Below are 115,343 nucleotides of genomic sequence, written 5' to 3'. Positions count from 1 at the left end.
CACGCTGATCCACGATTACTAGTAATTCCAGCTTCATGCACTCGAGTTGCAGAGTGCAATCCGAACTGAGGCATCTTTTCGGGATTTGCTTAACGTTGCCGTTTTGCTTCCTGTTGTAGATGCCATTGTAGCACGTGTGTAGCCCAACACGTAAGGGCCATGAGGACTTGACGTCATCCCCACCTTCCTCCAGCTTATCACTGGCAGTTCTTTCAGAGTGCCCAACTTAATGATGGCAACTAAAAGTGAGGGTTGCGCTCGTTGCGGGACTTAACCCAACATCTCACGACACGAGCTGACGACAGCCATGCAGCACCTGTGTTTCGTCCGGCCGAACCGAAAACTCTAATCTCTTAGAGTCGCGACGAACATGTCAAGTGTTGGTAAGGTTCTGCGCGTATCTTCGAATTAAACCACATGCTCCACTACTTGTGCGGGTCCCCGTCAATTCATTTGAGTTTTAACCTTGCGGTCGTACTCCCCAGGCGGTGTGTTTATCGGTTTCCCTGCGACACTGAAAATAAATTTCCAACGTCTAACACACATCGTTTACGGCATGGACTACGAGGGTATCTAATCCTCTTCGCTACCCATGCTTTCGTTCCTCAGTGTCAGTAATGATCCAGAAAGCTGCCTTCGCAATTGGTATTCTTTCTAATATCTACGAATTTCACCTCTACACTAGAAATTCTGCTTTCCTCTATCATACTCTAGCTGAAAAGTTTTGATGGCAGTTCCAGAGTTAAGCTCTGGGATTTCACCACCAACTTTTTCAACCACCTACGAACTCTTTAAGCCCAGTAATTCCGAACTACGCTAGGTCCCTTCGTATTACCGCGGCTGCTGGCACGAAGTTAGCCGGACCTTCTTATTCGGGTACAGTCATTTTCTTCCCCGACGAAAGAGCTTTACAACCCAAAGGCCTTCTTCACTCACGCGGCATCGCTGCATCAGAGTTTCCTCCATTGTGCAAGATTCCCCACTGCTGCCTCCCGTAGGAGTTTGGGCCGTGTCTCAGTCCCAATGTGGCTGATCATCCTCTCAAATCAGCTATTGATCATAGTCTTGGTAGGCCATTACCCTACCAACAAACTAATCAAGTGCGGGCTCATCCAATGGTGCATAAAGCTTTCTCCGTAAAGACTTATCCGGTATTAGCACAAGTTTCCTCGTGTTATTCCAGGCCAAAGGGTAGATACCCACATGTTACTCACCCGTCTGCCACTAAGTATTGCTACTTCGTTCGACTTGCATGTGTTAGGCGTGCCGCCAGCGTACGTTCTGAGCCATGATCAAACTCTCAAGTTAAAAAACGGCGCACACTAGCTTCATATATAAATTGTAAGAATACAATCCATACGATTTTGAAGTGTGTACGACAAATTTTGGTAACCTTAACCGTCCACACTTCTCTTCTTAAATTTTTACTTTTTAAATAGCTAATTGGGTCTAAAACGCCCAATAATCCTCACTAATCTATTGAGTAAACAATAATTTTACTGAGAAAGTGTGCTGCTTATAAGCTAAAATAAAAGTAAATCAAGCATTTAGCATTTAAATAAATGCTCAAATATATCAATAAATACTAGGTTTTTTTTGATTTTTAGTCATTACTAAATTAATAATTCAAAGTTCATGATGATATTCAGTTCAAATAAAATAATAAAAACAATAAAAAAAAACATTGAAATTACTTTTCTTTTCTTACTAGTGTTAATTACGATTTCAAGCACCAGTTTCTATAACGAAAAAAAAGTATTAATAGATGAAAATTACAAAAATTTAATAAATAATATTTATTTCCAAAAAAGTATTAATCAAATTTTTGACAATCTAGTTCCAAGATATAAAAATATTGATCATAAAATTTCTAGTGGTGAAACTTTTGATAAAATTTTAAATAATTACTCAATACCAAATGAAGAAATTAATCAGATCAAAAAAAAATTAAATTCGGATTACAATATAAATAATCTTCAGCCAAATCTTGAAATAAAAATTACTATTGATCAATCAAATAATAAAAAAATTACTTCTTTTTTATTTCCAGTTTCTAGAACAGAAAAAATTCAATTAACAAGAAATCTAGATAATAACCTTTTTGAAAAAAAAACAATTATTACAAATTTAAATAAAAAAATTATTTTTAAAGAAGGAAAAATTACACAAAGTTTATATAAAACAGCTATTGATTTGAAAGTTCAGCCAAATGTGATTATTGAGTTTGCAAGAATTTATGGATTCCAAGTTGATTTTCAAAGAGATATTAGAAAAAATGATAATTTTCAAATCATGTACGAAGTGTTTGAAGATGATGATGGTAAAATATTTGAGACAGGTAATATTATTTTTGCAGATCTAAAGCTAAGTGGAAAAAATAATGCATTATATTATTTTGAAAAAAAAGGAAGTGAAGGACACTATGATGAAAATGGTAAGAGTGTTGAAAAAGCATTGATGAAAACTCCTATTAATGGTGCAAGGCTTTCTTCTGCATTTGGAATGAGAAAACATCCTATAGATGGTTTTAATAAAATGCATAGAGGAACTGACTTTGCAGCCCCAATGGGCACTCCTATTATGGCATCTGGAAGTGGACTGATAACTAGAGCAAGATGGTGTGGTGGTGGTGGAAATTGTATTAAAATAAAACATAATTCAACTTATGAAACTATTTATGCTCATATGAAAAATTTTGCTAGAGGAATAAAAGAGGGAGTAAGAGTAAAACAGGGTCAGATAATTGGTTATGTCGGGTCGACTGGAAAATCTACAGGTCCACATCTACATTATGAGGTAGTTGTAAATGGAAAAAAAGTTAACTCTCAAAAATTAAAGTTGCCTTCTGGTAAAACTCTTAAAGGAAAAGAAAGAGAAATATTTGAGGTAGAAAAAATTAAATTAGATGTTTTAAAATCAGAATTAATTATTGGATAAAATTAACTAGCAGCGACTTTCTTCTCAACCACTTTTTTATCTATACTTTTTACAACTTTTTTAACTTCAGGTTCAGTCACTTCTTTTTTAACCGTTTCAGCTTCAGTTTTAATAGTTTCTTCAACCTTTTTGTCTGAATCTAGTGGCTTAATAGTTGCAGTTGCAGATGAATTTACTCTAGCCATTCTAAGGCTTTCTTGCTCGTTTTGAACTCTTGTAAAGTGATCCGCATGTTGAAAATAATTTTCAGATAAAATTTTATCTTCATTAGCTAAAGCCTCTCTCGCTAAATCATTGTATTTTTCAATAAGTTTAACCGCATTATGATTATTTCTACCTGGAACTTTTCTTTGAAAATTATCATTATTAGAAAATTTTGACCCTTCATTATTGCTTCTAAATGGAGGTCTTCTATTATTATTGCTTCTAAATGGAGGTCTTCTATTGTTATTACTGTTATTACTTCTAAATGTTACCATAATATTTTCAATTTAAATTTTAGTGCTGATTATACAGCGATCATTGTTGCCATAATCTTTTATGGCTTTGTTAACGTAAAAACCTTCTTCTTTTAATATTTTTATAACTTTATTTTTTTGATTAAAACCAATCTCTAAAATAAATTTACCATTTTTCTTAATCAGATTATTTGTCTTATTGATTACTTTTCTGATTTTTGAAAAACCATCAAACCCACCACTTAAAGCTAACTTTGGCTCAAAATTAACTACATCTTTTTCCAAATATTTTAAACTTGACTGTTCAATATATGGAGGGTTCGAAACAATGATATCATATTTGCCATTATTAAAATTGTCAACACCTGAGTGAAAAAACTTTACTCGATTAGTTAAGTTTAGTTGTTTTGCGTTAAATTTGCTTACATTTATACTTTTTTTAGAAATATCTATTCCAGTTCCATAAAAATTAGATCTCTCTTTTAATATAGATAAAAGAATGCATCCAGATCCAGTTCCAATATCGAGAATTTGTAGTTGATCATCTTTTGAATAAATTTTTAAAACCTGTTCTATTATTAGTTCACTATCAGGTCTTGGAATTAGCACATCTTTATTGACAAAAAATTCATCTTTCCAAAACTCTTTTTTATTTATTAAATAAGCAATTGGTTCACCTTTTTTTCTTCTTTCAATTAAATTTTTAAATTTTCCTAATTGCTCTGAGTTCAAAACTTCTTTAGGATTTAAAATAATATACTTTTTATCTCTTTTAATCGAGTTAGATAATAATATCTCGCTATCAAGTTGAGGATTGGCTATCTTATTTTTTTGTAGGATGTTGATTCCTTCTTTCAGAATATTTTCTATATTCATTTTAATTAAGATTGCTCAGTTTTTCTTCTTGTGCTTGTAGCGTTAAGCTTTCTACCATTTCATCAAAGGCTTCTCCTTCTAAAAAAGCTTCAAGTTTGTGTAAGGTTAGATTAATACGATGGTCTGTTACTCTTCCTTGTGGAAAATTGTATGTTCTAATTCTTTCAGAACGGTCTCCAGTTCCTATTTTGCTTTTTCTATCTTCAGATCTTGCGCCCTCAATTCTTGATCTTTCTAATTCATAAAGCCTTGATCTTAAAATTAACATCCCTTTTGCTTTATTTTTGTGTTGTGATTTTTGATCTTGTTGAGATACAGATAATCCAGTTGGAATATGAGTAATTCTCACGGCACTATCAGTTGTATTAACAGATTGCCCACCTGGGCCACCAGCTCTAAATACATCAATTCTTAAGTCTGAATCATTTATTTTTATATCAACCTCTTCTGCTTCTGGTAGTACGGCCACTGTTGCAGCAGAAGTGTGAACTCTCCCTTGAGTTTCTGTATCTGGAACTCTTTGAACACGATGAACTCCACTTTCATACTTTAATGTTGAATAAATATTTTTTCCCCTAATTGATGCGATAACTTCTTTCAGCCCCCCCGCCTCACTCTGAGACATACTTATTAATTCTAATTCCCATTTTTTTTGATGACTAACTTTTTCATACATCTTAAAGAGATCTGCAGCAAATAAACTTGCCTCTAACCCTCCGGTACCTGCTCTAATTTCTATAATTGCATTTTTTTTATCTGCTTCATCTTTTGGTAATAAAAATAGTTTTAATTTTTTTTCTATAGTTTCGTTTTCTAATTTTAAATCTTTTAATTCTACTTCAGCCATTTCTTTAAACTCATTATCACTATTTGAGTCGCTTAATATTTTCTCTAGATCTTTTTTTTCTCCCTCATAAGAAAAATATTTTCTAGCATCATCAATTACCTCATTTAAATCCGAGTATTCTTTTGATTTTTCAGCAAAAAGTTTTTTATCCACTTCACCTGATGATAATTCTTTCTCTAAAACAGAATGCTTAGATATTAAATCTTCAATAGTTTTTAGAGGTATCATTGTATTTATAATTTTTTATCAAGTTCAGCAGCTTTTTTTTCAACTTCACTTACAACTCTTGATATTATATCTTCTGATAAAACTTTTTCACTTTGAATGCCAGATAAATAAAGCATATTATTACCCTTACCACCTCCAGTAATTCCTATATCTGTCATCGCTGCTTCTCCAGGTCCATTAACTACACAGCCAATAATCGATAATGTTAAAGGAGTTTTGATGTGAGAAAGTTTATCTTCTAATATTTTTACCGTATCAATTACCTGGAATGCTTGTCTTGCACATGATGGACAAGATATAATTTTTACACCTCTATTTCTTAAATTAAGTGACTTTAATATTTCATTACCAATTTTAATTTCTTTAACAGGATCATCAGACAAAGAAATTCTTATAGTATCACCTATTCCATCCATTAAAAGTGAGCCAAGACCTATTGATGACTTGACACTGCCTGATACAAAGCTTCCAGCTTCTGTAATCCCTAGGTGTAATGGATAATCTGTAACTTTTGATAGTTGACGATACGCTGCAATAGATAAAAATATATCTGAAGATTTTACACTTATCTTAAAATTAAAAAAATCTTGATCTTCTAAAATCTTAATATTCCTTTGTGCGCTTTCAACTAAAGCTTCTGGGCATGGCTCTTTATATTTTTCTAAAATATCTTTTTCAAGAGAGCCAGCGTTAACACCTATTCTAATAGAACAATCATTATTTTTAGCAGCACTAAGTACATCGTATATTTTTAATTTATCACCAATATTTCCTGGATTAATTCTTAAACATTTTGCTCCATTTTCAGCTGCTTCTATTGCTCTTTTATAATGAAAATGAATATCAGCAATTATTGGAACAGATACATGTTTTGTAATTTCTTTAAGAGCTAATGAAGACTCTTCATCTGGGCAAGAAACTCTAACCAAATCTGCACCCTCTTCATGAATATCATTAATTTGTTTTATTGTGGCCTGAATATCGGTTGTTAAGGTATTGGTCATTGATTGAACAGAAATAGGATTGTCACCACCTATTTTTACATCACCAACATTTATTACTTTTGTTTTTTTTCTATGAATGTCTCTAAATGGTCTTAAGCTCATAAGTTAATCTAACTTAAATTCTTTGTGAAGCACTGCTACTGCTTTTTTTATCTGTTTATTTGAAATTAAAACTGAAATTTTAATTTCAGAAGTTGAAATAACCATTATGTTAATCTTTTTTGAAGCCAAAGCTTGGAACATTCTATAGGTAATTCCTGGTGTTGTAATCATACCCACACCAATAATAGATACTTTTGAAACATTATTGTCATACGTAAGTTTTCTAAATGAAATTCTTTTATTTTGTTTAATTATTTTTTCTGTTTTTTTTACATCCTCAGATTTAATTGTAAAAGTTAAGTCTGTTTCTTTTCCATTTAAAGAAATATTTTGAACTACCATATCAACATTAATTTGATTAAGTGATAATGGTTTAAAAACAGCAGCTGCTACTCCTGGTCTGTCCTTAACACCTACAATCGTAACTTTAGAATCATTTTTTGTAGAAGTAATTCCAGTTATTATTTGATTACTGAAGGTTTTTTTTGTACCAGTTATTAATGTGCCTTTCTTTTTTTGAAATGAAGATTTAACTGAAAAATTAATATTATTTAGTTTTGCATCTTGCACAGATGTAGGTTGCATAACCTTTGCGCCTAATGATGCCATCTCTAACATTTCATCGTAGGAAATTTTATGAATTTTCTTGGCTTTAGAATGATTTCTTGGATCTGTAGTATAAACACCATCTACATCAGTGTAGATATCACACGCATCAGTATTAAAAAATTTTGCAAGCATTATTGCTGATGCATCAGTTCCACCTCTGCCCAGTGTTGTAAGTCTATTTTCTAAGTTAATGCCTTGAAAACCAGTTATGATAGGTATTCCACCTGATTTCATGAAACTAAGTATTTTTCCTTTATTGATTTTGCTAATTCTTGAAGAGCTATAAGGTCCTTCTGTAATAATTGGTAGCTGCCAAGACATCCATGATCTAGCTTTAAAACCAAGGTGTTTTAATCTACCAGCAATTAATGCACAAGTTGCTTGCTCTCCTGTTGCTAACAAAACATCATATTCTGCTGCATCAAAGGTATTACTTAATTCTTTTGTTTTTTTTATTAATTCATTGGTTGTGCCACTCATTGCAGATGAAACCACAATGACACCCATTTTCTTCTTTTTGTAAGAGGAAATAATTTTTGCTACGCTCTTTATTCTATCTATACTTCCAACGGAGGTTCCACCGAACTTTAATACAACAGTTTTCATTGATAATTTTGTAATTTATATTTGATAAAATACATCTTAATTGTTATGTCCACAAGTTATCTATTATGAATTCAATAAATAAAAAAGAAATTGAGAAATTTTCCAAAATTGCTGAAGAATGGTGGGATCCTAATGGTAAATTCAAACCATTGCATAATTTTAATCCAATAAGAATTAGATATATAAAAGAAAATATTATCAAAGATTTTAAAATTAGATCATCTGATAAGCCGTTAAAAAATATTAAATTACTTGATATTGGTTGTGGTGGAGGGTTATTATCTGAACCAATGTGCAGACTAGGAGCAAGTGTTGTTGGCATTGATGCATCAAAGAAAAATATTGAAGTTGCAAAATTTCATGCAAAAAAAAATAAACTTAAGATTGACTATAAAGTTGCATCTCCAGAGATGTTAAAAGATAAAAAAAAATTTGATGTAATTTTGAACATGGAAATAGTTGAGCATGTTAATGATATCGACTTTTTTATTAAAGAAAGTTCAAAATTATTGAAAAAAAATGGAATAATGTTTATTGCAACCCTTAACAAAACATTAAAATCTTATGTTTTCGCAATAGTGGGTGCTGAATATATTTTAAAATGGCTTCCAATTGGAACACATGATTGGGAAAAATTTGTTAAACCTAGTGAGTTAATAGATATATGTAAAAAAAACAATCTATCTCTAAAAAAATTAGATGGAATGAATTTTAATATATTAGATAATAGCTGGAAAGTAACAAATGATACTTCTGTTAATTATATTACAAAATTTATAAAAAATTAGTTCGTAGTATTTTTTATCCAAGGCAGTATTTCTGCTTTTATACCCTCTTCCTTTAACTCGTTAAGATCTTTTTTTGTTGCAGTACCGTAAATACCTTTGGCTTTTTTTTTGTCTTTATAATGTAGAGACCTTGCCTCATAAGCAAAATTTTCTCCCACATATTCAAAATTTTTTTTTATAAATTCTTGATATTTATAAATTGTTTTTTTTATTTCTTTATATTTTTCACTGGATGAATCAATGTCTGTTAAATTATTTTTTGAAGTGCTCACATTAGGAGACATCAAGTCCTTTCCAACATTTAAGGAATTGCAAAAATGACAATTTAAAAATTTTTTCTGTTTAAGTTTTTCATATTCCTTAGACGATGAAAACCAACTATCAAAAGTAGTTTCACAATCTTTACATATGAGCTTGTATTTGATCATGGTTTATAGTTAATAATTAATAAAGTTAATTCAATATCAAATTAGCTTCTATAATCAGCATTAATCTCAATATATTTTTTTGTTAAATCCATTGTGTAAGCAGTAAAACTTTTTGATCCCATATTTAAATTTACTGAAATATCTATTGATTGACTTTTCATATAGTTAGCCACTTCATTTTCTTTGTAATATTTAAAAATTTGTCCTTTTTCTATAATCTTAATACCACCAAAGCTTATTGCTAATTTTTTTAAATCTATTTTCACTCCAGATTTTCCTATGGCCATTATTATTCTACCCCAATTTGGATCTTCTCCTGCGATGGCTGTTTTAACAAGATTTGAATTCGCAATAGAAAAAGCTATTACTCTTGCTTCTTTCTCACTTTTTGATTTAACTATATTGATTGTAATAAATTTAGTAGCTCCTTCACCATCCTTAACCACTCTTTTTGACAAATTTAATAATACTGAATGTAGGGCTTTATCAAAACTAAATATCTTTTTATCATTAATATTATTAATGATTGAGTTTTTTACTTTTCCTGTTGAAAAAATAGAAACCATATCATTAGTACTAGTGTCACCATCGCAACTAATTGCATTAAAAGTTGTATTAATATTTTTCTTTAATAGTTTGTTTAAAATATCGTTTGAAAGATCTGCATCAGTGAAAACATAACCTAATGTGGTCGCCATGTTTGGAAAAATCATTCCTGATCCTTTGGCAATCCCATAAATCTTAACATTTTTATTTCCTATTTTGCATTCCTCCATAGAAATTTTTGGCTGTAGGTCTGTTGTCATTATGCCTAATGCAGCTTTCATCCAGGTAAATTTATTTTGTGTATATTTAATTTTTTTGATTAATTCTGGAATGTTCTTTTTAATTTTTTCAGTTGGATATTTTTCTCCAATTGTCCCTGTACATCCAAAAAGTACTTGATTTGATGATATCTTCTTTGGAAAATCTTCGTCTTCAGTTTGTTTTTTTGTTAATTGTAATGCTGCTTCTTCTGCTATTTCTTTTAAACCTTTGTAACCATCTGATCCTGTAAATGCATTAGCATTTCTAGTATTAATAATTAGAGAGCTTATTTTTTTACTTTTAATATTTAAATTCCATTTAATATTCTCTGAAACTATTTTTGATTGTGTATAAACAGATGCATAGTTTGCCCCGTCTCTAAAATAAAACATAACCAGATCGTCCCTAGGTTTGCTGTATAAATTTGCACAAACCGTGGATATTGAAACTCCATCTAGATGATCTAAATCTTGAAAGTCACTATTTTTTGACTTTAAATTTAGTGAGTTTATAAAGTTTTTAACGTTTATTGGCATGTGTTTAAAATATTTATTTAATACTTATATTAAAAGTTATAATTAATTATATACCAGAAAATTAAATGCTTAATCCCTTAAATTTTATCACAAAGTTTATTAAATCTAGCAATCAAAAAGAGCTCGATAGAATTAACAAAATAGTTATAAAAGTTAACTCCTTGGAAGCATCTGTTAAAAACCTTAGTGACGAAGACTTTCCTAAAAAAACTACAGAATTGAAAGATAGACTTAAAAATGGTGAAAATTTAGACACCCTATTGCCTGAAGCTTTTGCGCTTGTGAGAGAGGCTTCTAAGAGAACAAGAAATGAGAGGCATCATGATGTTCAAATACTTGGAGGTGTTGTGCTTCACGAGGGCAAAATTGCAGAAATGAGAACTGGTGAAGGTAAAACTTTAACAATAAGTCTTGCAGCTTATTTAAATGCTCTGACAGAAAAAGGGGTGCATATAGTTACTGTAAATGACTATCTTGCAAAAAGAGACTCCCAAGAAATGGGGGAGATATATAAATTTTTAGGATTAACTTTTGGTTTTATAAATAATGACCAAGATGATTTTGAAAGAAAAAAAAATTATAATTTTGATATTACATATGCAACTAATAGTGAATTAGGGTTTGATTATCTTAGAGATAATATGAAATTTTCAAAAGAACAAATGGTTCAAAGAGGACATGTTTATACTATTGTTGATGAAATAGATTCTTGTTTAATTGATGAGGCTAGAACGCCACTTGTAATATCGGGAGCTGCTGAAGACAAAACAGAACAATATCTTGCAATTGACAAACTTATAAAAAGATTATTACCAGAACATTATGAGATTGATGAAAAAGATAAAAATATATTGCTTACCAATGAGGGAATAAATAATGTAGAAAAAATATTCTCTGATGCTGGAATTCTAAAAAATAATAACTTTTATGACCCTGAAAACTTAAGTTTAGTTCATCATGTAAATCAATCTTTAAGAGCTCATCATCTATTTGAAAAAGGAAAGGATTATATTGTTAAAGATGGAACATTAAAAATTATTGACGAACTTACTGGTAGAATATTAGAGGGAAGAAGATTTGGAGATGGCTTACACCAAGCACTTGAAGCCAAAGAAAGAATAGATGTTCAAGCTGAAAATCAAACTCTAGCATCAATAACTTATCAAAATTACTTCAAGCTCTATAATAAAATTTCAGGATGTACTGGAACTGCAGCAACTGAATCTCAGGAGTTTTATGAAATATATAATTTAGTTGTGGTTATCATCCCTACAAATAAAGAAATGATTAGAAAAGATTGGAATGATCAAATTTTTAGAACTGAAGAAGAAAAAAATAAAGCTATCATTGAAAAAGTTCTGGAGTGTCACAAGCAAGGTCAGCCTATATTAGTTTTCACTTCTAGCATTAATAAATCAGAAATTTATTCAAAATTACTAAATGATGAAAAAATTAAACATGTAGTTTTAAATGCAAAAAATCATGAAAATGAAGCTGAAATCATTGCAAATGCTGGAAAAATGAATTCAGTTATAATCACAACAAGTATCTCGGGTAGAGGTGTTGATATCCAGTTAGGTGGAAAAAAAGGAAGTCAACCTGATGATGAACTTTTAGAAAATAAAAATAAAATAAAATCACTCGGTGGACTATTTGTTATTGGTACAGAAAGAATGGAATCTAGAAGAGTTGATAACCAAGCCAGAGGAAGAGCTGGTAGACAGGGTGATGAAGGAAGTTCAATTTTTTATGTTAGTTTAGAAGATGACTTAATGAGAATTTTTGGTTCAGAATCTATGAATAATATTCTTCAAAAATTAGGCTTAAAAGATGGAGAAAGTATTGATCACCCCTGGATTAATAAAGCACTTGAAAGGGCACAACAAAAAGTTGAGGCTAGAAATTTTGATATAAGAAAAAATTTATTAAAATTTGATGACGTGTTAAATGATCAAAGACATGTAATATTCTCTCAAAGGAATGGCGTGATGAATAGTGAAAAAGTTTTTGATTATTCAGATGAATTCTTATCTGAAATTATTAGTCATCTAATCAGCTTAAAAACACAGAAACTATCAACAACTAAAAATAATGAATTTAATAATCAGTTAAAAACTTTACTAGGAAAAAGTGTTGATGATAATGAATTTAAAAATGTTACTGAATTAAAAGATGAAGATTTCAAAAATAAAATTAATTCTAAATTTTTAGAAGCAAGAAATGAAAGAATTAAAATGTTGGATGAAGAAAAAGCAAAAGAAGTTGAAAAAAGAATTTTTCTTCAGTGTATAGATTTAAACTGGAAGTCACATATTCAATATCTTGAACAACTAAGACAAGTTATTGGCCTAAGATCTTATGGTCAAAGAGATCCATTAGTTGAGTATAAAAAAGAAGCCTTTTTTCTTTTCGAAAACTTATTGAATAAATTGAAAATGGATTTTGTTACAATTTTAATAAATTTAAAAATAGTTCAAGAACCTAGTGAAAGTATTTCAAGACCATTAAAAAAAGAAACATCTAACGATCCAAAATGTTTACTAATAAAAAGAAAAAATGAAAAAATTTCAAGAAATGAGAAATGTGAAGCTACAGGTAAAAAGTTTAAAAACTGTTGTGGGGCCTTATAAAGAAAATATAAAATAGCCCAATAAAACTATTACTCCAAATAAAACTGCTAAATTTAACTTTGATTTAAAGAAGTTTTTAATAAATAAATTAACCTTATTTTCTTTCATGCTGAGTGTACTTAGATCGTCTAATTGATTTACGAAACCTTTAGATCTTCCAATAGTTAAAAATTTATTTTTTCTATGATTAAAAATTTCTTCTCCACTCATGTTAAAAAATTCATTCAAATTTTTTTCAATCGATTTTCTTACGTTATCTAATATTAGGTCTCTATCTCTGTGGGCACCACCAATTGGCTCTGAAATAATTTCATCAATTACTTTTAGTTCTAAAAGGTCTTTTGAAGACAATTTCATAGCTTTTGCTGCTTCTAAAGTTCTTTTGGGGTCTCTCCATAAAATGGTGGCACAGCCCTCTGGAGATATTACTGAGTAAATTGCATTTTCTAACATGATTACCTTGTTAGATGAAGCAAGTGCTATTGCCCCTCCTGATCCACCTTCTCCAATAACAATTGCAAGAGTTGGGACGTTTAAAGACATGCAACACTCAATTGATTTTGCAATTGCCTCTGCTTGACCTCTTTCTTCCGCCCCTACACCAGGGTAAGCTCCGGGTGTGTCTATAAAAGAAATTATCGGAATGTTAAATTTATTTGCTAATTTCATTAATCTAATTGTTTTTCTGTAACCCTCAGGTCTCATCATTCCAAAATTTCTTTCAATTCTACTTTCAAGGCTGTCCCCTTTTTCTTGACCAATAACTAAGACAGATTTTTCATCAAATTTTGCAAATCCTGCTAATACAGATTTGTCTTCTCCATAATATCTATCACCTGACAATGGGATAAAATCTTCAAATAAATTATCAATAAAAAATTTTGCTTTAGGTCTATCTTCATGTCTTGCAACTAGAGTAGTTTGCCAGGGATCTAAGTTAGAGTAAATCTCTTGTAGCTTATTATCTATCTCTTTTTGAGACTCAGATATTTTTTTGGTATCTACTTCCGAAAGACCATCTTGATTATAAGGGTCTTTAAGTTTGTCTATTTCTATCTCTAAATTTTTAATATCTGTTTCAAAATTTAAATAATTTTTCATATGATTGTTTAATTATTAATTAATTAAGAAAAAAGGCAATAAAATGTTTTAAATAATTTATATTTGACATAATTCTATTAAAAGGTACTCTTAATTGATATCGGGAGAGACTATTAAATAATAGCGCCGAAGGAGCAACCACCCCGGAAACTCTCAGGCAAATGGACCGATAACAAACATAACACTCTGGAAAGAGATTTATCTCGCCGAAGGAGCAAAACTCTCAGGCAAAAATACAGATGGGGTAAAATGGGTGCTATGAAAGAACAATATACAAAAATACACAATCTATCAGTTTCTAATAAATTGCTTAACTTCGTTAATGAAGAGTTGCTTAAAGATACAAATATTTCTTCTGAAAAATTCTGGGAAGGCTTCGACCAAGTAGTTCATGAGCTAGCCCCAAAAAATAAAGAGCTATTAAAAATAAGAGAAGATTTACAAAAAAAAATAGACGATTGGCATATTGCTAATAAAGGTAATGAAATCAATCTAGAGGAGTATAAAAAATTTTTAAAAGAAATTGATTATTTAAAAGAAGTGGGCCCTGATTTTAAGATCAAAACAAATAATGTTGATGAAGAAATAACTAGTATTGCTGGACCTCAATTAGTAGTTCCAATCATGAACGAAAGGTATGCACTGAATGCCGCTAATGCTAGATGGATGAGTTTATATGACAGTTTGTATGGTACAGATGTAATCGAGCAATCTGAGGATAGTGCCACTCAAAGATACGATCCTTTAAGAGGAGAAATGGTTATAAAATATGGAAGAGACTTTTTAGAAAAATATTTTCCTCTAGAAAATTTTGAATGGCATAATATTACAGGCTTTAAAATTGATAATGGCTCTTTAACAATATTAAAAGATAGTAATAAATCATCTTTAAAAAATAAAGATAAATATATTGGTCATAGAGGAGAGGCCAATGATCCATCAGCAATAATTTTAAAAAATAATAATCTTCATATAGAAATAATTATAGACCCAAATGCTTTTAGTGCTCAACAAGATCCTGCTAAAATTAGTGATATTATTGTTGAAGCTGCAGTTTCAACTATTTGTGATAATGAAGATAGTGTCGCTGCAGTAGATGCTGATGACAAAGTTATTTGTTATCGTAATTGGCTTGGACTTATGAAAGGTGATTTGAAATCAACTTTTGAAAAAAATGGAAAGACTTATGAGCGTAAATTAAATCCCGACAGAAGTTATATTTCTAAAGATGGAAAAGGATTAAAGCTACATGGAAGAAGTTTATTATTGGTAAGGAATGTTGGACACCTTATGACTAACTCAGCAATCACTTTAAAAGATGGTTCTGAAATACCAGAAGGTATTATGGATGCCTTTATAACTTCAGCAGCTTGCCTTCATGATATTAAAAAAAAAGGTAATTCTAGAACTGGTTCTATTTATATTGTTAAACCAAAAATGCATGGTCCTGATGAAACCTCATTTACTGATTTAATTTTTACTAAAGTTGAAGAAGTTTTAGGATTGGAAAAATACACTTGTAAAATTGGAATTATGGATGAAGAGAGAAGAACCTCATCTAATTTAAAAGAGTGTATTAGAACACTTCAAAATAGAGTATTTTTTATTAATACTGGTTTTTTAGATCGTACTGGTGATGAAATGCATACTTCAATGGAAGCTGGTCCTATGATTAAAAAAGGAGATATGAAATCTTCTAAATGGATTGGGGCATATGAAAATAACAATGTAGACATAGGTCTTCAATGTGGTCTTTCTGGTAAGGCTCAAATTGGCAAAGGAATGTGGGCTATGCCGGACAAAATGAAAGAGATGATGGAACAAAAAACTGGGCATCTAAATGCTGGAGCAAATTGTGCTTGGGTTCCCTCACCTACAGCGGCAGCTCTTCATGCTCTTCATTATCATGAAATAAATATTTTTGAGAAACAGAAAGAAATTCAAAAAAGAGAATCTGCAAAACTGGATGATTTGTTAACAATTCCTGTAGCAGACAGACCAAACTGGTCAATGGAAGAAATTAACTCTGAAATTTCCAATTCTGCACAAACTCTTTTAGGGTATGTCGTCAGATGGATAGATCATGGAGTTGGCTGTTCAAAGGTACCTGATATTAATAATGTTGGTTTGATGGAGGATAGAGCCACTTTAAGAATTTCTTCTCAACATATAGCTAATTGGATACATCACGATATTTGTACAAAATCACAAGTTATGGAAGTAATGAAAAAAATGGCAAAAATTGTTGATGATCAAAATAAAAATGATGGTGCCTATACTCGCTCCGGAAGAGGAAGCTACGAAATGATGTCTGAAAATTTTGAGCAATCAATTGCTTTTAAGACAGCTTGTGATTTAATCTTTAAAGGTAAAGAGCAACCTTCGGGTTACACAGAACCGTTATTACATCTAAATCGATTAATAAAGAAATCTAGTCAGAATTAGTTTTAATTCCAGTTCTGTTTTTAAAAGCTGAATATAAAGTTCCATCATCGAGACTTTCTATTTCACCACCAACAGGAAGTCCTTGAGCAAGTTTTGTAACCTTAGTAGAAGTTTTTTTTAAACTATCCTCTATGTAATAAGCAGTAGTTTGACCTTCTACTGTTGCACTTGTTGCTAGTATAACTTCTTCAATATTTTCTCTTGAAACTCTTTCTACTAATGAATTAATCAAAAGATCCTCTTTTCTCTGGCCGGCAGAAGAAATAGTGCCACCAAGAATATGAAAGTAGCCTTTATAGATATTTGAATTTTCAATTGACCATTGATCTGCAATGTCTTCAACTACACATATTTTATTATATTTTTCTTTTGAATTTTCACAATTGTTACAGCCTAATGAATTAGATTTTAAAGTACCACAAGATTGACACCTAATAACATTTTTATAAACTTGTGCCAACGTGTTTGCCATTGGCTTTACAAGTTCATCCCTATTATTAATAAGTTTTAATACAATTCTTTTTGCAGATTTAGGACCTAAGCCAGGAAGTTTAGAAATTAATTTAATTAACTCTTCTATCTCATTAATATTTTGCATATTCTTAAAGTGGCCATTTAAAACCAGGAATACCTAATCCACTTGTAGACTTAGAAATTTCTTCAGATGTCTTAGATTTTAATTCTGATTTTGCATTATTATGGGCAGCCACTATCAAATCTTCGATTATAATTTTATTTTCCTTTAATATTTCGTCTGAAAGGTCAATTTTGATCATTTCATTTTCACCATTTAAAGTAACCTTTACAGAATTTGAACCAGACGTTCCTTCTACCTGAATGTTCTTTATTTTTTCTTGGCTCTCTTTCATTTTAGCCTCTAATTCTTTTGCTTTATCTAAAATTTTTGTAAAATCAGTCATTCTTTAATCTTCTTTTCTAGGTTTAACATCAATAAGTTCTGCGTCAGGGAAATTTTTTAAAATATCTTTATAAATTGAGGAGTTCTTTACACTTTCTATCAGTTCTTTTTTTTCATTAATTTCTTCTTCTTTTTTTGATGGCTGTCCTTTAGTTTTGCTTAGACTTATAATCCATCTTTCATTGGTCCATTCAAAAAGTTTTGTTGAAAGATCTTTAATAAAATCTTTATCTAAATCTTCATTAAATGAAATTTCAATTCTTTTGTTCTCAAAACTTACAAGGTTAACATTTTTTTCTAATTCATATTTTAATTTAATCTCTTTTTTAGAAGAGCATGCTTTTAATAGATCATCAAATGAATTTATAAGACTGGTATTTATTTCAATGTTATTATTTTCTTTTTCTTTGATATCTTTTTCCTGAACAATATTTTTCATTTGCCCTATTGTTTCAGATTTATCTTTTATTCCAAAGATATCTTCGTTTGTTTTTTTTGGGGAAAAGGATGTTTGGTTTTCACTTTCAGATAATAGTTTGCTATCGTCTTTATGTTTGTCACTTTCCTGTTTAATGCTTTTTAAATGAATTAATCTAATTAAGAACATTTCTATTGATAAATGTTGATTAGAAACAATATCAAGCTCCTCAAGTGTTTTAATAGTAAATTGCCAAAATAATATTAGGGTCTCATTGTTAACTTTTTCTGAAAGATCTTTAATTTTATTAAACTCTTCATCATTCAATAAAAAATTATTACCATCCAAATTGAGTGAATCAATATTTTTAAAATAATATAAGAGCTCTAAAAAATCATTAATAAAAATTTTTGGTTCAACACCCTGGTTATATATTTCTCTGTAAGTGTTGAGAACTTCAGTTTCTTTACCTTCAAATATCAATTCAAATAAATCAATTAATTGAGACTTATCAAAATAACCAAATATTTTTTGTGCTGCTGCAAGATCTAATTCTTTGTCTTTATCCAAGGTAAGTAAAGCCCTATCAAGTAACGATAGCGCATCCCTAACTGAACCCTCAGAAATTTTAACAATTAATTTAAGAGCATCATCTGATGCGTTACCATTTTCTTTTTCTTTAATTTTCTTAATAAAATCAAACAACTCTAAAGATTTAATTCTAGATAAATCAAACCTTTGACAACGTGAAACTACTGTAATTGGAATTTTTTTTATTTCTGTTGTTGCAAAGATAAATTTTAAATATTCTGGTGGCTCCTCTAAGGTTTTTAACAATGCATTGAATGCTTGTTTGCTAAGCATGTGAACTTCATCAATTATAAATATTTTATATTTAGCAGTAGTTGGGCCATATCTAGAAAATTCAATAAGGTCTCTTACATCGTCCACCCCTGTTTTACTTGCTGCATCCATTTCCAATACATCAATATGATTTGAGTTAGAAATGGCATTACAATTTTCACAAAGTTCCTCTTTACACAAATTATCTATTCCATTTGAACAATTTAGAGATTTTGCAACAATCCTTGCTGTTGTCGTTTTTCCTATTCCTCTAATTCCAGTAAAAAGATAGGCATTAGGCACTTTATTAGCCTTAATAGAGTTAGAAATTGTTTCCGCAACAACATCTTGCCCTATAAGATCATTAAATGTCTGAGGTCTGTACTTTAAAGCTAAAACTTTTGTATTTTTATTCATTTTATATAAAGGAGACTAGAACCTGAATAACTGTCTCTACGACTGCTTCCGTTAAGATCTGGTCGGGTTCAAGCAGTATTCACCTCTAGCCTCCAAAACTATTATAACAGTAATGTTTTCTATTCTACAAGAAAAGTTTCTAAGTTATTTTTCTCTAAACTTATCAGCCTCAAAAACACCTAGTACGTGAAAATCTTGGCAATGAAGTCCTAATTCTTCTAAAGACTTTTGTATTTTTGGATTGTCGATGTGTCCCTCTAAATCACATAAGAAAAAATATGACTCAAAGGAATTTTGCTCTGGATAGCTTTGAAGTTTTGTAAGGTTAACTCCATTTATCGCAAAGCCACCTAATGATTGATAGAGAGCTGCAGGCTTGCTTTTTAGCTTAAATAGAAAAGAAGTTATGTATTTCTTATCACCAAAATCAGGCTGTAAAACTTCATTACCCATTACCAAAAACCTCGTAGCATTGCCTTTTTCATTCTCAATATTTTTTGAAAGTATTTTTAGATCATAAATTTCAGCACTTAAAGTAGAAGCAATTGCTGCTTCAGTTTTAATTTTAGTCTTTGAAATTGTCTCAGCCGAACCAGCAGTGTCAGCACGAATATGTTCAACTAAATTATTTTTTTTAATAAATTTAGAGCACTGTGATAAAGCTTGAGCGTGAGAATAAACATCTTTGATATCACTTAAATTGCTATCTGGCTGTCCTAATAAATTATGTTCAATTTTCTGAAAATGTTCCGCATAAATATTAAGTCTATACTTAAAAATAAGATATTCGATTCCAATATTTCCTGTAATTCGATTTGACTCTGGAATTACCATTCTCGAATTTTTATCTTGTGATGTTTTTAAAAAACATTCATCAAATGTCTTACATGGAATTATTTCTGCTTTAGGATCTATTTCTAGTGCTGCTAAATGTGAATAAGCACCGAATGTTCCTTGAAAATAAATTTTGGTCATTTTAGGATTTATATTCCATAATTTTTTTTATAGCTAGATAATCTTCTTTTGTATCTACACCAATGGGAGAAAAGTTTGCCAAAGCAACATTGATTTTCAGATTATTATCCAATGCTCTTAACTGTTCTAATCTATTTTTTTTTTCTTTTAATGTTTGGTCCAGACTAACAAATTTTTTTAATGTACTTGTTTTATAAGAATAGATTCCAATATGATGATAAGTATTTTGATCATTTCTTGAAAAACCATCTCTAGTAAAATTTAATGCTATTGGAAAATTATTCTTTTCTAATTTTTTTTCTGTAATAACCTTAACTATATTTTGATCAATTAACATTTTATCATTTTTAATTTCTGCTGCTAGCGTTCCAATTCCAGAATTACTATTAATCATAAAGTTATTTAAATTTATAATATCATTTTTATCGATATTTGGTTCATCCCCTTGCAGGTTTAATATAAAATCAATGTCTTTAATATTAAGCTTTTCGTAAGCCTCAAAAATTCTATCTGTGCCAGTTTTATGAGTGTTACTCGTCAAAACAGCTCTACCACCATTTTTTTCAACATCATCGAGTATTTCTTGATCTTCGGTTGCTACTACTACCTCGCCAATATTTGTTTCTTCTGCCTTTTTAAAAACATGAGAAATTATTGATAAATTATTAATTGTTAAAAGTGGTTTACCTGGCAATCTACTTGCTGACATTCTTGATGGAATTAATATTAATGTTTTAGCCATTATAAATTTACCAATTTGTGCGTCTAACAGACGCAAAATTAAAAAATTAAAAATTAAGTATTTTTTAATTATCATGTTATATCTGCAAAATAATAAAATTTATATGGATTCGTTCGAGCTTAATAAAATTATTGCTGCTATTTTAATGGTTGCGCTTCTTGTAATTGGTTTAGGAAAAGTTGCTGATGGTGTCTTTCATGTAAATAAACCAGAAAATCCAGGGTATCAAGTTGAAGTTGAAGGACAACCAGCTTCCACAATATCCCAAGTTGCTGAAGTTGAGCAAAAAGTAGACATTGCCGCTATAATGGCTCTAGGCGATGTAACTTCAGGTGAGAAAATTTTTAAAAAATGTGCAGCATGTCACTCTATTGAAAAAGGTGGTCCAAATAAAATTGGTCCTGCTCTTTATAACGTAGTAGGCAGTAAAGTAGGTGCTGTAGAAGACTACAAATATTCTAAAACTTTAGCCTCATATGGTAAAGACTGGACTTTTGAAGAACTTAATGGTTTTTTAACTAAACCTAGCTCATATTTGAAAGGAACAAAAATGTCTTACGCTGGCTTGAGAAAAGAAGAAGATAGAGCCTCGATTATTAAGTACCTAAATCAAAATAGTGATAGCCCTAAACAGCTACCTTAATTTACCAAAACAATATAATAAAATACTTTTTTGAACGTGCACTCTATTTAGAGCCTGCAGCCATACTTCAGAGTTTTTTCCCAAAAAAACATCTGTCGTAACTTCTTCTCCCCTTGGAAGACAGTGTAAAAAAGTTGTATCTTTTTTAGCAAAACTCATCAATTTTGAATTAATTTGAAAGTTTCTAAAATCTTTAATTTTTTTATTTTTATTAACTTTATCGTTCAATGAAATTACTTTATCTGAAAAAATTACATCAGCATTTTTAACTGCTTTTTTAGCATCATTAAAGATATGAATTTTTCTTTTATTTTTTTTTACCCAATCTAATACAAATTTTTTAGGCCCATAATTCTTGGGACAGCCAATATTTAAGTTAAATGAAAATTTAACTGAAGCCGCAATCAAACTATTTAGAACATTATTAGAATCTCCAATCCAGCAAATATTTAATTTGGAAATAGATTTTTTTTTAATCTCTTCAACTGTGAAAATATCTGATAGCACTTGTGTTGGATGAGACGATGGACTTAAACCATTTATTACTGGTATCTTTAAGTATCTGCTAAATTCTTCTATTTTTTTATCACTATCAGTTCTCAGCATAAAACCATCCCCATAAGTTGATAAGATTTTAGCAGTATCTGCTAGACTTTCGCCACCTTTTCCTAGGTGTAATTCATTAGCTCTAAGTGTTATAGTTCCTCCACCTAGTTGTTTTATTGCAAGGTAAAAACTTAATCGCGTTCTCAAACTTGCCTTTTCAAACATTTGAATGAGTAACTTGCCTTTTAAAGGTTTATCTTTATCAACTTCTAGGGTGTTATAATTTTTTCTTTTTTGTTTTCTATTCTTTGCATCAATGATGATTTTTTTAAGGTCTGCTGAAGGTATATCTTTAAGGTTGATGAAATGTTTCATGTTTATTTATAAGTAGAACACACTTTTTTAATAATATTTATTGCTATATCTATCTCTTCTTTTTTAACATTAAGAGGAGGTAATATTCTAATAACATTTTCAGCCGCTCTAATTGTTAATAATTTATTATCCATTAGTTTCTGTATAAATTTTGTTTGATCATCATGAAGTTGTAATCCGATTAATAAACCAACGCCTCTTACTTCTTTAATTATTTTAGGAAACTTTTTTCTTAATTTATTTAATTCTGAATAAAAGTATTTTGATAATTTTTTAACATTTGAAAGAAATCCTTTTTTTAATATTTGATCTAAAACAGCATTTCCAACAGACATAGCTAGTGGGTTGCCACCAAATGTTGACCCATGAGTTCCAGCTGTCATTCCTGATGCTACCTTTTTATTCATTAAAACTGCACCTAACGGAAATCCACCTCCAATACCTTTTGCTATTGGGACAATATCAGGCTTAATTTTAGAATTTTCAAATGCAAAAAAATTTCCACTCCTTCCAATTCCACACTGAACTTCATCTAAAATTAATAAAATTTTTCTCTTATCACAAATCTTTCTTAATTCTTTTAAACACCAATTGGGTATAACTTTAATTCCTCCTTCCCCCATCACAGTTTCAACCATAATAGCAGCCGTTTTTTTTGTTATTTTTTTTTTAAAATCTTTATGATTTCCAAATTCAAAATGGTCAAATCCATCAACTTTTGGTCCAAAGCCCTCAGTCATCTTCTTTGATCCACTAGCATAAATTGTAGCTAATGTTCTTCCATGAAATGAATTTTTAACACAAAGAATTCTATTTTTTGAAGGTTGTCCTATCGAATAAAAATATCTTCTAGCAACTTTAATTGCAGCCTCTGTGGCTTCTGCTCCACTATTTTGGAAAATAATAAAGTCTGCAAAAGTTTTTTTTGCCAATCTTTTAGCTAATTTTTCACCCTCTGGAATTATAAATGCATTAGAAACATGCCAAAGTTTTTTAGATTGTTTGTTAACTGCTTTTATTAAATATGGGTTTGCATGTCCTAAGGAATTTACTGCTATTCCCTGAACAAAGTCTAAATATTTTTTTCCATTAGTAGAATATAAAAAACTTCCTTTGCCATATTTAAAGGAAATTTTTCTTCTATTATAATTTTTTGCTAAAGCGCTCATTAACTAAGATTTAATTTTATAACCTTTTTTGTAAAGAAGAAAAGCAACATACCACATAACAATACTTAATATGGTTAGATAGATTAGGCCTATTGTTATTGGTCCATCTGATTTTCCTAAGAAGCCATATCTAAACCCATCGATCATATAAAAGAATGGATTTATGTGACTAATATTTTGAAATAATTCTGGCAGTTTATCTATAGAATAAAATACACCTGATAAAAAACTTAATGGAGTTATTATAAAATTTGTTACAGTTGCTGTATGATCAAATTTTTCAGCCCAAAGGCCAGTTATAAAACCAAGACTTCCAAGAATAAATGCACTTAAAAAACCAAATACAAAAATATAAAAAATATTATAAATTGTGATATCAACTATTAATGAAAAGACAGCTATTGAAATTATAGCTATTAAAAAACTTCTTGTTAAGGCAGCTAGTATTATTGCCATCGACACTTCAAGGGCTGAAAGTGGTGCATAGAGCATATCAACAATGTTTCCTTGAATTTTTCCTATCATTAGTGAAGAAACAGAATGACTAAATGATTGTGTTAAAATGCTCATTGCAATTAAACCAGGCGCTAAAAAATTTATAAAAGAATAGCCAAGCACATCTCCTCTATTATTGCCTAAAGCTAGGGACAAAACTGATAAAAATAATAAACTTGAAACAAGTGGAGATAACAAAGTTTGCTGCCAAACTGCCATGAACCTGTTACACTCTTTAAACCATAGGCTTTTAAAGCCAATCCAATTTACAAAGCCAAACTTTTTAACTCCGATATGATATTTTTTATCCAATTCAACCATAAGTAATCATATATAAATTTTAAAAAAAGATGTGTATAAAACAGAAAAATCCATTGTCTTTTTTTTATTCTTGTGTGATCTGTATATAGTTATAAAATTTAATTAACATACTAAATATAGAATATGAGCTGGAACGAAGAAAAAGTAGAAAAGTTAAAAGAACTTTGGGGCAAAGGAAGCACTGCAAGCCAAATAGCTGAAATAATCGGTGGTATTAGTAGAAATGCAGTAATTGGTAAAGCTCATAGATTAAATTTATCATCAAAAATTAAAACTAGAAATGCATCTTCAAGCCAAAATTTTGATAATAGTTCAGAAGAAAATTCTTCTAAGCAAAAAAGAGGACGAAAAAGTAAGTTTCAATCCTTAATTATTGAAAAAGACTTTGAACCAGAAAATCCTAAGAAATTAGAGGAACTAGACGAGAGCTCTTGTAAATGGCCTATAGGTCACCCTGAAGAACAATCATTTTATTTTTGTGGGCGATCGTCTTTAAAAGATTTTTCATATTGCAAACTTCATTTGCTATATGCCTATCAGCCAAAAGGAAGAAAAGAAGAGCCTGTAGCTGATAAAGATGAAGAGACACCTCAGTATATTGATAAAAAAATTAATACTGCTTAATAATTATTAATTTAATTAATCTTAATTTTTTATTTCTTATTCTTCCCATTAAACCCTCTAATCAGAGATTTTATGATTAGATAAATTAGATAAGAGAAAATTGAGAATATTAAAAAATAAATAATATTAATTATCATAAATAATCATACAATTTTAGTATAGGAAATTCTATTAAGAATTAGCAGGGTTATATTTTTTTGTAGAAAATTGCCCACCTTCTCTCCACATATAGCTATATTTTTCTACTTCATTATCAAATACTCTTGTGCTTGGAACCCCAATATCAGCATTAGTTTGATATTTACCTGAAGGAACATTATCATATTTTAAAAGCGTAAGCTGATCTATTGTTAGGAGTGGTTTTGGAAATAATTGAAAAACTTTAGCAGACATAGTTGCTACAAAAAGAGGTAATGGTACTAATAATCTTTTTTTATCTATTAAATGTAATAATTTTTTTAAAATTTCTTTTAAGGATAAGATGTCAGGCCCAACACACTCTATAATTTTCGAGTAAATACTTTTAGAGACAACATGATAAATGGTATCAGTTAAATCCGAACAATGTATTGGAGCAAATTTAGTTGATCCATTATAATAAAGAGGGAAAAATGGAAGTCTACTGAGTAAAGTCATAAAAGACGTAGTAAAATTATCATCAACTGAATAAACTACAGAAGGCCTTAATATTGTTGCTAAAGGAAAATTTTTTTGAATATTAAGTTCGCCATCTAATTTACTTTTTGCATACTCTGAGTCTGGTGCATCATTTATCCCTAATGCTGACAAATGAATAAATTGCTGAACTTTATATTCCTTACAAAGTTTAGATAAAATAGATGGAAAAATAGAGTGAATATTTTTGAAAGTATTGCCCTTGCCACTTTCATATAAAATACCAATTAAATTTATACAAATATCAGTTTGAGAGAAAAGCTTTCTAATTTTTTTTTCATCAAAGATATTAGCTTCAACAATGTCTATGTAACCTGCATTAGCTTGAGTTTTTATTGCATATCCTTTTTGATGAAGGTTTCTAGTAACCACAGTTACTTTATAATTATTTTTAGTAAGCTTTCTTATTAAATGACGACCTATTTGACCACTACCGCCAAAAATTAGACAATTTTTTGCTTTCATATATATATAATTAAAAATGAATATTGATATTAAACTTCACAAGAATGATCTACCAGAAGATTTAGATTTAGGCAATATTATAGCGGTTGATGGAGAGTTTATGGGTCTCAATGTTAAGCGTGATCCTTTGTGCCTTATTCAAATATCAACTGGTAATTCTGATGCTCATATTATCCAGCTTGATAGGGAAAAATATGATGCTCCAAACTTAAATAAAGTTCTTTCTGACGCATCAATCATAAAAATATTTCATTATGGTAGGGCGGACATGGCTCACATTAAGCATTACCTGAAAACAGAAACTAATAATATTCTTGATACAAAAATAGCTTCAAAATTAGCTAGATCCTATTCTGATAGTCACTCCCTAAAAACATTAATTAAAGAATTTATGAACGTAGATGTAAGTAAACAATTTCAAAGTTCAGACTTTGGAGGAGAGCTATCTCCAGCACAATTAAAATATTGTGCTAATGATGTTATTTATTTGCATAAAATTCATGAAGAATTAAATAAAATTCTAGTAAGAGAAAAGCGAATTGATTTATATAAGAGCTGTTTAGCATTTTTAAAAACTAGAGTTGATCTTGATTTGGCTTTATTTAAAGACGATATATGGTCTCATTAAATGAAAAAAAGAAATTATAAAAAAATTGCAAAGAGTGTAATTGATCTTGAAATCAAAGCTTTAAAAAAATTAAAAGATTCAATTAATAATTCTTTTAATGAAGCGGTAGAATCGTTGGCAAACTGTCAATCAAAAGTGATATTATGTGGGGTAGGCAAAAGTGGATTAATAGCAGCAAAAATTTCAGCAACACTTTCCTCTGTTGGCACACCTTCATTTTCACTATCTGCAAATGACTGTTCTCATGGTGATCTTGGTAGTATTTCAAAAAAAGATATTTTAATTTTGATAAGTTATTCTGGTTCCACAGAAGAGTTAAAAAATATTATTAAATATGCAAATCGAAATAAAATCACTCTAATAGGAATAATGTCTAAAAAAAATTCGATATTATACAAAGCGTCTGATATCAAACTCCTTATTCCAGAAGTAACTGAAGCAGGTCTTGGTATCGTTCCAACTTCAAGCACAATTAATCAATTGAGCATAGGTGATGCGTTGGCAGTAGCAGTTTTAAATAAAAAAAATATTAATAAAAAAGATTTTAAAAAATTTCATCCCTCTGGAAATCTTGGTGCACAACTTAGAACTGTTGAAGAATTAATGATCACAGGAAAAAAAATTCCATTTGTAAATGAAAGCTTAAATATGAAAAAAGCTTTACAAATTATTTCAAATAAAAAACTTGGTACTTTAATTGTTCAAAATAATAAGAAAATCACTACAGGAATAATTACTGATGGCCAAATTAGAAGAGTTAATGCAATGAGCAATAATCTCCAAGATCTATCTGTCAAAAAGGTTATGACCAAAAACCCTATAAGCATCAATCTAGACACTCTTGCTGAAAAAGCTTTATCTATAATGAATGCAAAGAAAATCACTTCATTATGTGTTCACAAAGATAAAAACAAAAAAAAGACAATTGGAATTTTACATATTCACAACATACTTCATTCAAATATTCGTTAAATGAATAAAAAAACAGGCCTACAAGTTGTAATGGTTCTTATTATTATCCTTATTTCATTATGGTTTTATTTAAAGTACTTCACTGAGAATTTTGAAGATGTAAAGGAAACTCAAGTTAAAGAAAAAATTGATGAAAATCAAAATAGCAACTCAACCTATATTGATGATATTAATTATGTTTCTACCGATGTTAAAGGTAATAAATATCAGATCACTGCAAAACAAGCTGAAATTAAAGTTGAAAATTCTGACGTGATGTTTTTAAGAGACGTTGTAGCTTTTATTTTTATAAAAGATTCAGACACAGTTAAAATTACTTCTAATTTTGGCAAATATAATTCAAAAAATTATGATACTATTTTTTCTGAAAATGTAATAGTTATTTACCCAAGACATAAGATATCAGGAGAATACTTGGATTTTTCCTTTTTAAGTAATCTTGGGACATTTACTGAAAATGTCGTTTATGCTGGAGAAAAAACAAATTTATATGCTGATAAAATTGAAATGAATCTTACTACCAAAGACACTAAAATTTTTATGAATGATACTGGAAAAAAAGTATTAATCGAAGGAACTAAGTAATATGGGTGTAATAAAAAAATTTAGGATTAAATCTTTTAAAAACCCTCAGCCCTTTATCTCTCTAGAAAATATATCATTATCATTTGGTAAGAGAAAAATTTTAGACAACGTAAGCTTTAAGATTAATCATGGACAAATTTTAGGAATGTTAGGACCAAATGGAGTTGGAAAATCAACAATTTTTAATTTAATCACAGGTTTAATTAAACCTGACTTTGGTAAAATTAAATTTGAGGGGATTGATGTTGTTGATTACCCAATATATTTGAGAACAACAAAATTTAGAATTGGGTATGTTCCTCAATACGGTGGTTATTTTAGTGATCTTACTTTATTAGAAAATTTAAAAGCAATAGCAGAAATCGTAATCGACGATAAAAATTTAATTCATCATAAGATTGATATGCTTATAGCTAAATTTGAATTAGACGCTATCAGAGATATAAAAGCAAAGTTTCTATCTGGTGGACAAAAAAAGAAGCTAGTAATTGCTCTTGCCTTATTAAGTGACCCAAAGGTGCTTTTACTTGATGAGTGTTTCGCAGCACTAGATGTTCTGACTATTAAGATGCTACAGGAAATCATTGTTAATTTACAAACAGAAAGCAACATAACTATTTGTATTTGTGATCACCAAGCGCGAGATCTTCTTTCTTGTGTGGATGTAGCAGTCATTTTATCAAACTGTAAGATTGTAGCGCAAGGATCTCCTAATGAATTGATTAATAACACTGAGGCCAAAAATGCTTATTTCGGTGACTCTTTTAAATTTAATTAAAGCATGTCAAAAACACTCATAATTAAAGATAAAATAAAAAAATTTAATAAACAGATAAGAGTTAGTGGAGATAAGAGTTTAAGTATAAGATGGGTTCTTTTAGCTTCTCAAGCAATTGGAAAATCAAAAGGTTACAACCTTTTAATGTCAGAAGATGTATTAGCTGCAATTGATAGCATCAAAAAACTTGGCATAAAAGTGCGGATACAAAAAAATTACTGTGAAATAGTAGGCAATGGAATTAATGGCTTTAAATACATTAAAAACTTAACAATAGATGCTAAAAATTCCGGAACACTTGGTAGATTAATTTTAGGTCTTTTAATTAAATCTCCTAAAAAGATAAAGATAATTGGTGACAAAAGTTTATCTAAAAGAGATTTTTCAAGAGTAACCACACCTCTAAGAAAATTCGGAGTTAAATTTTTTTATAAAATAAAGAATAAACTGCCTTTAACAATTCTTGGCACACAATCAGCAAAAGGTATTAAATATTTTGAGAACAAAGGTTCAGCTCAATGCAAAAGTAGCGTAATGCTTGCAGCATTGAATGCATCAGGAACAACCTCTATTAAAGCAAAGAAATCAAGAAATCACACAGAATTACTTTTTAAATATTTAAAAATTCCAATCAAGGTAAGAAAGACTAAAAAATTTGATTTTATAGATATTAAAAAACCAAAAAAAATTATTGCCTTCAATTATCAAATTCCAGGAGATATAAGCTCAAGTGCTTTTTTTATGGTACTAACAACGCTTGCTGATAATTCAAAACTTTTAATTAAGAATGTAAATATCAATCCTTCTAGAGTAGGAGTTATTACAATCTTAAAAAAAATGGGAGCCAAAATAACACTTGAAAACCAAAAAAATTATAGAGGAGAAAAAATTTCTGATATTTTAATAAAAAGTTCAAAAAAACTTAAAGCTATTAATTGTCCAGTTGAATTAAATAGTAGTGCCATTGATGAATTTTTGGTTATTTTTTTAATTGCAGCAAAAGCAAAAGGTATTTCTTATTTTAAAGACCTTTCAGAACTAAACCAAAAAGAAAGTCCAAGATTAATTTGGGGTTCTAAAATTTTAAATATGATGGGTATAAAAACAGATTTAACAAGCGATTCTATTAAGATTTATGGACAACCTGATTTAGAAATAAAAAAACCAATAACTGTTAAAAACTATCTAAAGGATCATAGAGTTTTTATGATGAGCACAATTGCTGCTTTAACCTTTGGTGGAAAATGGAAAATTTATGATAAAGACTCTATAAACACTTCCTTTCCATCTTTTTTGAAGATAATTAAAAATATAAACCATTCATCACTATGAAGCTTAAAAAAAAAATTAAAATCGCTATAGACTCACCTGCTGCTGCTGGTGCCGGCACTCAAGCAAAATTAATTTCTAAATATTTTAACTTATTTTATTTAGATACAGGAAAAATTTATAGATTAATTGCAAATATTAAACTTACTCAACCAAATAAGTATAGTCATAGTTTAATAAAAAAAAAGATGCTCAAATTAACTATGAAAGATTTGCAAAATAAAAAATTGTTATCAGATGAAGTTGGAACAATGGCATCAATTATATCAAAAGATAAAAAAATAAGAAAACTTGTTCATGCATTTCAAATTAAAAGCGCTTATCATCCTCCCAAAAAGTATAATGGATCTTGTTTAGATGGAAGAGACATAACTTATAAGATAATTCCTGATGCTGATTTTAAATTTTTTATAACAGCAAATACTAAGACTAGAGCTTTAAGAAGGTATAAAGAGTTAAAAGGACTAAATAAGAAAATATCTTTTAATGAAGTCCTAAAAAGTATCAAAAACCGTGACAAAAGTGACTATAATAGAAAAGTTTCACCTCTTATGAGAACTCGAGATTCGGTCTTGATTAATACCACGAATTTAACTAAAAGATCATGCTTTTTAAAAATTAAACAAATTATGGATAGGAAACTAAAAGCTTAATGGAAATTTATAAAGACCTTTCAAACCCCGCCTCTAAAGAATTCGAACAATTACTAAATTCACAGTTTACTAAAACAGCAAATCTTGAAGAAGGAAAAATTATTACAGGTGTAGTAAACAAAGTTACTGATAACTTTGTATTTCTTGAAGTACCTGGTTTAAAATCAGAGCCTATCTTAGATATTAATGAATTAAAAAGCATGGGTATGCTTGATAAAGCAAAAGTGGGTGAAAAAATTTCTGTTCTTCTTGAAAGGTTAGAAGATAAAAAAGGTGAAGTACTAGTATCAGCTTCAAAAGCTCAAAAAATTCAAGGTTGGGACAAACTTGTTGAAGCGTATGAAAAAAATGAACCTATCATGGGTAAAATTACTGGACGTGTTAAAGGTGGATGCATAGTTGAACACATCGATACTGGTTCTTTAATGTTTTTACCTGGATCTCAAATTTCAGATAAACCATTAAAAGACATTAGTCATTTAATGAATGAGCCTCAAAAATTTGCTCTAATAAAATTAGATAAAGTTAGAGGAAACGCATGTGTTTCTAGAAGAGAAATAATCTCTTCATTTAAAAAAGAAGATAAAATTAAAATTGTCGAAAAATTCAAAGTTGGGGATATAATTAAAGGTGCTGAAGTAAAAGGCTACAGTTCATTTGGTTGTTTTTTTAGTGTTAATGGTGAGCTTGATGTTTTAGTTCACTTACAAGAAATTTCTTATTCAAGAGTTAATCACCCTGATGAAGTTTTTACAATTGGTGAGAAACATGACCTTAAAGTAATCAGTGTTGATCTTGAAAAGCTTCAGGTTGGTTGTTCAGTAAAACAACTTACACCAGACCCTTTTGAAAACATTTCAAATTATGAACTAAACAAAATCTATAAAGTAAAAGTCGTTAAGCTTATGGACTTTGGAGCTTTTTGTGAGCTTGAAAAAGGATTATCAACTTTATTGCACTCAAGTGAATTAAGTTGGACTAAAAAAAATATTTCTGCAAAAAAAATGTTTAAAGTTGGAGATGAAATTGATTGTGTAATCACTGAAATTGATAAAGAAAAAAGAAGAGTGGCAATATCTCACCGTTTAACAACTGATAACCCTTTTGAAACATTTGAAAAAACTTACCCAATTGGATCTGAGGTTGAGGGTGAAGTTGCAAGTAAAAATGAATATTCTATTTTCTTAAAAGTTGATGGCTTAGATATTGATGCTTTCTTGCATTGTAATGATTTAACTTACCTAAATAATGGTGAAGAAGAATTAGCTAAATATAAAATTGGCGATAAATTAAAAGTTAAAGTATTAGAAGTAAAAGCAGCAGAACAAAAAGTTAGAGTTGGCTTACGTCAAACTCAACCAGACCCTTTTGATTGGTTTAATGATAAAAAGGTTAAACAAACTATCACTGTTAAGATTATTTCAACTGACAACAAAGGTCTTGTTGTAAGACCTGAAGGCTGTGAAATGGACTTCATTATTAAAAAATCTGCAATAGCTATTAATGCTGCTGATGCAAGACCTGCTAGATTTACAGGTGGAGAAAGAATTGACTGTGCTATTCAAGAGTTAGATATAGATAAAAGAAAAGCAACATTAAGTATTAAACTTTTAGAAGAAATTGAGCGTAAAGTTGCACTAGATACTTATGGTTCTGAAGCAAGTGGTAAAAACTTACCTTTCTCATCATTATCTGATGATTTAGAGAAAAAGAAAAAAGAAGACGAATAAAAATTGGCTATTGTAAAATCAAAGCTTCTAAAACAACTCGCTAATAACTACCCAAATTTTTTAAAAAAAGACTTAGAAAAGTTTACTGATATTATTCTTACTGAAATAAAGCAGGCCCTTAAACGAGGAGATCGTGTTGAATTAAGAGGTTTTGGAATGTTCTCTACTAATATTCAAAAGGCAAGAATATCAAGAAATCCCAAAACAGGAGAGAAAGTGAATACGCCTGAAAAAAAAACAATTCACTTTAAAATGTCTAAGGAAATGTTTAAAAAATTAAACAATGATGAATAAAAATATCTTTGTTGCTTGTGATACATCAAGCTTAAAAGAAATAAAAAAAATAATTAGCGATACGAAAACTAATAAACTTCAAATAATTCCAAAATTTGGCTTACAGTTCTTTTATTCAAAAAGTGGGAGAGCTTTTCTTCAAAATTTTAAGAGAGATTATTTCTTAGATTTAAAAATAAATGATATTCCACAAACTGCTTTATCTGCAATGGATAGTTTAAAAGATTTAAAGAAATGTAAATATATTACAGTTCATGTAAGCGGTGGCCTTGAAATGCTTAAAGCTATTACAAAAAAAGCTAAATCAATTAACAAAAATTTAAAAGTATTAGGAGTTACAATTTTAACAAGCCTTAACAAAAAATCTCTTGAAGAAATTGGTCACACCAAGACCGTAGAGCAGCTAGTATTAAAACAAGCTGGTCTTATAAAAAAATCAGGTGCAGCTGGAATTGTGTGTTCTGCACAAGAAGCAAAAATAGTTAGGAAAAAATACAAAAATTTATTTATTGTTACGCCAGGAATAAGGCTACCTGGAGATGATGCAAATGATCAATCTAGAGTAATGACTCCTAATGATGCTTTTAAAAATAAAGTTTCTGGTATTGTAATGGGAAGGTCATTAATAAAGGGTAATATCAAAAACAACATTAAAAGATTAATTAATCACTTAAATCAATGATCCAACCCTGCAAGATTTGTGGGATCTCCGACTCTAAAACTTTAGAATTTTTAACTTCCCATCCTACTCCACCTAAGATGATAGGGTTTATTTGTAATTGGCCTAAATCAAAAAGATTTGTTGAACACAGCAAGCTTAAAAAGCTATTAAAAGTTGATAAAAAAAAATCAGAATATGTTGCTGTATTAGTTAAACCTAATGAAGATATATTAGAAAAAATAAAGGATTTACCATTCGATTATTATCAACTTTATGATTGTACACCTACTGAAGTTAAATCAGTTAAAGAAAAATATAATAAGAAAATTATTGTTGCGATAACTGTAAAAGATCAAAATGACACAGTTAAATATTTAGAATATAATGAGCTTGCAGATATAATATTATTCGACAGTAAAGGTTATGAAAAAAGCATGTCCTTTGATCATCAATTAATTAAAAATATTAAAATTAATAAAGAATTGATGCTTGCTGGGAATATTCAAATTGAAGATAACCTTGAAAATTATAAAGAAATTGCAGACATTATAGATATTTCTGGAGGTCTAGAAACATCTGGATTAAAAGATGTTTCAAAAATAAATATTTTTTTAAATAAAATTAAATTAATTAACAATGAAACTTAAAAAAAAAATTCCTTTAATTGATCAGCACAACAAAAATGGATTTTGGGGTGGTAAATTTGGTGGAAATTTTATACCTGAAACATTAAAAAAGCCCATTGAGGATTTAACTGAACTTTTTGAAAAACTTAGATACGATAAAAAATTTCTTAAAGAAAGAGACTATTATTTTAAGAATTATATAGGCTCTCCTACTTCATTTATTAAACTTCAAAACCTATCAGATCACTTAAGTGGAGCTCAAATATATGCCAAAATGGTGTCTGAGGCGAACGGAGGAGCTCATAAAATTTATAATGCAACAGTTCATTGCCTTATTGCTAAAAAGGCAGGGAAAAAATATGTCGTTGGTGATACGGGTGCAGGGTATGCTGGAAAGATGCTGAGTATGGCTGCTAAAAAATTTGGCCTTAAATGCAAAATATTCATGGGTGCAAAGGATATTAAAAGACAAAAGCCTAATGTAGATGCAATGAAAAAGAATGGTGCAGAAGTTGTACCTGTTTATTCAGGAAGCCAAACATTAGTAGATGCTGTCAGTGAATGCATGCGTTATTGGGTTTCAAATTGCGATAACACCCATATGTGTGTTGGATCAACAGTAGGCCCTAATATATTTGTTAAAATTTGTGGCTGGAGTACAGCTCAAATTTCAAGAGAATTGAAAGTTCAAATTCAGTCAGAATTTAAAAAGATGCCTAAAAAAATTAAACTCATTAATTGTGTTGGAGGTGGAAGTTCAGCTTATGGGTTTTGGAGTGAGTTTATTGATTATGACAAAAAACAGATTGAATTAATTGGTGTTGAAGCTGGTGGACCAAAAAATTCAAAACTACATGCAGCACCTCTAACTAATGGAGCTAAACTTGGGATATTGCATGGAGCTGCAGCTTATGTTTGTCAAAATAGTGAAGGACAAATTAACGATACCGCTTCTATTTCTGCTGGATTAGATTATCCTGGGGTATCCCCTATTCACTGCTTCTTAAAAGATACTAAAAGAGCAAGATATACATCTGCAACTGATGAGGCGGCTTTAAATGCATACAAACTAGTTACAAAACTTGAAAAAATAAACCCAAGTCTTGAACCTAGTCATGCTTTTGCTGAAGCTATAAAAATTGCTCCAAAATTAAACAAAGATACTATCATTATTGTTAATTCTTGTGGTGATGCCAAAAAGGATCGTGATATTTTAAAAGAAAGATTGGGAAAAATTAACTAAGATGTCATTAATCAACTTAGCATTTAAAAAAGTAAAAACTGAAAAGAGACCTGCATTACTAACTTACACGGTAGCTGGAGATAGTACTAAAAAGAAGTCTCTTGAGATATTAAAATCAATTGCAAAATATGCTGACATTTGCGAAATAGGATTTCCTCATAACACTCCAATTGCAGATGGTGGACAGATTCAATCAAGCGCTTATAGAGCTCTAAAAAATGGTATCAAAATTAAAGATGTTTTTTCAATAGTTAAAAATTTTAAAAAATCAAAACAATCAAAACCCGTAATATTGATGGGTTATTATAATATGATTTATCAATATGGAGATAATAACTTTATAAATATTTGTAAAAAAGTAGGAGTAGATGGATTAATTGTTGTTGACCTTCCTTATCCAGAAAATAAAGAATTTGCAAAAAAATGTAAGAAAAAAGATATTAGTTTTATTCAATTAGTATCTCCTACTACGTCTCTGGACAGAATGAAAAAAATTATAAGAGACTCACATGATATGGTCTATTATATCAGTATGCTCTCAACAACTGGTGGCAAGCTAAAGGTTTCGCCTAAAAAAATTTTAGAGCGTTACGGTAAAATTAAAAAACTTAACAAGAATAAGAATATTGTAATAGGCTTTGGGATCACTGAAAAAACCATAGCATCTTTAAGAAAGGCTGATGGATTAGTGGTTGGCAGTGCTTTATGTAAAGAAATATCAAATTCTATTAAAAAACGCCAAAATCCTGTCACAAATGTAACTAATATTGTGTTAAAGTTAAGAAAAAAAATAGCATGAATTGGATTAAAAAAACTTTAAGATTTGGTGAAAAGATTAAAACCATCATTAAAGCACGTGCAACCAAAACAGAGATAGCTAATAGTGACTGGACCTCATGTTGTAAAGGGCCAATCTTAAAAAAAGATTTAGAAGAAAACTTATGGGTTTGCCCATCTTGTAACAAACACCACAGAATAAGCCCACGTCAGAGATTTGACATTATATTTGGCAAAAATAATTATGAAGTTTTAAAAACTCCAATTCCTCAAGATGACCCTTTAAATTGGAATGATGCAAAACCTTATAAAGATAGATTAAAAGCTGCTAGAAAAAAAACTGGCATGGATTGTGGAATGATGGTTGTTAATACTAATATTCTAAATTTAAAAATCACAGCGATTGCATCTGATTTTGATTTTGTAGGTGGCTCAATTGGTGCTGCAGAAGGTGAAGCTTTTTTATACGGAATTCAACATGCAATAGAAAATGAACAACCTTTTGTAGTGTTTACTTCTGGTGGCGGAATGAGAATGATGGAAAGTCTTATATCTTTAAGTCAAATGACAAGGACGACACTTGCAATTAACGAACTAAAGAAAAATAATTTACCCTATATTGTTGTTCTAACTGATCCAACTGCTGGTGGTATTACAGCGTCATATGCAATGTTAGGTGATCTGCACTTAGCAGAACCAGGAGCTCTTATAGCTTTTGCAGGAGCAAGAGTAATTCAAGGCACTGTAAGAGAAGAGTTACCAGAAGGCTTTCAAAGAAGTGAGTATGTAGAAAAAACTGGCTTTGTAGATTTAATTGTAGAGAGAAAAGACTTAAGAGAAAAAATTGGATCATTATTATCAATATTGTTAAAGAAAAATTCTGCTATAAATTCATCAGAAAATGAAACTTCAGAAGATAGTAGAGCGCTTACAAAAGCTGCATCCTAAAGAGATTGATCTAAGTCTAGATCGAACTAAAAATCTTTTAGAAAAATTAGGCAATCCTCAAGATCAAATTAACTGCATTTCTATTGTTGGCACGAACGGAAAATTTTCAACTATCCAGGCACTTTATGCAATTTTAAAAGAGGCTGATTATAAATGTAATATTTATACCAGTCCTCACATTCAAAAAATTAATGAGAGATTTGTCTTTAACAATAAGCCTCTAACAGATGATGAATTAGCCAATCTTTTTTCTGAAGTAGAAGAAGCTAATAATCAAACACAAATCACTTTCTTTGAAATTTTAACGGTTGCTTATTTTCATTATGCAAAGAAATACCCTGAAAACATTAACTTAATTGAGTCAGGTCTATTTCATAGATTTGATGCAACCAATATTTTAAAAAAAAACTTAGCTAGTATTGTAACAGCTATTGGTCTGGATCACTTAGACTGGCTTCCAAAAGAAGAGCAAACAGTTGAAAAAATAATATTTGAGAAAACATCCACTTTGTTAAACTCTAAAATCGTAGTTGCAAAACAAAGTTCAAATGAAATAAGCAAAAGTATTGAAAATACAATTAAAGACAATACTTCTAAAAAAATAATCTTTAATAAAAATTATAATTTTACATTAAAAGAAAATGATTTTTTTTATTTTGAGGATGAATTTGGTGCTCTTAAACTTCCAAAACCTAATTTGCCTGGAGAATTTCAATTAGAAAATGTCTCTACGGCAATTGCAACTGTTAGACAATTAACAGACTATAAAATAACTGATGAACATATTAAGAGTGGTATTACTAAAATAGAAAGTATCGCACGACTACAAGAATTAAAATCTGGAAAATTAAAAGATTTAACTAGTAATAATTTATTATTTGTTGATGGATCTCATAACCCACTTGGCGCAAAGGTATTAAATGAATATCTTCAAAGTCTAAATTGTAACAAACATATTATTTTAGGGATGATGGCCAACAAAGACCACAATGAATATATGAGTTACTTTAAAGATATTAAATCATTAACAACAATTGACATTCCAAATCAACCCAATGCTATTAAGGGAAGTGAACTTAAAGAGAAAATTAAAAATTTTGAAAATATTAATTATAAAAATTCTATTGAGGAAGCAATTAGCTCAATTGATCTTCAAGAAAATGATATTATTTTAATTACAGGTTCTTTGTATCTTGCAGGAGAAGTTTTAAACTTAAACTAGATATTCTTATCTAGAAATTCTTTCATTTGACTTTCAGCAACTCCACCAACTTTTCTGTCTACTTCAACACCTTTTTTGTAAACAATAACAGTAGGTACACCTCTTACACCAGCAGCTGAACCTGTGTTAATTCCACCATTTTCTATGTCAGCATAATAAAAGTTTGCTTTATCTTTGTAGCTATCTGAAAACTTATCCATGATGGGTTTAAGGCTCTTGCACGGAGCACACCATTCTGCAGAAAATTGAACTACAGAGATATCTTCATTCTTAATTTTTGTTTCAAATTCTTCGTCTTTAAAATCAATAAGCATGATTCATATATAAATTCTTATTAGATTTATTCAATATGTAAAAAATGATTTTTTTAGTTAATTAACAGAGACTTATTATGCTTGTTCGTATTTTTTTTGAATACCTTCTACGAACTCATTAATTTCGTCTAGAAACTTCAGCTTTTTCTCATCTTTTTCGTTTGTATATCTATCTCTTAAATTATCACACTCAAAATAAAATTCTTTGCATGTCCACCATTTTTCTTTTTCATCACTTAATATTCTTTCGGCTATTCCACGCTTAATAGTCTTAAACATATCAGGTGGAAGTGTCTCAGGTGATTCTTGATATATTATCTTTTTTCCAAAGCTTACCATTCTCTCGTCTTCAAATTTATCTAATAATATTAATTTATCTTTCCAAGAAGCTGCATGCCATTTTGGAAATAAAGCTGTATCTTTTTGAGGAGTAAATTTTTTATAAATTGTCTCTTCTGCCAGTAAATCAACTTGTGAATCGAATTGTGCTTTTTCTTCAGCTGTTTCTCGTAATACGGTTAAAACATTTTGAGAAAATCTCTCATTACTGTTTACTAATTTTGCACGCTCTTTAATTAGATCAGGATCAAGATTACTATATGGTTCAACTTGTAGTCCATAACTTGCGTCTAGAATTATAGGAGCTTTATTTGATCGTATAGTTCTTAAAAACTTTAATTTTTTAATAGCACTTTTAAGTTCAGAAATTGACATATCAAATAATGGAATAGGATCAATTTTAAGGTCAAAAGCTTGGCCCCATTGATAGATTGGGTGAATACAATGTTTTGGGTGAAGTGGTGCAACTACAAATCTATAATTTTTACCAAAATGATATTCAGCTAATGTAAACATTTTTTCTGTTTTAAATATTGTTTCTGTATCGCTCTTGTTTGCTGTTCTTAAAAATGTATCCCAAGTTTGAGGCTGATTTTTTTTAATTAATCCTAAAACCTTAACGGTTAGTTCTGCATCAAATAAAGCTGAGTGAGCACCACTTGATTCAAAACCATTCATTCTAGCTAACGATTCTAGTTTCATGACCGCATTCCCTTTTGCATTTATTTCAGTTTTTACAACACTTTCATCTACTGCATGAGCGCCTCTTGCAATGTTTAAACCATCATGTCTTTTGTTAGGAGTTGCGTTAGTGATATAAGGATATCTAATTCCTCTAAAGAATTCATTTCTTATCATTTCATCATCAAAGCCAATATTTGACCAACCCATAAACATTGCTGGGCTCCATTTTTTAAATGTTGCTTCTAACTGAGATAACATTTGGTAGTGACTTAAATTTCCTTTGGTTAATAAATCAACGCTAGTTTTGTTAACTATTAAAGCCATTGCTTGAGGAACTTCTCCTTCTGGCAATCTACATCTAAAATTAAAACGATCTAATTCTTTAAAATTTGGGTCAACTAAAATGCCACCTACTTCAATAATGCTTCCCCATGAAGTATTAGCGCTACTAGATTCGATATCCCATATTGCAAGGTTCATATTAGTTCATATTCCTTTGGTGATAGTATTGTTCGACTTTTTCTAAAAACTTATTTTGATATTCTTCTAGTTTAACACCTTGAATTCTAAAATCTTGGAATAAATTATCAACCGTACATAGCAGGACAATTCCTTGAGTGATATTTGAGTTATGAACAACGTTATGAGCTAATGAATAAGCCCCTAATTGAAGGTAATAGTCCTCAATCCACTCTTCTTTTTTCGGTTTGTTGGACTGTTTAAAATCAATGATAGTTTCTTGTCCCTCGTACACTCCACAAGCATCACATGTACCCGCATATTTTCCTGGATAATATAATGTTGCTTCAGTACCATAAATTTCTGACAATTTTCCTTTTATACCTTGTTCAATAATTTCATCTGCCATTTTTTTGGATTTACTAGCCTCTTCTTCTAATAGCTCTAAATTTAATTGACCTAATAAATATTTTTCTAAATGAGAATGCATCGATGTTCCTCTACTTGAAGCATCATTTTTAATTCTATTAGCTTCAGCAGCGCCCACTCTTGCTTTCCAATTTGCAAGAGATGCTTTTTTTTCTTCACTTTGTGTTGCTTGTAATATGGAAGTTACTGATGGAAGTTTTTCTTGATTTACAGCATACATTCTTGAGCCACTAACCATTGATCTCATAGATTTTGGATAAGTAAATTTATTATTCCACTGCATATAGTTTGTTATAAGGGGTATTGAAGGAAAAATGAAATTAATTTTTGGCTTGTTTTGAATGGTCAACAAATTTTTCTACATTTTCTGTTTGAACAGCTTTATCAACTTGTTCGGGATCTTTAATATTTTCTAGGCTTCTGCTGATCGATCTTGCATCTGTTCCAAACTTATCAACAACAATCATTGCTTCTTCTAATTTTTTTCTAAGAGCAATTATATTATCAAAGTGTTTTCCAAATCTTGAGCTAATTGTTTTTAGATGATCGTAAATTTCAGTTGCGCCCTTTTGAACTTTTAGAGATTGAAAGCCCATGTGTAATGATTGTAAATAAGCAGAAAGAGTATTTGGACCACAGATTACAACTTTATGTTTTTTCATTAATTCTTGAGTTAATAACTCTTTAGTAGTTGGATCTTGGTATTCAGTTAGCTCTTTATATAAACTTTCAGTCGGTGCATAAACTATTGCAAAATCTGTTGTCTTTGGTGGAACAATATATTTTTCATTAACACTTTTAGCTTTAGCTTTAAATGCAGTCGCTAATTTTGCTCTTGCATCTGCAACAGCTCTTTTATCATCCGCGTCATAACCATCGGTAATAGCTTTAAATTTTTCTACTGGAAAGTGAGAATCTACTGGTACTAAAACATCACCCTGAAGCTTAATTGCAAATTCAACATTTTCACTTGTGTCCTCTTTCATCTTAACGTTAGTCATGAATTGAGAAGCAGGTAATAAGTCTTTAATCAGTGCATCTAATGAAAACTCCGCAAGAGTTCCATATTTTTTAACTCCAGCTAAAATTTTTGTTATACCTTCTTGGCTTTTATTTAATAATTCGACCTGACTGTTGAAGTTTCCTACTTTTTCATCAACTTTTGTTAAAGCTTCTGTCATATCTTTAGTCACCCCAGTTGATAGAGCGGTAAATGAAGTCGACATTGAACCAAGTGAAGTATTAATAGTAGTATTTAAGGTATCTTTTAATGAAGTAATTTCTGTCTTTAAATTGGCCATCTCTTCAGCTTCTTTATTTTCGCTCTCATCTTTTGGCTTAGATCTTAAGTTCAGATAAAGGATTGCTAAAGCAACTCCTAGTAATAAGACTAAAACTGTTAATAAAATTATGTCCATGATTCTATGAGATATTTTATAGTAAAAATTTGATTTATATATGTAATTATTTAAAACTGTCTCTATGGAATTAATCTTAGTATTAAAAATACTACTTATTACAGGAACTATAGTTACGGCTTATGCAGTACTTAGAAACCTTGATATTATTAAGATTATTTTAATTTACGTTAAGGATACTCTACTTAGAAAGTAGCTTAACTAATTTTTTAACTAGACTATTTTTTAAAGAAGATTTTGAAGCCATCATGCAGGCTTCTGACTTTAAAATTTCGCCATCTTTAAGAATTCTAAGATTATTCGCTCTCAGAGTTTCACCAGATGAAGTAATATCGGTTATAATTTCAGATGACCCTGTAAAAGGATATGCTTCAGTTGCACCTAAACTACTAACTAACTTAAATTGAGTAACTCCTTTTGAAAACAAAAACTCTCTTGTTAAATTAGGATATTTCGTTGCCACTCTTAATCTTTTTTTCTTTTTATCTTTAAATTCAAAAGCAATTTCTTCTAAATCAGCAACTGTTTGAACATCAATCCAAGGGTCTGGGATAGCAACAACCAATGTTGCTTTACCAAATCCATAATTCTTAACAACACTTATCTTTTTTTGAATATTTACTTCACTTTCTTTTAATAAATCAAATCCAGAAAAGCCAAGATCTAAAGAGCCATCTCCAAGTCTTTCAACTATCTCTCTTGCATGAAGATATAATACTTTAACATTATTTAAGTTTTTAATAGATCCTAATAAATCTCTTTCACCTCTTTCTGAGACTAAATTTAATTTATTTTTTTTAAATATCTTTAAGATATCAGCTCTCAATCTACCTTTACTTGGAATTCCAATATTAATAATATTTTTTGTCATTAGTAGTTTAAATTTAAAGCAGCTCCTACTGCTGGAACTTGTTTTTTAGATCCAAGGTCTGAAATTAGTTTGTCGTATCTTCCACCATTGATTACATTAATATTTTTAGATTTAGATTTAATATCGATTTTAAATACCATGCCTGTATAATATTCTAATTGACGCCCAAAAGACGCTGAGAACTCTACATTTAATTTTTGAATTTTATTTAATGAAGTTGGGAAATATTTTTGATCCACAACTAAATTAATTTTATTTTTTTTAAAAAAAATATTAAGGTTTTCAGCAGCTTGTCCTATTGGACAGTTAATTTTTAAAAACTCTTTAATAATTTTTGAAACGTTTTTACCTCTACTAGCTCTTCTTGGATCTTTAATCTTGTTATCAAATCTCTTTAAAATCTCTTCAATTGATCGTCCAGCAACTATTGTTTGCTGATTATCTTTTAACATTTTTAAATATCTCTTTTTATCAACTTCAACAATCGTTGGGTCTACATCAGAGTTTGTCTCTAACCTTTTTAATAAATCATTGAAGTATACTTCTCTCCAAAAGTGTCTTGAAAGCCTTAATTTCCATCTTTTTGGGATATCTAGCTTTGAAATTAATAAATTGAAAATCTCAACGTTACCAATTTTTAAAGTTCCTGATGAATATTGTAAATTAGATAGAGATTTTAAGGCTGTATTAATAATTTCCTTATCATCTTTCTTTTCATCTTTAGAGCCAATAATCTCAAAGCCAACTTGGTCTCTAATAATAGAATCTTTTTTATTATTTGATTTTCTATAGGCCTGACCGCTATAAAATATTTTCTCTTTTCCTTTAAGATTATTTTCTAAGTATCTTAAACATGATGCAATAGTTAGATCGGGTCTAAGACAAAGCTCACTACCATTTTGATCAGTAAATGAAAAAATAAACTTTCTAAAATTTTCCCCAGATCGTTGAACGATATGATTGGCCTCAATTACTGAAGGTAAATCAATATATTTAAATCCTTTAGATTTAACCGATCTAAGAATTTTTTCAGATAAATTTTTTGATTTCATTAATTAAATTTTCTTTTGGGAACGTTAACTGATTGTTTTCACCTTTAACTCCTAAAAGGTTTTTTAAAGTAATCGTATTATCTTTAAATTCATTTTCACCACAAATAACAGCTACCGGGCATTGTTTTTTATTTGCGTACGTTAATTGTTTGCCTAAATTTTTTTTACTATCTAAAAATATTTCAGAGTTAATATTATTATCTCTTAAAACTTTTAAAATCTCATAATAATTTTTTAAATACTTTTCGTCCATTACACAAATAATGACTGGTTTTTTTTCATCCACTTCAATTTGATCAAGTTGCATCATTGCAAATAATAATCGGTCAACACCAAAGCTCATTCCAGTTCCTGGAATATCAACTCCCTTAAATCTTGAAATTAATTTATTATATTGTCCACCTGAACAAATACTTCCTATATCAACTTCTTTACCTTTGCTGTTTTTTGCTTTGAAATTTAAATTGGTTTCAACACAAAACCCATCATAATAAGCAAGCCCTCTTACAATTGTAAAGTTTGTCTTTATTTGATCTAAATAATCTCCATAACTTACTATTTCTAATAAATCTTCTAATTCTTTAATTCCTTCTTGAGATAAAGGATTTTTTAAATTTTCTTTTAATTCTTTTAAATCTTTTACTTTTAAGAAATTGATTATTTGTGAAGCTTGATCATCTGTTAAGTTAGCACCCTTTGTAACAGCTCCACTTGCATCTACTCTTTCTTCTTTTAATAAATCTTCAACTCCTCTTAAACCAAAGCCAGGCTTATCTAATTTATCTATTGCTCTCATAACCTTTATCTTCTTATCATCGGATATTTTAAGGTCTTCAATTAAACCTTGAACAATTTTTCTATTACTAATGTTAACAACGAACTGATCTTTTTTTAAACCACAGGCAAGAAGTGTACTTGCAATCAAATTACATAGTTCAGCATTTGCTTGGGCTGGGTTAACGTTACCAACTATATCAGCATCACATTGTAAAAAGCTTCTATAACGAGCATTACCCGCTTTTTCGTTTCTCCAGACATCACCCATTTGATATCTTTTATAAGGTAAGGGTAATTCCTGATTATTTTGAGCAACAAATCTAGCTAGTGGACTTGATAAATCATATCTAAGTGTAATATTTTTCTCCCCATCTTTGAATGAGAATACGTCAGACATAGGATTACTATCATCATCTGCAAGAAATGATCCTATGTTCTCTGAAATTTCAAATGAAGGCGTTTCAAGAGCACCAAAACCAAATTTTACAAAATTAGCTTCAATAGTATTAATTAACTTTTTCTTGAGAATTAATTTTTTGCCCCATCGATCTTCAAATCCTGAGGGTAACCCAGGAATTAGTTTATTTTCTTTATTCATCTTTTTGGTACCCGCGCTTGGAATCGAACCAAATCCTATAGTTCCACAAACTATCGTACTAACCGTTATACTACGCAGGCATTCCTTGTGTTTATATTATTTTTGTGTGGATTTAAAATTATATTATAAATAAATAGCCTAAAGGCTATGGAAACAAAGTCTGTGAGTACTTCTTGAAGTCTCTCTGTATGTAATATTTATAATCATGATCAGTCTTTTAGACAATTAAGAATAATTTTCAACACCTAAATATAAAAGGACGTTAACCTTATTTTTAAGGATTAAACGCCCTTTTAGATTTTTGAAGTTTAAGAACTAGTCTATTTTTTTTAAATTTACAGCTGAAGGGCCTTTCGGGCCATCCTCCATCTCAAATTCTAGTTTATCACCTTCGTTTAAAAAACGCATACCTGCAGTTTTTACTGCTGATGCGTGAACGAATGCATCTTTTTCTTTATCTTCTCTTTCAATAAAGCCAAAACCTTTTTTACCGTTAAACCACTTTACTGTTCCTTTTAGTGTGCTCATTTTTACTCATCCTTTTATTATTTATATAAAAAAGTTATTTTATTTCTTTTATTTTTTCAATAATTTTTTAGATTTTTAAGGGAGGTGGTGGTGGCCCCAACTGGACTCGAACCAGTGACACACGGATTTTCAATCCGATGCTCTACCAACTGAGCTACAGGGCCCCATATTAACCTCTAAAAGTGATACGACCTTTGGTCAAATCGTAAGGTGTCATTTCGACTTGAACCTTATCACCTTGAAGTACTCTAATTCTGTTCTTACGCAATTTGCCTGCAGCATGAGCTGTAACAATATGGCCGTTTTCTAATTTTACTCTAAACATTGCATTTGGTAATAAATCCTCAACAATTCCTGAGAACGACAGCATTTCTTGTTTTGACAAATTTATTTTCTCCTAATTCTTTTTTCTACCGACTTAGCGTGTCCCACTAAACCCTCGTAGTTTGCAAGTGTTATAACTGATGGACCAAGGGTTTCAATCCCTTTTTTTGATAGGTTTATATATGAAATTCTTTTATAAAATTCATTAACACTAACTCCACTTGAATATCTTGCTGAGGAATTGGTTGGCAATACATGATTAGAGCCAACATTATAATCTGTCATTGCCATTACAGCATATTTTCCTAAACAGATAGATCCTGCATTTTTAATCTTACTCACTACCTTTTTATAGTTCTTAGTATTAAGCTCTAAGTGTTCAGGAGCAATTTTATTTACTGTGTTAATAATTTTTTGGTCAGACGGCATATAAATTAAAATTCCATTATTAAGTAGACTATTTTTTGCAATCACTGCTCTAGGCAATTCTTTTAATTGATTGATAATTTCATAATTAACTTTTTTAATAATTGATTTGTCTTTTGAAATTAAAATACATTGAGCAAGGTTATCGTGTTCTGCTTGACCTATTAGATCGCTCGCTATCCATTCAGGATTTGAAAACTTATCACAAACAATTGTCACTTCAGAAGGACCTGCAATCATTCCTTCAATTCCAACATCTCCAAATACTTCTTTTTTTGCTGCAGCTACATAAGAATTTCCAGGGCCAATAATTTTGTCAACTTTTTTGATTTTCTTAGTACCATATGCAACAGCTGCAATAGCAGATGGTCCTCCAATTGAATAAATCTCTTTAATCTTACATTTTTTAGCAGCATATAATACCGCAGGATTTTGTTTACCTTTTTGACCTGGATTAACCATAACTAGTCTTTTCACTCCAGCAACAATTGCAGGTACTGCATTCATTAAAACACTGGAAGGATATGAAGCTGTTGAACCAGGTACATAAATTGCAACTGATTCAATAGGTACGTATTTATACTCTAATTTATTTTTTAGTTTGTCTGTATAAGAAATGTTTTTAAATTTTTGTAATGAATGGAATTTATAAATTCTATCATAAGCAAGATCGATTGCCTTTTTAACTTTTTGATCTAAAGACTGAATAGCTCTATTAATTTGTTTTATGCTTGGGGCAATAATACTATTTTTATTAAATCTCTTTTCATACTTTAAAATAGCTTTATCTCCATTTTTCTTAACATCTTTAATAATTTTAATAACTGAAACTGAATTAAGTTGGACTTTATTTTTTCGTTTAGACAGTAATGCGTCTAAAGTTTTATCAAAGTTTTTATTTTTACTATCTAATATCTTAATCATTAATCAGCTTTGTTTTGGTCATCTAAAGTTACTTCAATTATTTCTGTCGATAATGTAATATATGCATTGTTTGTAAACATTAAGTTTATCTCATAATTGTCATTATTTTTTAAATAATCCATCCCAATTAACTCTAATTTTTCCTCAGGGTCGTTTTGTTTAATATTTTTAGATTTAACTCTATCTACAAATTCAAATTTGCAAATACTAATAATTTTTTTATCTTGTTCTTCCGTTTCTACTTTAGATCTTTTTAATGATAATAGAAAAACTTTGTTTTTCTGAAGATACTTAATTTCATTAACTTTAACTTCAGCTCCAGAGCAACATGCTGAGATTACTTGTAATCCCTCATTATCTGTAGCTATAATTTTTGATAAATATTTTTTATCCATTAATTAATTCTCTTAATTTTAGCCCCTACTTTTTTTAATTTCTTCTCTATATCTTCATAGCCCCTATCAAGGTGATATATTCTATTAATTACTGATTTTCCTTTAGCTGCAAGAGCTGCAAGAATTAAAGATACAGAGGCTCTTAAATCTGTGGCCATTAATTCTGCTGCTTCAAATTTGATATTTCCTTCTATGCTTGCTTGATTTCCATTAATAGAAATTTTAGCTCCCATTCTATTAAGCTCTGCAACGTGCATAAACCTATTTTCAAATATTTCTTCTTTAATATGAGATCTTTTATTAGCCTTACATAATAATACCATCATTTGTGCCTGCAAATCTGTTGGAAACCCTGGATAAGGAGATGTTTTAATATTTATATTTTTAATCTTTTTACTTCCTTGAATAAGGATTTCATTTTTTTTTAAAGTAATTTTTGATCCTACTTTTTTTAAGATATTAATTTCTGTACTTATTATCTTAGGATCAATTCCAGTAATTTTCAAATTTCCTTCAGTTAATGCTGCAGCTATTAAATAAGTTCCAGCCTCTATTCTATCCGGCATTACTGAGTAATCTAATTCTTTAAGATTGTTCACTCCTTCAATTCTAACCGTTCTCTTTGCAGTCCACTTAATATTACACCCCATATTAATTAAAAAATTAACTAAATCTTTAATCTCAGGTTCAATCGCACAATTTGATAAAGTTGTTTTTCCTTTAGCTAAACATGCGGCTATAATTAAATTTTCTGTAGCACCAACTGAAACTTTAGGAAATTTTATATTTGCTCCTATTAATCCTTTGGGTGCATTAGCATGCACATAACCTTGGATAATTTTATATTTAACTCCAAGTTTTGATAGAGCTTGCAAATGAATATCAACAGGTCTTGTCCCTATTGCGCAGCCGCCAGGTAATGAAACTTTTGCTTTACCAAATTTAGCAAGTAATGGTCCTAAAACTAATATTCCTGCTCTCATAGTTTTAACCAAACTATAAGCTGCAAAAGTTTTTGTTTGCTTGGTATTTTTGATAATCAATTCTTTTTTATTATCTTCAATAATTGAACCTAATGACTTTAATAAAAGTATCATTGTTTCAATATCTTTTACCCGTGGGAGGTTTGCTAAAGATATCTTTTTATTTGATAATAATGTTGCAGCTAAAATAGGAAGGGATGCATTTTTAGAACCTGAAATTCTAATTTGTCCCTTGAGCTTTGCTGCCCCAAAGACTTCCAATTTTTTCATGATTATACTTTTGGTAAAGTTACTCCAGTTTGACCCATATATTTTCCTTTACGGTCAGCGTATGAAGTTTCTGGAGACTGATCTCCTTTTAGAAATAAAAATTGTGCAACACCTTCATTTGCATAAATTTTTGCAGGTAGCGGTGTGGTATTAGAAAACTCAAGAGTAACTGTTCCAAAAAACTCAGATTCAATTGGAGTTACATTAACTATGATTCCTGTTCTTGCATATGTGCTCTTACCAACAACAATACACATAATATCTCTTGGTATTTTAAAGACTTCAATAGTAGTTCCAAGAGCGAAAGAATTAGGAGGAATGATAATATAATCAGAGCTTTTTTTGGTTACAAAATTATCTGAACTAAACTCCTTAGGGTCAACGATAGAAGAATTAACATTATGAAATATCTTAAATTCATCTCCTACTCTTGCATCATAGCCAAATGAACTAAGTCCATAAGAAATTTTACCATCCCTGACTTGCTTATCTATAAAAGGAGAAATCATTGACTGCTCAACTGCTAACTTCCTTATAGATTTATCAGAAAGTACTGACATTATTTACTTTTCTTCTTATTTTTTTTTTGAAAAATTTTTCTTTTTTTTAAATTTTTTCTAAGAGCCAGACTTAACTTCTCATTTTTTTCTTTATCATTCATTATTTGTCTGGATTAGTTAAAAAATCTAAAGTGATAGGCTTTGATGCATCTAAAGTTTTCTCTGGTTCTTCTTGAACTTTTGGTCCTTCTTTAGCTTCACGTTTTGCTTTTTTTTCAGCAAGCTTTTTTTCTCTCTTTGCCTGCTTCTCCATAAGCTTATTGCCTTTAGTAGATTTATAATCGTAATGAATGCCCATAAAATTTCCTCCGTAGGTATAAATCATTATATGAAAAAAATTAAGGCAATTTTTTGAAAAAATGATTTATTATAGAAATACTTCAATAAAATAACAAATTAGCCCCTATAGTTAAATGGCATAACATGTCCATGGTAAGGATAAATTTCAAGTTCGATTCTTGGTGGGGGCACCAAATTATTTTTTGTAGAATATTTTTCTAGCAACAATTGCAGCTACTAATAAAGCTCCAAAAGCAATCATTGGAATGTAGATATCTGGTGAATATATCAAATCAATGATTCTAGGAGCTTCTAAGTTTTGTTCTATGATTTTTTCAAGTCCACTTCCAATTGAAACAACTAAAAATAGTGGTGGAGTTAATCCTATTAATGTTGCCCAAAAAAAATTACTCACTCTAACATTAAAAATACAAGGTAACACATTTGATAATGCAAAAGGAATGCCTCCAATAAATCTATAAGCTAAAAGATAAATAAATTCTGATTTTTTAAATTTTACTTCTAAATTTTTAAATCTATTTAAAAACTTTTCTTTAATAATTTCTTTAAAAAAATAATTTCCAATGATGTATAAAATTGTTGCACCAATAGTCATTCCAATTATTAGAATAATCGTTCCAAGCCACTTGCCAAAAATAAACCCTGCTAAGAGTGCAACTGGCAAACCAAATCCAGCCATCACAACCCAGATAATTGTGGCTGTTAAAAATATTAAAGAAATTAAAAATAAATTAGTTTGTTTTAATCCAAAAAAATAATCTCTATTGTTTTTAATAAATTCATAGCTTGTTAATTCTTCGAGGGTGAATTTTGATAAAAAAAAGTATAAAAATGATGAAACAACTAGAAGATAAAATAAACCTAAAGTTATCTTAACTTTTTTTGATTTTTCCATAATTTATTGGTCGTATTATAAAATCTTCTATTTGCTATTTATACATATAATTACTATAAAGGGCGAAATTTAAAAAAACTTAAATAAATCCTATGAAAAGAACATATCAGCCCAAAGTTGGAAAACGTCTTAAGAAGCATGGCTTCAGATCAAAGATGGCAACTAAAGGTGGGAAGAAACTTATTAAGAGAAGACGTGATAAGGGACGTAAAAACCTTACAGTGTCATCCACTCAAAAAAAACCTCAGGGTAAATAGTTCAAAATAAATGAAAAGCAAAATTGTTGCTCTTTCTAAAAACGAAGATTTTAAAAATTTACTTAAGAAAAAAAAAATCTCAAATAAATATATCACTCTCTTTTTTGGTCCTCTTGCAGATAAAGATAATAAAAAATTAAATATTAGCTTTGTAGCTAAAAAAAAACTAATCCGTAGTGCTGTAAAGAGAAATAAAATTAAAAGAAGATTAAGAAATATAATGAACGAAGCTATAAAAAAAGTGTCTATAAACTTTAATTATTCTTACCTTGTGATTGCGAAAATAACTATGCTAAACAATGAATATGCGATAATAAAAGATACTTTATTCCAAGACATAGAAAAGATTAAGTAATGAATATTATATCAAACATTTTAATTGGCCTGATCAAATTTTATAAAATGGTTATTAGCCCCTACTTAACTCCTTCGTGCAGATATCTTCCAACTTGCTCAGAATATACAATTGAATGTTTAAGAACATATGGGCTTGTTAAGGCAATCTCAAAAAGTACTAAAAGAATATTTTCATGTCATCCTATTAAGATATTGGGTGGTGGTGAAGGATTTGATCCAGTAAATAAAGAATTCAAGGCTAAGAAATAATGGATACTAGAAACGTAATCGCAGCAATATCCTTATCAGCAGCAGTAATTATTTTATACTCTCTTTTTTTTCAGCCTGACCCTGCGACTATTAAAAAAAATATAGCTGAACAAAATAAAATTGAAAATAATGAAGACACTCCTAGCTTAGATAAAAATGAAAATTTTTCAAAACTTTCAAGAGCAGATGCTTTAAAAGAAAATGATAGAATTCAATTTGAAAATGGAAGTGTTGTTGGGTCAATTTCTTTAAAGGGTGCAGCAATAGATGATTTAACTTTTAAGGAATATAATGTCGAACTTAATAAAAATGAAAAAATAACCTTATTAAGCCCAAGAAATGTTGAAGATGGTTATTTAATTGAAAGTGGCTTTGTAAGCACTAATAAAAATATAGATATACCTGATGCTTCTACCGTCTGGGAAGTTTCAGGAAATAACAAATTAACTAATAATAATCCTGTAAAGCTAACATGGAGTAATACTCAAGGGATTACATTTGAAAAACATATAAGTCTAGATGATCAATTTTTATTTACTGTAAAAGAAAAAATAATTAACTCATCAGATAAATCTTATAATTTTTACTCCTATGGGCAAATAATTAGAAACGAATTACCAGAAATATCTGGTTTTTATATTTTGCATGAAGGGTTTTTATCTGTACTTGATGATGAATTAATTGAGGAAGATTACGACGATATCCAGGATAAAAAATTTACTCAAATTGCACAAGATGGATTTGTTGCTATTTCAGACAAGTTTTGGGTTACATCAGTTATACCACCAAAGGGTAAAGAGTTTAAAACAACTTTTGATTATAAAAATAAATTCAGAGCAAATTACATATCTACCAAAGGTATTGAGGTTAAAGCAAACAGTTCCATTGAAGAAAAAATTCAAATTATAGTTGCTGCTAAAAGAGTAAATGTAATTGATGGTTATGCTGAAAATTTAGATATCAATAAATTTGATCTAGCGATTGATTGGGGCTTTATGTACTTCATCACAAAACCTTTGTTCTTTGTATTAGATTACTTCTTTAAATTACTTGGTAATTACGGTTTAGCAATTATTGCTGTCACTATTTGCATTAGATTGGCTTTCTTTCCTCTTGCCAACTTTAGTTTTAAGTCTATGGGTAAAATGAAGTTATTAGCACCTGAAATGGCTCGTCTGAAAGAATTGCACAAGGATGACAAAATGAAATTACAACAAGCAATGATGGCTCTTTATAAAAAAGAAAAAGTTAATCCTATGAGCGGTTGTCTGCCTATCCTAGTTCAAATTCCAGTTTTCTTTGCACTATATAAAGTATTATTTGTAACCATTGAAATGAGACACATGCCATTTTATGGATGGATACATGACTTAAGTGATAGAGATCCTACATCTTTATTTAATGTTTTTGGTTTACTTCCTTGGGACCCACCTTCTTTCTTATTAATAGGTGCGTGGCCAATCATTATGGGTATCACAATGTGGATACAGCAGAAACTAAACCCAACTCCACCAGATCCTATACAGGCTAAAATATTTATGTTCTTTCCGGTATTTTTAACTGTAATTCTTGCACCATTTCCTGCAGGTCTTGTTATCTACTGGAGCTTCAACAACATCTTCACAATGATACAACAATATATTGTTCAAAGAAAAATGACTATCAAAACAACATAAATGTCATCGTTAAGAGAAGAAGAATTAATAAATATCCTACCCAAAGATGGCCCAACAGTTGAAGAAGTAAAAAAATATTTAGAAAAATATAATGATGAATTTATTATCATTAAGTGTGGTGGCAGTGTTTTAGTTGATCCAAAATTATTTAAAGTTTTTATTGAAGATGTAGTCGTTTTAAAAAAACTTGGTTTCAATCCTATAATTGTTCATGGAGGTGGAAAAAGAATTAATAATAAACTTTCAGAAGTTAATATTAAAAGCAATTTTATTAACGGACTAAGAGTTACTGATAAAGATATGATCAACATAGTTAAAGATGTATTAATTGAATTTAATAAAGAGATTGTTGAAGCTTTAAATGAGTTAGACTGCAAAGCAAAAAGAATTACCTCAAAAGAAAATAATATAATTACTGTTGAGCAAGAAGATAAAGATCTTGGATTTGTGGGAAAGCCTACTGGGATTAACAAAGAGTTCTTAACTGAAACAATAAAAGCAAACGAAGTACCAGTCATTGCACCCTTAGGTGTGGATAAAGATAATCAGACCTTTAATATAAATGCAGATACTACTGCAGGATCAATTGCAATTGAACTAAAAGCTAGAAGATTAATGATTATTAGTGATGTTGAGGGCGTATTAGACAGTGAAAAAAAACTAATCCCTGAAATTAATTCTAAAAAAGCTAATGAATTAATTGATCAAGAAGTAATTTCTGGTGGAATGATACCTAAAATTAAGAATTGTCTAGATGTTGCAAGTAATGGAGTTAAGGCAGTTGTAATAATTGATGGAAGAAAAAATCACTCACTCCTTTTTGAACTATTATCTGATAATGGTTCAGGAACTTTAATTAGAGAATGAAAAATTTAATTGATACTAAATACTGGCTATTCGACTTAGATAATACTTTGTATTCTGGACAAACAAAGGTTTTTTCTGAAGTTGATAAAAAGATGTCTTCTTTTATTTCAAAGAAATTTAATGTCGATTTAATTAAAGCAAGAGAAATTCAAAAAAAATACTTCTATGAATATGGAACGACATTATCTGGATTAATGAGTCACGATAAAATTGATCCACATGAATTTTTGGAATTTGTTCATGATATTGATATTAGCTGGCTTCCTAAAGATGAGATATTAAGAGAAGAATTAATTAAAATAAAAGAAAAGAAATATATTTTTACTAATGGTTCTCACGCTCATGTTGAAAATGTAACTAAACAACTAGGTATAGATGATTTGTTTGATGGAGCGTTTGATATTGTTGATGCTAATTTTATTCCAAAACCAAAAATTGAACCTTATAAAAAGATAATAGAAAAATTTGAGCTTGATCCAACAAAATCAATATTAATCGAAGATATTGCTCATAATTTAGAACAAGCGAAAAATTTAGGAATGAAAACTTGTTGGCTTGAGAATGATGAAGTATTTGCAAAAAAAGATGCCGATAAACCATATATTGATTATAAGATTAAGAACTTGCCTTCTTTTCTTCAAGAAATTAATATATTAAAAGCACAATAAAACTAACCTACTAAAGATAAAATAAAACTATGAAAGAATTTGAAAGCATTATTAATACAGCTTGGGAAAATAAAGATTCCATAAATGGTCAATCTGATAAATCTATATTAGATGCTATCAACCAAACAATTGAACTTGTTGATAAAGGTGAGCTAAGAGTTGCTGAAAAAAATAGCAATGAGTGGGTAGTTAATCAGTGGGTTAAAAAAGCAATAATGTTAAGTTTTAGAACTCATGATATGGATTCATTAAGCGGCCCGTATAGTAGTTGGTATGATAAATCTCATTTATTAAAAGGTAAAACAGCAAATTGGACTAAGGAAGATCATATAAAAGCTGGTTTTAGAATGGTTCCAAATTCTCCAGTTAGAAAAGGATCTTTTATTGGAAAGAATGCAGTACTAATGCCTTGCTTTGTAAATATTGGAGCTTATGTAGATGAAGGAACTATGGTGGACACTTGGGCTTCTGTAGGGTCTTGTGCACAAATAGGAAAGAACTGTCACATATCAGGTGGTGCTGGAATTGGAGGTGTATTAGAGCCAATGCAAGCTAACCCTACTATCATCGAAGACAATTGCTTTATTGGAGCTCGTTCAGAAATAGTTGAAGGAGTAATTGTTGGAGAAGGATCTGTATTATCTATGGGTGTATTTATTGGTCAATCTACAAAAATTGTTTATCGAGAAACTGGTGAAGTAATCTATGGAAAAATTCCACCATACTCAGTAATAGTTCCAGGTAGCATTCCTAGTAAAGATGGTAAAGGTCCTGCTTTATATTGTGCGGTAATTATTAAACAAGTTGATGAAAAAACTAGATCTAAAACTTCTATTAACGACTTATTAAGAGACTAAATGCCAACTTATAATGAAATCACATTAGCTAAAGAGCTAATAAGATTTCCAAGCATTACACCAATTGATGCTGGGGTAATGAAATTCTTAGCTAAAAAATTAACTACTATTGGATTTAAATGTAAGATTTTAGAGTTTAAAGATAAAAACTCTAAACCAGTTAAAAACCTATATGCAAGATTGGGTAATACTCAACCAAACTTTATGTTTGCTGGTCATTTGGATGTAGTGCCTCCCGGAAATATACAAGATTGGACGATTAAACCTTTTAGTCCAACTATTAAAAAAAATCATCTTATTGGTAGAGGTGCTAATGATATGAAAAGTGCAATTGCAAGCTGGGTTGTTGCTGTAAACAACTATGTATTAACTAATAAAAAAATTAATGGATCAATTAGTTTATTAATTACTGGTGATGAAGAAGGTGTTGCAATTAATGGTACTAAAAAAGTAGTTGATTACTTAAAAAAGAAAAAAGAAAAAATAGATTTTTGCTTAGTTGGTGAGCCAACAAACCCTAATAAACTTGGTGAAATGATTAAAATAGGTAGAAGAGGAAGTATTAATGTTGAATTAACGATAATTGGAACTCAAGGTCATGTTGCATATCCTCATCGTGCTAAAAATCCATCGACTTCATTAATAAAAATACTAAATGAAATAAAAGAAATAAAATTTGATAAAGGAACAAAAGACTTTCAGCCTACAAATTTAGAGGTAACTAAAATTAATATCAATAATACAGCTGATAATGTTATTCCAGGCCTTGCAAGAGCTACCTTTAACATAAGATTTAATAATAAACATAAGTCTTCTAGCTTAAAGAATAGATTGAATAAAATTTTCAAAAAAATTACTAAAAACGATAAATCTAATTTTAAAGTTGAATATCGTGTATCAGGTGAAGCTTTTTTAACTAAGCCTAATAAAACAACTTATATGATTCAAGATGTAATAAAAAAAATTACAAAAATTAAACCTCAATTGTCTACAACCGGTGGAACTTCTGATGCAAGATTTATTAGAAAAATTGCTCCATGTTTAGAATTTGGTCTAGTAGGTAAAACAATGCACAAAGTAGATGAGGCAGTATCTATTTCAGATCTAAAAAAATTGACTAAAATATATTATAATATTTTAGAAAATTATTTTAAATGAAAACTGGTTTAATAACCTCTGGCACTTATCAAAATCATAATACAGGCGACGGTCATCCAGAGAAAATTGATAGAGTTACAGTAGTTATCGATAACTTTAAAAAGTTAGATAATAAAGATTTAGTTTGGAAAAAACCTTCAAAATTTGACCGATCACTTTTAGAAATAACGCACAATTCTGATTATATAAATTTTGTAGAAAAATCTTTTCCTGAAAAAGGATTATCTTTTTTAGATGGAGATACAATAGTCTCCCCTGGGAGTAAGGATGCGACCTCAGATGCTGTAGGTTCAATTATAACAGCTATTGATGGTGTTCAAAATAAAGATTTTAAAAATGCTTTTTGTGCCGTTAGACCTCCAGGGCATCATGCAGAGAAAAATAAAGCTATGGGTTTTTGCATTTATAATAATGTCGCTGTTGGAGCCAATTATCTTATAAATAAATATAAACTTAAAAAAATAGCAATTATTGATTTTGATGTGCATCATGGAAACGGCACTCAAGATATTTTTTATGATAATGAAAAAGTTTTATATATTTCTACTCATCAATACCCTTATTACCCAGGCTCAGGCACTAAAGATGAAAAAGGAAAACATAACAATATATTAAATATTCCTTTACCAGCAGGAACAACTTCTGAAGAGTATTTAAATGCTTATGAATTTGTACTTAATAAAATTAAAGAGTTTAAACCTGAATTTATCTTACTTTCTGCAGGGTTTGATGCTCATAAAGATGATCCATTGGCACAACTTCAATTAGAGTCAAAAGATTTTTATAGTATTACCAAAAGAGCACTCGAGTTATCAAAACAATATTGTGATGGAAAAGTAGTGTCAATTTTAGAAGGTGGATACGATCTACAAGCACTTCAAGAAAGCACTGAGATGCATGTAAAAGCTTTACTAGAATTTAATTGATAATTTCTCAATACGCATTAAAGAACTCACAATGAAACTTTACAAAATTAAAAAATCTGACATCGATAAAAAAGGTCGTGGCCTATATGCTGCAAAAGATATCAAAAAAGGTACTAGAATTATTGATTATGTGGGTAAAATTATCACTAAGAAACAAACAGAAGAATCACAAAAGTTTGATAATGCAAAGCCCATATATTTATTTAATTTAAATAAAAAATATGACTTGGATGGAGATGTTTCTTGGAACACAGCACGTTTAATAAATCACTCTTGTTCTAATAATTGCGATTATAACGGGACGGGTTTAAAATTATGGGTGGTTGCTATAAAAGATATTAAAAAAGGTGAAGAGATTACAGCCGATTATGGTTTTGGTTATGATGAAGATTACAAACAGTTTCCATGCAAATGTAAGTCAAAAAATTGTTGTGGTTATATTGTTAGAGCAGAATCTAGATGGAGAATTAATAAAAAATTTAGTATTGGCCGACAAAAAACTAGTAAATAACTTTTTCTAAGAATAATCCCTCAGCAGGTGCTGGTGGTGCACAAAGAATTCTTTTTTTTGATTTAATAACAAATTCAAATTTTTTTAAATCCCATTTATTTTCAGCTAAGTATTTTAAACTACCTACCATTGATCGTACTTGTTGTTGTAAAAATGATTGTGATTTAAATTGTATTTCAATTCTTCCATCTTTTGATTTAATCTTAACAGATTTCATAGTTTTGATTGGACTTTTTGCATTACAGCTTGATGCTCTAAAAGTAGAAAAATCTTTAGTACCTAAAAGTTTTTTTGCCCCTTTTTTCATTAACTCAATATCTAATTTTTTGATTATGTGCCAACCTCTTTCTTTTTCAAGAGAGGGCTTACTTAATCTATTAAAAATTATATATTTATAAATTCTTTGTTTGGCAGAATGTCGTGCATGAAATTTTAGACTTCTTTTTTTAATTGCTAAAACAGAAATACCTTTATCATTTATAAAATGATTAATTGATTTTAATAACTTATCTAAATTTTGAATTTCTTTTTTGCAATCAAAATGAGCTGACTGCTCTATTGCATGAACGCCTGCATCTGTTCTTCCAGATCCTATCAAAACCACTTTTTCTTTTAAAAATTTTGATAACTTGACTTGTATTTCTTTTTGAATTGATTTTCCTTTAGATTGTATTTGCCAACCAACAAAATTAGTTCCAATATATTCTATTAAGACTTGATATCTAAACATTTGTTATTCTTGAGCCTTTTGTAATTTGAGAACCAAGAACAAATTCATTAATATTTTGAGGCTTTTTTCCTTGTCTTTGAATTTCAATAATTTTGATAGATTTTTGGTTACCGCAGCTAATTTCTAAATCACTGGACATTACTTCACCTATCTCACCACTTTTATTTCCTAATTCTGCTTTTAAAATTTTGTATCTTTCATCTTTAAAAATAAAAAAGGCCCCAGGGCTTGGGTACAATCCGTTTATTTTTCCAATAATACTTTCTGCATTATCATTCCACTTAATTTCACCCTCTGATTTTTCAATTTTAGAAGCATAGGTTGCGTTTGTCTCATCTTGTTCTTTAAATGTTAATTTATCTTCAAATATATTTTCTACATTTTCTATGATTTTTTCTGAAGCTAAAATTGAAAGTTTAGTTGATATTGTTTCTGCATTATCACTATCTTTAATTTTTATTCTATAACTATTGCCAACTGGACCAGTATCAAGTTTTTCTCCTATTTTCATAATACTAATTCCTGTCTCTTTCTCTAAATTCATAATAGACCTTTGAATGGGTGCAGCACCTCTCCACTTTGGCAGAAGGGAGGCGTGAATATTTATAAAACCTTTTTTGGCAAGATTTAAATATTCTTTGGGTATTATTTGACCATAGGCCACAACAATTACTAAATCTAAATCTAGTTGTTTTAAATATTCATATTCTTCTTTATTTGCTTTTAATGTGTCTGGTGTTCTACAATCTATATTATAATCTTCTGCTACAATTTGTATTGGCGACTTATTTATTTTTTGACCTCTTTGAGATTTTTTTGGTGGCTGTGTATATACAGCAGGTATTATATAATTTTTTTCATATAAAGATTTTAAAATTGGTACAGCAAAAAATGGTGTACCCATGAAGACAATTTTCTTTGTCATTTAAACGATTATTCTATTCGACTTAATCTTAGAGAGTTTTTTAATTATCATAGATTTTTTTAATTTAGATAAATAATCTATAAACAAAACTCCTTCTAAGTGGTCCATTTCATGTTGAATACAAGTAGCCAATAATCCATCTGCTTTTAATAATTGTTTTTTTCCATTGTAATCTAAATATTCAACTTTACATTCATTTGGTCTTTCTATTTCAGCAAACTGATCAGGAACTGACAAACAGCCCTCTTCATATTTTGACATTATATCATTTTTATTTTTGATTACTGGATTAACAAAATATCTTGGCTCCTTTTTGTCTTCATCTCTACTTATATCCATTACTATAATTCTTTTTGGTACCCCTATTTGAATTGCTGCAAGACCTATTCCCGGTGCTGCATACATAGTATCCAACATATCATCCATAAGTCTTCTTTCTTCATCACCAACATTTTCAACTGGTTTAGAAATCTGCCTTAATAGTTTATTTGGTTCTGTTAAAATTGGTTTAACTGACATTATGGTTGATTATTTTAGTATAAATTTTAAACTTTTAAAGGAAGAACTTTAAAGAGTATTTTATTTCTTAGTGGATCCGCATTTAGCTGATTAAGTGTGCTTATAATAAAGTATAACGTATCCTCATCAATAGCATTTAAGCTGTCCTGCCCTATAACCTCAACAATTCTAAGCAATGCAGCAGCCATATCACCGCTGTTAACAAATATTTGAATATCAGATGGTATTTCTGAATCGTTTATTTGGTATAAATCATCATACTTATCTAAAATCTTGACACCATCAGACTTGAAGGTCTCAACTAAAATTACATCTTTTTTAGAAAAAAAATATTTTTTATCTTTTTTTATCTTTTTTAGGAAATCATTTATATCTTTTGTGGGATCATTTTTAGATTTTTCTAATTTTAAATAATTTATTAATTTTGATTGATGTAAAATTTTATTATTTATTTTAATATTTGCTTGTTCTGTCTCTTCATTACCTAAATTATTTTGATAAAATGTTGTAAAATTTGAAGGCACCTTGTTCTCTTCTATATTTTTTAAAAAATTTTTTAATTCTATATTAAATGCATTTTCAATACCGTCATTCTTGAAAGAATTTTTGAGGGCGTTCATTAACTGTAACTTATTCTCAATTTCAGTAGTAATTAAAATTCCTTGATAAATTAGTGCTCTTGTTTCTGTTTTTGAGAGTACTTTTGTTGATTCTTTAATATTTAATAATTGATTAATATTAAATTGAAATCTCTTATAAAGTTCAAATAATTCTTTTTCTGCATAATTTCCCTCATGTGTTGCTTTTTCAATGCTCGTAATTTTCTCTATATCTGTAAGCTCAATATCACTGATATCATCTAATAGATTTGAAGTTGATAGATATTTCCATATTTGCCTGGATGTAGTATTTTTTGGTTCAAATTTAAATTCTGGGTTCGTTCTGTGAGATAAATGGAAATCTAAAATTGTTTTTTCTGAAACTTCTGTTGCTGGTTCTGTATTATACCCCATTAAATAATCAATTTTTTTATTAAAAAACTTATCTGCAATGCCTAATTCTAATTGAAGATCGATAAGCAATTGAGCTTCATCTCTTTTATTATTATTAATTAAGCAATAAATGTTGAATTTAGATAAATATAAATCTTGTATCGGTTCATTAATTTTAGAAAAAATTTCACAAGCTTTTTCAACATCTGATTGAGACAAATAATGATCTACTAAGTGTTTGGTAAGTTTTGGATGTTCATTAATAATCTCATTATTTAATAAATATTTTTCAATCAAGTCAAAGTTTGAGCGCTTAATAAGCCACTTTGATTTAATTTCTAAAAACTGTTCTTTTGAAATATTCATTTCTGGATAATGTGCATTTGTTAATAATAAAACATCCAAAATCTCTTCAGCATCTCTTGAAAGTTCCAATTTATCTATTCTTTTAAAGATATTTAAAATTTGATCTCCGTTAGAATTGGACCACATATTAATATCCAACCCATTTTCTGCAGGGTCATAAATTCCGATTAATTTTTTTTCTTTTGAAATTAAAGTTTGCGTTTCTTCTATGCTTAATTCCCCTTCTTTTTGGGATTGCATATCATAAATACTATTCTGGGGAATATTTTTTTCTAATTCATCTTCTGTTAAGATTAAGTTTTCTTTAGGTTTTTTTTCTCCCACTTCCCAGATATCCACTGGTTCTTGTGAGTTGGTTGCAAAACCAAAAAATAAAGAAAATAATATAACTAAAAAATAGTTCTTACTTAACAATTTTAAGTTTTTCATTAGGGATGATTTTTTCAATGTCTTTATTTGGAGATGGAAATTCAATTTTACCAAGTAGTACTATGGCTCCAATAAAAATAATTAACACAAATACTATTTTGATTAATAAACTTTTACCACTCCGATTGCTTGTGTTTTTTGAAAATTGCATATATTCTTTAGTAATTTCAAATTAAGACATATTTGTGTTTTTTCAATAAAGAAAGCTTATGAATTCAAACAAAAACCTCGTTTTTTTAGGTATGATGGGGTCAGGCAAATCTTCTATTGGGGCTATGGTTTCCAAAAAATTGAATATTCCATTCATTGATATAGACAATTTAATTGAAGAACATGCTGGTATGACCATCTCAGAAATATTTAAAGTAAATGGCGAGGCATACTTTAGAAATTTAGAAGAAAAAATAACTATTAAGTCTTTAAAACATAAAAAAGTTGTTGTTTCTTTAGGTGGGGGCAGTTTTATTAATGACAAGATAAGAAAAGATATTTTAAAAAATCATTTTTCTTTTTGGCTCGATTGGGATGATTTAATTTTAATTAAAAGAATTAAAGGTAGTAAAAAAAGACCCTTAGCCTCAAATTCAACTGATCTTGAAATTAAAGCCATTATTAATAAAAGAAAGAAAGTATATTCAAAAGCTAATTTTAAAATAAACTGTAATAAATTAACAATAAGTGAAATAGTTAAAACTATAATAAAAACATATGAGCTTAATTAAATTAAAAGTTAACACCAACAGTCAACAATATTCAATTATTATTGGAAATAATATTTTAAAAAAAGTAAATAAATTTTTGAAAGAAAATTCTATTGATTTTAATCAATGTCTTCTAGTAATTGACAAAAATATTCCAAAAAATTTAGTAAAAGATACTTTAAAATCTTTACCAAAAGGATCTGTTTCAATTCATTATTTTAATGCGAGTGAAAAAAATAAAAATCTAAAAAGTGTCAATGAAATCACATCAATTCTTTTAAAAAAAAGTTTTAATAGAAATGATTGTTTAATTTCTATTGGTGGTGGTATTACTGGTGATGTATCAGGCTTTGCAGCAAGTACTTTTAAGCGAGGCTTAAAGTTTGTAAATATACCAACTACACTACTTTCACAGGTCGACTCATCAATCGGAGGCAAAACAGGTGTAAACACCAAATATGGTAAAAACTTAATTGGCTCATTTTATCAACCTAGTCTAGTTATATCAGATACTAACTTTTTAAACTCTTTACCAAAAAGAGAAGTTGTATGTGGCTATGGTGAAATTTTAAAACACTCACTTATTAATGGAAAAAAATTTTTTTACTTTTTAAATAAAAATGGAAAAAAAATTATCCAATTAAAAAGTCCCTTTATACAAACAGCTATTCATCAAAGCTGCTTGATTAAAAAAAAAGTAGTTGAGGCTGACGAAAAAGAATTAGGTATAAGAAAAATACTAAACTTTGGACATACTTTTGCTCATGCCTTTGAAGCAACACTGCGTTATTCAGCAAAATTAAATCATGGTGAAGCAGTTATCCTCGGTGTTAAAACTGCTGCTAGATTTAGTTTATTAAATAAAATTTTAAATAAAAAAGAATTTGAATTAATTGATGGTCACTTAAATGACTTAAATCTTCCAAGAGATATTAATAAATTCTTTTCAATAAAAAATTTAAATACAATTTTATCTTTTATGAAAAAAGATAAAAAAAATAATACAAAGAAAATTAGTCTAGTTTTGCTTAAAAGAATAGGTTCTCCAGTTTACAAATTACAGTTTAATGAAAAAACTATTAATCTCTTTTTAAAAAAAGAATTAACTAAGTAGTATTTGGATAGAATGTATGTGTTCTTTCAGCTCATACTCTAAAATATTATAGATTTTCTTGGTTGATTCTATCTTATTTAATTTTTTAAGCTCTTCAGATTTAATAATTAATTTTAGATGGAACATTCCTTCTTGATTTCCTTTATGATTTTTATGTAAAAAACTTTTATCTTCGATTTTAAGATCTTGTATAATAATTTTTGCTTCAAGTTTATTTTTAACAATTTTAATTAATTCGTTTATATTCATAAATAATAATTTATTACTATACAGCATGAAAAATATTTGTGATTGGAATAATTGCTTTGATACTGGTGAATATAAGGCACCAATTGAGAAAGATAATAGCAAACGCTACAGATTGCTTTGCTTAGCTCATGTTAAAGAATTTAATAAAAATTGGAATTATTTTAAAGGAATGGATGATGAGCAGGTATTTGATTTTTTAAAGTCTGACATGACCTGGCATAAACCCACTCAAAGCTTTAGCTCTTCAGATAATTTTTTTAAAGTTCTATGGAACAATACGTTAAAAGATGAATTTGATAAAACCAAACTTAGAGGTGAGTATAACCACATGAATCAATTCAAATTTGATGCTAATGATATTAAAGCTTTTAGTATTCTGGGTGTTTCAGTTGGCCAAAAATGGGAACAAATACAAGATCAGTTCAAAACTCTTGTCAAAAAATTTCACCCTGATATTAATTTGGGAAATAAAGAATACGAAGAAAAACTTAAATTAATTACTTTGGCTTATACTCAGCTAAAAAATACTTATAAGGAAAAAATTGACACCTAATTTAAACATACAACCAGACATTAAAATGTCTTTAAAGCAAAGTTTTGGAATTGATTCAGATATGGAAGTTGACGCTTTCTCTAAAAGAAGTGAATACGTTCCCGAAATAGATAAAAATTATAAGTTTGATAGAGATACTACCCTTGCTATCTTATCAGGTTTTGCTTTTAATAAACGTGTCTTGGTTCAAGGCTATCATGGTACAGGAAAGTCTACTCACATTGAACAAATCGCAGCTAGATTAAACTGGCCTTGTATTAGAGTGAATTTAGACAGTCATGTAAGTAGAATTGATCTTATTGGAAAAGATGCAATTGTTGTAAAAGATGGAAAACAGATTACTGAGTTTAAAGAAGGTATTTTACCTTGGTCCATTCAAAACCCTGTTGCACTTGTTTTTGATGAGTATGATGCAGGAAGACCAGACGTGATGTTTGTTATTCAAAGAGTATTAGAAGCTGAAGGTAATTTTACTCTTTTAGATAAAAATAAAGTTATAAAACAAAATAAATTTTTTAGATTATTTGCGACTTCAAATACAGTTGGTCTAGGAGATACAACAGGATTGTACCATGGTACTCAACAAATTAACCAAGGACAGATGGATAGATGGAATATTGTAACATCTTTAAACTATCTTAGTCTTGATAGAGAAATGGAAATCGTTCTTGCTAAAAATAAAAATTTAAACAATCCAAAAGGTAAAGAAAAAGTCTCTAACATGATTAAAGTTGCATCTTTAACTAGAAAGGGCTTTATAGCTGGAGATATATCAACTGTAATGAGTCCAAGGACGGTACTTCATTGGGCTGAAAATGCAGAAATTTTCAAAGACACAGGTTATGCTTTTAGGGTCACTTTTTTGAATAAGTGTGACGATATAGAAAAAAATACAATAGCTGAATATTATCAGAGATGTTTTGGAGAAGAATTACCAGAGTCGATGGTTAATATTCAGATCTAAATGAGCTCAAAAGAAAACAATTTTAAAGAGCAATTTAAACAAGCATTAATTTCTACAGCTAAAGTAATTTCTGAAGATTATAAATTAGATGTTAAAAAATTAGATAAAGATTTAAGTAATAAAAAAACTGATTTTTTTGATGTAACCAATTTATCAAATAAAAACGATTTTGTTAAACTAAGAGCAGAAACTGACTCTGGAGCCTTAAAGAAAAAATTTTCAAATAAAGAAATATTTAATAAAAACCTACCTAATAATCCTTCTTGTAAATCTTTATATAATATTGCTGAAAAAATCAGGTATGAACTTCTTGGAGGCAAAATGCTTAAAGGAGTTGGAAAAAATTTAAGTGAAAATTATAACCAAAAAATACTTTCTAATCGTAAAGAACAATTAAAAAATAAAGAAGATGTTCCTGTGAATGAAGCTTTTGAATTATATATGTTAAACAAATTCTTTAAATTAGAGCTCAATGATGTGTCTACAAAAATGTTAGATTTTTGGAAGAAAGAATTTGACGAATCTATTGATAAGCATTTTGATTTTTTAAGTAAAAATTTGGAAGATCAAAATAATTATAGTTTAAAATTTTCAGAAATTTTAGAGAATATGGATGTCTTTGCTTCAAATAATGAAGAAAATAATGAAGAAAACGATGAACAAGAAAATGAGCAAGATAATAAATCAGAGAACGATAATGACGGCCAGTCTGATGACAAAGAGGAAGAAAATAATCAAGATGATAGTCAGACTAGTTTAGATGCTGGCTTTGATCTAAGCGACCAGCAGATGGAAGAGCAATTAGAAGATTCAGATTCTTTAAAAGAGAGTGCAGAAAGTGTTTTACAAAAAACAAATATTGATAATCTTGATCAAGATTACAAAGTATTCACCACAGAATTTGATGAAATTGCAAAAGCTGAAATATTAGAAGATATAAAAGAAACACAAAAATTAAGAAAAAATTTAGACCAACAACTTGTCGGGTTTCAAGATTTAATTACTAAGCTTGCTAACAAACTACAAAGGCAGCTCCTTGCAAAACAAAATAGAGCTTGGGAGTTTGACTTAGAAGAAGGTTTATTAGATAGCTCAAAATTAACTAGAATAATTATGGATCCTTATAATTCTTTATCTTTTATGAAAGAAAAAGATCTTGATTTTAAGGACACAATCGTAACCTTGTTAATAGACAATTCTGGTTCCATGAGAGGTCGGCCAATAACAATTGCTGCACTTTGTGCAGATATATTATCTAGAACCTTAGAAAGATGCTCAGTGAAAGTAGAGGTTTTAGGCTTTACTACAAAAAATTGGAAAGGTGGTAAAAGCAGAGAAGCTTGGACTAAAAATGATAAGCCAAAAAATCCTGGAAGATTAAATGATTTAAGACATATAATTTATAAAGGTGCAGACACACAGTGGAGGCAGGCAAAAAATAATATAGGCTTAATGCTTAAAGAAGGATTATTAAAAGAAAATATTGATGGGGAAGCTATTTCGTGGGCCTATAATAGAATTAAAAAAAGAAAAGAAGAAAGGAAAATACTGATGGTTATTTCAGATGGTGCCCCAGTTGACGACTCAACTTTATCAGTTAATTCAGGAGATTTTTTAGAAAAACATTTAAAAAAAATGGTTAAATTTATAGAAACTAAGAGTGACGTTGAAATTTTAGCTATCGGTATTGGACATGATGTTTCTAGATATTACAATAAAGCTATTAAAATAACAGATGTGCATGAACTTGGAGATGTTATGGTTTCACAATTGAGTGGCTTATTTGAAAATAAAAAAAAACTACATTAAAGTTTTAAAAGATCTTCATTTTTCCATTTAATACTTACTTCAGCCCCACTTCTTGTTTGGGAATTTCTGCATAAAATATTTGCATAATTTTTTTCAAGTAAAGTTTTGCCTATAAAAATTCCAAGACCTAATCCAGATTTAGATTTTATTGAAGACTTAAAAGATTTAATATAAGGCTCTCCAATTTTACTCAAAACATCTTTTGGGTATCCCTCTCCATCATCTTCAATCATAACTTCTGTGAAATCACTATCACTTTTTATATTAATAAAAATCTTATTTTCAGAAAACTTATTTGCATTACCGATAAAATTTCTTAGTCCATAAACAATTTCTATTGATTTAGTTATATTTAGTGAATTTGAATTTTGATCATAATTTACAATAAAATCTTTTTTACTTACTTCTTGGAATGACTTGACTATTTCACTTACGTATTCTGCCATTGTTAAATCACGATCAATAAAATTATCTTCGATTATTGGGTTTAATGTTAATTTTTTTAAAATTTCACTACATCTCTCTAATTGACTGGATAATAACTCAATATCTTTTTTAACATCTTCATTATCTTTAAATCGCTCCAATAAATCAGTGGAGATAATCTTCATTGTTGAAAACGGTGTACCTAATGAATGTGCAGCGGCAGCAGCCTGTCCTCCTAATGATAATAGCTCATGTTCTTTTGACATGATTTCTTCCATTTTATTTAGTGCCTCTTTCCTTATTCTAGATTCTGATCCAAAGGTTAAGGCAAAATAATTTAAAAAAATTAAAGCAATAATTAATGCGATTGGAATTGAATAGTAATAATAGCTGTCTACGTGAAAATGTTCTTTAATTGGATAGGGCAAAGGTTGATTAAAAAAAGTAAGAAAAATAATCACTAAAACTGTGAGGCTGACTAACAATAAATTACTCCTAAAACCTAAATTAGATGAGGAAAATATAGCTGGGATAATCAAAAAAATTGAAAAAGGATTTATAATTCCACCTGTTAAATAAATCAAACAACTCAGTTGTAAAATATCAATAGATAAAAAAAGAAATGCTGTTTTATCTGACAGTTGTGTGTTTTTGTTAATATAGATTAAATAAAGATTGCTTAGCACTCCAATCAAAATTATTGAATTTTCTAGAATTAGATTAAATCTAAAATCAAAAACAAAATAAATAACATTAACTGTTATAAGTTGGCCAATAATAGCAATCCATCTTAGATTGATATAGGTCGATTTTTTTAATGAAAAATATTTAGAAGTTTCGAAAAACTTCATTTTTAGATATCTAGATTTTGAACATTAATTGCATTTGAAACAATAAAATCTTTTCTCAATGCAACATCATTACCCATTAATGTGTGTATTAAATCTTGATCTTTTTTTATATCTTTTGAGTATTGTACTTGTAATAAATTTCTTGTTTCAGGGTCTAACGTAGTATTCCATAGCTCTTCTGGGTTCATCTCTCCTAATCCCTTAAACCTTTGAATGCTCATTCTAGATTTTTCATCTTCATAAGCTTTAGTGAATTCTTTTGTTCCTTTTTTAATTTTTTGTAATTCTTTATTATTCTTTAAAATATAATCCTCTAACTCTTTTTCATCTTTTATATAAATGCCTTTTGTTCCCTTATTGATCTTGAATAAAGGTGGCTGTGCAAGATAAACATGTCCATTTTCAATTAGTTTATTAAATGGCTTATTGTTAAAGAATGTTAGTAATAATGCTCGTATATGAGAACCATCAACATCAGCATCGGTCATGATAATAATTTTTCCATATCTTAAATCTTTCAAATCAATATCTTCAACTTTTGGATCAAGGCCAAGTGCGTTAATTAAAGTCACAACCTCATTAGATGACATCATTTTTGATAAAGATTTTGTTCTATGTTCACTACCATCTCTATTGCTATTTTTTTTAAGAACAATCTCTTCCACGTAGGTATTAAGAATTTTACCTCTAAGCGGTAAAACAGCTTGATTTGACCTATTTCTTCCTTGTTTAGCAGAGCCACCCGCAGAATCTCCCTCAACAATAAACAATTCTGTTCCTTCTTGTTTGCCTATTTGACAATCTGCTAATTTTCCAGGTAATCCACTTAATTCTAAAGCACCTTTACGTCTAACATTTTCTCTAGCTTTTCTAGCAACGTCTCTTGCTAGAGCTGCCTGCATTACTTTAGCTAAAATAATCTTAGATAAAGTTGGGTTTTGATCAAACCATATTGAAAGTTTTTCACTAACAATGCTTTCTACAATCATTCTAACTTCTGATGAAACAAGCTTATCTTTTGTCTGAGAAGAAAATTTAGGATCAGGTATTTTTGCTGAAATTACACATGTAAGACCTTCTTTAATATCATCTCCTGAAATAGTTAATTTATTTTTTTTTAATAAATTATGCTCTGTAGCGTATTTATTGATAACTCTAGTAAGAGCACTCCTAAATCCTAATAAATGAGTACCACCATCTTTTTGATAAATGTTATTTGTATAAGGATAGATGTCTTCTCCATAACTTGCATTCCATTTCAAAGAACATTCAATTTCAATATTGTCTTTTTTTCCTTCAATATAAATAGGCTTCTTAAATAAATCATTACCGGTTTTATTTACAAGTTTTTCTCTTTTTTCGTCTAAAAAATCAACAAATTCTAAAACTCCTCCATCAAACTTAAATACAATTATTTTTTCTTTTTTTTGATTTAAATCGTTAACAGTTATTTTTATTCCCTTATTCAAGAATGCAAGTTCACGCATTCTTTTAATAATTATACTTGGAGTAAATTTAATTGAAGAAAATATTTCTTTTGATGGTAAAAAAGTTATTTGTGTTCCAGTTTCTTTTGATTTTCCTATAACTTTTAGAGGTGCTTTTGAGGCTCCATCTTTAAATTCTATAAAATATCTATTTCCATCTCTATCGATTTCTAATTTTAATTTTTCTGATAATGCATTTACAACTGAAACTCCAACACCATGTAAACCACCCGATACTTTGTAGGAATCATGATCAAATTTTCCTCCAGCATGAAGCTGAGTCATAATAACTTCTGCGGCAGACATTTTTTCACCCTTATGCATATCAACAGGTATTCCTCTACCATCATCTCTAACTGTAATTGTTCCGTCAGAGTTTATTTTAACATCTATATTTTTACAGTGTCCTGCTAAAGCTTCATCTATTGAGTTATCAACAACCTCATAAACCATATGATGCAAACCTGTTCCATCATCGGTATCACCAATATACATTCCAGGTCTTTTTCTAACAGCTTCAAGACCTTTTAAAACTTTGATGGAGTCTGCTTGATATGTTGAGTTGTTTTTCATTTTTTTTGTATTGGAAATATAAAATAATTATAGCATTTTTATAAAAAAAAGAGGGAAATTTATTATATTAATACACACAATATTGCTTAATAAACCTTGATTTTAAATGTCTTTTCTATTCTGGCGGAGAGACAGGGATTCGAACCCTGGGTACCTTTAACAGTACACACACTTTCCAAGCGTGCGCTTTAAACCGCTCAGCCATCTCTCCGTTAACTTGTTTAACTTAACACAATTTCTTAAAATTAATTCATAACTCGGAGTAAAATTATAAATACTCAGGCTTAACTATTGAAAATTAAATCAAAAGGCAAAGAAATTCTATCAGCAATATTTGAATCTTTGTTTTGAACGCTATGTTCAAGGTATGAATTAAAAATTATAAGATCATTATTTTTTGGACTAAATAAGTATTTATCACCAGTAAATGTGCTTTTTTCAATTTTATTTAAACTTACATTATATTTGTAAATATCCATTTCTCCTAATGGGTTAAATATTTCTAATCCAGAGTTTGAACTATTGAGATTTACTTTTAGATAAAGAACTCCTGATAAGTCAGAGTCAAAATGACTGTGCTTATTTATAATACCTGATTGTTTTGTTATTACAAACCACATTTTGATAAGGTTAATTTTTTTTGAGTTAAAAATATTAGTTATATTTTTACTTACAAAATTTTCTATGCTTTTAGAGGTATCTATAAATTCTTTTTTTTTATTTAAATTATGTTCAGATTGAAAAACATTTTTATGGCCATCATTAGTAAATTTATTTACTTCAAATAAATTCTCATAGTTATAAATATTATCTAAAACATCTTTAGTTTCAAAATCATGATTAAAAATAAATATTTTTGGTCTATAAAATACCGTTAACAAATCTTTATCAAAATGTCTTTTTCTTTTTTTGAAAAAATTATAAAAAGAAGTTCTTTTTCTTTCCTTTTTTGAAAATATTGAAATGAGTTTTGAGAAATAAACGGCTAATCTAAAAAAATTACTCAAATAAAAAAATTTTGGTAAATTTTTCATTTGCTATTTATACCAGCTTTTATCTAGGAATTTTTCCTTAACGCTATTAACTGTTTTACTATCCAATTTATGAGGAAGTATAGAAAACTTTGAAGAAAAATTTTTGACTCTATTTTTTCTAATAAAAGTCATTTCAATCATATCTGGCACCAAATAATCTCCAATTTTTTTAATTTTACTAATATTATTTATATGTAGATGGCAAACGTAAAAATAATTATTCAATTTATTGATTACTTTATCAAAAAGATTCAAAAATATATCATTACGCAGATTCCTTAAATCATGAAATTCAATTACTAAAATTCTTATTTTTTTTAGATTTTCTTCTGAAATATCAATTAGGCTAGCATACTCATCACCCTCAATATCCAATTTTAAAATTATGTCTTTATCAGCTTGTATTATCCAGTCATTAATAGATATTTCTTGATTATTAGACACTAAGCCTAATTTTTTTTTTAAGAATGATGCTTTACTTGGTAGTATAGTTTTTTCTATTTCATTAAAATCCAACATATTAGATTTAATTAAATATTTTTCTTCTAAATCTTTTTCGAATTGAGTCAAAAAACCTACCCCAGCAGAATAATTTTTGTCAATACCATCAAAATCGTCAGGTACTAAATATCCTCCATCATTTTTTTCACCTAGTCTTATTAGTTGAGTATCAATCTGGTAAGATAATAATTTTTTTAAAGTTTTTGAAATTTTTTTTTGATGCGATTTTTTTTCCACATACATATTAAAAATATCAAAAAATTTTTCTTTTAGATTCATTATTTAATATTTTACTCTATAGTTGGCTTTTTTAATAAAAATATAATTTAAACAAGCTGTAAACCTTGTAAAGTTCCTAATATAATTTTTTTTTCGCTGTAGTAAGAAATTAACTATAAATTTAATAAAGTATTTTAAAAACATTTTTACAAAAAATAAGTAAAAAATTGGTCTCGTACTAAATTTATCTTTAAAATATAATGATGACCAACAAAAGTGCCAATTTCTTGATTTATCTATCTTTTCTTTATTTTCTTTTTTATTTGAACCAAAGCCTACATGATGAGCGATTGATTTTTTAATTTTCATAATTGAGTATCCCTTCTTTCGTAATCTTAAACATAAATCTATGTCTTCATGATATGTGTATATATTTTCATCCCACCCGTTAATCTTTTTGATGATTGATTTTTTTATTAACATTGCCGTTGCATTTACGGCTTCGACACAAATATCACCTGAAGGAAACATGCTAACTTTTTTTGGTCTTCTTTTATTTTCTAATGTTCCTAACTTTGATAAACTCAAATCTAAATAATCATATTGACTATATTTTTTTTTTTCAAATAATAATGGAGAAATAATACCTGCTTTAGTATACTTTTTTTGTGCCTTAACAAGATTGATTATTGAATTTTTTTCAAAGCATACATCCGGTTGTGTAATTAATATATTTTCATTTTTAGACTTTGCTAATGCAATATTAAACGACTTGGATAAACCTACATCTCCAACTCTATAATGTTTTATTTTATGTTTTTGTAGTTTTATAATTTTTTCTAACTCTAAATCGTCGCCATTATCTATAATAATTATTTCTGATTTTAGGGGTAATGATTCTAGGCACTTTTTGATTATTTTTCCTGGATAAAATGTTGGTATTACTATTGTTAGCTTTGAAAGTGACATAAAAAAAATTAACTATCTTTGTTTATTTTTAAAACACCAATAAATGCTTCCTGTGGTATTTCAACTTTTCCAAACTGTTTGCCTCTAGCCTTTCCTTTTTTCTGCTTATCTAAAAGTTTTCTTTTTCTGTCTCTAGCACCACCACCATGAATTTTTGTTAAAACATCTTTTTTAAAACCTTTAATAGTTTCTCTTGCTATAATCTTTCCACCAATCGCTGCCTGAACTGGAATCATAAAATTGTGTCGTGGGATTAAATCTCTTAATTTTTCACAAACTTCTCTTCCAACTGTTTGAGCAAAATCTTTATGAACCATCATTGATAGAGCATCTACTGGCTCAGCATTAACAAGTATTCCTAATTTTACTAAATCTCCCTCTCTATGGCCTATGATCTCATAATCAAAACTTGCATAACCACTAGTCATTGATTTAAGCCTATCATTAAAATCAAAAACAACTTCGTTTAGAGGAATTTCATAATTTAAAACTGCTCTATTACCTGAATAACTTAAGTTTGTTTGTACTCCTCTTTTATCCTGACAAACCTTTATAATTGGTCCTAGATATTGATCTGGTGTAATAATTGTTGCTTTAATCCAAGGCTCTTCAATAAATTTGATTAAAGTAGGTTCTGGTAAACTTGAAGGATTTTGTAACTCTATTATTTCTCCTTTGTTCATATGAACTTTATAAACTACTCCAGGTGTTGTCGTTAATAAATTTATATCAAATTCTCTTTCTAATCTTTCGGTTATAATTTCTAAATGTAAGAGACCCAAAAAACCACATCTAAAACCAAGACCTAACGCAGATGAAGATTCTGCCTCATATGAAAAGCTAGCATCATTTAATTGAAGTTTGCCCAAACCATCTTTTAATTTTTGGTATTCAGAGCTATCTACAGGGAACAATCCACAAAATACAACTGGCTTACTGGGTTTAAATCCAGGGAGTGCCTCTTGAAGTGGTTTGGTTGCATCGCAAATAGTATCTCCAACTTTTGTTTCTGATAAAATTTTTATTCCTGTCGTTATAAAACCAATTTCTCCCGCATTTAATTCATTAATATCAGTTGCTTTTGGAGTAAATACACCTACTTTTTCAATTATATATTCTTGGTTGGTAGACATCATTTTGATCTTCATATTTTTTGAAATTTTTCCGTTAATAACTCTAACTAAAATAACCACCCCTAAATAAGTGTCATACCAACTATCAACTAATAAACATTTTAAATCAGCATCTTTTTCTCCTTCTGGAGCTGGTAGTGACACAATAATTTGTTCTAGAATATCTTCTATGCCCTCGCCTGTTTTTCCAGAGCAAGGTATGGCATTTTCAGTATCAATACCTATAACTTCTTCTATTTCTTGTTTTGTTTTTTCTAAGTCTGATGCTGGTAAATCAACTTTATTTAGTACAGGTACTATTTCATGTTTGGTATCTAAAGCTTGATAAACATTAGCCAATGTTTGAGCCTCTACTCCTTGGGTGCTATCAACAATTAAAATAGATCCCTCGCATGCATACAGAGATCTACTAACTTCATAACTGAAATCTACGTGTCCTGGAGTATCAATAATGTTTAGAATGTACTCTTTGCCGTCTTTTGCTTTATAATTAAGTTTAACTGTTTGAGCTTTAATAGTTATTCCTCTTTCTCTCTCAATATCCATTGAGTCTAGAACTTGTGCCTTCATTTCTCTTTCGGTTAGACCACCACATCTATGAATTATCCTATCTGCGATTGTTGATTTACCGTGATCAATATGCGCAATGATTGCAAAGTTTCTGATGTGATCAATTTTTGTCATGATTATGATCTAATCTTAGCACCAGTTTTGGATTCAACAGCAGAAATAATAAGTTGATTAATTTTGTTTAAATCATCCTCAGCTAAAGTTTTTTCTAAAGATTGAATAATTACATTTAATGCAATTGATTTTTTACCTTCTGGAATATTGGTTCCTTCATAAACATCAAATACTTTGACAGATTTTATTAATTCTTTGTCTACATTAGAGATGACTTCAATTAATTCTTGAACTTTAAAATTTTTATCTAAAACAAAAGCAAAATCTCTTTCTGATTTTTGAAAATCTGAATATTTATACTGAGTTTTTTGATCTTTTAATGATTTTTTTGGCTGTTTTAAATTGTCTAAAAATATTTCAAAACCCACTAAAGACTCAACTTTAATATCTAATTTTTTTAATATACCTGGGTGAATATCACCAAAAAAAGCAACTGCTTTTTCTTTTCCTTTGTTAAGAAATATTCTTCCTGATTTTCCAGGGTGATAATAACTTGGTGTTTCATCATCAATATAGAGCTTATCTTTATTATAACCTGCCTCAACTAAACTTTTGATAACATCACTTTTAACATCAAACACATCTATTAATCTTTCTTTTTCCAGCCAGCTCTGCCTACCCAATTTTCCTGATCTTAATCCAGTAGCCACTGTCTGTTGCTCTCCTGGCTCAGATCCTAAAAAAGTTGGACCTATTTCAAAAAATGACAAATCTTTAAATCCTCTTCCTAAATTCTTATTCAAATGAATTATCAAATTAGAAAAAATTGAACTTCGCAAAACGTTCAAATCAGAACTTATAGGATTAATTATTTTAATTTCTTTGTTATTTTCAATGAATAGTTGATTAATTTTACTGTCGGTAAAAGACCATGTGATAGCTTCAAAATACCCCTTAGAAGCAATAGATCTTTGTAAAAAATGAAATAATTTTTGTTTTAAATTTAATGTTTGTTTTTTTCTAACTTTTTCTGGTTCAATAATTTTAATTTGATCATAGCCCTTAATTCTTACAAGTTCTTCTACCACATCAACTTCTTCTGAAATATCTGGTCTCCAAGATGGTATAACAACATCTAGCATTCCCTTGTTTTCTTTAATTTCAAATCCAAGGTTATCTAAGATTTTTATCATTTCTTTTATATCAATATTAAATCCAGTAATTTTTTCAAACAAAGAAGGATCAAATTTTAATGATTTTTTTTTAACATCTTCAATTTTTTGAATATCAAATTCACTAACTTCACCGCCACATATTTCTTGTATTAAATTAGCTGTTCTTTCAAGTCCTTGATCAATTGATAATGGATCAATACCTCTTTCAAATCTAAATTTTGCATCCGTATCTATATTCAAGATTTTAGATGATTTTCTGATTGATCGTGGACTAAAGTAAGCGGACTCAATTAACACATTCTTTGTATCTAGTTCAGTTCCAGTTCTTGTGCCTCCTATTATGCCTCCAAGACCTAATACGCCTGACGCATCTGATATGACACACATCTCATCCTCTAATTTATACTCCTTATTATCTAATGCTTCAAATGTTTCACCTTTTTTAGAATTCCTTACAACTATTCCTTTATCTATTTTATCGACATCATATGCATGAAGTGGTCTATTCAAATCAAACATTACATAATTTGTAATATCAACTATTGCCGAAATAGGTTTTTGGCCTAGAGCAATTATTTTGTCTTTTAGCCACTCTGGACTTTCAGTATTTTTTACTCCTTTAATTAAACAACTACCAAAGGATATGCATGCTTGATTTTTTTCATTTTCAATTTTTACACTAATTGTTTGTTTATTTTTTTTATCAAGTTTTTTTTCTTTTTGATTTATTAATCTTCCCGCGCCTGCAGCAGCTAAATCTCTTGCTATTCCTCTAACCCCTAAGCAATCTGCTCTATTTGGTGTAATAGAAATATCAATTACATTTAAATTTTTTTTTGGAAAATAATTTTCTCCTACTTTTTTGTTATATTTTTCTGGTAAAAGCTCTGTTATGCCATCACTTTCGTTTGATAGATTAAGTTCAGATTCTGAACAAAGCATTCCATATGAGGTTACACCTCTTATTTTACTTACCACCAATTTCATTTGACTTTTTGGCACTACAGCGCCAGGAGGAGCATAAATTGTTAATAAACCCTCTTTAGCATTTGGAGCTCCACAAACAACTTTTACTGGTTTGCCCGAACCTATATCAACATCACATACTCTAAGCCTATCTGCATCAGGATGCTTTTCAATCTTCAGAATTTTAGCAATTACAAATTGATCAAGCTCTCCTGATTGACTATCAACACCCTCTACTTCTAAACCAATATCTGTAAGTTTATCGATGATTTGATTTTCATTAAGTTTGGTATCTAAATGATCTTTGAGCCATGCTGTTGTAATCTTCATCGGCTTAAGCCTCTATAGTTTGTTGGGACATCTATTGGATCAAATCCAAAATGATTTAGCCATCTATAGTCACAATCAAAAAAGGCTCTTAAATCATTAATGCCATATTTCAACATTGCGAGCCTATCTATTCCTATTCCAAATGCATAACCTTGGAATTCATCAGGGTTTACTTTAACATTTTTTAAAACATTGGGATGAACCATTCCACAACCTAAAACTTCTAGCCATTTATCACCTTCCCCAATTACTATTTTTCCATCTTTTATTTCATAGCCAATATCAACTTCTGCAGATGGCTCTGTAAATGGGAAATGACTAGGTCTAAATCTCATTTTAATTTTATCAACCTCAAAAAACTCTTTAATAAAATAATTTAAGCATCCTTTTAAATGCCCCATATTTATATTTTTATCAATATGTAGTCCTTCAACTTGATGAAACATTGGAGTATGAGTTTGATCGCTGTCAGATCTATATGTTCGCCCTGGTGCTATTATTTTAAAAGGTGGTTTATCATTAAGCATTGTTCTAATTTGAACTGGTGAAGTATGTGTTCTTAAAAGTAGCTCTTTTGTATCATCTAGATAAAAAGTATCATGCATATCTCTTGCAGGATGGTTATCAGGTGTATTTAACGCAGTAAAATTATTATATTCATTTTCAACATCTGGTCCCTCTTCTACACTAAAACCAATTTCTGAAAAAATTGAAGAAATTTCATCTATAACTTGAGATACAGGATGAATTTTTCCCTGAACAAAAGGTCTCTCTGGTAAAGTTATATCTATTTTTTCTTTTTCTAATTTTTTGTTAATCTCTTTTTTTTCAATATCATCAATTTTTATAGTAATTAAATTTTCAAGTTCACTTTTGACTAAGTTTAAATCTGATGCAAATTTTTTTCTTTCTTCTTCTGCTAATTTTCCAAGCTGTTTAAATTGCGAGCTGATTAACCCAGTTTTACCAAATAGTTCTGTTTTAATTTGATTAACTTGATTTAAATCCAAATTTTCTTTTAACTTTAAAAGAAATTCATCTTTTATTTTTTTAATATCAGACATATCGAGAGATTATTTCTTCACCGAAGAAAAACAATAGTGAAGATTAATTTAGTGCCGATTGAGCTTTTTGAACGATCGTTTTAAAGGCTTCTGGGCTATCGTATGCTATTTCAGCTAGTATTTTTCTATCTAACTTAATTCCACATTTAGTTAAACCATTAATAAATTTTGAATAAGTTATTCCTTCAGATCTAACACCTGCATTAATTCTTTGTATCCATAAAGATTTAAATTCTCTTTTTTTAGTTCTACGATCTCTGTATGCATATTGCATAGCTTTTTCCATAGCTTGCTTTGCAACTCTTATAGTGCTTTTTCTTCTGCCCCATTGACCTTTGACAGCTTTTAAAACTTTTTTATGTTTTGCGTGACTTGTTACGCCTCTTTTTACTCTAGCCATTTTATCCTCTTAAACTGTAAGGCATGTATGATTTAACTATTTTGCCATCTTGTTTTGACATAGCAGTCGTGCCTCTTAATTTTCTAATTTGTGAATTTGTTCTTTTTATCATACCATGTCTCTTTCCAGCTTGAGCCATCATAACTTTCCCTGTAGCTGAGATTTTAAATCTTTTTTTTGCTGAACTTTTAGTTTTTAATTTTGGCATAATTCTGCGGACTTATACAAATATTGGAATGGATTTACAACCTCTATTAAGCCTTATAAAGGCTGAATAACCATGATCATTTGCTTACCATCAAACTTTGGGTGCAATTCAACTTTGCCAATATCTTGCATATCAGCTTTTATTTTATCCATTAATTCTCTACCTAAGTGTGAGTGTTGTAGCTCTCTACCCTTAAATCGTATTGTAAATTTTACCTTGTCACCTTTTCCAATAAATTTTTTAGCATTTTTAACTTTAAAATCATAATCATGAGTTTCTGTAACTGGTCTCATTTTAATTTCTTTTAATAAAACTATTTTTTGTTTCTTTTTAGCAACATTTGCTTTTTTTTGAGCATCATATTTAAATTTACCCATATCAATAATTTTACATACAGGTGGTTTTGCGTTTGGAGCTATTTCAATTAAATCCAATCCTTGCTCTTTAGCCATTGATATAGCTTCATTAGTATTAATGATTCCTATATTTTCACCATCGCTTCCAATTACTTGAACCTCAGGTGAAGAAATTCTATTGTTAGATCTTGGACCTTTATCTTTAGTTCTTCTTTGAAAATAATTTTGTTTAAAATCTGCCACTTAGTTTGAGGATGCTTTGTTTAAAGCTGAGAAAGTTTCTAAGAATAAGTTTAATTCCATATTTTCTTGTTTGTTCGTATCCAATCTTCTAATCGTTACTGAGTTACTGTCAACTTCTTTTTTTCCACAAATCAGTAAAAGTGGTATTTTTGATAGTGAATGTTCTCTAATTTTATAATTTAAGTTATGGTTTTTTAAATCTACCTCAGAGCTTATGCCTGCATTATTAATTTTTTCATTTACTTCTTTTGCATAAGTATCAAATTCCTCTGAAATTGGAATTACAACAGCTTGTAAAGGAGCTATCCAAAATGGAAATTTGCCTGCATAATTTTCTATAAGAATTCCAATAAATCTTTCTAATGATCCAAATAACGCCCTGTGAAGCATTACAGGAATTTTTTTAGTTCCATCTTTATCAACAAAAGAAGCATCTAATCTTCCTGGTAAATTAAGGTCTACTTGTAAAGTTCCACATTGCCAATCCCTACCAATAGCATCTCGTAAAACAAATTCAATTTTTGGACCATAGAATGCTCCCTCTCCTTTATTAATTGTGTATTGAAGCTTTGAAGCTTTAACTGCATCTAATAAAGCTTTTTCAGCTTTGTCCCAAACATTATCATCACCAACTCTTAAGTCTGGTCTATCTGAGTATTTTAATATTACATCTTCAAATCCAAGATCTTTATAAATATCTAAAATTAAATTAGTAACAATCAAACATTCTGATGTAATTTGATCTTCTGTGCAAAAAATATGAGCATCATCTTGAGTAAAAGCTCTAACTCTTAAAAGTCCATGTAAAGCACCTGAAGGCTCATATCTATGTACTTTTCCAAATTCTGAAATTCTTAAAGGAAGATCTCGGTAACTTTTTAATCCTTGATTAAAAACTTGTACGTGACCTGGACAATTCATTGGTTTTATTGCAAATATTTTTTCATCTGGTGTTTGAGAAGTATACATATGCTCTCCATATTTTTCCCAGTGGCCAGATTTTTCCCAAAGAGATCTATCTAAAATTTCAGGAGTGTTCACTTCTTTGTAGCCAGCTTTTTCTTGTCTAGCTCTCATATATGCAACTAATTTTTGAAATAACTTCCAACCTTTTTCATGCCAAAATACTGATCCTGGACTTTCTTCCCTAAAGTGAAATAAGTCCATTTCTTTTCCAAGTTTTCTGTGGTCTCTTTTTTCTGCTTCTTCTATTCTTTTTAAATATTCATCTAAATCTTTTTGTGATGCCCAACTTGTTCCATAAATTCTTTGCAACATTTCATTATTTGAGTCACCTCTCCAATAAGCCCCTGATACCTTTGTTAATTTAAAGTACTTACCAATTTTTCCCGTTGAAGAAAGATGAGGGCCTCTGCATAAATCATGCCAGTCTCCATGAAAATATATAGAAACATCTTCACCCTGTGGAATACTTTCAATAATTTCAGCCTTGTATATTTCTCCTTTATCTTTGAAATGAGATATGGCTTTATCTCTTTTCCAAACTTCTCTTGTAGTTGGAACATCTCTATCAACGATTTCTTTCATTTTATTTTCAATTTTATTTAAATCATCTTCTGTAAAGGGTTCTTTTCTTGAAAAATCATAATAAAATCCATTTTCTATAATTGGACCAATGGTTACTTGCGTTCCCGGAAAGAGTTCTTGAACTGCCATTGCAGTTATATGGGCCGTATCATGACGAATAGTTTCTAAACCTTCTTTATCTTTTGAAGTAAAAATTTTAACTGAGCAATCCTCATCTATAACAAAACTTAAATCCTTAAGTTCTTCATTAACACTAATAATAGTTGCCTGCTTTGATAAAGATTTACTAATCTTTTCAGCAACCTCAAGTCCTGTTACTTTATTTGGAAATTCAATAGTGTTTCCATCTGGCAATGTTATTAATGGCATTTAATTTAATAATTTTTTGTATTCTGAATATGTAGAAAAACACATTTTTTCAACATTAAATTTTTTAATTATATTTTTTCTACCTTCTATACCAATAGATTTCAATCTAGATTCGTCTAATTGTAAGACTTCTATTATTTTTTTACTCAAAGCTTCTGCATTACCAGACTGAAATAAAAAACCTGTCACGTTATCAATAATAGTTTCGTTAGATCCCCCAATATCACTTGCTATTATTGGTTTTTCCATTGATTGAGCTTCAACTGCAACTCTTCCAAAAGCTTCAGGTTCTACTGAGGCTGAAACAACAATGTCTGATATTTTATAGGCTAACGGCATATTTTTACAATGTTCTATAAATTTTAACTGACTAGTTAGCCTATATTGCTCAGCCAATCTTTTAATTTTTTTGGTATAAATGTCTCTTCCTTGATCGCTGCCCAAAATAATAGCATTAAAAGACTCATACCCCAGTTCTTTATTAACAAGATTTAATGCCTCAATAAATGTCTCCTGACCTTTCCAAGCAGTTAACCGACCTGGCATTAGGATCGTTTTTTTATTTCTATCAACATCCCAATCTGAAATAAGTCTGTTTTCTTCACTGTCTAAAATTGTTGATAATTCAAAATAATCGACATTAATTCCCCTAAAAATTACCAAGAATTTTTTTTTTAAATCTAAATATTTTGGATAATTTTGATTAATATGTGAAAAAATAAAATTTGATCCTGCTATTATTAAATCTGATCTAACCATTACTGAATTATAGAATTTTTTAATTGAGTTTTTAAAATTATAGGTACCATGAAAAGTTGTAACAAACTTTCTTCTTGTAATTTTTGTTGCAAACAAACAAGACCAAGCTGGAGCACGACTTCTTGCATGAACAATAGATATATTATTTAGTAAAATAATAAAAATCAAAGCTATTGAATTAAAGAGCATTAAAAATGGATTTTTACTATGGACGGGAAGTTTTATTACTTTTACTTTTTTTTTATCAATAAATTTTAATAACTCTCCTCCACTAGTTACTATATAAGAGCTACAATTATTTTCTGGTAAATAGTGTGCAAGATCGTAACAGCCTGTTTCCGCACCCCCATATCCAAGTTTAGGAATTACTTGCAGTACTTTTAATTCTGAAGACATTTGATAGAACTATATATTAAGAATTAATTCTAATAAACTTATATGAATAAATTTAAATATATTAAGGTGCTTAATAACAGGCAAATAAGATACTTAAGTAAGGATTATAGAGATAATCTTTATATTGTTTTTTTACATGGTTTTATGTCAAGCATTGAAGGTGAAAAACCTCAGGCAATACTAAAATTTGCAAAAAAAAATAAGCTTGGTTTTCTTGCTCTTGAATATTCTGGTCATGGAAAATCTTCAGGAAAATTTACCAAGGGAAATATCACACAATGGTCAAAAGAAGTTAAAATAGTAATAAAAAAAATAGTTAAAAAAAACAAATTTATCTTAGTTGGTTCAAGTATGGGAGCGTGGCTCTCCTTAAATCAATTTAAATATTTTAAAGATCAAATTAAAGGTTTTTTAGGAATTGGTTCTGCTCCAGAGTTTTTACAAAACCTAATGTGGAAAAAATTTACAAAAAAAATGAAAAATGAAACTATAAAGAAAGGAATTTATAACTTAAAACATGGTAATTATGAGTATCCAATCACTTATCAGTTAATAAAAGATGGTAGAAAAAATAAAATCTTGAATAAAAACATTAAATCCAAAATCAATGTAACTATGATTCATGGAAGTAAAGATGAAGTTGTTCCAACAAGTTATTCTAGAAAAGTTCTTAAGTTATTTACTAAAGCTAATAAAAAATTAGTGATAATAAAAAATGGTGATCACAGCTTATCAAGTAAACGAGGTTTAAAAAAAATACTCTTAGAGCTAAATAAAATTACAACTAATATGGTTTAATCCTTCGATATAGCTTGGAAATTTTAAATTATAATCAAAATAACTTTTCATCTTTTTGTTGCTAACTTTTTTAGACTCATTATAAAAATTTTTCAACATCTCACTTTTAATTTGGTCAACTTCAATTTTTTCGATATTTTCAATATTTAATATCTTTGCTCCAAATAAAGTAACCTCTTCAGATGTAGAGGGTTTATCATCAGATAGATTGTATATTTCTCCTGACTTAAATTTTGATAAAGATTTAAATAATATATTTGAAATATCATCTACATGAATTCTAGAAAAAAAATGATTTTTTTTGTTGATCAATTTCACACCTCCTGATTTTAGACGTATTAAAATATTTTTTTCATTAGAATAAATTCCAGATAACCTAAATATCTGAATTGGTATTTTCTTATTTTTTTCTAGAGAAAACCATGCATTTTCAGCTTTCAATCTTGCTATACCATTATTTGAAATTGGGTTTGTTTTGCTATTTTCATTAACCCACTCTCCCTTATGATCACCATAAATACTAGTCGCTGATAAGTATGTTATCCATTTTACTTTAGAATTTTCTATAAATTTAGAAAAATTTTTTATAACTAAATCTTCTTGATTTTCTGGTGGTATAGAAACTAAGATATGATCTGCTTCTTTTAATTTTACAACTAAATTTTGATCAAATTTTTCGCTATTAAATAGATAGCTATTATAATTAATACCATTGAATGTTTTTTTTGAAGACTCACTTCTAGAGGTTGCTGACAAATTGATATTATACTGCTCAACACTAAGCTTCTTTATAAAATTTTTTGCTACTTGGCCAAAACCAAAACAAAAAATATTTATATCCTTCATTTTAACTAACTTCTTTTATAATAGATTTTAAACTTATTGGGTTTTTTAGCTTATCAATCATTTCTTTTGGACAAACTTGAATAAAATTAGAAATTTCTCTATCAAAATTTTCTATAATCTTTTTAGAAAAATCTGAATTTGTCTCCTGATGATGCTCTTGAACTAAATTTTTTAAATAAGTTATCCAATAATCTGTTTCTGGCGTTTGCCATACTACAGTCTCTGGGTTTACTTTTTTATAAAATTTCTTATTTATATCGTAAATAAACGCCATTCCGCCAGTCATTCCAGCTCCAAAATTGTCTCCTACATCGCCTAGAATTACAACTGTACCACCAGTCATATATTCACAAGCATTAGAATCGCATCCTTCAATAACTGAAATTGATCCTGAGTTTCTTACAGCATATCTTTCTCCAGCTTGACCTGCTGCAAAAAGTTTTCCAGATGTTGCTCCATACAAAACTGTATTTCCTATTATGGTATTCTCATGTGAAACTAGATTACTTTCGTCTGGAAGTTTAACTACGACTGTTGCGCCTGATAAACCTTTGCCAACATAATCATTAGCATCACCTTTTAAAATAAGTTTTAAGCCTTTTATTGCAAATGCACCAAATGACTGTCCAGCTGATCCTTTAAACTTTAAAGATAAAAAGCCATCTTCTAGTTTTTCAGATCCATATTTTTCATAAAGATGATTAGAAATTCTTGTTCCAACTGTCCTATGAGTATTTTTAATAATATATTCCTTTTCAATAATTTTTACTTTTCCAATTTGTTCTTTAATTTCAGGTAAAATTTCTTGATCCAAAGTATCTGGAACAGAATTTATTTCTGGAACTGTACAGTATCTTGTGTTCTCACCAGCATCTGTTTGAACAAATAAAGGATTTAGATCTAAATCATCTAAGTTTGGTGAAGCTTTACTTACCTGTCTTAATAAATCAGTTCTACCAATTATTTCATTTAATGATTTAAATCCTATTTGTGCTAAAATTTCTCTTACTTCCTCAGCTATAAATTTAAATAAATTGACTACCTTTTCTGGCGTACCAGAAAATTTTTCTCTTAGTTTTTCATCTTGAGTACAAACTCCAACTGGACATGTGTTTGAGTGACACTGTCTAACCATTATACATCCCATGGCTACTAAAGCTGTAGTAGCTACTCCATATTCTTCTGCTCCCATCATGGCTGCAATAATAACATCTCTTCCTGTTTTAATTCCACCATCTGTTCTTAGAGTAACTTTATGCCTTAAATTATTTAAAGTTAAAACTTGATTAGCTTCAGTTAATCCCATCTCCCAAGGTATCCCCACATATTTAACACTTGTTTGTGGTGTAGCTCCTGTTCCTCCATTATGTCCAGAAATTAAAATTATATCTGCTTTAGCTTTAGCTACTCCAGCTGCGATTGTTCCTATCCCAGAAGATGCTACTAATTTTACACCAACTCTTGCTTTTGGATTGGCTTGTTTAAGATCGTAAATTAATTGAGCTAAATCCTCGATAGAATAAATATCATGGTGAGGTGGTGGTGATATTAGGGTTACACCCGGAGTTGAATGTCTTAATTTGGCAATTTCTTCTGTAACTTTAAACCCTGGTAATTGACCTCCCTCACCAGGTTTTGCTCCTTGTGCAATTTTAATCTCTATTTCGTTACAGTTATTTAGATATTTAAGTGTTACTCCAAATCTTGCTGAGGCTATTTGCTTAACTCTAGAATTAGCACTATCTCCGTTTTCCATCTTAATAAATCTTTTTTCATCTTCTCCACCTTCACCACTACAAGAGGCTCCTTTAATTCTATTCATTCCTATAGCTAATGTTTCGTGTGCTTCTTTCGATAATGCGCCATGAGACATACTTCCACTTCCAAATCTTGTTAAAATATTTTCGATTGGTTCTACTTCTGAAATATCTAAGGATGGGTTTAAATTTTTATCTCTAAATCCAATCAAGTCTCTAAGGTGTATAGGAGGAAGATTATAAATACCTTCTGCATATTTTTTATAAGCTTCAAAAGAATTTGATGAAACTGCACTTTGCAAAAGATGAATGAGCTTACCTTGATATTGATGAGTTTCACCATCCTTTCTATATCTATAAATTCCTCCAATTGGTAAAACTGCATCCGTTCCTTCAAATGCTTCTTTGTGAATAGTTCTTAATTTTTTTTCTATTCCATTTAACCCTATGCCTGAAATCTTTGATAAAATTCCTGGAAAGTATTCTGATGCTACTGTTCTACTCAAACCAACTGTTTCGAAATTACATCCACCTCTATAAGAGCTTATGACCGAAATTCCCATTTTTGACATTATTTTCAGAAGTCCATAATTTACCGATTGTATATATCTAGCTATGCATTCATCGTACTCAAACTTTCCAAATAATTTTTTTTCAAACCTTTGATATAAACTATCCATTGCTAAATAAGGATTAACAGTAGTTGCTCCAACACCTATAAGTGTTGCAAATGAATGCGTGTCTAATGCTTCTCCAGTTTGAGCATTGATTGATGCATAGCCTCTTAATTTTTTTTTAATAAGATAAGTATTTATTGCACCAACACATAATAGCATTGGGATGGGTAATCTTTTTTCAGAAATATTTTTATCACTTAAAACTAATTGCGTAAGGCCTTGTCGAACTGCAATTTCAGACTCTTTTCTAATTCTCTCAATAGAAGTTTCAAGATTTTCACTTTTATCAAAAGTACAATCAATTGTTATTGATTTTTCCCCAAAAAAATTAATAAATTTTTCTAATTGAGAATTTGATAATATGGGGCTGTCTAAAACGTATATGTTTTCTTCTGTTAAATTAGTGAAATCTAAAATATTTCCAAGATTACCAAAACGAGTTTTTAAACTCATAACCTTGTTTTCTCTTAAAGAATCAATTGGTGGATTTGTAACTTGACTAAAATTTTGTCTAAAAAAATGGTAAAGCGGTCTATAACGGTCAGACAATACTGCAAGTGGAGTGTCATCACCCATAGAACCAATGGCTTCTTTTGCATCTTCTGCCATCGGATGAAGAATAAGCTCCAGATCTTCTAAACTATAACCAAATGTATGTTGTCTTTTTTTTAGCTCATCACCTGAAAAAGTAGATTTTTCATTCTTTATTGGGAATTTCTTTTCTAAATCAATTATTTGATTGTTAAAATGTTTAAACTCTTTTGCTAGATAGTCTTTTATTTCAACATTAGAAAATACTTTACCTTTAGCTATTCTAACTCCAAGAATTTCTCCAGGTCCTAATCTACCCTTTTTAAGAATTTGCTTCTCATCGATTTCAACCATTCCCGTTTCTGATCCTGCACACAATATTTTATCTTTTGAAATAGTATATCTCATTGGGCGTAACCCATTTCTATCAGCAGCTACTATAGCCCATTCATTATCAGTAGCTGCAATAGCAGCTGGTCCATCCCATGGCTCCATTGTACTATTTAAAAAATTAAATAGTTGTTGGTGATCTTTTGATAATGTTTGACTTTTTTTAGACCATGCATCTGGAATTAACATTAATTTTGCAAGGGGTGCTGATTGGCCAGAAATATTTAAAAGTTCAAAAACACTATCTAGCGCAGCAGAGTCTGATGATCCTGGTTGTATAACTGGTTTTAAATTTTCCATATTATCAAATAATGGACTATTCATTTCTTGCTCATGAATTTTCATCCAGTTTGTATTTCCTTTGAATGTATTTATTTCTCCATTATGAGCTAATGCTCTAAAAGGTTGTGCCAGATCCCAACTAGGTGCTGTGTTTGTTGAAAATCTTTGATGAAATATTGCAAATCGAGATATAAACCTCTCATCCTTTAAATCTAAATAAAAATCTGCAATAGACTCCGCTAAAAACATGCCCTTATAAATAACTGACTTAGAACTTATTGAACAAATATAAAAACCTTCTATCGCATCTTTAATAGCTTCTTTTTCAATTTTTCTTCTTGATTCATAAATTTTTCTTTCTAACTCTTTTTCTGTTAAATCTTTATTATTATGTTTAAATAATACTTGAGTAATTTCTGGTCTTGTAAGATTTGCCTTTTCACCTAAAACTTTTGGATTTACTGGAACCTGTCTCCATCCATAAATACTAAAATTACTTTTTGTTAATTCACTTTCAACTAAAGTTCTTGCATTTTCTTGTGCTTGATAATTGTTTCTGGGTAAAAAAATCATACCCACACAAATTTCTGAACCATCATGGTCATGACCTGTGATTTCTATCTTTTCAGCAAAGAAGTCTGAGGGAATTTCTAAATGGATTCCAGCTCCATCACCTGTTTTTCCATCAGCATCAACTGCTCCTCTGTGCCAAACCGCTTTTAGGGCATTAATTCCATATTCTACTACTTTCCTTGATTTTTTACCTTCTGTAGAAGCAATTAACCCTACTCCACAAGCGTCATGCTCCATTTCTTTAGAATAAACATGACCATCCTCAAGAATTTTAAGATTTTTTTTATAATTTTTCATTAAGCAACCTTCTCTTTACTGAGTTCTTTGGTCTCTAAAAAATTTTTTATTGATACTGCTACATCTCTTCCGTCTTTTATGGCCCAGACAACTAAAGATGCACCCCTAATAATATCTCCAGCTGCAAACACACCTGGTAAATTTGTCTCCATAGTATCAAAATTGGTTTTTAATGTTCCCCATTTAGTAACTTGTAGATCCTCAGAACCAAATAGTTTTGGTAAATTTTCTGGATCAAAACCAAGAGCCTTAATTACTATGTCTGCCTTAATATTAAAGTGAGAATTATTCTGAATTTCTGGTTTACGTCTTCCACTGTCATCAGGTTCCCCAAGTTTGATCTTATCCACTATCAAACCTTCAACTTTATTTGTTCCAATAAATTCTTTGGGACTAGATAGCCATACAAACTCTACTCCCTCTTCCTCTGCATTGGCTACCTCTCTTGCAGATCCAGGCATATTTTCTTTGTCTCTCCTGTAAAGACATTTAACTGATTTTGCTTTTTGTCTGATTGAAGTTCTAACACAGTCCATTGCAGTGTCACCTCCTCCAATTACTACAATATTTTTTCCTTCAGCATTTAAAGTTCCATTATCAAATAATTCTACTTTGTCTCCTAATCCTTTTTTATTTGAAGCTGTTAAAAATTCCATGGCTGGAAATATATTTCCTAAATCTTTTCCTGGAAGATCTATTTCTCGAGCTTTATAAACTCCAGTTGCAATTAAAAGAGCATCATGTTTTTTTCTTAATTGCTCTAATGTAGCATCTTTTCCAACTTCAAAATTTTGAACAAATTTAATTCCACCTTCTTCTAATAATTTGGTTCTTCTCTCTACAACAAATTTTTCTAATTTAAAATTTGGAATGCCATAAATCATTAAACCACCAGCTCTATCATATCGATCGTATACTGTAATTTGATAACCTGACTTACGTAACTGCTCCGCAGCAGCTAGACCAGCTGGGCCTGCTCCTATAATTCCAATACTTTGACTCTTTTCATTTTTAACCTTTATTGGATTTACCCATCCTTGTTCCCAAGCATTATCAGTAATATACTTCTCAACTGAACCTATAGTTACAGTTCCATGTCCAGATTGTTCAATTACACAATTTCCTTCACACAATCTATCTTGTGGACATATTCTTCCACACACCTCTGGCATGTTGTTAGTGCTTTGAGATAATTCGTAAGCCTCTTTTAATCGTCCTTCTGCGGTTAATTTTAGCCAATCTGGAATATTATTACTTAATGGACAATGGACCTGGCAAAAAGGAACTCCACATTGAGAACACCTGCTAGATTGTTCGCTTGCTTTATCGTTAATAAATTCCTTATAAATTTCATTAAAGTCTTCTTTTCTATTTCCAACTTCTCTTTTAGGTGGAGTTTGTTGACCTATTTTAACAAATTTAAGCATATTTTCTGACATATTTAACCCTCAATAAATTTAGCATATATCAAGGTTTTATGTAATAAAAGACAAACAAGGTCAGCATATATGACCTTAAATTTGAAATAAATCCAATTAAATCTTAATATTTTAATTTATGCATATCTAATATGTTAAAATGGAATTGTTTAAATTATTGAATATTTAAGCTACGAAGCATTAAATGTTCTCAAATATTATTGAAATTATAATCTTATCAATAGTTCAGGGAATATCAGAATTTTTACCAATTAGTTCATCAGCTCACTTGAATATTGTTGAGATAATATTTGAGTTTAATTCTAACTCACTAATGATTGATGTTAGTCTCCATCTTGGCTCTTTACTTGCAATAGTCTTTTATTTTAGAAGAGAGTTATTGGACCTTAGAAATAATCAGAAGTTATTATCTTTATTAATTATTGGCTCAATACCAATTGTAATAGCTGGCTACGTAATCAGCTCCACAGGTCTAGTTAACCTATTAGAAAACAATTTAAAGATAATCGCTTGGACAACATTAATTTTTGGAATTATCTTATATCTCGCAGATAAAAGTAAATTTGATAAAAAAATATCATCTAATTTAAATTTTAAAACAATACTATATATTGGTTTGTTCCAAATACTTGCTTTAATACCTGGTGTGAGTAGGGCAGGTATTACAATAACGGCTGCAAGACTTTTTAGATTTAATAGATTTGATTCAAGTAAAATTTCTTTTTTACTAGCTATACCTGCTATAGCTGGAGCAAGTGTGCTACAGTTAAAAAATGCCATTGGTCAAAGCTTTGAGCTTAACTATCTTGTACTAATATCAATCACTCTTTCTTTTTTATTTTCTTATTTTACAGTTAAGTTTTTCCTAGATTATATAAACAAATTTTCTTTGAATGTTTTTGTTATTTACAGAATAATTATTTCAATAATTCTGTTTATAATAATATATAATTAATTTTTTTTTAATATTGGTGCTAATTGTGAAAACAAAACACCAAATAAAATAAATAAACATCCAAATAAATTATTTATATCTAAAATTTGATCTAATAAAATCCAAGCAGCAATTGTCGCAAAAACACCCTCTAAAGAAAAGATTATTGCTGAGGGAGCAGGGGATATATTTTTTTGTGCATATATTTGTAAAACAAATGCAAGACCTCCAGACAAAATTCCAGCATATAAGATTTGAAATTTTTCTTTAAGAATATTGGACCAAATAAAATCTTCAAAAATTAATCCTATAATTAATGATAGCGAGGAAACAATTAAAGTTTGAATCGCACCAATTGTTAATGGAAGATTATATTTTTCTATAATTTTGCCAGTAAAAATAATGTGTGTACTCCAGAAAAATGCGCCTATTATTATAAGTGCATCACCATTTCTAACTGTTGCGCTATAAAAATTAGTTAACAAATAACCTCCCATCACACAAAGAAGAACAGAAGGCCAAATACTCCAGTGAATTGGCTTTTTATACATGAAAAAAATTATAAACGGAACCATTGGCACATAAAAAATCGTAAAGAATGCAGCATTAGCAACATCTGTATAGAGTAAAGCTACTTGTTGAAGTGCTGATCCCAAAAATAAAGATAGGCCTATTAAAATAGCCAAGTTGATAAATTCTTTTTGATTTTTTTGTACTGATTTTGATATTTTTTTTCTTTCAAAAATAAAAGCTAATGGAGCTACTACTAAAAAACCAACAAAAAACCTGACAGCATTAAAAGTGAAAGGGCCAATGTCGTCCATTCCAGTATCTTGAGCTATAAAAGTCGTTCCCCATATGAATGTACATAATAATGCACAAAATAATGATGATGTTTTTGACATTAATATCTATACAGCTAATTTATAAGCAAAATTTTTGCCTAAATTTTCTTTTAGATCATTATTAAATCTAGCTGCTTCAGCTCCATCAATTATTCTGTGATCATATGATAAAGAAAGCGGTAGCATTGTTCTTGTTTCAAATTTCCCATTAATAAAAATTTGTTTTTTTTGTGCCTTGCCTACTCCTAATATAGCAACTTCTGGATAATTTATTATTGGTGTAAAGAATGAACCTCCAATTCCTCCAAGACTCGTAATAGTCATAGATCCTCCAAAAAATTCTTTCTTATCTATTTTTAAATTTCTACATTGGTCACTTACTATTTTCAATTCATTGCTAATATATGAGATGCTTTTATTGTCAGCATTTCTAATTTTTGGCACCATTAAACCATGTGGAGTATCCACTGCAATCCCAACATGAAAATAGTTTTTCATTGTAATTTTTCCATTTTCAATATCATCTATTGAAGAGTTGAAACTAGGAAACTTTTTTAAAGATGCAACTAAAGCTTTAACAATAAAAGCTAATGGAGTAATTTTTTTTCTTTCCCCTGTATACATGTCAGTAAGTGAAGTTCTAAAATCTTCCATTTCAGTTATATCTGCTTCATCATGATTTGTGACATGAGGTATTGTAGTCCAAGAATTAACTAAATATGTAGAGGCTAATTTTTTAACTCTAGGCATATCTTTAACTTCAATTTCACCAAAATCAGAATGAGAATATTCACTAACAATTTTTTTTGGTTGAACTTCGGTCTTATCTGGAGCTTTATTAATTCTAGAGGATATAAAATTTTTTACATCATCTTCCACAATTCTTCCCTGTCTTTCACTACCAACTATTTCATTAATATTAACCCCAAGTTCTCTAGCAAATTTACGTACTTTTGGGCTTGCAGATGAAATTTCTGAATTATCTTTTTTTATTGTATTTTGTGCTGGATTGACTTTTGCAATTTTTTCTACTTGATTTTGATTTGTAACTTGTTCTGCTTCTTTAATAGTTTTTTGTTCTATTTTTTTTTCTTCTTCTCCAGACTGTTCTATAGTTAATATTAAATCACCTTCTGAAACCCTATCTCCCACTTTAATTTTAACAGACTTAACCTTTCCATCAAAAGAAGCTGGTATTTCAACACTAGATTTGTCACTCTCAATTGTAATAAGTGGATCATTTTTAGAAACTGACTGGCCATTTGAAACTAGCACCTCAATTACCTCAACGTCTTTAAATTCACCAATATTTGGTACTTTAATCTCTTTATCTGACATCTTATAGTTTTGTTGGCATTGGTTTGCTGCCATCAATATTATACTTCTTTATGGCTTCTTTAGCGTATTTAGAAGCTATCAGTTGCTCTTTTGCTAACACACTCAGTCCATAGGCAACAATATGCTCTTTATCAACTTCAAAAAATTTTCTAAGGTTTTTTCTAGTGTCACTTCTTCCATAACCATCTGTCCCTAAAGAATAAAAACTTTTATTAGTATAAGGTCTAATTTGGTCAGAATTCATTCTCATATAATCTGAGGCTGCCATAATCGGTCCTTCAGTTTTTCCTAAACACTGTTCTACAAATGAAACTTTTTGTTCTTTATCAGGGTTTAAGAGATTATATCTTTCAACTTCCATGCCATCTTTTCTCAACTCATTAAAGCTAGTAACACTCCAAATTTCACTATCTATCTGATATTCATTTTGAAGAATTTCTGCTGCAGACATCATTTCTCTCAATATTGTACCTGAGCCTAAAAGTTGAATTTTTGTTTTTCCATACCTATTAAATTCTTTAATCTTGTACATTCCTTTAAGAATTCCATCTTCACAATTTTTATCTTTTGGCATTCCTGGATGTGAATAGTTTTCATTCATGGTTGTGATATAATAAAAAACATTTTCATTTTTTTCATGCATTCTTCTCAAGCCTTCTCTAAAAATAACAGCTAACTCATAATGAAAAGTTGGGTCATATGTTACACAATTTGGTATCGTTGAAGCTATCAAGTGACTGTGTCCATCTTGGTGTTGTAATCCTTCACCAGCCAAAGTAGTTCTTCCAGCTGTTGCTCCAATTAAAAAACCTCTGGCCTGACTATCTCCAGCAGCCCATGCAAGATCTCCTATTCTTTGAAAACCAAACATTGAGTAAAAAATATAAATTGGAATCATTTCAATATCATGATTCGTGTAAGCTGTTGCAGCTGCAATCCATGATGACATTGCTCCAGCTTCATTAATTCCTTCCTCTAATACTTGTCCACTTTTATCTTCTCTATAAGAGCTTAACTGTGCAGAGTCTTCAGGTTCATATTTTTGACCTTCATGAGCATATATTCCTATTTTTTGAAAAAATCCTTCCATGCCAAAAGTTCTTGCTTCATCAGGAATAATTGGGACTAACCTCGGTGAAACATTCTTGTCTCTTAGCAAATTTGTAAACATTCTAACTAATGCCATGGTTGTAGACATTTCTTTTTCACCTGTTGATACTTTCATAAAATCAAAAATATCTTTTGCTGGTGCTTTAATTGGCTTTGCGTAAGTTGTTCTCTCTGGCAAAGAACCCCCAAGGTTCATTCTTCTTTCTTTGATGTATTTAATTTCAGGAGATTTTTCGTCTGGCTTAAAATACTCTACATTTTTTACTTGATCGTCAGTCAAGGGCACATCAAAACGATCTCTATAATATAATAAATCGTCTACGTCTAATTTCTTAGTTTGATGAGTTGTGTTAACACTTTCGCCTGTTTTTCCCATGCCATAACCTTTAATGGTTTTAGCGATTATAACCGTTGGGCTGCCTTGATTTTTTGATGCCTGATCATATGCTGCATAAACTTTATGAGGATCATGACCACCTCTATTCAATCTCCAAATATCTTTATCTGACAAACTAGAAACTAGCTCTTGTGTCTCTGGATATTTTCCAAAAAATTTTTCTCTAACGTAAGCTCCATCTCTAGCCTTCATTGCTTGATACTCACCATCAACAGTTTCGTTCATAGCTTTAACTAAATGACCTGTTTTATCATTAGCAATCAGTGAGTCCCAGTAAGAACCCCAAATTACTTTAATTACATTCCAACCAGCTCCTCTAAAACTTCCTTCTAGCTCTTGAATAATTTTTCCATTACCTCTAACAGGTCCATCTAATCTTTGAAGATTACAGTTTATAACAAATATTAAATTATCCAGTTTTTCCCTAGAAGCTAACCCTATAGCACCTAAAGACTCAGGCTCATCCATTTCTCCATCACCAAGAAATGCCCAAACTTTTCTACCTTCATCTTTAATTAATCCTCTATTAATTAAATATTTCATATATCTCGCCTGGTAAATTGCAAGCATAGGTCCTAATCCCATTGACACAGTTGGAAACTGCCAAAACTTTGGCATCAACCAAGGGTGTGGATATGAAGAAAGTCCCCCTGGTTTTACTTCTTGTCTAAAACTATCTAATTGTTTTTCATTTAATCTGCCTTCTAAAAATGCTCTAGCATAGATGCCTGGTGCACTATGACCTTGAAAATAAACTAAATCACCACCAAATTTATTATTTTTAGCTCTCCAAAAATGATTCATTCCTACATCATAAAGTGTTGCTGCAGATGCGAATGTTCCTATATGACCACCTAATTCAGGAAATTTTTCATTTGCTCTCACAACCATGGCTGCTGCATTCCATCTAATTAAAGATCTAATTCTTCTTTCAATGTTCTGATCTCCATTGGACTTGACTTCTGCCTCTGGTGGGATTGTATTTATGTAAGGAGTGTGTTGTGTATAAGGAATATTTGCACCTTCTTGATATGCTTTGTTGATTAATTCTTTTATCAAAAAATGAGCTCTTTGATTTCCATCTTTTTCAACAACTGCAGATAAAGACTCTAACCAATCTTGTGTCTCTAATGGATCAATATCATTTTCATTTGTAACTTGAATTATTGTTTGTTTTTTTTCTGGGGCTGGACTTTGTTGACTAGCTTCTTCTTTTTTTTCATTCTTTAAAACAGATTCTGCTTGTTTAATAATACTTTCTGTATCTTTAGGAATTGGCTTTTCTGAAGGGCTTTCTTTTGAAGACTCAATACTTAATAATATGTCTCCTTTAGAAACTTTATCACCCACTTTAATATTTACAGATTCTATCTTGCCAGAAACTGTTGATGGAATTTCAACACTAGATTTGTCACTCTCAATGGTAACAACAGGATCATTTAAGTTTATTTGATCTCCAACTTTTACTAAAAGTTCAATGACCTCAACTTTTTCAAATTCACCAATGTCCGGAACAAGTAATTTTTCACTCATTATTTTAAATCGATTTATACACTTAAAAAAAACTATATCTCATGTTATTTTAGCACAATAATAAGCCTTTTTGTGCAAACCTGTATTTTTATTGAACAAAAAACTTTAAAATTAACAAATAAATAAGAAGTTAATTTCTCTCAATGCACATGGCTATTCCCATTCCACCACCAATACAGAGGGTGGCACAACCTTTGCTTTTATTTCGTCTAATCATCTCATGAATAAGAGTTACTAAAATTCTGGTTCCTGAAGCTCCAATTGGATGTCCTAATGCAATTGCCCCACCATTAACATTTACAATCTCTTTAGGAATTTTAAGATCTCTAATTACAGCAATACTTTGAGCTGCAAATGCTTCATTTATTTCAAATAAATCGACATCTTCTCTCCTCCATTCAGCTTTTTCTAAAGCTATATTAACAGCTTGAATTGGACCTAACCCCATCAACGAGGGTTCAACACCACAAGTTGCCCAAGAGACTACTTTAGCTAAAGGCTCTATGTCTCTATGTTCTGCTTCATCTCTAGACATTAATATAGTTGCTGCCGCACCATCATTGATTCCTGATGAATTTCCTGCGGTGACTGTTCCATTTTCTTTGAAAACAGTTTTTAGTTTTTTTAGATCTTCTAAATTTAAATTGCTTCTTGGATGTTCATCTTTTTCAAAAAGAAAATTTTTATTATCTGTATCAATCTTTAATTTGATCAGCTCATTTTTGAATCTATTTTCATTTATAGCTTGTTGAGTTTTTTCTTGAGAATTTAATGCAAATAAATCTTGTTCATCTCTAGAAATTTTATATTTTTCTGCAACATTTTCAGCAGTTATTCCCATGTGATAATTGTTAAACGAGTCTATTAATCCATCATTGATCATCGTATCTACTAACTTATTTTCATCTAGTCTTTTATCTTCTCGATAAAATATAGCATGTGGTGCTCTAGACATATTTTCTTGTCCACCAGCAACTATAATTTTATTTTCACCTAGTTTAATAGACTGATATCCTGAAATTACAGATCTTAATCCAGATCCACATACTTGATTGATTATATGTGCAGGTTTTGAAACTGGAATTCCAGCATGAATAGAAGCTTGTCTTGCTGGGTTTTGTCCTAGTCCAGAAGTTAAAACATGTCCCATAATCACTTCATCAATATCGTCTGATTTTAATTTTGATTTATAGACAGCTTCTTTAATAGCTAATGCACCTAATTTATCAGCACTCAAATCTTTTAAAGATCCTTTATATGTGCCTATAGGTGTTCTTAATGCAGCTGTAATAACTACATCATCTAGTTTTTTGGTCATTGCTAATACAACATAATATTTTATAAGTTAAATTACATTAAAAACTTTGATATACTGAGTAAATTATTTAATTAAGGACCGCTGGCCAAATTGGATAAGGCGCTCGGCTACGAACCGGGAGATTCCAGATTCGAGTTCTGGGCGGTCCACCAAAAAGGATAAATAAAAAAATGTTAGATTGGCTACTAAAATCATCTCTACAAAAATCAGTTATATATTTTTTTATAATTGTTTTTATAATCTTATTAATTTTAACCTTCATATTATAAAAATTATGAGTAATGAATTTGAACAAATAAGTATTAAATCTGGTTTTATGAAACACAATGGTGGTGTTTTATTTAGAACTATGTCTGAAACAGAATATGAGTTTAAATCTATAATTAATGAAAACCATTTGAATAATGCAGGAATAACTCATGGTGGTTATTTATCAGCCTTAATTGATGCAGGTGCAGGAACTGCTGCACACAGAGCGTCAGGTAATGCACCTTGTGTAACCATTTCATTAGACTTAAAATTTATTGGTGCATCTAAAGTGGGAGATGAAATCACCGGTTTTACAAGAATTTTAAAAAAAACAAATTCACTAGTATTTTTGTTTTGTGAACTAAAATGTAACAATAAAATTATAACCTCTGCTTCAGGTATATGGAAAATTTTAAAAATAAAATCTTCTAACTTAGGTCCAGGTGGTTAATTTTTAATAATTTTATAAACTTTAAAATGAGAACTTTTCTCTAATGATTCGGTCATGTTTTAGCCTATTTTTGTTCTCAAAGGACAACAATATGTGGTGGAATAAAAATTTTGGGTACCATCAATAGAAATGTCTAAAAATAAAATTACAGCTGTTCTTGGTCCAACAAATACCGGCAAAACCTATCTCGCAATAGAAACTATGCTTTCATTTGATTCTGGAATGATTGGGTTTCCATTACGTCTACTTGCACGAGAGGTATATGACAAAATTATAAAAAAAATAAGCTCTGATAAAGTTGCATTAATCACCGGTGAAGAAAAAATAATTCCCCCTAATGCTAAATATTTTCTTTGCACAGTAGAATCGATGCCAATCAATAAGCATTTAGATTTTGTGGGTATTGATGAAATACAAATGTGTGCAGATCATGAGAGAGGTCATATTTTTACTGATAGATTGTTAAATCTTCGTGGCGAAAAACTAACGATGTTTATGGGATCTAGCACTATTAAAAATATAGTTAATAAATTGAATGAAGACACTGAGTTTATAAATAGAGAAAGACTTTCAAAACTTACTTATGTAGGGCATAAAAAAATATCAAGAATAAATAGAAAAACTGCAATAATAGCTTTTTCAACTGAAGAGGTTTATGCAATTGCTGAGCTTGTACGTAGACAAAAAGGTGGAGCAGCTATTGTTATGGGCTCTCTAAGTCCAAAAACCAGAAATGCACAGGTTGAATTATATCAATCAGGGGATGTTGATTTCCTAGTTGCTACAGATGCAATTGGTATGGGAATTAATATGGATTTAGAAAATGTATATTTTTCAAACCTTAAAAAATTTGATGGTAAAAAATTAAGACGTCTTAATATGTCTGAGATTGGGCAAATTGCTGGAAGAGCAGGCAGATATTTAAATGATGGTAGTTTTGGAGTGACTGGAGACTGCAAAGATATTTCAGCTGAGGAAGTAGAATTACTTGAAAATCATAAATTTGAAGAAATTAGAATGTTATTTTGGAGAAATTCTAATTTAAATTTTAATAACGCTTTAAGTTTAATTAAATCACTTGAAGAAAAACCCAATAAAGATTGGTTAAGGAAAATACACGAGTGCGGAGATGAAAAAGTATTAAAATATTTTTTAAAAGATATGGAAGGTAACAAAATTGAAAATAATAGAGAAACACTTGAATTACTTTGGGAGTGTTGTCAAATTCCAGACTTTGTGAAAAAAACATATGGAAATCATATTGAAGTTGTTGGCAAGGTATTCAATTTTTTAAATAGCAATGATGGTAAAATTACCAATGATTATATGAGGTTACAGTTAATGAAATTAGATAAATTAGAAGGAAATGTAGATTCTTTGTCAAATAGAATTGCAAATGTTAGAACTTGGTCATATGTTTCTAATAAAATTAATTGGGTTGAAAACCAAGATTATTGGATAGAAAAAACAAAACTATTAGAAGATAGATTATCAGATAGACTACATGAAGAGCTTACAAAAACATTTATTGATAAACGAGCCAGTGTACTAGCAAGAGGCTTAAACCAAGATATGGATTTTAAAACTGAAATAATGGAAGACGATAAAGTAATAATTGATGAGCAGTTTATTGGTGATTTAAAAGGTCTAAAATTTGAAATGGACTTAAAGGTTGGGGCTTTAGAAACTGACATTAAATCTTTGAAAAAGGCAGCAAGACAGACTGTGGGGCCCGAGCTTCAAAAAAGAGTTCAGTTAATCATAGAAACAGGTCTAATTGAATTAAAAGATGATTTTAAAATCTATTGGAAAAATTTTCCTATTGCAAAATTAGTAACCGGAAAAGATTATTTAAATCCAGATATACTTTTAATAGTAGATGATCTTTTAGATAATAATGACAAACAAAAATTATCAGAATTTATTGAAAAATGGGTTAATGAAAAAATTAATTTAATACTAAAAAGTTTAATTGATCTAAGAAATTTAAAAGAAAGTAACTCATCCATTAAAGCTTTAGCTTATCAATTGTATGAAAACAATGGTGTAGTTAAAAGAGAAATGGTTACCGAATACTTAAAAAAACTTGGGCAAGATGAAAGAAAAATTTTAAGAGACTTAGGGGTGAAGTTTGGGCGTTATCATATTTTTTTATTCAAACTATTAAAACCTGAAGCAGTTTCTTTAAGAACTTTATTGTGGAAAAATTTTAACCAAAAGTATTTTGAGTTGACGCCACCTACGTTTGGTTTAAATTTTTTAGATGACAAAAATAAAAGAAATAAAAAATTTATGCTTTTATGTGGATTTGAAAATTTTGATAATTATTTTGTTAGAATTGACATCTTAGAGAGATTATTTATGCTAATTATTAACGCTAGCCCCGAAAAGGATAAAGAAATTAAACTAGTACCAGAGATGCTTAATTTATTAGGATGTAGTAAAGATAACTTTAAGAAATTGATTGAAAAAATGAATTATAAAACTTTAGAAAAAGACAATGATATGTATTTTAGATATAATCCAAAAAAACAAATTAAAAAAACTTTTAAAAAAATAGATACTTCAAACAGCCCATTTAAAGTATTGAAAAACTTAAATTTGAATTAATGATTAGCTTTTTTAAAAATAAAGAAAAAAATGAACCTCAGGATAACTCTTATTCTAAAATTGCTGCCTTGCTAATTCATGCAGCAAAAATAGATGAGGCTTATGAAAAAAAAGAAGAAGATATTGTTAAAGAAACGCTTATTGATTTAGGCGCACCCGTCTCTGAGATAGATAAAATTATGTCTGAAGCAATAATTGTTGAAGATAACTCAAATCAAATATTAGATTTTACAAGAGAAGTAAAAAATGTTCCAGATTCTGATAAAATTAAAATAATTGAGTCATTATGGAAAATCATCTATTCAAACGATAGTGCTGACATTTATGAAACAAACTTAATGAGAAGACTCTCAGGTTTACTATATGTGGATGCCAAGACAATGGGCGACTTGAAGTTAAAAGTAAAAAGTGAATTGGGAAAATGACATACGTTGTAAATGATAAATGTATTAAGTGTAAACTAATGGACTGCGTTGAAGTCTGTCCTGTTGATTGCTTTTATGAAGGCAAAAATATGCTTGTAATTAAACCGGAGGAGTGTATAGATTGTGGCGTTTGCGAGCCAGAATGTCCAGTAGATGCGATAGTAGCAGATACTGAGTCTGGGAGCGAAAAATGGCTTGAACTAAATACAAAGTATTCTGAAATTTGGCCAAATATAACTATTAAAAAAGATCCTCCAGAGGATAATGAAAAATATAAAAATGAAGAAAACAAGTACGACAAATATTTTAGCGAAAATCTTTAAAAAAACTCCTGAGAAAAAAGTAAAAAAAAAAACTAAAGCAAAGGTAGCAAAAAAGCCTACGCCTACTAAAGCTAAAGTTATAAAAAAAAATATCTCAGTAAAAAAAACTAAAACAATAAAAGCAACTCCAACTAAAATTAAAAAAAATTTAAAAACAGTTTCTAAAAAAGCTGTTCCAGAAAAAGTAGAAATTAAAACTGATAATTTAAGAATTTCAAAAAGTAATGAGGTTAAGCCTGAAATTAAAAAGGTAAAAAAACAAGAAACAGAAAAAAAAGAATATAAAGTTAAAGATTACGTTGTTTATCCAAAACATGGCGTTGGCCAAATTACAGAGTTTAAAAAAATTAATATTGGCGGAATTGATGTTGAAACTTATGTTCTTAAATTTGAAAAAGACAAAGCCAATGGTATGGTTCCTGTAAATAAGCAATCTCATCTTAGACCTCTTGCAACAATAAATCAGGTCAATAAATGTATATCTATTTTAAAAAGCAAGCCAAAAATTAAAAGATCTATGTGGAGTAGAAGAGCACAGGAATATGAAGCAAAAATTTCTTCAGGCAAAATCTATGAGCTTGCAGAAGTTGTTAGAGATTTAAATAAAGGTGACGACTTAATGGTTGATCAATCATACAGTGAAAGACAGTTGTTTGAAAAAGCTTATGAAAGAATTTTATCTGAATTTCAAATAGTGATGGGTGTATCATTAGAAGATACCCAGAAAAAATTAGATAAGGCTTTAAAGAGAAATTTGGAGGGCCAAGCAAAAGCTGTGGCTGCACCAACTAAGATTAAAGAATCTATCACAGAATCTGACACAGACTCAGAGCCAATTACCGATACTGAGGATTAAAAATTAGGGCAAAAAAAAACGCCTCTCACACATAACGTTATGAGAAGCGTTTTTTGAAAAGTCTAAGATACTATCTTTTTCTTTTCTTCGCTTTTTTAGCTTTTTTAGCTTTTTTCTTAGTCTTCTTTTTAGCTTTTTTAGCTTTTTTCTTTGTAGCCATCTTTAGCTCCCTGTTTAAGTTAAACGAATCAAAGTGATTCGTTGTTAACTTATTTTTATTTTTTTATACAAGTGATGTCAATTCATTAATTAATTGGCAAATTATAAATTTATTTTTTAAAAAAAATTTTTATTTAAAATTTTTGTTATGTAAAAAACATTAACGTTTATGCGACTTATAATGTCTTTTATAAAAATTAATTAAAAAGTTTTTCTAACTCATTTTGATAAGTTTTTATAATTTTATATCTTTTTAATTTTAAAGTAGGGGTCATCATATTGTTTTCAATTGTAAATTGATTTTTAATTACAAAAAACTTTTTTATTTTTTCTATTTTACTTAAATTTTTATTTATTTTTTCTATTTCTGTTTTAATTTCTTCATTCTTTATATTTTTATATTCTGAGCTTAAAACAATTAAACAAACTAGATAAGGTTTGTTGTCACCATAAACTAAACTTTGCTCTATGTAATTAGATTTATTTAAATCACTCTCTATTTTGATTGGAGAAATATTATCTCCACCTGGAGTTATAATTATATCTTTTTTTCTATCTGTTATTTTTAAAAACTCGCCATCAAACTCTCCAATGTCACCTGTAGATAACCATCCATTCTTTAAAACTTTATTTGTTTCTTCTTCATTATTCCAGTAACCCAACATCACATTTTCTCCTTTAACCAGAATCTCACCATCATTTGCAATTTTAACTAAATTTCCCCTAAATGGTTTGCCCACAGTTTCTACCCTAATTTCATTAATAGAATTACAGCTTACTACAGGAGATGTTTCGGTTAATCCGTACCCTTGTAACGTTGGGAGACCAATTGCATTTAAAAAGCAACCCACTTCTTTGTCTAACGCTCCTCCTCCTGAAATAAATGCCTTTAGATTTCCACCAAATTGTTCTTTGATTTTCTTTCGTACTAAAAGATCACAAACAAAATTTATTAAACTTTCTATTAATGAAAATTGCACTCTATTTAATTTCTTATTTCCAAGTTTGATGGTTTGATTGATTAAGAATTTTTTTATTCCTGTAGCTTTACTAAAATTAGTATTTATTTTTTGATGTAAATTTTGATAAAATCTAGGAACTGCTGTCATTATCTCAGGTGAACAATTTTCCATATTTTTTATAAGTTTTTCTATACTCTCAGCATAGAATACCTGTGCTCCCACGACTATTTGAACAAATTGGACTGTATGTTCATATGAATGAGAAAGGGGTAGCCATGTCAAAAATTTAGGTTTTTTTGAGACAAACTCTTTTAATAAACCAAGGGCTCCCTCACAATTGTTTAAAATTCCACCATGGCTTAATACAACTCCTTTTGGATTTCCCTGGGTACCAGATGTATAAATTATACAAGCAATATCTTTTCTTTGAATTTTTAATTCAGAAAAATTTAAGGAATTAAAGTTTTTATTAGCAAAAATTTGATTAATACTTACATGAAGTTCTTGGTCAAATTCTTCAATTACATCAAAAAAAATAATTTTTTTTATAAATTTTTTTTTAGGTATAATATTTTTTACTTTTAAATACTGTGTCTTATTAGAAATGATTAAAACAGTCGGAGTGCAATCATCAATTATATACTCATAGTCTCTTTCTACATAAGTTGTATAAGCCGGAACTGTTATGCCCTCCGAAAGCATAATAGATAAATCTGATATCATCCACTCTGGTCTATTTTCTGATATTAACAAGCATCTATCACCTTTTTTTATATATCTTGATATTTCCTCAGAAAGTTTAATGACATTTGAATATACATCTTCCCAAGAATATTTTTTTTCAACTTCTTTTAAGGATTGTAAAAACACACTTGTTTTATCTTGTGTAAGATACTGTTTATAAAATAGTTCTAATAAATTATTAATTTTGTTTATTTCCATAATATATTGGTGGGCGAAGAGAGAATCGAACTCTCACTTCTTGCGAAACACGATTTTGAGTCGTGCGCGTCTACCAGTTCCGCCACTCGCCCTTTGTTTTCCTTATTATAACTATAAAATTAAATAGTATAAGAACATAATTTATATTAAAAACAAAAAAATGCTTAATGAATTATATCAAAAAACTTTAAAACTTGCTGCCCACAAGAAGTCAAATACTTATCTTGCAATTTTATCTTTTACTGAAAGTTCTTTTTTTCCAATCCCACCTGACGTTATGATTGCTCCAATGGTTATTGCAAAAAAAAATGATTATTTAAAAATTTTTTTAATAGCTACTTTGTTTTCTTCACTTGGAGGTATCCTTGGATATTTCATTGGATCTTATTTTTTTGATCTTGGAATGATTGTAGTAGAATTTTATAATTATGAAGAAAAGGTAATTAATCTTAAAAATAGCTTATCTGAGGGAAGTGGTCTTTATGTGTGGCTTGCTACATTATTTCTTGCTGGGTTTACGCCTTTGCCCTTTAAAGTATTCACAATAACAAGTGGTATGATTGGTTTTAATTTGCCTATATTTTTCATTATTTGTCTATTTTCTAGAGGGTTGAGATTTTTTATCGTCTCATACCTATCATATAAATTTGGTGATATTTTTAGCAAGTTTATGAAAACTGATGCTGCAAAATGGTTTACAATTTTAGGTATTATAATTGTATTAATTTTTATCCTAATATATTTTGCAATTAAATAACACAAACATGATTAAACGAAAAACTACACTTCATCTTATATTGTTATTCAGTATTTTTGCTCTTTTAACAGCCTATTTTATTGAACATATTTTGGGTCATCAACCGTGCAATCTTTGTTTAATTGAAAGAATACCTTATGTTGTTTCAATAGTTATAATTTTACTTTTTATTTTTATTCAAAAGTTTGAAAGATTTTTTTTAATAATTTTAAGTATTACATTTATTATAGCATTCTCTATTTCGTTTTATCATTTTGGAATAGAGCAAGGCTTTATAAAAGAGTCTTTAGTTTGTGACCTAAATTCTAATAATGCAGATTTGACTAAAGAAGCTCTTCTAAATCAGCTAAAAGAGGTTACAGTTAGCTGTAAAGATGCAACGTTTAAAATTTTAGGATTATCTCTTGCTACAATAAATATTTTTATCTCTTTAATAATCACAACTATAACTATAAAACTTTTCTTAACTTATGAAAAAAACAAATAAAGAAAAAGTAAAAGAATTTATTCGAGTTGATCACGCAGGTGAACGAGGTGCAATAAAGATTTATGAAGGCCAATTACTAGCTCTAAATACATTTGTTAAAGATGAAAACCTTAAAAAGAAAATTGAAGAAATGAAAATTCACGAAAAAGAACACTGTGAATATTTTGAAAATGAAATTAAAAAAAGAAATATAAAACCTACAAAGTTTTTACCTTTATGGGATTTGCTTGGTGTAGGACTTGGTTTTGGCTCAACAATGCTGGGGAAAAAAGCTGCTATGCTATGCACTGCCTCAGTGGAAGAAGTAATTGACGAACATTATCTAAATCAAATTAATGAGTTAGAAAACGATGAGAAAAAATTAAAAGAAAAAATAATTAAATTTAGAGAAGATGAGCTGCATCATAAAGATATAGCCTATAAAGAAGGTGCAACTAAAAAAGGAATGTATTCTATTCTGGATAAATTAATTAAAACTGGATCAAAAATTGCTATTAATATTTCTGAGAAAATTTAATTAAGCTTCTAACTCAACATCCCAATACAAATAATCCATCCAGCTCTTGTGTAGGAAATTTGGTGGGAAATTTTTACCATTTTTATGTAGGTCTTCTGTAGATGGCTGATATGGCTTTTGATTTAAGCTCATATCCAAATTTTTTAATAACCTTCCACCTTTTTTTACATTGCATGAAGAACAAGCAGTTACAACATTATCCCAGTTGGTTTGTCCACCTTTGGATCTTGGAAGTAAATGATCAAAAGTAAGATCTTCACCACTTCCACAGTATTGACATGAAAATTTATCTCTTAAAAAAACATTAAATCTTGTGAAGCTAGGATTAGACTGTGGTTTTATAAAACTTTTTAATGCAATAACACTTGGTAATCTCATATTAAACGATGGGCTCCTAATAGCTCTGTCATAATTACTAACTATAACAACTCTATCCAAAAAAACAGATTTTATAGAATCTTGCCAGCTCCATAAAGACAATGGATAATAACTTAAAGGCCTATAATCTGCATTTAACACTAGCGCAGGACATTTTTCTAAAGACAAATTCTGATCGTTAAAAATCATTATAAAAAACTCTAACTGAAAAAAAATAATTTATCAATAAATAGAATTTAATTATATTTGAAAGTTATTTTTAATATAATTTAAAGCCGCGCTTGATGCCTCAATAGGAATATGATGTTCACAATTCTTTATCATTTTGGTTTCAATTTCAATATTATTTCTAATTAGGAAATCTTTTGCCTCTAATAAAAATGTTGGTGACACAACTGCGTCTTGATCACCATGTATCAATAGCATTTTAGTAGAAGAAGATTTTCTCATACTAAGATCATCTTGATTAATTATCTTACCAGAAAAACCAACAATACAATTATAATTTTGATTGCTAGTTAAACCTAAATTAATAGACATCATGCATCCTTGACTAAATCCTGATAAGCAAATTTGAGAATTATTAAGATTATATTCAGTTTTAACTTCTTCAATATATTTTTGGAGTTTATTTTCTGCTTTTTTAGATTCTTCTAGAATATAACTTGGATCATCTTTAGTTAAATCAAACCATTGAAAACCTGCTGGGTTAATTTTACATTCTTCATGACCATCTGGACATAAAAAAATAGTATTAGGCAAAAATCTTTTCCAATTTAAGGTCAACATACTTATGTCTTTCCCATCACCCCCATAACCGTGCAGTAAAATAATAGCATTTTTAATTGGCATATCTTTTTCTGGCTTAATAATTGTAGTTGATAGACAAAGTGTCATAGATGTTTTTATTATGTTTTTTTTATTAAAAATTATTCTACAATAGTTTCATGATAACAGGAACATTAGTTAAAATTTTAGGTATTGTGCTTTTAATAGTTGTAGCAGTCGTCTTGATCTTAGGAATTGGAACTTTGTTCAAAGGTGGCGAAACTAGCAAAAAATATTCGAATAAACTGATGCAGCTAAGAGTGTTGCTGCAATTCATTGCTATAGTAGCATTGGTTAGTTTTGCTTATTTCTTTAAAGATTAATCGTATTGTTTTAGCCAATTAATAAAATCCAAATTATTAAAATCAATAGATCCCATAATACGCCCAAACTCTTCACCTTTTTTATTAAATAAAATAGTTGTAGGAACTCCCCTTAAAGAAAATTTTTTAGCCAAAGTAATTGGCGCATCAAAATATATCTCTAGATTTTGAATATTTAGTTCTCTAAAAAAAGAATCTGATTTAGAGAAATTTTCCTGGCCAATATTAATAGGAAAAATTTTTAAGTTATCAAAATTACTATTTGACTGTAAGTCATCTAGAGATGGCATCTCCTCTCTGCAAGGAGCACACCAAGTAGCCCAAAAATTCAATATTAACAATTTTCCTTTAAAATCATCTAAATTTACATCATAATTATTTGAGTCTTTAAAAACTACTCCCTCATATATTTTTGTATTTTTTGATAAAACTAAATTTTTTATATTAGGTTTTTCTAGTGCATAACTAATGTTGCTAGTTATTAGGTAGATAAATATTAATAATAATTTCATGCTAAATATGTATAATTAATTATCATGGTAAAAAATAAAAACAATATGGCAATATGGGGATCAAGAATAAAGAAAGATGCCTCAACTTTGTTCCAAAAAGTTGGTAATTCAATAGATATTGATAAAAAGCTTTTTCAAGAAGATATTTTAGGATCAATCGCACATGTTGAGATGTTATTTAGACAAAAAATTATTTCTTTTAAAATTAAGAATAAGATAATTTTTGGACTTAATAAAATTGAGAAAGAAATTTTAAAAAATAAATTTGAATATAATAAAAAATATGAAGATATTCATATGAATATTGAAAAAAGATTATTTCAAATTATAGGAGAAGAGGCTGGATATGTTCACACGGCTAGATCTAGAAATGATCAGGTAATTACTGATTTTAAAATGTGGACGACTTCAGCAACTAAAGAAATTAATAAGAATTTAGACAATATTATTAAAACCATTCTCAAAATTTCAGAAAAAAATATTGAAACCATAATGCCTGGGTTTACTCATTTAAAAAATGCACAAGCTGTATCTTTTGCGCATTATTTAATGTCTTATGTAGAAATGTTTAATAGGGACAAAAAAAGATTTACCTATAATTTAGAAAGTTTATCAGAAAATCCTTTGGGTGTTGCTGCTTTAACAGGTACTTCTTTTAATATTGACAGAAATTTTACTTCAAAAAAACTAGGCTTTAAAAGACCAACAAATAATTCAATTGATACTGTTGCAGATAGAGATTTTGTTCTAGATTTTTTATATAGCGCTTCTGTTTGTTCAATGCATATTTCAAGAATTGCTGAAGAGCTTATTATTTGGAACTCTGATGGATTCAACTTAATTGCACTTTCAGATAAAGTGGTAACTGGTTCTTCGATAATGCCTCAAAAGAAGAATCCCGATTTGTTAGAATACTTAAGAGGGAAAACTGGAATGGTTTATGGAAATTTATTTTCAATGCTGACAATTCTTAAAGGACTTCCCATATCTTATTTTAAAGATCTTCAAGATGACAAAGAAATACTCTTCAAATCTAATGAAATCCTCAATAATAGTATTGCTATTCTTAATGAGGTTTTAAAAAATCTAAAGCCTAATAAACAACAAATGTTAGACCTTGCTAACTCAGGCTATATTACAGCTACTGACTTAGCTGACTATCTTGTTAAAAATCATTCAATGCCATTTAGAAAAGCGTATCAAACTACAGCTTCTATTGTGAATTATGCAGAGAAAAAAAAGAAAAAATTGAATGAATTAAATATTGACGAACTAAAGAAAATTGAACCAAGGCTCACAATTGAAGTTTTAAAGATATTTAATGTGAAAAACTCTGTTAACTCTAAAAAATCTTATGGTGGAACGTCTTTTGATAATATCAAAAAAATGATAATGAAATATAAAAAGATGTAAAATGATAAAAAAACTAATTTTAATTTTTATAATTTGTTCTTTCTTGTTTTCATGTGGAAAAAAAGGAGATCCTCAATATGAGGGGAATGAAATGGTTTTTCCAAAGTCAGTAGATTGATGAAATATATAAATAAAAACTTAACAATTGAAAAAGTTAATGTTCAAAAAATAGCAAAAAAGTTTGGTACACCAACTTATTGTTATTCACACAAACGGCTAACAGAAAATATAAAAAATTTTAAAAAAAATTTTAGCTCTTTTTCTCCATTGATTTGTTTTGCTGTCAAATCCAATACTAATGTAAATCTGATAAGAGAAATTAGAAAATTAGGGCTAGGTGCTGATGTTGTTTCAATGGGTGAGTTAATGATGGCTCTAAAAGCAGGTATAGACCCAAAAAAAATTGTTTTTTCGGGCGTGGGTAAAACTTCAAAAGAAATAAGTTATGCAATTGATAAAAAAATTTTATTAATAAATGCTGAGTCTAAAAGTGAAATTATTGAAATTGAAAAAATTGCAAAATCAAAAAAAAAAATAGTTAATATAGGTATTAGACTTAATCCCAATACAGATGCTAAGACATTAAAACAAATTTCAACTGGAAAAAAAGAAAATAAATTTGGTGTAGATGAAAAAACTTTTTTTGAATTAGTAAATTTTACAAATCATTCTAAAAATATTAGCCTTAAATGCTTAAGTGTTCATATTGGTAGTCAAATTTTAGATCACAAACCATATGAAAAAATGCTCAATGTAGTGAATAAAATAATAAAAAAAAGTGGTCATATCTTTGAATTTATTGATCTAGGTGGGGGCATGGGTATTTCTTATGAGAAAAATAGTAAAAAACTTAACTATCAAAAATATAACATTGCTATACAAAAATTTTTAAAGGGCCAAAAAACAAAAATAATATTTGAACCTGGTCGATCTATAGTTGGTAATATTGGATTTTTAATTTCTCAAGTTATTTATATAAAAGAAAATACTAAAAAAGATTTCATCATATTAGATGCTGCAATGAATGATCTTATGAGACCTGCATTATATGGTGCAAATCACCAAACTATACCTGTAGTAAAAAATAATAGAATTTCAAACAAAACTTATGAATTTGTAGGACCAATTTGTGAAAGTACAGACAAATTTACAACTATAAAAGGTTTTCAGAAATTAAAAGAAAAAGATCTTGTGATAATGTGTGATGTTGGAGCTTATGGAATGTCACTAAGCTCAAATTACAATGTAAGACCAAAGCCAGCAGAATTAATAATTAAAGGATCAAAGATTAATATTATTAAAAAAAGACAAAAACTAAAAGATTTGATTTAGTTTTTGATTAATATGATAAGAAATTTTTTATTTTCATTATTTTTTTTCTTAGGAATAGTTTTAATTTCCATAATTTTCTTGCCAGCAATTTTACTACCAAAAAAAATAGTTTTATTTGGTGGAAAAATTATGGGCTTTTGGACTTCTTTATGTTTAAAAATATTTTTATCAACAAAGATAATCATTAAAGGTAGGGAAAACATAATTAGAGGAAAAAAATTTTTTATAGCTGCTTCACACCAGTCAATGTTTGAAACTTTTTTTTTACAAACTATCTTTAATTCTCCTGTTTTTATTTTAAAAAAAGAATTGCTAATGATTCCTATATTTGGCTGGTATTTAAAAAAAATAGGGTCAATTTCAATTAAAAGAAATAAAATTTCTAAAGAAAACTTAGGTTTTTTCGATGATATTTCTAAACAAGTGAAATTATCTGAAAGACCTTTAATAATTTTTCCACAAGGAACAAGACTTTCTGCAGAAGATAGAACTCCTTTTAAAAAAGGATCTGGTAGAATTTATGAAGAATTAAATATTCCATGCCAACCAATCGCAATCAATTCTGGTAATACCTGGCCAAAACATGGTTGGAAAAAAATTAATACCACTCTAACTGTTTCAATTTTAAAACCTATTGAACCTGGACTAAGCAAGGAAATTTTTACAAAAGAATTGGAAAAAACTATTTACACTGAACTTGATACTTTAAGCTAGCCTTTCATAGGCATTACAACAAATATACTGTCAAAATCGCCTGGATCTTTAATTAATGCCGGAGACCCAGTATCATTGAAAAAAATTTCAATCTTATCTCCATCAAGTTGTGCTGCTACATCAATTAAATATCTAGAATTAAAACTTATTTCTAGATCATGATCAAACTTTACAGTTAAACTTTCTTTTCCATCACCACTATTTGTGTTGTTAACTGATAAGTTTAAAACGTCTTTTGACAAATTAAATTTAACTCCATCTTTTTTATCTAATGAAACTGAAGCAACTCGATCAACAGAGTCTAAAAATAATTTTAAATCTATTTCTAACTTCTTTTGATTGTTCTTAGGTATTACCTGAATATAATTTGGAAATTTTCCATCAATTAACTTAGATATTAATATACTATTATTTAATTCAAATTTTATTTTAGATTTAATATTTGAAATTTTAACATCACCATCATAACTTTCTAACAATGAGCATAGTTGAAAAATTGTTTTTTTAGGAAGTATTATTGGTTCAAAATCTACTTGCTGGTCTAATCTTATTTTTGAAATAGACATTCTATGACTGTCTGTAGCTGCTGCTGTTAAAAAATTTTTATCTTCAGTTTGTGTTTGATGAAAAAAAATTCCACTTAAATAGTGTCTTGTTTCATCATTTGAAACTGAAAATTTACATTTATTCAATAATTTCAATAATTGTTTTGATTTTATAGAAAATTCATTTTGATTAAAGTTTTCATCTGTTAGTGGAAACTCAGATGCACTAATACAATTTAAATTAAAAACAGACTTTTCAGACTCAACTTGAAGTTTACTAACGTCTGTTAAAGATAAATTAATTTTTTTTCCTGACGAAAATTTTCTTATGATGTCATACATAATAGATGACGTGGTAGTTGTGTTTCCTTCTTCTATAACTTCTACATTGTTAATTCGATGAATAAATATTAAATCTAAATCGGTTGCTGTAATTGTTAGGTTAGAATTACTCGCATTTAATAAAACATTTGACAAAATAGGGAGTGTGCTTCTTTTTTCAATTACGCCTTGGCAATAATTAAGTGCTTGTTGCAGATCTTGTTGATTAACGTTAAATTTCATTTTCTTTATTATACAATATCTGATTTTTTAGATTATTAATATTGTTTGTCATTTCTGGATCTTTTTCCTTCAATTTTTCAATGGTTTTAACTGAATGAATGATTGTTGTATGATCTCTATTAGAAAACTCTCTTCCAATTTCAGGTAATGACTTAGATGTCAAAATTTTTGTTAAATATATTGCTGTTTGTCTTGGTCTTACAAGATATCTAGATCTTCTTGAAGAAAGCATCTCACTTTTACTAATTTTGAAGAACTTACATACGGTTGATTGTATTAAATCTATTGTTACTTTGTTTTCTCCAATATTTAATAGATCTTTTAAAACTACTTTAACCTCTGATAAATTTGGAACTTTGTTGTAAATTCTTGAAAAAGAAACAACTCTATTAATTGCTCCTACTAACTCTCTAATACTTGTGGTTATTTCTGTGCTTATAAACTTTTGTATTTCTTCTGAAATATTTACTTGATTTGAGTAAAAAATGTTTAGTTCCTCTGTTTTTTGTTTAACAATTTTACTTCTAAGTTCATAGTCAGGTTTTTGTATATCCACAACAAGACCTCCAGCAAATCTTGATTTAATTCTATCTTGGATTCTTGATAATTTGTTCGGAGCTCTATCGGCAGAGATTATAACTTGTGAGCCTTTATCTAATAGTGCATTAAACGTATGAAAAAACTCTTCTTGCATTGCTTCTTTACCATTCATGAATTGAATATCGTCTATCAATAATATGTCAGTATTTCTAAAATACTCTTTAAACTTCACCATATCATTAGATTTGATTGATTTTACAAACTGATACATAAATCTCTCAGCAGAAATAAACATAACTTTGTTTTTTTCTTTTAATGAAAGACCAATTGAATTTAATAAATGTGTTTTTCCCATTCCAACTCCTCCATAAATATAAAGTGGATTATAATGAGAAATATTTTCTGAAACTTTCATGGATGCTTCATAGGCAAGTTTATTACTTGTTCCTGTTATAAAATTATCAAATCTTTTATTTGGGTCTATTCTGTTATATTGTAAGTATGTATCTTTAATGAATGATACGTTTTCATTATTTTCATTTTTAGTAAAATTATTTTCTATCTCATTTTCAGAATTTTTTTCAATAATCTTAAACTCTATTCTTGTTAAATCTTTCTTATACGTTTTTACTATTTGCAAAATTTGGTCTAAATATCTTGAAGTAATCCAGTCTCGAATAAATCTAGTAGAAACCGAAAGTAAGACATAGCTATTCATCTCTTCAACAAAGTCTATCTTTCTAAGCCAGCTTTCATATATATCGCTACCTAGCTTATTTTTCATATCCTTTTGAATTAAAGCCCAATCTAAAGCTTCAGATGAAACATCTTTTGTACTTTGTGTTGTGGTGTTGCTTGTCAT

At 29.2% G+C, this 115,343-nt stretch carries 113 protein-coding genes, 6 tRNA genes, 1 rRNA gene and 1 riboswitch (1 of these 121 running past the window's edge); of the genes, 52 read left to right on the top strand and 68 right to left on the bottom strand.

What is annotated here, in order from left to right:
• Window positions 1-1,308: ribosomal RNA gene (locus AC5SL4_RS00600) — 16S ribosomal RNA — on the bottom strand (it extends 167 nt beyond the left edge of the window).
• Window positions 1,309-1,638: 330 nt separating this feature from the next.
• On the opposite strand from AC5SL4_RS00600, the gene AC5SL4_RS00595 reads away from it, so the two are divergent.
• Window positions 1,639-2,937: a M23 family metallopeptidase gene (locus AC5SL4_RS00595; protein WP_494587361.1), complete on the top strand. Its 1,299-nt coding sequence runs from the start codon at window positions 1,639-1,641 to the stop codon at window positions 2,935-2,937.
• Between the two features lie 2 nt (window positions 2,938-2,939).
• On the opposite strand, the gene AC5SL4_RS00590 is transcribed toward AC5SL4_RS00595, so the two are convergent.
• The 5 genes from AC5SL4_RS00590 to AC5SL4_RS00570 are packed head-to-tail and all read right to left on the bottom strand — an operon-like array spanning window position 2,940 to window position 7,667.
• Entirely contained in the window at window positions 2,940-3,416 is a 477-nt protein-coding gene (locus AC5SL4_RS00590; protein ID WP_494587360.1) for a DUF4167 domain-containing protein, read from the bottom strand.
• A gap of 12 nt (window positions 3,417-3,428) precedes the next feature.
• The gene (gene prmC / locus AC5SL4_RS00585) at window positions 3,429-4,271 is read right to left on the bottom strand and encodes a peptide chain release factor N(5)-glutamine methyltransferase (RefSeq protein WP_494587359.1); all 843 of its coding nucleotides are present in this window, start codon (window positions 4,269-4,271) and stop codon (window positions 3,429-3,431) included.
• A gap of 1 nt (window position 4,272) precedes the next feature.
• Window positions 4,273-5,346, bottom strand: coding sequence for a peptide chain release factor 1 (gene prfA / locus AC5SL4_RS00580; RefSeq protein ID WP_494587358.1), 1,074 nt, complete (start codon window positions 5,344-5,346; stop codon window positions 4,273-4,275).
• 5 nt (window positions 5,347-5,351) lie between these two features.
• Window positions 5,352-6,452, bottom strand: a complete 1,101-nt coding sequence (gene ispG / locus AC5SL4_RS00575; RefSeq protein ID WP_006997386.1) for a flavodoxin-dependent (E)-4-hydroxy-3-methylbut-2-enyl-diphosphate synthase — start codon at window positions 6,450-6,452, stop codon at window positions 5,352-5,354.
• A 3-nt stretch (window positions 6,453-6,455) separates the two neighbouring features.
• The gene (locus AC5SL4_RS00570; RefSeq protein WP_006997387.1) at window positions 6,456-7,667 is read right to left on the bottom strand and encodes an aspartate kinase; all 1,212 of its coding nucleotides are present in this window, start codon (window positions 7,665-7,667) and stop codon (window positions 6,456-6,458) included.
• Between the two features lie 65 nt (window positions 7,668-7,732).
• Here AC5SL4_RS00570 and ubiG point away from each other — a divergent pair, with 65 nt between their 5' ends.
• Window positions 7,733-8,455: a bifunctional 2-polyprenyl-6-hydroxyphenol methylase/3-demethylubiquinol 3-O-methyltransferase UbiG gene (gene ubiG, locus AC5SL4_RS00565; protein WP_006997388.1), complete on the top strand. Its 723-nt coding sequence runs from the start codon at window positions 7,733-7,735 to the stop codon at window positions 8,453-8,455.
• Here ubiG and AC5SL4_RS00560 read toward each other — a convergent pair.
• A complete protein-coding gene (locus tag AC5SL4_RS00560) occupies window positions 8,452-8,883 on the bottom strand; it encodes a DUF1178 family protein (RefSeq protein WP_006997389.1) in 432 nt (143 codons plus the stop codon). The two genes, ubiG and AC5SL4_RS00560, sit on opposite strands and share 4 nt — an antisense overlap.
• Before the next feature lie 41 nt (window positions 8,884-8,924).
• Window positions 8,925-10,226 carry a bifunctional glutamate N-acetyltransferase/amino-acid acetyltransferase ArgJ gene (argJ, locus tag AC5SL4_RS00555; protein ID WP_006997390.1) on the bottom strand — a complete coding sequence of 434 codons (1,302 nt, stop codon included), beginning with the start codon at window positions 10,224-10,226 and terminating at the stop codon, window positions 8,925-8,927.
• A gap of 65 nt (window positions 10,227-10,291) precedes the next feature.
• On the opposite strand from argJ, the gene secA reads away from it, so the two are divergent.
• Window positions 10,292-12,856, top strand: a complete 2,565-nt coding sequence (gene secA / locus AC5SL4_RS00550) for a preprotein translocase subunit SecA (protein WP_494587357.1) — start codon at window positions 10,292-10,294, stop codon at window positions 12,854-12,856.
• Here the strand turns inward: secA and AC5SL4_RS00545 are convergent.
• Window positions 12,851-13,957, bottom strand: coding sequence for an acetyl-CoA carboxylase carboxyltransferase subunit alpha (locus tag AC5SL4_RS00545; RefSeq protein ID WP_494587356.1), 1,107 nt, complete (start codon window positions 13,955-13,957; stop codon window positions 12,851-12,853). The two genes, secA and AC5SL4_RS00545, sit on opposite strands and share 6 nt — an antisense overlap.
• Window positions 13,958-14,048: 91 nt before the next feature.
• A riboswitch (glycine riboswitch) is annotated at window positions 14,049-14,136 on the top strand.
• A 70-nt stretch (window positions 14,137-14,206) separates the two neighbouring features.
• Here AC5SL4_RS00545 and AC5SL4_RS00540 point away from each other — a divergent pair.
• Complete coding sequence (locus AC5SL4_RS00540; RefSeq protein ID WP_494574095.1) at window positions 14,207-16,402, top strand: malate synthase G; 2,196 nt, start codon at window positions 14,207-14,209, stop codon at window positions 16,400-16,402.
• Here the strand turns inward: AC5SL4_RS00540 and recR are convergent.
• The 5 genes from recR to kdsB form a co-directional block, all read right to left on the bottom strand.
• Window positions 16,389-17,000 carry a recombination mediator RecR gene (gene recR / locus AC5SL4_RS00535; RefSeq protein ID WP_006997394.1) on the bottom strand — a complete coding sequence of 204 codons (612 nt, stop codon included), beginning with the start codon at window positions 16,998-17,000 and terminating at the stop codon, window positions 16,389-16,391. The genes AC5SL4_RS00540 and recR overlap by 14 nt on opposite strands.
• A 4-nt stretch (window positions 17,001-17,004) precedes the next feature.
• The gene (locus tag AC5SL4_RS00530; protein WP_006997395.1) at window positions 17,005-17,322 is read right to left on the bottom strand and encodes a YbaB/EbfC family nucleoid-associated protein; all 318 of its coding nucleotides are present in this window, start codon (window positions 17,320-17,322) and stop codon (window positions 17,005-17,007) included.
• A 3-nt stretch (window positions 17,323-17,325) separates the two neighbouring features.
• A complete protein-coding gene (dnaX, locus tag AC5SL4_RS00525) occupies window positions 17,326-18,999 on the bottom strand; it encodes a DNA polymerase III subunit gamma/tau (protein ID WP_494574094.1) in 1,674 nt (557 codons plus the stop codon).
• Window positions 19,000-19,143: 144 nt separating this feature from the next.
• A complete protein-coding gene (locus tag AC5SL4_RS00520; protein ID WP_006997397.1) occupies window positions 19,144-19,974 on the bottom strand; it encodes a prephenate dehydratase domain-containing protein in 831 nt (276 codons plus the stop codon).
• A gap of 1 nt (window position 19,975) precedes the next feature.
• Complete coding sequence (gene kdsB, locus AC5SL4_RS00515) at window positions 19,976-20,716, bottom strand: 3-deoxy-manno-octulosonate cytidylyltransferase (RefSeq protein ID WP_494574093.1); 741 nt, start codon at window positions 20,714-20,716, stop codon at window positions 19,976-19,978.
• Between the two features lie 103 nt (window positions 20,717-20,819).
• On the opposite strand from kdsB, the gene AC5SL4_RS00510 reads away from it, so the two are divergent.
• Window positions 20,820-21,359 (top strand): c-type cytochrome, encoded by a 540-nt coding sequence (locus AC5SL4_RS00510; RefSeq protein ID WP_026225046.1) that lies wholly within the window; start codon window positions 20,820-20,822, stop codon window positions 21,357-21,359.
• On the opposite strand, the gene argF is transcribed toward AC5SL4_RS00510, so the two are convergent.
• The 3 genes from argF to AC5SL4_RS00495 are packed head-to-tail and all read right to left on the bottom strand — an operon-like array spanning window position 21,351 to window position 24,265.
• Window positions 21,351-22,280, bottom strand: coding sequence for an ornithine carbamoyltransferase (gene argF / locus AC5SL4_RS00505; protein WP_271616505.1), 930 nt, complete (start codon window positions 22,278-22,280; stop codon window positions 21,351-21,353). The two genes, AC5SL4_RS00510 and argF, sit on opposite strands and share 9 nt — an antisense overlap.
• A gap of 2 nt (window positions 22,281-22,282) precedes the next feature.
• A complete protein-coding gene (locus AC5SL4_RS00500) occupies window positions 22,283-23,449 on the bottom strand; it encodes an aspartate aminotransferase family protein (protein WP_018413799.1) in 1,167 nt (388 codons plus the stop codon).
• A gap of 3 nt (window positions 23,450-23,452) precedes the next feature.
• Window positions 23,453-24,265 (bottom strand): ABC transporter permease, encoded by an 813-nt coding sequence (locus AC5SL4_RS00495; RefSeq protein ID WP_494587355.1) that lies wholly within the window; start codon window positions 24,263-24,265, stop codon window positions 23,453-23,455.
• Between the two features lie 123 nt (window positions 24,266-24,388).
• Between AC5SL4_RS00495 and AC5SL4_RS00490 the strand changes: the two genes are divergently transcribed.
• The gene (locus tag AC5SL4_RS00490; protein WP_006997403.1) at window positions 24,389-24,889 is read left to right on the top strand and encodes a GcrA family cell cycle regulator; all 501 of its coding nucleotides are present in this window, start codon (window positions 24,389-24,391) and stop codon (window positions 24,887-24,889) included.
• A 171-nt stretch (window positions 24,890-25,060) separates the two neighbouring features.
• Here the strand turns inward: AC5SL4_RS00490 and AC5SL4_RS00485 are convergent, their stop codons facing one another.
• Complete coding sequence (locus tag AC5SL4_RS00485; RefSeq protein ID WP_011281754.1) at window positions 25,061-26,029, bottom strand: complex I NDUFA9 subunit family protein; 969 nt, start codon at window positions 26,027-26,029, stop codon at window positions 25,061-25,063.
• A 16-nt stretch (window positions 26,030-26,045) separates the two neighbouring features.
• Here AC5SL4_RS00485 and AC5SL4_RS00480 point away from each other — a divergent pair, with 16 nt between their 5' ends.
• Genes AC5SL4_RS00480 through AC5SL4_RS00415 form a run of 14 tightly spaced genes read left to right on the top strand, consistent with a single transcriptional unit; the run spans window position 26,046 to window position 38,475 of the window.
• On the top strand, window positions 26,046-26,657 hold the full coding sequence (locus AC5SL4_RS00480; RefSeq protein WP_011281753.1) for a ribonuclease D: 612 nt from the start codon (window positions 26,046-26,048) through the stop codon (window positions 26,655-26,657).
• Complete coding sequence (locus tag AC5SL4_RS00475; protein WP_011281752.1) at window positions 26,658-27,629, top strand: KpsF/GutQ family sugar-phosphate isomerase; 972 nt, start codon at window positions 26,658-26,660, stop codon at window positions 27,627-27,629. It begins immediately after the preceding gene.
• On the top strand, window positions 27,630-28,214 hold the full coding sequence (lptC, locus tag AC5SL4_RS00470) for an LPS export ABC transporter periplasmic protein LptC (RefSeq protein WP_011281751.1): 585 nt from the start codon (window positions 27,630-27,632) through the stop codon (window positions 28,212-28,214). It begins immediately after the preceding gene.
• Window position 28,215: 1 nt separating this feature from the next.
• A complete protein-coding gene (locus tag AC5SL4_RS00465; RefSeq protein WP_011281750.1) occupies window positions 28,216-28,992 on the top strand; it encodes an ATP-binding cassette domain-containing protein in 777 nt (258 codons plus the stop codon).
• A gap of 3 nt (window positions 28,993-28,995) precedes the next feature.
• Entirely contained in the window at window positions 28,996-30,324 is a 1,329-nt protein-coding gene (gene aroA / locus AC5SL4_RS00460) for a 3-phosphoshikimate 1-carboxyvinyltransferase (RefSeq protein WP_494587354.1), read from the top strand.
• The gene (locus tag AC5SL4_RS00455) at window positions 30,321-30,974 is read left to right on the top strand and encodes a (d)CMP kinase (RefSeq protein ID WP_006997410.1); all 654 of its coding nucleotides are present in this window, start codon (window positions 30,321-30,323) and stop codon (window positions 30,972-30,974) included. Before aroA ends, AC5SL4_RS00455 begins: the two co-directional genes overlap by 4 nt.
• Complete coding sequence (locus AC5SL4_RS00450; RefSeq protein ID WP_006997411.1) at window positions 30,974-32,704, top strand: S1 RNA-binding domain-containing protein; 1,731 nt, start codon at window positions 30,974-30,976, stop codon at window positions 32,702-32,704. The genes AC5SL4_RS00455 and AC5SL4_RS00450 overlap by 1 nt, the downstream gene beginning before the upstream one ends.
• A 3-nt stretch (window positions 32,705-32,707) precedes the next feature.
• Window positions 32,708-32,998, top strand: a complete 291-nt coding sequence (locus tag AC5SL4_RS00445; protein WP_006997412.1) for an HU family DNA-binding protein — start codon at window positions 32,708-32,710, stop codon at window positions 32,996-32,998.
• The gene (pyrF, locus tag AC5SL4_RS00440) at window positions 32,988-33,680 is read left to right on the top strand and encodes an orotidine-5'-phosphate decarboxylase (protein ID WP_011281748.1); all 693 of its coding nucleotides are present in this window, start codon (window positions 32,988-32,990) and stop codon (window positions 33,678-33,680) included. The genes AC5SL4_RS00445 and pyrF overlap by 11 nt, the downstream gene beginning before the upstream one ends.
• The gene (locus AC5SL4_RS00435) at window positions 33,677-34,306 is read left to right on the top strand and encodes a phosphoribosylanthranilate isomerase (protein WP_006997414.1); all 630 of its coding nucleotides are present in this window, start codon (window positions 33,677-33,679) and stop codon (window positions 34,304-34,306) included. Before pyrF ends, AC5SL4_RS00435 begins: the two co-directional genes overlap by 4 nt.
• Entirely contained in the window at window positions 34,296-35,528 is a 1,233-nt protein-coding gene (trpB, locus tag AC5SL4_RS00430) for a tryptophan synthase subunit beta (RefSeq protein ID WP_006997415.1), read from the top strand. Before AC5SL4_RS00435 ends, trpB begins: the two co-directional genes overlap by 11 nt.
• 1 nt (window position 35,529) lies before the next feature.
• Entirely contained in the window at window positions 35,530-36,327 is a 798-nt protein-coding gene (trpA, locus tag AC5SL4_RS00425; RefSeq protein WP_006997416.1) for a tryptophan synthase subunit alpha, read from the top strand.
• Window positions 36,324-37,253, top strand: a complete 930-nt coding sequence (locus AC5SL4_RS00420) for an acetyl-CoA carboxylase carboxyl transferase subunit beta (RefSeq protein ID WP_011281746.1) — start codon at window positions 36,324-36,326, stop codon at window positions 37,251-37,253. The genes trpA and AC5SL4_RS00420 overlap by 4 nt, the downstream gene beginning before the upstream one ends.
• The gene (locus tag AC5SL4_RS00415; protein ID WP_011281745.1) at window positions 37,207-38,475 is read left to right on the top strand and encodes a bifunctional folylpolyglutamate synthase/dihydrofolate synthase; all 1,269 of its coding nucleotides are present in this window, start codon (window positions 37,207-37,209) and stop codon (window positions 38,473-38,475) included. Before AC5SL4_RS00420 ends, AC5SL4_RS00415 begins: the two co-directional genes overlap by 47 nt.
• Here the strand turns inward: AC5SL4_RS00415 and AC5SL4_RS00410 are convergent.
• From AC5SL4_RS00410 to AC5SL4_RS00395, 4 genes are all read right to left on the bottom strand, one after another.
• On the bottom strand, window positions 38,472-38,789 hold the full coding sequence (locus AC5SL4_RS00410; RefSeq protein ID WP_011281744.1) for a thioredoxin family protein: 318 nt from the start codon (window positions 38,787-38,789) through the stop codon (window positions 38,472-38,474). The genes AC5SL4_RS00415 and AC5SL4_RS00410 overlap by 4 nt on opposite strands.
• A 75-nt stretch (window positions 38,790-38,864) precedes the next feature.
• On the bottom strand, window positions 38,865-40,292 hold the full coding sequence (locus tag AC5SL4_RS00405; protein ID WP_494587353.1) for an exonuclease domain-containing protein: 1,428 nt from the start codon (window positions 40,290-40,292) through the stop codon (window positions 38,865-38,867).
• Window position 40,293: 1 nt separating this feature from the next.
• Window positions 40,294-40,983, bottom strand: a complete 690-nt coding sequence (locus AC5SL4_RS00400; protein WP_041185804.1) for a hypothetical protein — start codon at window positions 40,981-40,983, stop codon at window positions 40,294-40,296.
• 37 nt (window positions 40,984-41,020) lie between these two features.
• Complete coding sequence (locus AC5SL4_RS00395; protein ID WP_011281741.1) at window positions 41,021-42,118, bottom strand: DNA recombination protein RmuC; 1,098 nt, start codon at window positions 42,116-42,118, stop codon at window positions 41,021-41,023.
• A 64-nt stretch (window positions 42,119-42,182) separates the two neighbouring features.
• Between AC5SL4_RS00395 and AC5SL4_RS00390 the strand changes: the two genes are divergently transcribed.
• Window positions 42,183-42,314 carry a hypothetical protein gene (locus AC5SL4_RS00390; protein ID WP_269077266.1) on the top strand — a complete coding sequence of 44 codons (132 nt, stop codon included), beginning with the start codon at window positions 42,183-42,185 and terminating at the stop codon, window positions 42,312-42,314.
• On the opposite strand, the gene hisG is transcribed toward AC5SL4_RS00390, so the two are convergent.
• The 12 genes from hisG to AC5SL4_RS00330 all read right to left on the bottom strand — a co-directional run bounded on the left by hisG (window position 42,300) and on the right by AC5SL4_RS00330 (window position 50,124).
• A complete protein-coding gene (gene hisG / locus AC5SL4_RS00385; RefSeq protein ID WP_011281740.1) occupies window positions 42,300-42,989 on the bottom strand; it encodes an ATP phosphoribosyltransferase in 690 nt (229 codons plus the stop codon). The genes AC5SL4_RS00390 and hisG overlap by 15 nt on opposite strands.
• On the bottom strand, window positions 42,989-44,041 hold the full coding sequence (locus AC5SL4_RS00380; protein WP_494574091.1) for an ATP phosphoribosyltransferase regulatory subunit: 1,053 nt from the start codon (window positions 44,039-44,041) through the stop codon (window positions 42,989-42,991). Before AC5SL4_RS00380 ends, hisG begins: the two co-directional genes overlap by 1 nt.
• The gene (gene hisS, locus AC5SL4_RS00375) at window positions 44,019-45,416 is read right to left on the bottom strand and encodes a histidine--tRNA ligase (RefSeq protein ID WP_011281738.1); all 1,398 of its coding nucleotides are present in this window, start codon (window positions 45,414-45,416) and stop codon (window positions 44,019-44,021) included. Before hisS ends, AC5SL4_RS00380 begins: the two co-directional genes overlap by 23 nt.
• Window positions 45,417-45,421: 5 nt before the next feature.
• Window positions 45,422-45,496: transfer RNA gene (locus AC5SL4_RS00370), tRNA-His, on the bottom strand.
• A gap of 235 nt (window positions 45,497-45,731) precedes the next feature.
• Window positions 45,732-45,944 carry a cold-shock protein gene (locus AC5SL4_RS00365; protein ID WP_006997426.1) on the bottom strand — a complete coding sequence of 71 codons (213 nt, stop codon included), beginning with the start codon at window positions 45,942-45,944 and terminating at the stop codon, window positions 45,732-45,734.
• A gap of 88 nt (window positions 45,945-46,032) precedes the next feature.
• Window positions 46,033-46,108: transfer RNA gene (locus tag AC5SL4_RS00360), tRNA-Phe, on the bottom strand.
• Between the two features lie 5 nt (window positions 46,109-46,113).
• A complete protein-coding gene (gene infA, locus AC5SL4_RS00355) occupies window positions 46,114-46,329 on the bottom strand; it encodes a translation initiation factor IF-1 (protein ID WP_006997427.1) in 216 nt (71 codons plus the stop codon).
• A 2-nt stretch (window positions 46,330-46,331) separates the two neighbouring features.
• On the bottom strand, window positions 46,332-47,618 hold the full coding sequence (gene hisD / locus AC5SL4_RS00350) for a histidinol dehydrogenase (protein ID WP_011281737.1): 1,287 nt from the start codon (window positions 47,616-47,618) through the stop codon (window positions 46,332-46,334).
• The gene (locus AC5SL4_RS00345) at window positions 47,618-48,013 is read right to left on the bottom strand and encodes a DUF2948 family protein (protein ID WP_011281736.1); all 396 of its coding nucleotides are present in this window, start codon (window positions 48,011-48,013) and stop codon (window positions 47,618-47,620) included. The genes hisD and AC5SL4_RS00345 overlap by 1 nt, the downstream gene beginning before the upstream one ends.
• Window positions 48,013-49,266, bottom strand: a complete 1,254-nt coding sequence (gene murA / locus AC5SL4_RS00340) for a UDP-N-acetylglucosamine 1-carboxyvinyltransferase (RefSeq protein WP_011281735.1) — start codon at window positions 49,264-49,266, stop codon at window positions 48,013-48,015. Before murA ends, AC5SL4_RS00345 begins: the two co-directional genes overlap by 1 nt.
• A 2-nt stretch (window positions 49,267-49,268) precedes the next feature.
• A complete protein-coding gene (gene dcd / locus AC5SL4_RS00335) occupies window positions 49,269-49,826 on the bottom strand; it encodes a dCTP deaminase (protein WP_006997431.1) in 558 nt (185 codons plus the stop codon).
• A 100-nt stretch (window positions 49,827-49,926) separates the two neighbouring features.
• The gene (locus AC5SL4_RS00330; RefSeq protein ID WP_006997433.1) at window positions 49,927-50,124 is read right to left on the bottom strand and encodes a hypothetical protein; all 198 of its coding nucleotides are present in this window, start codon (window positions 50,122-50,124) and stop codon (window positions 49,927-49,929) included.
• Window positions 50,125-50,225: 101 nt separating this feature from the next.
• On the opposite strand from AC5SL4_RS00330, the gene AC5SL4_RS00325 reads away from it, so the two are divergent.
• Window positions 50,226-50,299, top strand: a tRNA-Thr gene (locus AC5SL4_RS00325).
• A 2-nt stretch (window positions 50,300-50,301) separates the two neighbouring features.
• On the opposite strand, the gene AC5SL4_RS00320 is transcribed toward AC5SL4_RS00325, so the two are convergent.
• Window positions 50,302-51,021 (bottom strand): TVP38/TMEM64 family protein, encoded by a 720-nt coding sequence (locus AC5SL4_RS00320; RefSeq protein ID WP_011281734.1) that lies wholly within the window; start codon window positions 51,019-51,021, stop codon window positions 50,302-50,304.
• Window positions 51,022-51,113: 92 nt separating this feature from the next.
• Between AC5SL4_RS00320 and rpmH the strand changes: the two genes are divergently transcribed.
• Genes rpmH through AC5SL4_RS00270 form a run of 10 tightly spaced genes read left to right on the top strand, consistent with a single transcriptional unit; the run spans window position 51,114 to window position 58,547 of the window.
• A complete protein-coding gene (gene rpmH, locus AC5SL4_RS00315) occupies window positions 51,114-51,278 on the top strand; it encodes a 50S ribosomal protein L34 (RefSeq protein ID WP_006997435.1) in 165 nt (54 codons plus the stop codon).
• A 10-nt stretch (window positions 51,279-51,288) separates the two neighbouring features.
• Window positions 51,289-51,633, top strand: a complete 345-nt coding sequence (gene rnpA / locus AC5SL4_RS00310; RefSeq protein ID WP_011281733.1) for a ribonuclease P protein component — start codon at window positions 51,289-51,291, stop codon at window positions 51,631-51,633.
• Window positions 51,633-51,884, top strand: a complete 252-nt coding sequence (gene yidD, locus AC5SL4_RS00305; RefSeq protein WP_006997437.1) for a membrane protein insertion efficiency factor YidD — start codon at window positions 51,633-51,635, stop codon at window positions 51,882-51,884. The genes rnpA and yidD overlap by 1 nt, the downstream gene beginning before the upstream one ends.
• Entirely contained in the window at window positions 51,884-53,560 is a 1,677-nt protein-coding gene (gene yidC / locus AC5SL4_RS00300) for a membrane protein insertase YidC (RefSeq protein ID WP_494574090.1), read from the top strand. The genes yidD and yidC overlap by 1 nt, the downstream gene beginning before the upstream one ends.
• A complete protein-coding gene (argB, locus tag AC5SL4_RS00295) occupies window positions 53,561-54,427 on the top strand; it encodes an acetylglutamate kinase (RefSeq protein ID WP_494587352.1) in 867 nt (288 codons plus the stop codon). It begins immediately after the preceding gene.
• Window positions 54,424-55,095 (top strand): pyrimidine 5'-nucleotidase, encoded by a 672-nt coding sequence (locus AC5SL4_RS00290; RefSeq protein ID WP_027306796.1) that lies wholly within the window; start codon window positions 54,424-54,426, stop codon window positions 55,093-55,095. Before argB ends, AC5SL4_RS00290 begins: the two co-directional genes overlap by 4 nt.
• A 29-nt stretch (window positions 55,096-55,124) precedes the next feature.
• Window positions 55,125-55,952, top strand: coding sequence for a 2,3,4,5-tetrahydropyridine-2,6-dicarboxylate N-succinyltransferase (gene dapD, locus AC5SL4_RS00285; protein WP_494587351.1), 828 nt, complete (start codon window positions 55,125-55,127; stop codon window positions 55,950-55,952).
• Window positions 55,953-57,110, top strand: a complete 1,158-nt coding sequence (gene dapE, locus AC5SL4_RS00280) for a succinyl-diaminopimelate desuccinylase (protein ID WP_494587350.1) — start codon at window positions 55,953-55,955, stop codon at window positions 57,108-57,110.
• A complete protein-coding gene (locus AC5SL4_RS00275) occupies window positions 57,107-58,036 on the top strand; it encodes a histone deacetylase family protein (protein ID WP_494574087.1) in 930 nt (309 codons plus the stop codon). The genes dapE and AC5SL4_RS00275 overlap by 4 nt, the downstream gene beginning before the upstream one ends.
• Before the next feature lie 31 nt (window positions 58,037-58,067).
• Window positions 58,068-58,547: an SET domain-containing protein gene (locus AC5SL4_RS00270; RefSeq protein ID WP_006997444.1), complete on the top strand. Its 480-nt coding sequence runs from the start codon at window positions 58,068-58,070 to the stop codon at window positions 58,545-58,547.
• Here AC5SL4_RS00270 and truA read toward each other — a convergent pair.
• From truA to AC5SL4_RS00250, 4 genes are read right to left on the bottom strand one after another with little or no spacing between them, the layout of a single operon-like run.
• Window positions 58,537-59,277 (bottom strand): tRNA pseudouridine(38-40) synthase TruA, encoded by a 741-nt coding sequence (truA, locus tag AC5SL4_RS00265; protein WP_271615766.1) that lies wholly within the window; start codon window positions 59,275-59,277, stop codon window positions 58,537-58,539. The two genes, AC5SL4_RS00270 and truA, sit on opposite strands and share 11 nt — an antisense overlap.
• Complete coding sequence (gene fmt / locus AC5SL4_RS00260) at window positions 59,270-60,202, bottom strand: methionyl-tRNA formyltransferase (protein ID WP_278387013.1); 933 nt, start codon at window positions 60,200-60,202, stop codon at window positions 59,270-59,272. The genes truA and fmt overlap by 8 nt, the downstream gene beginning before the upstream one ends.
• Window positions 60,203-60,721, bottom strand: coding sequence for a peptide deformylase (gene def, locus AC5SL4_RS00255; RefSeq protein ID WP_018413777.1), 519 nt, complete (start codon window positions 60,719-60,721; stop codon window positions 60,203-60,205).
• A gap of 26 nt (window positions 60,722-60,747) precedes the next feature.
• On the bottom strand, window positions 60,748-62,508 hold the full coding sequence (locus AC5SL4_RS00250) for a hypothetical protein (protein WP_494587349.1): 1,761 nt from the start codon (window positions 62,506-62,508) through the stop codon (window positions 60,748-60,750).
• A 209-nt stretch (window positions 62,509-62,717) separates the two neighbouring features.
• Between AC5SL4_RS00250 and AC5SL4_RS00245 the strand changes: the two genes are divergently transcribed.
• Window positions 62,718-63,230: a shikimate kinase gene (locus AC5SL4_RS00245; protein WP_006997450.1), complete on the top strand. Its 513-nt coding sequence runs from the start codon at window positions 62,718-62,720 to the stop codon at window positions 63,228-63,230.
• A complete protein-coding gene (gene aroB, locus AC5SL4_RS00240; protein ID WP_006997451.1) occupies window positions 63,217-64,323 on the top strand; it encodes a 3-dehydroquinate synthase in 1,107 nt (368 codons plus the stop codon). Before AC5SL4_RS00245 ends, aroB begins: the two co-directional genes overlap by 14 nt.
• Here aroB and AC5SL4_RS00235 read toward each other — a convergent pair.
• Complete coding sequence (locus tag AC5SL4_RS00235) at window positions 64,312-64,572, bottom strand: BolA/IbaG family iron-sulfur metabolism protein (protein WP_230454312.1); 261 nt, start codon at window positions 64,570-64,572, stop codon at window positions 64,312-64,314. The two genes, aroB and AC5SL4_RS00235, sit on opposite strands and share 12 nt — an antisense overlap.
• A 25-nt stretch (window positions 64,573-64,597) precedes the next feature.
• Between AC5SL4_RS00235 and AC5SL4_RS00230 the strand changes: the two genes are divergently transcribed.
• From AC5SL4_RS00230 to AC5SL4_RS00220, 3 genes are read left to right on the top strand one after another with little or no spacing between them, the layout of a single operon-like run.
• Window positions 64,598-65,125, top strand: coding sequence for a J domain-containing protein (locus AC5SL4_RS00230; protein ID WP_006997453.1), 528 nt, complete (start codon window positions 64,598-64,600; stop codon window positions 65,123-65,125).
• Entirely contained in the window at window positions 65,115-66,089 is a 975-nt protein-coding gene (cobS, locus tag AC5SL4_RS00225) for a cobaltochelatase subunit CobS (protein ID WP_006997454.1), read from the top strand. Before AC5SL4_RS00230 ends, cobS begins: the two co-directional genes overlap by 11 nt.
• A complete protein-coding gene (locus AC5SL4_RS00220; protein ID WP_006997455.1) occupies window positions 66,090-67,898 on the top strand; it encodes a cobaltochelatase CobT-related protein in 1,809 nt (602 codons plus the stop codon). It abuts the gene before it with no gap.
• Here AC5SL4_RS00220 and AC5SL4_RS00215 read toward each other — a convergent pair.
• The 14 genes from AC5SL4_RS00215 to AC5SL4_RS00150 form a co-directional block, all read right to left on the bottom strand.
• Window positions 67,895-69,175, bottom strand: a complete 1,281-nt coding sequence (locus tag AC5SL4_RS00215) for an ActS/PrrB/RegB family redox-sensitive histidine kinase (RefSeq protein ID WP_494587348.1) — start codon at window positions 69,173-69,175, stop codon at window positions 67,895-67,897. The genes AC5SL4_RS00220 and AC5SL4_RS00215 overlap by 4 nt on opposite strands.
• A gap of 2 nt (window positions 69,176-69,177) precedes the next feature.
• Entirely contained in the window at window positions 69,178-71,235 is a 2,058-nt protein-coding gene (locus AC5SL4_RS00210; RefSeq protein WP_006997457.1) for a DNA gyrase subunit B, read from the bottom strand.
• Window positions 71,236-71,356: 121 nt separating this feature from the next.
• A tRNA-Ser gene (locus tag AC5SL4_RS00205) sits at window positions 71,357-71,446 on the bottom strand.
• A 73-nt stretch (window positions 71,447-71,519) separates the two neighbouring features.
• Window positions 71,520-72,269 carry a TIGR02466 family protein gene (locus AC5SL4_RS00200; protein ID WP_494587347.1) on the bottom strand — a complete coding sequence of 250 codons (750 nt, stop codon included), beginning with the start codon at window positions 72,267-72,269 and terminating at the stop codon, window positions 71,520-71,522.
• A gap of 3 nt (window positions 72,270-72,272) precedes the next feature.
• On the bottom strand, window positions 72,273-73,049 hold the full coding sequence (locus tag AC5SL4_RS00195; RefSeq protein ID WP_494587346.1) for a hypothetical protein: 777 nt from the start codon (window positions 73,047-73,049) through the stop codon (window positions 72,273-72,275).
• A gap of 3 nt (window positions 73,050-73,052) precedes the next feature.
• Window positions 73,053-73,958: a glycosyltransferase gene (locus tag AC5SL4_RS00190; RefSeq protein ID WP_494587345.1), complete on the bottom strand. Its 906-nt coding sequence runs from the start codon at window positions 73,956-73,958 to the stop codon at window positions 73,053-73,055.
• 8 nt (window positions 73,959-73,966) lie between these two features.
• The gene (gene lepA, locus AC5SL4_RS00185) at window positions 73,967-75,775 is read right to left on the bottom strand and encodes a translation elongation factor 4 (protein ID WP_494587344.1); all 1,809 of its coding nucleotides are present in this window, start codon (window positions 75,773-75,775) and stop codon (window positions 73,967-73,969) included.
• Window positions 75,776-75,777: 2 nt separating this feature from the next.
• Entirely contained in the window at window positions 75,778-78,186 is a 2,409-nt protein-coding gene (gene pheT / locus AC5SL4_RS00180) for a phenylalanine--tRNA ligase subunit beta (RefSeq protein ID WP_006997459.1), read from the bottom strand.
• Window positions 78,183-79,250 (bottom strand): phenylalanine--tRNA ligase subunit alpha, encoded by a 1,068-nt coding sequence (gene pheS, locus AC5SL4_RS00175; protein WP_006997460.1) that lies wholly within the window; start codon window positions 79,248-79,250, stop codon window positions 78,183-78,185. Before pheS ends, pheT begins: the two co-directional genes overlap by 4 nt.
• Window positions 79,251-79,293: 43 nt before the next feature.
• Window positions 79,294-79,650, bottom strand: coding sequence for a 50S ribosomal protein L20 (gene rplT / locus AC5SL4_RS00170; RefSeq protein ID WP_006997461.1), 357 nt, complete (start codon window positions 79,648-79,650; stop codon window positions 79,294-79,296).
• Between the two features lies 1 nt (window position 79,651).
• Window positions 79,652-79,858 carry a 50S ribosomal protein L35 gene (gene rpmI, locus AC5SL4_RS00165; protein WP_006997462.1) on the bottom strand — a complete coding sequence of 69 codons (207 nt, stop codon included), beginning with the start codon at window positions 79,856-79,858 and terminating at the stop codon, window positions 79,652-79,654.
• Window positions 79,859-79,911: 53 nt separating this feature from the next.
• Window positions 79,912-80,457, bottom strand: a complete 546-nt coding sequence (gene infC / locus AC5SL4_RS00160; protein WP_006997463.1) for a translation initiation factor IF-3 — start codon at window positions 80,455-80,457, stop codon at window positions 79,912-79,914.
• Window positions 80,458-82,374, bottom strand: a complete 1,917-nt coding sequence (thrS, locus tag AC5SL4_RS00155) for a threonine--tRNA ligase (RefSeq protein ID WP_006997464.1) — start codon at window positions 82,372-82,374, stop codon at window positions 80,458-80,460.
• The gene (locus tag AC5SL4_RS00150) at window positions 82,375-83,529 is read right to left on the bottom strand and encodes a glycosyltransferase family 4 protein (protein WP_018413764.1); all 1,155 of its coding nucleotides are present in this window, start codon (window positions 83,527-83,529) and stop codon (window positions 82,375-82,377) included.
• 42 nt (window positions 83,530-83,571) lie between these two features.
• Here AC5SL4_RS00150 and AC5SL4_RS00145 point away from each other — a divergent pair, with 42 nt between their 5' ends.
• Window positions 83,572-84,327, top strand: a complete 756-nt coding sequence (locus AC5SL4_RS00145) for an alpha/beta hydrolase (RefSeq protein ID WP_494587343.1) — start codon at window positions 83,572-83,574, stop codon at window positions 84,325-84,327.
• On the opposite strand, the gene AC5SL4_RS00140 is transcribed toward AC5SL4_RS00145, so the two are convergent.
• Genes AC5SL4_RS00140 through AC5SL4_RS00130 form a run of 3 tightly spaced genes read right to left on the bottom strand, consistent with a single transcriptional unit; the run spans window position 84,298 to window position 91,119 of the window.
• Window positions 84,298-85,173 carry a Rossmann-fold NAD(P)-binding domain-containing protein gene (locus tag AC5SL4_RS00140; protein ID WP_271485607.1) on the bottom strand — a complete coding sequence of 292 codons (876 nt, stop codon included), beginning with the start codon at window positions 85,171-85,173 and terminating at the stop codon, window positions 84,298-84,300. The genes AC5SL4_RS00145 and AC5SL4_RS00140 overlap by 30 nt on opposite strands.
• Window position 85,174: 1 nt before the next feature.
• Entirely contained in the window at window positions 85,175-89,680 is a 4,506-nt protein-coding gene (gltB, locus tag AC5SL4_RS00135) for a glutamate synthase large subunit (RefSeq protein WP_494587342.1), read from the bottom strand.
• Window positions 89,680-91,119: an NAD(P)-dependent oxidoreductase gene (locus tag AC5SL4_RS00130; protein ID WP_011281706.1), complete on the bottom strand. Its 1,440-nt coding sequence runs from the start codon at window positions 91,117-91,119 to the stop codon at window positions 89,680-89,682. Before AC5SL4_RS00130 ends, gltB begins: the two co-directional genes overlap by 1 nt.
• Window positions 91,120-91,303: 184 nt before the next feature.
• Here AC5SL4_RS00130 and AC5SL4_RS00125 point away from each other — a divergent pair, with 184 nt between their 5' ends.
• On the top strand, window positions 91,304-92,074 hold the full coding sequence (locus AC5SL4_RS00125) for an undecaprenyl-diphosphate phosphatase (RefSeq protein ID WP_011281705.1): 771 nt from the start codon (window positions 91,304-91,306) through the stop codon (window positions 92,072-92,074).
• On the opposite strand, the gene AC5SL4_RS00120 is transcribed toward AC5SL4_RS00125, so the two are convergent.
• The 4 genes from AC5SL4_RS00120 to AC5SL4_RS00105 form a co-directional block, all read right to left on the bottom strand.
• Window positions 92,071-92,958: a DMT family transporter gene (locus AC5SL4_RS00120; protein ID WP_011281704.1), complete on the bottom strand. Its 888-nt coding sequence runs from the start codon at window positions 92,956-92,958 to the stop codon at window positions 92,071-92,073. The two genes, AC5SL4_RS00125 and AC5SL4_RS00120, sit on opposite strands and share 4 nt — an antisense overlap.
• A 6-nt stretch (window positions 92,959-92,964) precedes the next feature.
• Window positions 92,965-94,236, bottom strand: a complete 1,272-nt coding sequence (locus tag AC5SL4_RS00115; RefSeq protein WP_271580130.1) for a 2-oxo acid dehydrogenase subunit E2 — start codon at window positions 94,234-94,236, stop codon at window positions 92,965-92,967.
• A 1-nt stretch (window position 94,237) separates the two neighbouring features.
• Window positions 94,238-97,276 carry a pyruvate dehydrogenase (acetyl-transferring), homodimeric type gene (gene aceE / locus AC5SL4_RS00110; RefSeq protein WP_494587341.1) on the bottom strand — a complete coding sequence of 1,013 codons (3,039 nt, stop codon included), beginning with the start codon at window positions 97,274-97,276 and terminating at the stop codon, window positions 94,238-94,240.
• A 130-nt stretch (window positions 97,277-97,406) separates the two neighbouring features.
• Window positions 97,407-98,594, bottom strand: a complete 1,188-nt coding sequence (locus AC5SL4_RS00105) for an acetyl-CoA C-acetyltransferase (RefSeq protein WP_011281701.1) — start codon at window positions 98,592-98,594, stop codon at window positions 97,407-97,409.
• Between the two features lie 75 nt (window positions 98,595-98,669).
• Here AC5SL4_RS00105 and AC5SL4_RS00100 point away from each other — a divergent pair.
• The 6 genes from AC5SL4_RS00100 to AC5SL4_RS00075 all read left to right on the top strand — a co-directional run bounded on the left by AC5SL4_RS00100 (window position 98,670) and on the right by AC5SL4_RS00075 (window position 103,508).
• Window positions 98,670-98,746, top strand: a tRNA-Arg gene (locus tag AC5SL4_RS00100).
• 122 nt (window positions 98,747-98,868) lie between these two features.
• A complete protein-coding gene (locus tag AC5SL4_RS00095; protein ID WP_233788033.1) occupies window positions 98,869-99,294 on the top strand; it encodes a PaaI family thioesterase in 426 nt (141 codons plus the stop codon).
• Between the two features lie 123 nt (window positions 99,295-99,417).
• Window positions 99,418-101,904 (top strand): helicase-related protein, encoded by a 2,487-nt coding sequence (locus AC5SL4_RS00090; RefSeq protein WP_494587616.1) that lies wholly within the window; start codon window positions 99,418-99,420, stop codon window positions 101,902-101,904.
• A complete protein-coding gene (locus AC5SL4_RS00085) occupies window positions 101,904-102,329 on the top strand; it encodes a tellurite resistance TerB family protein (protein WP_494587340.1) in 426 nt (141 codons plus the stop codon). The genes AC5SL4_RS00090 and AC5SL4_RS00085 overlap by 1 nt, the downstream gene beginning before the upstream one ends.
• Complete coding sequence (fdxA, locus tag AC5SL4_RS00080; RefSeq protein WP_006997482.1) at window positions 102,326-102,652, top strand: ferredoxin FdxA; 327 nt, start codon at window positions 102,326-102,328, stop codon at window positions 102,650-102,652. Before AC5SL4_RS00085 ends, fdxA begins: the two co-directional genes overlap by 4 nt.
• On the top strand, window positions 102,594-103,508 hold the full coding sequence (locus AC5SL4_RS00075; protein ID WP_494587339.1) for a CarD family transcriptional regulator: 915 nt from the start codon (window positions 102,594-102,596) through the stop codon (window positions 103,506-103,508). Before fdxA ends, AC5SL4_RS00075 begins: the two co-directional genes overlap by 59 nt.
• A gap of 356 nt (window positions 103,509-103,864) precedes the next feature.
• On the opposite strand, the gene AC5SL4_RS00070 is transcribed toward AC5SL4_RS00075, so the two are convergent.
• Window positions 103,865-105,571 carry an AMP-dependent synthetase/ligase gene (locus AC5SL4_RS00070; protein ID WP_494587338.1) on the bottom strand — a complete coding sequence of 569 codons (1,707 nt, stop codon included), beginning with the start codon at window positions 105,569-105,571 and terminating at the stop codon, window positions 103,865-103,867.
• A 7-nt stretch (window positions 105,572-105,578) separates the two neighbouring features.
• Window positions 105,579-105,663: transfer RNA gene (locus tag AC5SL4_RS00065), tRNA-Leu, on the bottom strand.
• Window positions 105,664-105,731: 68 nt separating this feature from the next.
• On the opposite strand from AC5SL4_RS00065, the gene AC5SL4_RS00060 reads away from it, so the two are divergent.
• From AC5SL4_RS00060 to AC5SL4_RS00050, 3 genes are read left to right on the top strand one after another with little or no spacing between them, the layout of a single operon-like run.
• Window positions 105,732-106,328: a YqaA family protein gene (locus AC5SL4_RS00060; RefSeq protein WP_494587337.1), complete on the top strand. Its 597-nt coding sequence runs from the start codon at window positions 105,732-105,734 to the stop codon at window positions 106,326-106,328.
• A 7-nt stretch (window positions 106,329-106,335) separates the two neighbouring features.
• Window positions 106,336-106,815, top strand: coding sequence for a disulfide bond formation protein B (locus tag AC5SL4_RS00055; RefSeq protein ID WP_006997487.1), 480 nt, complete (start codon window positions 106,336-106,338; stop codon window positions 106,813-106,815).
• Window positions 106,799-107,332: a demethoxyubiquinone hydroxylase family protein gene (locus AC5SL4_RS00050; RefSeq protein WP_006997488.1), complete on the top strand. Its 534-nt coding sequence runs from the start codon at window positions 106,799-106,801 to the stop codon at window positions 107,330-107,332. The genes AC5SL4_RS00055 and AC5SL4_RS00050 overlap by 17 nt, the downstream gene beginning before the upstream one ends.
• Here AC5SL4_RS00050 and AC5SL4_RS00045 read toward each other — a convergent pair whose 3' ends face one another.
• Both AC5SL4_RS00045 and AC5SL4_RS00040 read right to left on the bottom strand, forming a co-directional pair.
• Window positions 107,333-107,899, bottom strand: coding sequence for an HNH endonuclease (locus tag AC5SL4_RS00045; RefSeq protein ID WP_494587336.1), 567 nt, complete (start codon window positions 107,897-107,899; stop codon window positions 107,333-107,335).
• 51 nt (window positions 107,900-107,950) lie between these two features.
• Window positions 107,951-108,607: an alpha/beta hydrolase gene (locus AC5SL4_RS00040; RefSeq protein ID WP_020169009.1), complete on the bottom strand. Its 657-nt coding sequence runs from the start codon at window positions 108,605-108,607 to the stop codon at window positions 107,951-107,953.
• Window positions 108,608-108,657: 50 nt separating this feature from the next.
• Here AC5SL4_RS00040 and AC5SL4_RS00035 point away from each other — a divergent pair, with 50 nt between their 5' ends.
• Window positions 108,658-108,861, top strand: a complete 204-nt coding sequence (locus AC5SL4_RS00035) for a twin transmembrane helix small protein (protein ID WP_018413748.1) — start codon at window positions 108,658-108,660, stop codon at window positions 108,859-108,861.
• On the opposite strand, the gene AC5SL4_RS00030 is transcribed toward AC5SL4_RS00035, so the two are convergent.
• Complete coding sequence (locus AC5SL4_RS00030; protein ID WP_006997492.1) at window positions 108,858-109,373, bottom strand: TlpA family protein disulfide reductase; 516 nt, start codon at window positions 109,371-109,373, stop codon at window positions 108,858-108,860. The genes AC5SL4_RS00035 and AC5SL4_RS00030 overlap by 4 nt on opposite strands.
• 24 nt (window positions 109,374-109,397) lie before the next feature.
• On the opposite strand from AC5SL4_RS00030, the gene argH reads away from it, so the two are divergent.
• The 3 genes from argH (at window position 109,398) to AC5SL4_RS00015 (ending at window position 112,832) form a co-directional block, all read left to right on the top strand.
• Complete coding sequence (gene argH, locus AC5SL4_RS00025; RefSeq protein WP_020169007.1) at window positions 109,398-110,786, top strand: argininosuccinate lyase; 1,389 nt, start codon at window positions 109,398-109,400, stop codon at window positions 110,784-110,786.
• A gap of 117 nt (window positions 110,787-110,903) precedes the next feature.
• A complete protein-coding gene (gene lysA / locus AC5SL4_RS00020) occupies window positions 110,904-112,118 on the top strand; it encodes a diaminopimelate decarboxylase (RefSeq protein WP_494587335.1) in 1,215 nt (404 codons plus the stop codon).
• A 12-nt stretch (window positions 112,119-112,130) separates the two neighbouring features.
• Complete coding sequence (locus tag AC5SL4_RS00015; RefSeq protein WP_011281690.1) at window positions 112,131-112,832, top strand: lysophospholipid acyltransferase family protein; 702 nt, start codon at window positions 112,131-112,133, stop codon at window positions 112,830-112,832.
• Here the strand turns inward: AC5SL4_RS00015 and dnaN are convergent.
• Window positions 112,829-113,941 (bottom strand): DNA polymerase III subunit beta, encoded by a 1,113-nt coding sequence (gene dnaN, locus AC5SL4_RS00010; RefSeq protein WP_494587334.1) that lies wholly within the window; start codon window positions 113,939-113,941, stop codon window positions 112,829-112,831. The two genes, AC5SL4_RS00015 and dnaN, sit on opposite strands and share 4 nt — an antisense overlap.
• The gene (dnaA, locus tag AC5SL4_RS00005; RefSeq protein WP_494587333.1) at window positions 113,931-115,343 is read right to left on the bottom strand and encodes a chromosomal replication initiator protein DnaA; all 1,413 of its coding nucleotides are present in this window, start codon (window positions 115,341-115,343) and stop codon (window positions 113,931-113,933) included. Before dnaA ends, dnaN begins: the two co-directional genes overlap by 11 nt.

The sequence above is a fragment of the Candidatus Pelagibacter sp. PS_02 genome (assembly GCF_059418065.1).
Note: the sequence above shows the minus strand (reverse complement) of the source record. Positions and strands in the feature narration are given on the sequence as shown.

What these genes read in the sequence shown, in the direction of transcription:
- AC5SL4_RS00190 (WP_494587345.1), bottom strand. Translation starts at nt 73,958, where the DNA reads ATGTCACTTTCAAAGCTAACAATAGTAATACCAACATTTTATCCAGGA.
- AC5SL4_RS00345 (WP_011281736.1), bottom strand. Translation starts at nt 48,013, where the DNA reads ATGGATAAAAAATATTTATCAAAAATTATAGCTACAGATAATGAGGGA.
- AC5SL4_RS00545 (WP_494587356.1), bottom strand. Translation starts at nt 13,957, where the DNA reads ATGAAAAATTATTTAAATTTTGAAACAGATATTAAAAATTTAGAGATA.
- AC5SL4_RS00395 (WP_011281741.1), bottom strand. Translation starts at nt 42,118, where the DNA reads ATGGACATAATTTTATTAACAGTTTTAGTCTTATTACTAGGAGTTGCT.
- AC5SL4_RS00030 (WP_006997492.1), bottom strand. Translation starts at nt 109,373, where the DNA reads ATGAAATTATTATTAATATTTATCTACCTAATAACTAGCAACATTAGT.
- AC5SL4_RS00455 (WP_006997410.1), top strand. Translation starts at nt 30,321, where the DNA reads ATGAAGCTTAAAAAAAAAATTAAAATCGCTATAGACTCACCTGCTGCT.
- AC5SL4_RS00450 (WP_006997411.1), top strand. Translation starts at nt 30,974, where the DNA reads ATGGAAATTTATAAAGACCTTTCAAACCCCGCCTCTAAAGAATTCGAA.
- AC5SL4_RS00275 (WP_494574087.1), top strand. Translation starts at nt 57,107, where the DNA reads ATGAAAACTGGTTTAATAACCTCTGGCACTTATCAAAATCATAATACA.
- argJ (WP_006997390.1), bottom strand. Translation starts at nt 10,226, where the DNA reads ATGCCAATAAACGTTAAAAACTTTATAAACTCACTAAATTTAAAGTCA.
- AC5SL4_RS00380 (WP_494574091.1), bottom strand. Translation starts at nt 44,041, where the DNA reads ATGAAATCAAAAAATTTATCTGAAAAAATTCTTAGATCGGTTAAATCT.
- AC5SL4_RS00040 (WP_020169009.1), bottom strand. Translation starts at nt 108,607, where the DNA reads ATGACACTTTGTCTATCAACTACAATTATTAAGCCAGAAAAAGATATG.
- AC5SL4_RS00500 (WP_018413799.1), bottom strand. Translation starts at nt 23,449, where the DNA reads ATGAGCGCTTTAGCAAAAAATTATAATAGAAGAAAAATTTCCTTTAAA.
- AC5SL4_RS00530 (WP_006997395.1), bottom strand. Translation starts at nt 17,322, where the DNA reads ATGACTGATTTTACAAAAATTTTAGATAAAGCAAAAGAATTAGAGGCT.
- dnaA (WP_494587333.1), bottom strand. Translation starts at nt 115,343, where the DNA reads ATGACAAGCAACACCACAACACAAAGTACAAAAGATGTTTCATCTGAA.
- AC5SL4_RS00220 (WP_006997455.1), top strand. Translation starts at nt 66,090, where the DNA reads ATGAGCTCAAAAGAAAACAATTTTAAAGAGCAATTTAAACAAGCATTA.
- AC5SL4_RS00015 (WP_011281690.1), top strand. Translation starts at nt 112,131, where the DNA reads ATGATAAGAAATTTTTTATTTTCATTATTTTTTTTCTTAGGAATAGTT.
- AC5SL4_RS00595 (WP_494587361.1), top strand. Translation starts at nt 1,639, where the DNA reads ATGATATTCAGTTCAAATAAAATAATAAAAACAATAAAAAAAAACATT.
- AC5SL4_RS00140 (WP_271485607.1), bottom strand. Translation starts at nt 85,173, where the DNA reads ATGAAGGATATAAATATTTTTTGTTTTGGTTTTGGCCAAGTAGCAAAA.
- prmC (WP_494587359.1), bottom strand. Translation starts at nt 4,271, where the DNA reads ATGAATATAGAAAATATTCTGAAAGAAGGAATCAACATCCTACAAAAA.
- gltB (WP_494587342.1), bottom strand. Translation starts at nt 89,680, where the DNA reads ATGAAAAATTATAAAAAAAATCTTAAAATTCTTGAGGATGGTCATGTT.
- AC5SL4_RS00230 (WP_006997453.1), top strand. Translation starts at nt 64,598, where the DNA reads ATGAAAAATATTTGTGATTGGAATAATTGCTTTGATACTGGTGAATAT.
- murA (WP_011281735.1), bottom strand. Translation starts at nt 49,266, where the DNA reads ATGAAAAAATTGGAAGTCTTTGGGGCAGCAAAGCTCAAGGGACAAATT.
- AC5SL4_RS00560 (WP_006997389.1), bottom strand. Translation starts at nt 8,883, where the DNA reads ATGATCAAATACAAGCTCATATGTAAAGATTGTGAAACTACTTTTGAT.
- AC5SL4_RS00480 (WP_011281753.1), top strand. Translation starts at nt 26,046, where the DNA reads ATGAATATTGATATTAAACTTCACAAGAATGATCTACCAGAAGATTTA.
- aroB (WP_006997451.1), top strand. Translation starts at nt 63,217, where the DNA reads ATGAGCTTAATTAAATTAAAAGTTAACACCAACAGTCAACAATATTCA.
- thrS (WP_006997464.1), bottom strand. Translation starts at nt 82,374, where the DNA reads ATGCCATTAATAACATTGCCAGATGGAAACACTATTGAATTTCCAAAT.
- dnaX (WP_494574094.1), bottom strand. Translation starts at nt 18,999, where the DNA reads ATGAATAAAAATACAAAAGTTTTAGCTTTAAAGTACAGACCTCAGACA.
- AC5SL4_RS00435 (WP_006997414.1), top strand. Translation starts at nt 33,677, where the DNA reads ATGATCCAACCCTGCAAGATTTGTGGGATCTCCGACTCTAAAACTTTA.
- AC5SL4_RS00495 (WP_494587355.1), bottom strand. Translation starts at nt 24,265, where the DNA reads ATGGTTGAATTGGATAAAAAATATCATATCGGAGTTAAAAAGTTTGGC.
- aroA (WP_494587354.1), top strand. Translation starts at nt 28,996, where the DNA reads ATGTCAAAAACACTCATAATTAAAGATAAAATAAAAAAATTTAATAAA.
- AC5SL4_RS00150 (WP_018413764.1), bottom strand. Translation starts at nt 83,529, where the DNA reads ATGTCTTCAGAATTAAAAGTACTGCAAGTAATTCCTAAACTTGGATAT.
- AC5SL4_RS00365 (WP_006997426.1), bottom strand. Translation starts at nt 45,944, where the DNA reads ATGAGCACACTAAAAGGAACAGTAAAGTGGTTTAACGGTAAAAAAGGT.
- AC5SL4_RS00270 (WP_006997444.1), top strand. Translation starts at nt 58,068, where the DNA reads ATGAAACTTTACAAAATTAAAAAATCTGACATCGATAAAAAAGGTCGT.
- AC5SL4_RS00400 (WP_041185804.1), bottom strand. Translation starts at nt 40,983, where the DNA reads ATGCAGTGGAATAATAAATTTACTTATCCAAAATCTATGAGATCAATG.
- trpA (WP_006997416.1), top strand. Translation starts at nt 35,530, where the DNA reads ATGTCATTAATCAACTTAGCATTTAAAAAAGTAAAAACTGAAAAGAGA.
- AC5SL4_RS00115 (WP_271580130.1), bottom strand. Translation starts at nt 94,236, where the DNA reads ATGTCAGATAAAGAGATTAAAGTACCAAATATTGGTGAATTTAAAGAC.
- AC5SL4_RS00320 (WP_011281734.1), bottom strand. Translation starts at nt 51,021, where the DNA reads ATGGAAAAATCAAAAAAAGTTAAGATAACTTTAGGTTTATTTTATCTT.
- AC5SL4_RS00590 (WP_494587360.1), bottom strand. Translation starts at nt 3,416, where the DNA reads ATGGTAACATTTAGAAGTAATAACAGTAATAACAATAGAAGACCTCCA.
- AC5SL4_RS00130 (WP_011281706.1), bottom strand. Translation starts at nt 91,119, where the DNA reads ATGTCAGAAAATATGCTTAAATTTGTTAAAATAGGTCAACAAACTCCA.
- aceE (WP_494587341.1), bottom strand. Translation starts at nt 97,276, where the DNA reads ATGAGTGAAAAATTACTTGTTCCGGACATTGGTGAATTTGAAAAAGTT.
- AC5SL4_RS00465 (WP_011281750.1), top strand. Translation starts at nt 28,216, where the DNA reads ATGGGTGTAATAAAAAAATTTAGGATTAAATCTTTTAAAAACCCTCAG.
- AC5SL4_RS00520 (WP_006997397.1), bottom strand. Translation starts at nt 19,974, where the DNA reads ATGACCAAAATTTATTTTCAAGGAACATTCGGTGCTTATTCACATTTA.
- AC5SL4_RS00070 (WP_494587338.1), bottom strand. Translation starts at nt 105,571, where the DNA reads ATGGAAATAAACAAAATTAATAATTTATTAGAACTATTTTATAAACAG.
- AC5SL4_RS00250 (WP_494587349.1), bottom strand. Translation starts at nt 62,508, where the DNA reads ATGAAAAACTTAAAATTGTTAAGTAAGAACTATTTTTTAGTTATATTA.
- secA (WP_494587357.1), top strand. Translation starts at nt 10,292, where the DNA reads ATGCTTAATCCCTTAAATTTTATCACAAAGTTTATTAAATCTAGCAAT.
- AC5SL4_RS00060 (WP_494587337.1), top strand. Translation starts at nt 105,732, where the DNA reads ATGCTTAATGAATTATATCAAAAAACTTTAAAACTTGCTGCCCACAAG.
- recR (WP_006997394.1), bottom strand. Translation starts at nt 17,000, where the DNA reads ATGCAAAATATTAATGAGATAGAAGAGTTAATTAAATTAATTTCTAAA.
- ispG (WP_006997386.1), bottom strand. Translation starts at nt 6,452, where the DNA reads ATGAGCTTAAGACCATTTAGAGACATTCATAGAAAAAAAACAAAAGTA.
- AC5SL4_RS00075 (WP_494587339.1), top strand. Translation starts at nt 102,594, where the DNA reads ATGAAAAATATAAAAATGAAGAAAACAAGTACGACAAATATTTTAGCG.
- argF (WP_271616505.1), bottom strand. Translation starts at nt 22,280, where the DNA reads ATGAAACATTTCATCAACCTTAAAGATATACCTTCAGCAGACCTTAAA.
- pyrF (WP_011281748.1), top strand. Translation starts at nt 32,988, where the DNA reads ATGATGAATAAAAATATCTTTGTTGCTTGTGATACATCAAGCTTAAAA.
- dnaN (WP_494587334.1), bottom strand. Translation starts at nt 113,941, where the DNA reads ATGAAATTTAACGTTAATCAACAAGATCTGCAACAAGCACTTAATTAT.
- argH (WP_020169007.1), top strand. Translation starts at nt 109,398, where the DNA reads ATGGTAAAAAATAAAAACAATATGGCAATATGGGGATCAAGAATAAAG.
- AC5SL4_RS00510 (WP_026225046.1), top strand. Translation starts at nt 20,820, where the DNA reads ATGGATTCGTTCGAGCTTAATAAAATTATTGCTGCTATTTTAATGGTT.
- AC5SL4_RS00055 (WP_006997487.1), top strand. Translation starts at nt 106,336, where the DNA reads ATGATTAAACGAAAAACTACACTTCATCTTATATTGTTATTCAGTATT.
- rnpA (WP_011281733.1), top strand. Translation starts at nt 51,289, where the DNA reads ATGAAAAGCAAAATTGTTGCTCTTTCTAAAAACGAAGATTTTAAAAAT.
- AC5SL4_RS00125 (WP_011281705.1), top strand. Translation starts at nt 91,304, where the DNA reads ATGTTCTCAAATATTATTGAAATTATAATCTTATCAATAGTTCAGGGA.
- AC5SL4_RS00570 (WP_006997387.1), bottom strand. Translation starts at nt 7,667, where the DNA reads ATGAAAACTGTTGTATTAAAGTTCGGTGGAACCTCCGTTGGAAGTATA.
- yidD (WP_006997437.1), top strand. Translation starts at nt 51,633, where the DNA reads ATGAATATTATATCAAACATTTTAATTGGCCTGATCAAATTTTATAAA.
- AC5SL4_RS00405 (WP_494587353.1), bottom strand. Translation starts at nt 40,292, where the DNA reads ATGAACCTTGCAATATGGGATATCGAATCTAGTAGCGCTAATACTTCA.
- AC5SL4_RS00235 (WP_230454312.1), bottom strand. Translation starts at nt 64,572, where the DNA reads ATGAATATAAACGAATTAATTAAAATTGTTAAAAATAAACTTGAAGCA.
- dapD (WP_494587351.1), top strand. Translation starts at nt 55,125, where the DNA reads ATGAAAGAATTTGAAAGCATTATTAATACAGCTTGGGAAAATAAAGAT.
- AC5SL4_RS00145 (WP_494587343.1), top strand. Translation starts at nt 83,572, where the DNA reads ATGAATAAATTTAAATATATTAAGGTGCTTAATAACAGGCAAATAAGA.
- lysA (WP_494587335.1), top strand. Translation starts at nt 110,904, where the DNA reads ATGAAATATATAAATAAAAACTTAACAATTGAAAAAGTTAATGTTCAA.
- AC5SL4_RS00420 (WP_011281746.1), top strand. Translation starts at nt 36,324, where the DNA reads ATGAATTGGATTAAAAAAACTTTAAGATTTGGTGAAAAGATTAAAACC.
- lepA (WP_494587344.1), bottom strand. Translation starts at nt 75,775, where the DNA reads ATGACAAAAATTGATCACATCAGAAACTTTGCAATCATTGCGCATATT.
- prfA (WP_494587358.1), bottom strand. Translation starts at nt 5,346, where the DNA reads ATGATACCTCTAAAAACTATTGAAGATTTAATATCTAAGCATTCTGTT.
- dapE (WP_494587350.1), top strand. Translation starts at nt 55,953, where the DNA reads ATGCCAACTTATAATGAAATCACATTAGCTAAAGAGCTAATAAGATTT.
- pheT (WP_006997459.1), bottom strand. Translation starts at nt 78,186, where the DNA reads ATGAAGATTACAACAGCATGGCTCAAAGATCATTTAGATACCAAACTT.
- trpB (WP_006997415.1), top strand. Translation starts at nt 34,296, where the DNA reads ATGAAACTTAAAAAAAAAATTCCTTTAATTGATCAGCACAACAAAAAT.
- AC5SL4_RS00245 (WP_006997450.1), top strand. Translation starts at nt 62,718, where the DNA reads ATGAATTCAAACAAAAACCTCGTTTTTTTAGGTATGATGGGGTCAGGC.
- lptC (WP_011281751.1), top strand. Translation starts at nt 27,630, where the DNA reads ATGAATAAAAAAACAGGCCTACAAGTTGTAATGGTTCTTATTATTATC.
- hisS (WP_011281738.1), bottom strand. Translation starts at nt 45,416, where the DNA reads ATGAATAAAGAAAATAAACTAATTCCTGGGTTACCCTCAGGATTTGAA.
- AC5SL4_RS00330 (WP_006997433.1), bottom strand. Translation starts at nt 50,124, where the DNA reads ATGGGCATTCATTACGATTATAAATCTACTAAAGGCAATAAGCTTATG.
- AC5SL4_RS00415 (WP_011281745.1), top strand. Translation starts at nt 37,207, where the DNA reads ATGAAACTTCAGAAGATAGTAGAGCGCTTACAAAAGCTGCATCCTAAA.
- AC5SL4_RS00540 (WP_494574095.1), top strand. Translation starts at nt 14,207, where the DNA reads ATGGGTGCTATGAAAGAACAATATACAAAAATACACAATCTATCAGTT.
- AC5SL4_RS00195 (WP_494587346.1), bottom strand. Translation starts at nt 73,049, where the DNA reads ATGAATCTAAAAGAAAAATTTTTTGATATTTTTAATATGTATGTGGAA.
- fmt (WP_278387013.1), bottom strand. Translation starts at nt 60,202, where the DNA reads ATGACAAAGAAAATTGTCTTCATGGGTACACCATTTTTTGCTGTACCA.
- ubiG (WP_006997388.1), top strand. Translation starts at nt 7,733, where the DNA reads ATGAATTCAATAAATAAAAAAGAAATTGAGAAATTTTCCAAAATTGCT.
- hisG (WP_011281740.1), bottom strand. Translation starts at nt 42,989, where the DNA reads ATGACAAAAAATATTATTAATATTGGAATTCCAAGTAAAGGTAGATTG.
- AC5SL4_RS00095 (WP_233788033.1), top strand. Translation starts at nt 98,869, where the DNA reads ATGAGTAATGAATTTGAACAAATAAGTATTAAATCTGGTTTTATGAAA.
- AC5SL4_RS00410 (WP_011281744.1), bottom strand. Translation starts at nt 38,789, where the DNA reads ATGCTTATTGATTTTAAAGACGAAGAATTTGAAACAAAAATTAAGAAT.
- AC5SL4_RS00490 (WP_006997403.1), top strand. Translation starts at nt 24,389, where the DNA reads ATGAGCTGGAACGAAGAAAAAGTAGAAAAGTTAAAAGAACTTTGGGGC.
- AC5SL4_RS00290 (WP_027306796.1), top strand. Translation starts at nt 54,424, where the DNA reads ATGAAAAATTTAATTGATACTAAATACTGGCTATTCGACTTAGATAAT.
- dcd (WP_006997431.1), bottom strand. Translation starts at nt 49,826, where the DNA reads ATGTCAGTACTTTCTGATAAATCTATAAGGAAGTTAGCAGTTGAGCAG.
- AC5SL4_RS00035 (WP_018413748.1), top strand. Translation starts at nt 108,658, where the DNA reads ATGATAACAGGAACATTAGTTAAAATTTTAGGTATTGTGCTTTTAATA.
- truA (WP_271615766.1), bottom strand. Translation starts at nt 59,277, where the DNA reads ATGTTTAGATATCAAGTCTTAATAGAATATATTGGAACTAATTTTGTT.
- AC5SL4_RS00085 (WP_494587340.1), top strand. Translation starts at nt 101,904, where the DNA reads ATGATTAGCTTTTTTAAAAATAAAGAAAAAAATGAACCTCAGGATAAC.
- rpmI (WP_006997462.1), bottom strand. Translation starts at nt 79,858, where the DNA reads ATGCCAAAATTAAAAACTAAAAGTTCAGCAAAAAAAAGATTTAAAATC.
- AC5SL4_RS00475 (WP_011281752.1), top strand. Translation starts at nt 26,658, where the DNA reads ATGAAAAAAAGAAATTATAAAAAAATTGCAAAGAGTGTAATTGATCTT.
- AC5SL4_RS00210 (WP_006997457.1), bottom strand. Translation starts at nt 71,235, where the DNA reads ATGAAAAACAACTCAACATATCAAGCAGACTCCATCAAAGTTTTAAAA.
- AC5SL4_RS00045 (WP_494587336.1), bottom strand. Translation starts at nt 107,899, where the DNA reads ATGATTTTTAACGATCAGAATTTGTCTTTAGAAAAATGTCCTGCGCTA.
- kdsB (WP_494574093.1), bottom strand. Translation starts at nt 20,716, where the DNA reads ATGGCTAAAACATTAATATTAATTCCATCAAGAATGTCAGCAAGTAGA.
- AC5SL4_RS00120 (WP_011281704.1), bottom strand. Translation starts at nt 92,958, where the DNA reads ATGTCAAAAACATCATCATTATTTTGTGCATTATTATGTACATTCATA.
- AC5SL4_RS00200 (WP_494587347.1), bottom strand. Translation starts at nt 72,269, where the DNA reads ATGAAAAATTTACCAAAATTTTTTTATTTGAGTAATTTTTTTAGATTA.
- def (WP_018413777.1), bottom strand. Translation starts at nt 60,721, where the DNA reads ATGTCAGTTAAACCAATTTTAACAGAACCAAATAAACTATTAAGGCAG.
- argB (WP_494587352.1), top strand. Translation starts at nt 53,561, where the DNA reads ATGTCATCGTTAAGAGAAGAAGAATTAATAAATATCCTACCCAAAGAT.
- AC5SL4_RS00105 (WP_011281701.1), bottom strand. Translation starts at nt 98,594, where the DNA reads ATGACCAAAAAACTAGATGATGTAGTTATTACAGCTGCATTAAGAACA.
- hisD (WP_011281737.1), bottom strand. Translation starts at nt 47,618, where the DNA reads ATGATTAAGATATTAGATAGTAAAAATAAAAACTTTGATAAAACTTTA.
- rpmH (WP_006997435.1), top strand. Translation starts at nt 51,114, where the DNA reads ATGAAAAGAACATATCAGCCCAAAGTTGGAAAACGTCTTAAGAAGCAT.
- AC5SL4_RS00390 (WP_269077266.1), top strand. Translation starts at nt 42,183, where the DNA reads ATGGAATTAATCTTAGTATTAAAAATACTACTTATTACAGGAACTATA.
- AC5SL4_RS00485 (WP_011281754.1), bottom strand. Translation starts at nt 26,029, where the DNA reads ATGAAAGCAAAAAATTGTCTAATTTTTGGCGGTAGTGGTCAAATAGGT.
- fdxA (WP_006997482.1), top strand. Translation starts at nt 102,326, where the DNA reads ATGACATACGTTGTAAATGATAAATGTATTAAGTGTAAACTAATGGAC.
- AC5SL4_RS00050 (WP_006997488.1), top strand. Translation starts at nt 106,799, where the DNA reads ATGAAAAAAACAAATAAAGAAAAAGTAAAAGAATTTATTCGAGTTGAT.
- pheS (WP_006997460.1), bottom strand. Translation starts at nt 79,250, where the DNA reads ATGTCTGATATTAAAAAAATAAAAGATGAATTTCTTTTAAAGTTAAAA.
- AC5SL4_RS00215 (WP_494587348.1), bottom strand. Translation starts at nt 69,175, where the DNA reads ATGAAGTTTTTCGAAACTTCTAAATATTTTTCATTAAAAAAATCGACC.
- yidC (WP_494574090.1), top strand. Translation starts at nt 51,884, where the DNA reads ATGGATACTAGAAACGTAATCGCAGCAATATCCTTATCAGCAGCAGTA.
- rplT (WP_006997461.1), bottom strand. Translation starts at nt 79,650, where the DNA reads ATGGCTAGAGTAAAAAGAGGCGTAACAAGTCACGCAAAACATAAAAAA.